This window comes from Methylobacterium sp. E-012, from assembly GCF_057836545.1.
In genome coordinates this window covers 2089183-2203049 of the sequence record NZ_JBYQEY010000001.1, presented here as the reverse complement: position 1 = coordinate 2203049, position 113867 = coordinate 2089183, and the positions used below count along the sequence as shown (strand labels likewise).

The following is a 113867-nucleotide window of genomic DNA, read 5'->3' as shown; positions in this document are numbered from 1 at the left end:
AGGATGCCGGCCGCCACATCCGGGTTCTCATAGAAGAACTCGGCGGCCGGGAAGGCCAGGACCCGATTCTGCTCGACCACGGTGAGCACGCCGTCCTTCGAGAAGCAGACGCCGTTGGGGATCTTGAACGCGATGCCGGGCGCGAAGGGGCGCACCTCGTCGGCGACCCGGTCCTTGTCGCGGTCGGTGACCGTGTAGACCTTGTTCTTGCGTGTGCCGACGAACAGCACCCCGGCATTGGGACCAACCGCGATGGCGCGGGCATCGGGCACCACCGCATAGAGGTCGATCTTGAAGCCCTCTGGCAGCTTGATCTTGGCCAGCGTCTTGCGGATCGCGTCGGCGCGCCGGCCGGTCTGCGGGATTTCCGCCGCGGCCTGGGTGTTGGTGCTGTGGAAGCCTTCGAGCTTCTCGAGATCGTCGGTCTTGGCCTTGGTCTCGGCGGGGGCGGCGCCCTGCGCCCAGGCGGGCACGGCGACGCCCGCCAAGAGCGCGGCGATGATCAATGAGCGCATCGTTCGAAATCCTCCCGGCCGCCGCTGGACCTCGGCGTTACCGGGGGTGAACGATAGAGCCGTCGCCCGGACCGGCAAGCCGTGCCGATGACGCGGCCGCCGGCCTGTCGCCGCTCAAGCGACCTTGCGCGGCACGAGGCGCTCGCTGCCGAGGGCGGCCCGGGCGCCCGACACGCCGGCCTCCGTGTATTCGGCATCCTCGTTGACCCGCCAGACATCGTGCCGGCGCTGGCCCTGGAGGATGTTCTCCACGGTCAGCATCGCGGTCATCATCGCGTGGTCCTGGTTGTTGTACTTGTGCATGCCGTTGCGGCCGACGAGGTGGAGGGTCGGGAAATCCCGCTCCAGCTCCCGCCGCACGGTGGCGACGTGGCCGGCATAATCCTCGTCATAGACCGGATAGGCCTTCGGCTGCCGGACCACGCAGGCATCGACCACGTCGGCCGGGTCGATCAGGCCGATCTGGCCGATCTCCCGCTTGGCCAGCGCCACGAGGTCCTCGTCCGAGGACGTCCAGAGCCCGTCGCCCTCGAAGCAGAAATATTCGAGGCCGAGGCAGGTATGATCCTCGTCCGGCACCATCTCGGGGGACCAGGATCGGAAGTTCTGCACCCGCCCGACCTGCACCGACGGATCGTGGATGTAGATCCAATTATCCGGGAAATTTTTTTGGGACTTGGCGATGAGCGCCACGGTCAGGAAGTCGCGGTATTTCAGCGCCCGCGCGTTGAAGGTGCTGAGCGGCCGCGGCCGGATCGAGTCGACCAGCTCGCGCACCGGGGCGGACGAGATCAGATGGCGGGCCGTGTAGGTCTCGCGGCTGCCGTCGCCGCTGCGGGCCGCCACCGTCCAGATGCCGGTGCCGGCATCGTAGCTGAGGGAATCGACGCCGCGGTCGAGGTGGACCCGGCCGCCCTGGGCCTGGACCTTGGCGGCGGCGGCCTCCCACATCATGCCGGGACCGCGGCGGGGATAGCGGAACGATTCGATCAGCGTCTTGATCACCGGGCCGCCGGCCTTCGGCGCCTTGCGCAGGCCGAGCGAGCGCTTGAGGCCGTCGCGGATCGCCGAACCGAGATCGAGCCCCTTGATGCGCTGCGCAGCCCAATCGGCCGAGATCGCGTCGCACGACATGCCCCAGACCTTCTCGGTGTAGGTCTTGAAGAAGATCGAGAACAGACGCTCGCCGAACTGGTTGCGCACCCAGGCGTGGAAGTTCTTCGGGTCGCGCACCGGCGTCATGCGGGCATAGAGGTAGGAGGCGACGCAGGCCGCGCTGGTGAACACGCCGAGATTGCGCAGCGCCTCGAAGGCCTTGAGCGGATAAGCGTAGTACCGGCCGCGATAGTAGATCCGCGACAGGCGCGGGCGCTCGATGAAGTCGTTGGGCAGGATCTCGTCCCAGAGATCGACCACCGCCTTGGATTTCGAGAAGAACCGGTGGCCGCCGATGTCGAACAGATAGCCATTGTGCGAGACCGTGCGCGAGATGCCGCCGACCTGCGCCGGATCCCGCTCCAGGACGGTGACGGACCGGCCCTGCTTCGACAGCAGGTAGGCGGCGGTGAGACCCGCGGGCCCCGCGCCGATCACCAGGGTCTCGGTGTGGTGGCTCATCCCCTGCTCCGGCGATTCGTGTTTGGCGTCGCACAGGCAGCGCCTGATTGCCGGCAGCATGAATCCTCGTGGTTAAGGAATCGCTGGCCTTTCGAGCGGGCGTGATTTTACGAAACCCATTTCAGCAGGGAGATCACCCCCATATTGGCGGCGTGCCGATGGGCGCATACGGCGCGGCGCGTGGCGATCTTCGACTGGTTCGCGGCATAATACCGATAGGCCGCGAGCAGCATCTCACGGTTGGTGAGGGTCGGTGCCCAGCCCAGGGCCGCCTTGATCCGGGTGGTGTCGAAGATAAAATCCTCGGCGATCATCCGGTAATGATACGGCCCGAGCTGTGAGATCCGCAGGGCGTGTGCCGCCCGCATCGCGAGGAGTAGCGGCGCCTTCGGCAACCGGGTCGTGCGGGCGCCGGTGCCGGCCTGCGCGATCACAGGCTCGAACGTGTCGCGCATCGTACCGACGTCGTCGGACCCGATCCCGAAGGTGCCGGAGGCTCGGCGTCGCCAGGCCAGCACCATGGCCTCGATCAGGTCGTCCACGGACACGAATTGGTAGCGGTTGCTGCCCTCGCCGACCAGCCAGATCCTCCGGCCTTCGGCGATGAACGCGAACAGGATCGCCAGCAAGCCGAGCCGCCCGGCCCCCATGATGGTCGGTGACCGGATGATCGTGGCGGCGAAGTCGCCGGCATGAGCCGCGAGGATCTTCTCGCCCTCCCATTTGCTGGTGCCTTAGAGTTCGCCCGGCGCCGGGGGATCGTCCTCCCGCACCGGCCGGTCGAAGCCATGACCCCAGAGGCACAGGACGCGGGCCGTGGGTCAGTCCGGCGTGCGATCGGAGGTCAGACGGCCGCCTCGAGCCGAGCGGGGGCGGCGGCCGGGACCGTCTCCCGGCCGGGTCTCGAAAGACGCGCGGCCTGGGCGAACAGCGCGCCGGGCACGATCAAGCAGAGGAGCGGTATCTCGAAGATGAAGAAGATGCGCGCCAGCGGGACCAGCAACCAGACCGCCACCGCCAGGCGCGATGGCCTTGGGTCGCCCGCGAGCACGACCAGGGTCAGGGCCGGCGCCACGACAGCCAGGTCGTAATGCGAGGCGTAGGGTTTGCATCACTAGAACGGCCAGCAGCACCACGAGGAGCCGGGCCGGACTGCGCATATCGCCGCGCAGGGCCCGTATGGCGGCGGCGAGCGCCAGGACGCTGATGCATCCCTGGATCGTCCAGGCGATGCCCGCGGGCAGTCCCCAGAATCGGGCGACGAAATAGGGCGTGACCGAGGTCTCGATCATCGGTGCGTTAAACGCGGTGATGAAGGAGCTCTGCAGCGGCATCGTCACGGTGACGAACCGTTCCCAAACCGCGACGCCGAACGCGGCGACCGAGACGCCCACCAGCGCGGCCGTGGCGAACCCGGCCGCGACCAGACAGCGCCAGAAACCGCCACACAGCAGGATCAGCCCGAGCGCCGCCGCGAATTGCGGCTTCACGGTGAGGCAGGCGAAACAGAGGCCGGCGAGCCACGGGCGACGACCGCTCTCCTGCAGCACGACGGTCGCCCCGAGGGCAAGCAGGCCGCCGAAATGGCCGTAGAGCATCATCGTGATCGCAGGCGGCGACAGGCAGGCGACCAGGACAAGGGTGCCGTCGACGGCCTCGGCTGATCGGCGCGTCGCCCAGGCCAGGGCAGCGACATTCACAGCAGTCCAGACGAAGACGGCCGGCAGGAACGGCAGGCTGGCCAGCGGCACCAGAAACAGCAGCACGTGCGGCGGATAGACGAAGAGAAGATGCGGATCGTAGCTCAGGCCGAAGGCCGCCTTGACCGCGTCACCGTAGGCCGGGAGATCGATCAGCGTGCCGGCCTGCCCCGCCATGACCAGCCGGGGCGCGAGCCAGAAATTGACGTAGTCGTGTCCGAGTGGCGCGCCGATCATCCAGGCGTGCAAATCCCACGGCCTCAACGAGAGCCACGTCCCGAGCGCGATCACGAAACCCGTCGCGATGATCGGGATCTGCCTGCGACCCGGGATCTGTTTCGGCATGCCCGGAGGGTCTCAGTTCCGTATGCGGCGCGGCGAAATCGAACGGCACAATCCGAACCTAAGCGTGCGGCGCTGACGATCGGTTAACCGCCGCACAACAGAAGTACGACGAACATGCCCGGCGCCTCGACCGGGCGTCAGGCGTGACCTCGCCCCGATCCGGGCAGAGGGGCCCGCCGCTCGTCTGGGTGCCCGCCATGCCCGCTTCGGCGGATCCGATCCCCGCCCGCGCCGCACGGCTCGATCCGCGCCCGCTCCTGTGGCTGCTCGTCGCCCTGTCGCTTGCGACCATGAACGCGCCGCAGGACATCTGGGACACGATCCGGCACCTGCGCGTGCCCGATACCGACGACGCCATGCGGCTCGTCGCGGTGCGCGATCTGCTCGCGGGCCAGGGCTGGTACGACAACGTCCAATACCGCTTCCTCCCGCCCGGAGGCGTATCGAGCCACTGGTCGCGCCTCGTGGATGCCCCGATCGCCGGGCTGATCCTGGCCCTGACGCCCCTCGCCGGCCGGACCCTGGCGGAGGGCTTGGCCGCCGCATTGTGGCCGGCGCTGCTGTTCGCGCTCTATTGCGGCGTGCTCCATCGCGGCACCCGGGCGCGTTTCGGCAGCCGCGCTGCCGTGCTGGCCGTCATCGCGGCGACCCAGACTCTCGGGGTCGGCATCCAATTCGCCGCCGGGCGGGTCGACCACCACAACGTCCAGATCATCGCGATCCTCGGACTCGCCTTCTGCATGATCCACGGCGGATTCCGGAGCGGTCTCGTCGGCGGCGGTCTTGCGGCCCTGTCGCTGGCGGTGGGGCTGGAAGGTCTGCCGTCCATCGCCCCGGCGGCCCTGTTCCTCGTGGGGGATTGGTGCCTGCGCGGCCGTCCGGCGCTGCCGGTCCTGGCCGGCTTCGGCCTCGGGCTCGGGATCGCCGCGCCGATCCTGTTCGCCGTGCAGACGGATCCCGGGCTCTGGGGGGCCCCGCGCTGCGATGCGCTCTCGCTACCCTGGCTGTGGATCGCCCTCGGCGGCCTGCTCTTCGCCGTCTCCGCGGCCGCAGCTGGCGACCGTCTCGGGTCGATGCGGGCGCGCGCCGCCCTTGCGGCGGCCTGCGGCGCGATCCTGCTCGGGGGCTTCGCCCTCGCTTTCCCGACCTGCCTGGGCGGGCCCTTCCCGGACATGCCGCCCCTCGTCCGGACCCGCTGGCTGCTGACGGTGAACGAGATGGCCTCGCTCCCGAAGTTCATCGCCCGGGGTCAGTGGGAGGCCCTGGTCTTCTATCCGGTGGTGCTGCTCGCGGCGTTCGCTGCGACCTGGATGGCGTGGCGCGGGCCGCAGCGGCGTGCCTGGTCGGTGGCGGCACTATTCCTCTGGCCGGGCCTGATCCTCGGCCTGTTCGAGTTCCGGGGGCTCTACATCGCCTCCGGCTTCGTGCCGCTGGTCGCGGGGGCCGTCCTCGACCGCGCGCTCGCGCAGGATGCTGGAGCCCGGGCCGGTCTACCCCGCTGGGGTCTCGCGCTCCTCGGCGGCTGCCTCATAAGCTCGCTCTGGATGGCGCCCGCGCTCCTTGCCGAGGCGCTGGCCCCGGCCGCGCGGACGGCCCCCGATCCCGCCGGCGCGGTCGCCTGCCGGAGCGAGGCCGCCCTGGCACCCCTCGGCGCCCTCCCGCCCGGCACCGTCCTGGCGCCGATCGTCATGGGACCGGCGATCCTGCTGCACACGCCGCACCGGATCGTAGCCGCGCCGTATCATCGGGCGATCCCGGGGCTGATTGCGGCGATCGAGGGTCTGGGTGGCACGCAGGCGGATCTGGAGCACGTGCTGACGACGTTCGCGATCCGCTACGTGGTTGCCTGCCCGGCCCGCCCGGCCGAGGACCTCCAGGCGGAGCCCGCCTTCGCCACGCGGCTCACCGACGGCGCTGCGCGATCCGATCGGCTGGAGCCTCTCGACCTGCCCGGTCCGCTCAAGGTCTGGCGGGTGAAGCCGGAGCCGCTCAGAGCAGGCGTCGGTCGAGCCGGATGATCCGACAGGGATCGCCGGCCCGGGCGGCGGCTTCGTGCGGCGCGCGGATCAGCAGCGCCTCGGCGTGGCCCAGCACCGCCAGCATCGAGGAATCCTGGCGCTGCTCCGGAGTCGCCACCGGAAGCCGGCCCGGCGTGACGGCGAGGCGCGCGCGCATGTAGTCGGCCCGTCCATCGTTGGCCGGGAGGTCGCGGCCGAGCGTCGCCGCCTCGCTGCGGTCTTCGCCGGCCCGGGGATCGCCCTGCAACGCGCGGATCGCCGGCACCACGAACAGCAGCCCGCAGACGATCGACGAGACCGGATTTCCCGGCAGCCCGATCACCAGCATGTCGCCGAGGCGGCCGTGCATCAGCGGCTTGCCGGGCCGGAGCGCCACCCGCCAGAAGCCGAGTTCCAGCCCCTCCCGGGCCAGCGCAGCCTGGACGAGGTCGTGGTCGCCGACCGACGCGCCTCCGAGGGTCACCAGCAGGTCGGCCCGGGCTTCGCGGGCGCGGCGGAAGGCGTCCGCGAGGGCCGCATGGTCGTCCGCCGCGATGCCGAGATCGATGATCTCCGCCCCCGCCTCGGTGGCGAGCGCGCCGAGGGCGAGGCTGTTCGAGGCGACGATCTGATCCCAGGCGGGATTCTCCCCGGGGGCCACCAGCTCGTCCCCGGTGGCCAGGATCGCCACCCGGGGCCTGCGCCGGACCGGCAGGCGCGGGTGGCCGGCCGCCGCCGCCAGGGCGAGGCGCCGCGCGTCGAGGGTCAGGCCTTGGGTGAGCAGCGTCTCCCCGGCCGTGAAATCGAGCCCGGCGCGGCGGATGAACCGGTTCGGCTCGACCGGTTCGACCACCCGCACGGTCTCGCCCTCGGCCTGTGCGTCCTCCTGGATCAGGATCGCGTCCGCGCCATCGGGGACCGGCGCCCCGGTGAAGATCCGCACCGCCTCGCCGGGGCCGATGCGTCCCGAGAAGCCATGGCCGGCCGCGCTGGTGCCGATCAGCCGCAGGGTTGCCCCCGGCGATGCAGCGTCGGCGCCGCGCACCGCGTAGCCGTCCATGGCAGAGGCCGGGAAAGGCGGCTGCGTCCGGGTGGCGACGATGTCGGCCGCCAGCGTCCGCCCGGCGGCCTGGGCCAGGGGCACGGTTTCGGCCTCGACGGGGCCGGGAACGCTCGCCAGGACCCGCGCCAGCGCCTCGGCGACCGGAATCAGGCCGCTCATGCCAGAGGCGCCCGGTAGGCGCCGGAGCGGCCGCCATCCTTGGCAACGAGCCGGATGCCCTCGATCCGCATGCCGCGATCCACCGCCTTCACCATGTCGTAGACCGTCAGACAGGCCACCGAGACGGCGGTCAGCGCCTCCATCTCGACCCCGGTCGGGCCCTGGACCCGCACCTCGGCGGCGATCCGCAGGCCAGGCAGCGCGTCGTCGGGCTCACATATGACCCGGATCTTGGACAGGAGCAGCGGGTGGCAGAGCGGGATCAGCTCGTGGGTGCGCTTGGCCGCCATGATGCCGGCCAGCCGCGCGGTTCCGATCACGTCGCCTTTCTTGGCGTCGCCCTCGCGGATCAGCACCAGGGTCTCGGGCCGCATCACGATGCAGCCCTCCGCCCGGGCGGTCCGGTCGGTGGCGGGCTTGTCGGTGACATCGACCATGTTGGCCGCGCCGCTGGTGTCGAGATGGGTGAGCGTCGTGCCGGGCTCCATCGCTCAGCCCTTGATCCGGGCCTTGGGGGCCTCGCCGTCGCCGAAGAGCAGCGCGCGGGTCGCCGCGGTCACGTCCGCCTGTCGCATCAGGCTCTCGCCGACCAGGACCACGCCGAGGCCGTTCTCCCGGAGACGGATCACGTCGGCGCGGTCGCCGATGCCGCTCTCGGCGACCGCGATTCGATCTTCGGGGATACCGGGCTTGAGGTGGATCGCGGTCTCGAACGAGACCTCGAAGGTCTTCAGGTTGCGGTTGTTGATGCCGATCAGCGCCGTGCCCAGGGGAATCGCCCGGGTGAGCTCGGCCTCGTCGTGGACCTCGACGAGGACGTCCATTCCGAGCAGGTGGGCCGTCTCGACCAGGGCCATGGCCTCGTCGTCGTCGAGGCAGGCCATGATCGCGAGGATGCAGTCGGCGCCCCAGGCCCGGGCCTCGTAGACTTGGTAGGGCTCGAACAGGAAGTCCTTGCGCAGCACCGGCAACCGGCAGGCCTTGCGCGCCGCGGTCAGATAGTCCGGCCGCCCCTGGAACGAGGGTTCGTCGGTGAGGACCGACAGGCAGGTGGCGCCGCCGGCCTCGTAGGCGGCGGCGAGGATCTTGGGGTCGAAATCGGCCCGGATCAGGCCCTTGGAGGGCGAAGCCTTCTTCACCTCGGCGATGAGCGCCGGGCGCCCCTCGGCGAGATGGGCGCGGATCGCCGCCGCGAAGCCGCGCACCGGATCGGCCTGCGCGACCTTGCGCTCGAGCTTGGCGAGCGGCACGCGCAGCTTCGCCTCGGCGATTTCCCGGCGCTTGTAGGCCTCGATTCGGGCGAGCACGTTGGGCCGCTCGGGGGGCGTCTCGGCGACCGTATCGTGATTCGCCTCTTGCGTCAGCGAGCTCATCGGCCCTCCTGCCCGGTGGCGTGGTCGTTCGAGGCCTGGACGAGGCGGGCGAGGGTTGCCCGGGCCGCCCCGGAATCGACCGCATGGTGCGCCCGCGCGAGCCCGTCCGCCAGGGTCGGGGCGGCCCCCGCGACGACGAGTGCCGCCCCGGCGTTGAGAACCGCGATGTCCCGGTAGGCGTTGCGCGCGCCCGCCAGCACCGCCTCCAGCGCCCGGGCATTGTCGGCGGGATCGCCCCCGCGCAGTTCTTCCGGCGCCCGCAACGCCAGGCCGAGGTCGCGCGGGTCGATGGTGAAGCGGGAGATCCGGCCGTCATCGAGGGCGACGACCCGGGTCGGGCCAGTGACGGTGATCTCGTCGAGCCCGTCGGAGCCGTGGACGGTCCAGACCCTGCGGCTGCCGAGTTCCGCGAGCACCCGGGTCAGCGGCTCGGCGAGCGCCTCCTGGGCGACGCCGAACAGCTGGCAGGCCACGCCCGCCGGATTGCATAGCGGGCCCAGCAGGTTGAAGATCGTCCGCACCGGCAGTTCCGAGCGGATCGCCGCCACGTGACGCATCGCCGGGTGATGGGCCTGCGCGAACAGGAAGCACAGGTTGGCCTCGGCCAGGCAGCGCGCCTGCCCCGCCGCGTCGAGGCCGAGCCGCACGCCGAGGGCGGCCAGCACGTCGGCGGCGCCGGAGCGGGAGGTGGCGGCGCGGTTGCCGTGCTTGGCCACCGGCACGCCGCAGGCGGCCACCAGGATGGCCGCGAGCGTCGAGACATTGACGCTGCCGGACTGATCGCCGCCGGTGCCGACCACGTCGACGGCGCCCTCCGGAGCCGCCACCCGGGTCATGCGCGCGCGCATGGCCTCGGCGGCACCGACGATCTCCTCGACGGTCTCCCCGCGCACCTTGAGGGCGGTCAGGAAGGCACCGGCCTGAACCGGGGTCACCGCGCCCGACAGCAGGTCGTCGAAGGCCGCGCGCGCCTCGGCCCGGTCGAGGGAGCGGCCCCCGGCGACCTTGGCGAGATGGGGTCTGAAACTGTCCATGGATTCTGTCGGAGGGCCGCCCCGGCTTCCGGCCGTCAATGCACGCCGGCGCGGGTCCTGTCACGTGCCGCGTTCCAGGCGGCCGCGAGATCGAGGAAGTTTTTCACGATCTCCGTGCCGTGCTGCGACCGGATGCTCTCCGGGTGGAACTGGACGCCGTGGAGCGGGCGCTCGGCATGCTCGAGCCCCATGATCAGCCCGTCCGCCTCGGCGGTGACCCGCAGCGATTCCGGGCAACTGGCGCGGTCGACCACCAGGGAGTGGTAGCGCGTCGCCTCGAAGCTGTCGTTCAGGCCGCGGAACAGGCCGCTGGCCCCGTGCCGGATGGTCGAGACCTTGCCGTGCAGCGGCAGCGGCGCGCGCACCACATCGCCCCCGAAGGCTTGGCCGATGGCCTGGAGGCCGAGGCAGACGCCGAAGATTGGGATTTCGTCCGACAGCTCGCGCACCACGTCGAGGCAGATGCCGGCCTCGTTCGGCGTGCAGGGGCCCGGCGAGAGCACGATCGCGTCGGGGGCCCGGCTGCGGATGTCCGCGATGCTGGTCGCGTCGTTGCGGGCGACCTCGATCGTACCGCAGAGCGGGCCGATCAGGTGGACGAGATTCCAGGTGAAGGAATCGTAATTGTCGATGACGAGGACATTGGGCATCGCGGCGGCACGCTCGGGCATGCAGGCGATGTGACCGCTCGGGGCGGAGCGGTCAACCGCGTAGGCAGCGCGGCGCGCGCAGGCGGCGGGATCGGCTCACTGCCCCCGCTTGGCCTGAGCCGCGAACCGCACCGCCTCCTCGGCGGCCCGGAACAGCGCCTTGGCCTTGTTGACGCATTCCTGCTGCTCGGACGCCGGATCGGAATCGTACACGATCCCCGCGCCGGCCTGGACGTGCATCCGCCCGTCCTTCACCACGGCCGTGCGCAGCACGATGCAGGTGTCCATCTCGCCGCGCGCGCCGAAATAGCCGACGCAGCCGGCATAGGGGCCGCGCTTGTCGTGCTCCAATTCGTCGATGATCTCCATGGCCCGCACCTTGGGCGCCCCAGAGACCGTTCCGGCCGGGAAGCCCGCCGCCAGGGCGTCGAGGGGATCGTGCCGCGGATCGAGGTCGCCCTCGACGTTCGACACGATGTGCATCACGTGGCTGTAGCGCTCGATGAAGAACGAGTCCGTCACCCGCACGCTGCCGATCCGTGAGACCCGGCCGGCATCGTTGCGGCCGAGATCGAGCAGCATCAGGTGCTCGGCACGCTCCTTCGGATCGGCCAGCAATTCCTCGGCGAGCGCGGCGTCCTCGGCCGGGGTCGCGCCCCGGCGGCGGGTGCCGGCGATGGGCCGCACGGTGACGGTGCCGTCGCGGACGCGCACCAGGATCTCCGGCGAGGAGCAGACGATCTGGAAGGATTCGAAGTCGAGATAGCAAAGGAACGGGGCCGGGTTCGTGCGCCGGAGCGACCGGTACAGGCTGAAGGCCGGCAGGGTGAACGGCGCCGAGAAGCGCTGCGACAGCACCACCTGGAACACGTCGCCGGCGACGATGTAGTCCTTGGCCCGTGCCACCATGGCGGCGAAGGCCTCCGGCGCCGTGTTCGAGACCGGCTCCGGATGGGCGACCGCCGCGAGGTCGACCCGCGCCTCGATCGGCAGCGGTCCCTCCAGGGCCTCCGCCACCCGGTCGAGGCGCTGGAGCGCGGCCTCGTAGGCCGCCCGGGCCGGGATGCCCGCCGCCGGCCGCACCGGGGACACCACGGTCAGCAGGTCGCGCACCGCGTCGAACACCACCATCACCCGCGGGCGGACCAGGATCGCGTCCGGAACGCCGAGGGGATCGGGGTTGGGCTCCGGCAGCCGCTCCATGGCGCGGACCATGTCGTAGCCGAGATAGCCGAACAGGCCGGCGGCCATCGGCGGCAGGTCCTGGCCGTCCACATCGCCGATGGCGCTCTCGGCGATCAGGGAACGCAGGCTGGCCAGCGGCGCCCGGTCGTCCGGCGCGAAGGCGTCGAGATCCGGGCCGCGCGCGATCGCTGGCACGCCGTCGCGGCATCGCCAGATCAGGTCCGGATCGAGCCCGATCATCGAGTAGCGGCCGCGCACGGCGCCGCCCTCGACCGATTCGAGCAGGAAGGCCGGGCCCGCATGGCGGGCGCGCAGCTTCAGGAACGCCGCCACCGGCGTCTCGAGATCTGCCACCAGGGTCAGCGCGACGAGGCTCGGCTGCCCGGCCGCGTAGCGCTCCGCGAAGGCCGCGTCGTCAGGCGCCTCGGCCATATGTCAGTACTCGCCGCCCAGCGCGCGGCGCAGGGCCGCTGCATCGATCTTGACGCCGGCGTTCTTCTGGACCTCGGCGATGTACTGCGACAGCACATCGTCGGCGAGGGCCGCCTGGAAGTTCTGGGTGATGGTCCGGTCGCTCGGGCTGTCGGCCACGAAGGCCGGCATGGTCGCCGCCGTGACCTTGAACACGGCGCGGGAATCGGCCGCCGCCGCGGTGCCGGCCTTGCCCACCGCCGTCGCGAAGATCAGGTTGACGTCGTCGGCGGTCAGCATGTCCTTGGCCTGGTTGCGCGCGAGATCCTGCGCCTCCTGCGGATTGACGCCGGCCTCCTGGGCGACCGCCTCGAAGGTCGCGCCCGTGTTCAGCTTCTCGACCAGTTCGCGTCCCTTGGCCTGGAGGCGCTTGGCGGTCTCGGCGGCCTTCCAGCCCGCGGTCACGCCGTCCTTGACCTGATCCAGCGGCTTGTCGTGCGCGGGATCGATGCCGGTGACGTCGTACCAGACGTAGCCGCCGGCCTTGGTGCGCAGGGGCTCGTTGTCGCCGCCGATCTCGGCGCGGAACAGGGCGGGCAGGGTCGTGTCCGGATCGGGGATGTCGCCGACCTTGCGGCCCTCCGGATCCTTGCCGTTGGTATCCACGGCCTTGACCGTCACGATCTTCAGGCCGCGCTCGGCGGCGATGTCGGTCAGCGGCCTGGCGGCGGCGCGCTGGTCCTCGATGGCGTCGCGGGTGGTCTCGATCGCGTCGCGGGCGCGGGCCAGGGCCAATCCCGTCCGGATCTCACCCTCGACCGCCTCGAAGGGCTTCACCGTGCCGGGCTCGATCTTGGTCACGCGCAGCAGCACCGTCCCGAACCGGCCCTGGACCGGCTGGCTCACGCCGCCTTCGGGCAGCGCGAAGGCGGCGTCCGCCACGGACTTGTCGAACAGCTCGGCCTTGGTAAGCGTGCCGAGCGTCAGGTCCTTGTCGTCGGTGCCGCGCTCGGCCGCTACCGCTTCGAAGGTCTTGGAGCCGTCCTCGATCGCCTTGCGCGCGCTTTCCGCGGCGGCGTTGTCCGGGAAGACGATCTGCTGGATCGTGCGCTTCTCGGGGGCGCCGTAACGGTCCTTGTTCAGCGCGTAGGCGGCGCGCGCGTCCGCGTCGCTGATCGCGTCCGGCTTGGCCATCGTGTCCGGATCGACCACGAGCAGGTTCGCCGTCCGGAATTCCGGCGCGCGGAAGCCGGATTTGTTGGCCTCGTACCAGCCCTTCAGCTCGTCCTCGGTCGGGTCCGGGATCTGGCCGGCCGTGGAGGGGGTCAGCATCAGGTAGGCGGCGGACCGGCGCTCGGTGGTGTAGCGGTGGACGGCCTCGCGCATGGCCGCCGGCACGTGCAGGTCGGACGAGACCGCCTCCGCCAGTTGCAGCCGCGCGATCACCGCGCGCTGCTCGTGCACGAACATCCCCTCGTTCAGGCCCGCCCGCTGCAACGTCTGATAGAAGAGCTGCGGCTCGAACTGGCCCTGCTGGTTCTGGAAGCTCTTCTCGTCGTGGATCGCCCGGATCACCGAGGCGTCCGGCACCGCGAGGCCGAGATCGTGCGTCTTCTGGTCGAGGGCGGCTTCGGTGATCAGCTGTGACATCACCTGCCGGTCGAGGCCGAGCATCCGTGCCTGATCGGGGGTCAGCGCGCGCTTCAGCTGCACCTGATAGCGCTGCATCTGGTTCTGATAGGCCTGGCGCACCTGCTCGGCGGTGATCGGCGTGCTGCCGACCGTGGCCACGTTGTTGCTGGAGCCGCCCCGGAAGAACTCCTCGACGCCGAAGATCCCGACGCCCGCGATGAGCAGCGTGAAGATGATCGTCAAGACGATCTTGCCGAGCCAGTGCTGGCTGGCGTTGCGGATGCCCTGGAGCATGGTCTGTGATCGGATACCTTCGGCGGCCGACCCGTCGCCGGGCCGGCACCATCCCTGAGAGCCGACCGCGATAGACCATTCGCGTCCACAGGCAAAGGCTCGGCGGCGCGGCCGCGTTTGCACGCTCAAGCTCGCTCTGGTAGGCCGCGGCAACTTGCGGAAGGTGGGGCGGAGCGGAGCCAGGGATGACGCAGTCGGGGCGCAGGCCGCTGGTCGCCGGCAATTGGAAGATGAACGGCACGCGGGACTCGCTCAAGGTCGTCCAGGCGATCCGTGACGGGCTCTCGCCGCAGCTAGCCGCCCGCATCGACGTGCTGATCTGCCCGCCCGCGACCCTGATCAGTGCCTGCGTCGCCGAGGCCGCCGGCTCGCCCATCGCCATCGGAGGCCAGAATCTCCACGCCCGGCCGAGCGGGGCCTTCACCGGATCGATCTCGGCCGAGATGCTCGCCGATCTCGGCGCCCGCTACGTGATCGTGGGCCATTCCGAGCGGCGGGCCTATCACCATGAGACCGACGACGGGGTCCACGCCAAGGCGCTCGGCGCCCGGCGCGCCGGTCTGTGCGGGATCATCTGCGTGGGCGAGACCATCGAGGAGCGCGAGCAGGGCCGGGCCCTCGACATCGTCCGCGCCCAGCTCGCCATCGGCCTGCCCAAGGGTGCCCGGGCGGCCGACACGGTGATCGCCTACGAGCCGGTCTGGGCGATCGGCTCGGGCCGGACCCCGACCCCGCGCGACATCGCCGAGGTCCACGCGTCCCTCCGGGAGATGCTCGACAAGCTCGTGGGTGACGAGGCGCAGAAGATCCGCATCCTCTACGGCGGGTCCGTGAAGCCGGGCAATGCCCGCGAACTCCTGTCCGTGGAGAATGTCGACGGCGCCTTGGTCGGCGGGGCCAGCCTCGTGGCCGAGGACTTCCTCGGGATCTGCGCCGCCTACGCCTGAGCCTGCGGACATTGCAGGCCAAGCTTCTCGGCGCTGTCACACGATCCTGCTTAAGAATCGCGGTGTTCAACCACCGCGATTCGAATCATGCCGGACGATCAAAACCTGACCGATGCCACGCTGATGGATACGATCCGTCGCGAGATCCTCGACAGCTACGACGAGGAAATCGAACTTGGATTTGAAGAGGATCGTCTGGACAGTCTCGAAGGCGGGACCGAAGGCGGCCTCGACCGCCGGTTCTACTTTCGTGAGCTGCTGCGCCTCCAGCACGAGCTGGTCCGGCTCCAGGACTGGGTGCAGCACAACAAGCTGCGCGTGGTCGTCCTGTTCGAGGGGCGCGATTCGGCCGGCAAGGGTGGTGTGATCAAGCGGATCACCCAGCGCCTGAACCCCCGGGTCTGCCGGGTGGCGGCGCTGCCCGCGCCGAACGAGCGCGAGCGCACGCAGTGGTATTTCCAGCGCTACATCGCCCATCTGCCCGCCGGCGGCGAGATCGTGCTGTTCGACCGGTCCTGGTACAACCGTGCCGGCGTCGAACGCGTCATGGGCTTCTGCACCGAGGCGGATGTGGAGGAATTCTTTCGCTCCGTGCCAGAATTCGAACGGATGCTCGTGCGCTCGGGCATCGTGCTGCTGAAGTACTGGTTCTCGATCACCGACGAGGAGCAGGCGCTGCGCTTCCACATGCGCATCGCCGACCCGCTCAAGCAGTGGAAGCTCTCGCCGATGGACGTAGAATCCCGGCGGCGCTGGGAGGATTACACCCGCGCCAAGGAGGACATGCTGGCGCGCACGCACATCCCCGAGGCGCCCTGGTGGGTGGTCGAGGCGGTGGACAAGAAGCGGGCGCGGCTGAACTGCATCAGCCATCTGCTCGATCAGATACCCTACGGCACGGTCGAGCATCCGCCGGTCGAACTGCCGGCGCGGGTCCGCAACGCGGATTACATCCGGGCGCCGATCGCGGCGGAGATGCACGTCCCGTCCCGGTACTGAGCGGCCGCCCGGCCTGGAAAAAATCCGGGGCGGGAGCGGTCGGTCAGATCTTGTAGGCCTGGCGCGCCAGGAGGCGCCAGCGGCCGGCGTCGCGGTGCCAGACCTGCATCACGCCGATATGGACCGGGGCGCTCTTGCCGTCGGTGGCAGCCTCGCCGCTGAACACGTGCCGGGCGATGGCGTCGTCGCCCACCACCGAGACCGACCGGTCCGACAGGGTGATGCTCGGGAAGGTCGCGCGCTTGCTGGCGAGCGGCGCGATAAAAGCGGCCTTGTCCTGCACGAGGCCGCTGGAATGGCCGTAGCTCAGCCCGTCGAGGGTGAGCGCATCGAGGGCGGCGCCGTCCCCGGACAGCAGGGCCTTGGTGAGGGCATCGACCGCCTCCTCCACGGCGGAGCCGTCCGGGCTCGCGGCGGTCCCCGGACGCGCCCGCACCAGGATGGGTGTGGCGAGGGCAGCGGTCAGCGCAAAGCGGCGTGAGATCGGCATGGCGTCCTTCCCGGGCGGGACAGCGGCTTGAATCGGGCCGTCCTTCGCTCCGAGACAGATCACAGCCGGGCGGTTGGCGCGAGGGCTGCGGGAAACAGGCCGGGCCGGATCATAAAGTTGGCGCGGGACCACGAGTGGTGTATGGCCGGCGCAGATTTGCGGCCGTTGCCGGATGCACCGGCCGCCGCGCGCCCGCGCCCGTCCCCCGGGCCCCAAGCGCGAACCTGAAGACGTTTTCGGAATACCGATGCAGACCGTCCTGATCGTCGTCCACCTCATCATCGTCTTCGCGCTGATCGGCGTGGTGCTGCTGCAGCGCTCCGAGGGCGGCCTCGGTCTCGGCGGCGGTGGCGGCGGTGGCGTCGCGGGTTTCATGACCGGCCGCGGCCAGGCCAACGCCCTGACGCGGGCCACCGCGATCCTGGCGGCACTGTTCTTCGCCACCAGCCTGCTCCTCGCGGTCCTGTCGCACCGGTCGCGGGCGCCGAAGTCGATCCTCGACACCGGCGTGCCGCAGAGCTCGGGCCAGCCCGCCAAGCAGCCGACTGGCGCCGACAACCTCCTCGACTCCCTGCGCCAGCAGCAGGACCGGGTCCCGAACACCGCACCGGCCCAGCCGGCGGTTCCGGACGCGCCGCAATCGCGCTGACCGCGCGAGGCGGCTCACCCCTCCCCCGCTGGATCGGTGCGACGCCGGTCCGGCCCATGCGCTGCGTGATCCCCAGTCCATACACGGGCCGGGGCATTCGCCGTTTGGCAAACGCCGACAGCTTCTTTATGGACCGAGGCCCATGACGCGGTACGTTTTCATCACCGGCGGCGTGGTCTCCTCCCTCGGCAAGGGACTCGCCTCGGCGGCCCTGGCAGCGGTGCTCCAGGCCCGCGGCTACCGGGTTCGGATGCGCAAGCTCGACCCCTACCTCAATGTCGATCCGGGCACGATGAGCCCGACCCAGCACGGCGAGGTCTTCGTCACCGACGACGGCGCCGAGACCGACCTCGACCTCGGCCATTACGAGCGCTTCACCGGCGTGCCGGCGAGCCGGGCCGACAACATCACCACGGGCCGGATCTATCAGGACATCATCGCCAAGGAGCGGCGGGGCGACTATCTGGGCGCCACCATTCAGGTGATCCCGCACGTCACCAACGCGATCAAGGACTTCGTTCTGGAGGGCAACGACGCCTTCGACTTCGTGCTCGTCGAGATCGGCGGCACGGTGGGCGATATCGAGGGCCTGCCGTTCTTCGAGGCGATCCGCCAGCTCGGCCAGGAGCTGCCGCGGGGCACCTGCGCCTACGTCCATCTGACGCTCCTGCCGTTCATCCCGTCCGCGGGCGAGCTGAAGACCAAGCCGACGCAGCATTCCGTGAAGGAACTGCGCTCCATCGGCATCCAGCCGGACATCCTGCTCTGCCGCTGCGACAGGCCGATCCCCGTCGAGGAGCGGCGCAAGCTCGCCCTGTTCTGCAACGTCCGCGAGAGCGCGGTGATCGAGGCCCTCGACGTGGCGTCGATCTACGAGGTGCCGCTCTCCTACCGGACCGCCGGCCTCGACCGGGAGGTGCTCGGCCATTTCGGCCTGGACCACGGCGAGGAGCCGGATCTCGGCCGCTGGCGGACCATCGCCGAGCGGGTCCGCAACCCCGAGGGCGAGGTCTCCATCGCGATCGTGGGCAAGTACACGGGCCTGAAGGACGCCTACAAGTCGCTGACCGAGGCGCTGATCCATGGCGGCATCAGCCACCGGGTGAAGGTCAACCTCGAATGGATCGAGGCCGAGGTGTTCGAGCGCGAGGATCCCGCGCCGTTCCTGGAGGGGCTGAACGGCATCCTGGTCCCGGGCGGGTTCGGCCAGCGTGGGGCCGAGGGCAAGATCCGCGCGGCCCGCTACGCCCGCGAGAAGCGCGTCCCCTATCTGGGGATCTGCTTCGGCATGCAGATGGCGGTGATCGAGGCGGCCCGGTCGCTTGCCGGGCTCCCGGAGGCCAATTCGACCGAGTTCGGCGACACGGCCGAGCCGGTGGTCGGCCTGCTGACGGAGTGGCTGCGCGGCAACGAGCTGGAGCGCCGCGCCGCGGTCGGGGACCTCGGCGGCACCATGCGGCTCGGCGCCTACGAGGCGAAGCTCGACCCGGATTCGAAGATCGCCGGCATCTACGGGTCCGAGCACATCTCCGAGCGTCACCGCCACCGCTACGAGGTCAACATGGCCTATCGGGCGCGGCTGGAGGCCAAAGGCCTGCGGTTCTCGGGCGTCTCCCCGGACGGGCTCCTGCCCGAGACGGTGGAGCATGTCGGGCACCCGTGGTTCATCGGTGTCCAGTTCCACCCGGAGCTGAAGTCACGCCCCTTCGAGCCGCATCCGCTGTTCAAGGGCTTCGTCGGCGCGGCGATCGAGCAGAGCCGCCTAGTGTGAGCCGCGGCGGCGCGCCGCTGCTCGCGTCGCGGCCCGTAGCCCTATATGCCACCCGACGTGACCGAGATCCTCTTCTACCACATGCAGCGGCAGCCGCTCGAGCGGGTCCTGCCCAACCTCGTCGAGCGATCCCTCGAGCGCGGCTGGCAGGCCGCGATCCAGGCGGCCACTGAAGAGCGGCTCCAAGCTCTTGACGACCACCTCTGGACCTATTCCGACGAGAGCTTCCTGCCACATGGCACGGACCGCGAGCCCGATTCGGGCAGCCAGCCGGTCGTGCTGACCCTGCGCGACGTCAATCCCAACACCGCTTCGATCCGATTCCTCGTGGAGGGCGCCGACCTTCCGCCGGATGCCGATGCCTATGCGCGGATCTGCATCCTGTTCGACGGCACCGATCAGGACGCCCTGTTGCGCGCCCGCGAGCAGTGGCGGCAGGCCAAGGAGGCCGGCCACGCGGTGGCCTATTGGCAGCAGGACGATTCGGGCCGCTGGAACAAGAAGGCCTGACCGTGATCCTCAGCCGCCCCCTCGCCCGCGCCGCCCTCGGCCTCGCCCTGGCGTTCGCCGGATCCCCACCGCTCCGGGCCGAGGATGCGCCGCACGGCCATCCCCCCGCGGAGGCCAGGGCGGCCCCCCGCGGCCCCGAGGGACGCCGCCTGCCGCCGGATTCGACGACGAAGCAGAGCATCACACTCCCGGACGGCCGGACCCTGGACTTCACCGCCACCGCGGGCAGCCTGCCCCTCGTCGACGAGGCCGGCAAGCTCCAGGCGGAGATCGCCTACGTCGCCTATACGGTGGCGCCCGAGGCCGGGCGGATGCGCCCCGTGACCTTCGCGGTGAACGGCGGCCCGGGGGCGTCGTCGGCCTATCTCAATATCGGCGCGATCGGCCCCTGGCGGCTGCCCACGGGGGGCGCCAGCATCAGCCCGTCGCAGCCGGTGGCGCTGGCCTCGAACGACGGCACGTGGCTCGACTTCACCGATCTCGTGTTCATCGATCCGGTCGGGACCGGCTACAGCCGCGCGGCGGACGGCAATGGCAAGGCCTACTGGTCCGTGGATTCCGATGCCGCGACCCTGGCGGCGGTGATCGCCCGGTACCTTCGGGTCAATGACCGGATGGCCGGCCCGAAATTCTACGTGGGCGAGAGCTACGGCGGTTTCCGCGGGCCGTTGATCGCCGAGAAGCTGCAGGAGGAGATCGGCGTCGGCCTGTCCGGGATGGTGCTGCTGTCGCCGGTTCTCGATTTCGGTTGGCTCGAGATGCCGCGGGCCAATCCCTGGGGCTACGTGCTCAAGCTGCCCTCCCTCGCCGCCGGCGCCCTGGAGCGGAGCGGCACCGTGCCGACGCCGGCCCTGCTCGGGGAGTCGGAAGCCTACGCGTCCGGCCCTTATCTCGCCGACCTTCTCAAGGGCCCGGCCGATGCCGGCGCGGTGGCGCGGATGACCGAGAAGGTCGCCCCCATGGTCGGGCTCGACGCCACCCTCGTACGCGGGCAGGCCGCACGGCTGTCGACCCGCAGCGTCCAGCGTGAGATCGACCGGGCCGAGGGTCGCGTCGCCAGCGCCTACGACACCGGGATCACCGGATGGGATCCGAACCCGGACGCGGTGCAGTCGGGCTTCGAGGATCCCCAGCTCACGGCGCTCCAGGCTCCACTCACCAGCGCCATGCTCGATCTCTATGCCCGTACGCTGAAATGGCCCGTGCCGAATATGCGCTACGAGCTCCTGAACAATGCGGTGAACCATGGCTGGAGCTGGGGTTCGGGGCGGCAGGCGCCGGAGGTTCTTTCAAACCTCAAGGGCGTGCTGGCGCTCGACGGCAAGCTGCGCGTCCTCGTCGCGCACGGCTTCACCGACCTGGTGACGCCCTACTTCGCCTCGAAGCTCCTGCTCGCACAGGTGCCGGCCTACGGCGCTGGCCGCCTGAGCCTGTCGGTCTACCCGGGCGGCCACATGTTCTACACGCGCCCGGATTCCCGCGCGGCGTTCCACCGGGACGTGGAGCGTCTCTACGCAGAGGCCGTGAAGGCGCGCGATGCGGGCCCGACGGCCATCCCGACCGAGCGCACGAGGGACGCACCCTGACGCCCGGCACCGGGCGGGTCCGGAGGACGTCGCGCGGTTCGCAATGCGTCCGCGAACCGGCTCAGCCCCGCGTGGTCGTCTTCAGGAAGAGAATGTCGATATCCCGCTGCGGGACGTAGTCCTTCACCACCATCTCGAAGGTCGTCGGCCCGGTCTTCCGGACGTTGCTGCCGCAGAACGAGACCATTGTCGCGGGATCACCCTTGTCCACGATCAACCGGAACGTGCCGATGGGCCCGGCCCAACCATGCCCGGGGGCAACCGCGTAGGAGAGGGACTCCTCGTAGGCCTGAAAGGACCGGCTGCCGTCGGCACTCGCCCGGCGGTACAGGCTCTGGGCGAGCCGCGCGAAGGCCGGATCCGTGCAGAATCGGTCCGCATAGCCGGCCATCGCCGCAGGCCCCAGATCCGGGGAGCCGAAGGACAGGCCGGACTGGCTGGCGAGGCTCGGCACGAAGTGTTGGCGGACCGCGAGCTCCCGCCCGGCCGGGAACGCCTGCCGCCGCCAGAACCGCGACTTCAGCGTCCAGAGCGGGACGTCCGCGAGCGTGCCGTCCGCGTGCTCCTGCCGATCGAGGATGCGGGCCTCGATCAGAAGACGGCGCCGGCTCTCCGGGAGGCGGCGCAGGGCGCCAGCCGTCGCGTCGACGGTCGGCACCAGCGGGATCCCGAGGTCCGCGAGTTCGCCGGTGATCTCGACCGGCCGGCCATCCCGCGTCAGGAAGGCGTGCTGCTCGACCTGCCACGGGACGGATTGGCCATCGACCGCGGCGTCGAACCCGAGGACGTTGTCATGCGCCGGATCGGGGATCGCCACGGCCATCCCGGGACCACCGACGATGTCGGGAATCGGAAACGCGAGGGTCGCCTCGATATCGGCCTCGGTCGCATTGCGGAACCGGTAATCGGCCTGCACGGCCGTCTCGGACAGGGTCAGGTCCTCCGCCACGAGGGTGATCGGGCCGGTCGTCTCCAGGATGAGCCCGCCCGCCTTGAGCGCGGCGATGGTGTCCTCGGCCCGGCCGGGCAAGGACGCCGCCATGAGCAGGGCGAGGGCCAGCGACGGGGTTTTCATCACGATCACGCTCAGGGGTCTTGAGAATCCGATGGCCGGCACGGCCGCTCAGCGCCGTCCCCGGTGATGCGGACAGGATTCCGTCGCGCCTCCGTTGTGCGAGAGCTGTCATGCGTCTACAACGATCGCGTGACGGTGCCCCGGCGACGGGGTGAAAAGGGAATGCGGTGAGGGGCGCGAGCCTCGAATCCGCGGCTGCCCCCGCAACTGTGAGCGGTGAGCGTCTGCCAGAGGGCCACCGGAGCGATCCGGGAAGGCGGCAGGCGCGTCGACCCGCGAGCCAGGAGACCTGCCGTCACGACAGGATCCCGCAATGCCGCCGGTGGGGCGGCTGGAGACACGCTCGATGACCACCTCGACCCTCGCCCCCGTCGCCGTCGGTGCCCGCTCGTCGGAGCGCCCGGTCGCCGTCGCGCTCGCGGCCATCCTGGGCCTCGGCCTGCTGTTTATGGTCGGCTTCTCGCCGGCGATCGCGTTCCACAACGCGGCGCATGACTTCCGGCATACCCAGAATTTCCCCTGCCACTGACGCCATCGTCACAGGGATGATCATCCGGCTTCTGTCGGCGGCTCTGGCCGCCGGCTTTCTCGCGGCCGTCGTCGTGACGGGCCTCGAACTCACGCTCACGTCGCCGCTGATCGTGGCGGCCGAGCGCTATGAGCATGCCGAGCCGAGCCACCAGGCCGCGCTTGCCCTGCCGATCGTGCTGGCCCATGCCGGCCACGACCACGCGGCGCCCGATGCCGCACCCGACTGGGAGCCCGCTCCCGGCCTGCCCCGGATGGCGTTCACCGCGCTGGCGACGCTGGTCGGCGGCGTCGGCTACGCCCTTCTGCTCGGCGCCGTCATGCTGGCTTGCGGGCGCGAGCCGACGCCGCAGGTCGCCCTCGCCTTCGCGGTGGCGGGATTCGCGAGCGTCGCCCTGGCGCCAGGCCTCGGGCTGCCCCCCGAACTGCCCGGCAGCGAGGCCGCGCCGCTGGCCATCCGGCAGGCCTGGTGGCTGATGACCGCGGCGGCGACCGGGATGGGCCTGTACCTGATCGCGATCCGCCGCACGCTGATCGCGATCCTGGGCGGGCTCGTCCTGATCATCGCCCCGCACGTGGCCGGGGCGCCCCAGGCACCTGAGGGCGCGTCCGAACTTCCGGCGGCACTGGCGGCGCAGTTCGCCGCCCGCTCGCTGGCGATCAGCTTCGTGTTCTGGATGCTGATCGGCCTCGGGCTCGGCCGGGCCTGGCAGGTCTTCGGCCGCGAGACGGCGCGCGGGGTCGCCCGTGCCTGATACCGTCCTGTACGTCTGCACCACCTGCCGCCGCGAGGGCGACGATCCTGACCGTCCCCGGGCCGGAGCCCGGCTTCTCGACGCCCTGCGGGACCGGGCCGGCGACGCGCCCGACCTGCGGATCGAGCCGGCGGAGTGCCTGTCCGTGTGCAAGCGGCCCTGCACGGTGGCGGTCGCCTCGGCCGACCGCTGGACCTACGTGTATGGCGACCTGGATCCGGCCGCCTCCGCCGAGATCATCTTGGACGGTCTGTCCGCCTACGCGAAGACCCCCGACGGCATCGTGCCGTGGCGGCAGCGTCCGGCGGCGTTCCGCACCGGGGTGATCGCGCGCATCCCCCCTTTCCCCGATCCGAGCCCGCCTCAGGCCGGCACCCTGGAGGCCGCGGAATGACCCTCGTCGCCAAGATCCCCTGCACCATCGTTACGGGCTTCCTCGGCGCGGGCAAGACGACGCTCGTGCGCCACGTGGTCGAGAACGCCAAGGGGCGGCGCCTCGCGATCCTGGTCAACGAGTTCGGCGATGTCGGTTTCGACAAATCGTTCCTGGCCGCTTGTGGGGTCGAGGGCTGCACCGAAGATTCTATCGTCGAACTGCCGAACGGCTGCATCTGCTGCACCGTGGCGGACGATTTCGTTCCGGCGCTCGAAACGCTGCTCGGCCGCGCCGAGCCCCCGGAGCATATCCTGATCGAGACCTCCGGCCTCGCCCTGCCCAAGCCCCTGGTCCAGGCCTTCCAGTGGCCGGCGATCCGCTCGCGGGTTACGGTGGACGGCGTCGTCGCGGTGGTGGACGGGCCGGCGGTCGCATCGGGCGCCTTCGCGGAGGATCCGGAGGCGCTGGCCGCCCAGCGGGCCGCCGACCAGTCGGTCGATCACGACAATCCCCTGGAAGAGGTGTTCGAGGATCAGCTCCTCTGCGCCGACCTCGTGGTGCTCAACAAGGCCGACCTGATCGACGCCGCGACCCGCGCCCGGGTTCGGGCCGAAGTGGAGGGCCATCTGCCCCGCGCCGTGAAGGTGGTCGAGACTGAGAACGGCGTCATCGACCCCCGCGTGCTGCTGGGCCTCGGCGCGGCGGCCGAGGACGATCTGGACGCCCGTCCCTCCCATCACGGCGATGGCGAGGATCACGACCACGACGACTTCGAGACCGTGGCGCTGCCGATCCGCCCGGCGGTGACGGCCGCCGACCTCGCTTCCCGGGTCGAGGCGGCGGCGGAGACCGCGGGCGTCCTGCGGATCAAGGGCTTTGCCGAGGTCGAGGGCAAGCCGATGCGCCTCGTGGTGCAGGGTGTCGGGCGTCGCGTCGTCCACCATTTCGACCGGCCCTGGCGGTCGGGCGAGGCCCGGGACGGCACGCTGGTGGTGATCGGCCTGAAGGGTTTCGACCGGGACGCCGTGGCGGCGGCGCTCGCGGGATGAAATCCGTCACGCGCGCCCGTCCGGACACGATCTAAGGGCCCGCGCGATGCATCTCGTGCGCATCGATGCCGTCTCCCTCGACGAGGGCGAGGCGGCGGTGGATCTCGGGCAGGAGCCAGGGGATCTCGTGGTGCTGTCGTTCACCGACAGCGACCTCGCGGGCATCGCGCAGGCGCACGCCGCCGAGCCCGGGCTCCCGAGCCTGCGCCTCGCCAAGCTCGCCAAGCTAAGGCATCCGCTCTCGGTCGATCTGTACGTCGAGCGGGTGGTGGCGCGCGCCAAGCTCGTCGTGATCCGCTGCCTCGGCGGGCTGGATTACTGGCGTTACGGAATCGAGCGTTGCGCCGCGGCGGCCCGGACGCATGGCGTGACGCTCGCGGTCCTGCCGGGGGACGACCGGCCCGATCCGCGGCTCGCCGGCTTCTCCACCGATCCCGACCTCGCCGCGCAGCTCGACGGTTATTTCCGCGCGGGCGGTTCGGACAACCTGCGCTGGATGCTGCGGCTGCTCGCGGTCCGGACCGGTGCCGACATCCCGGTCGAGCCGCCGTTGCCGTTGCCGCGCGGCTTCCCCTGGTGCCCCGGTTGCGGCGTGCTGCCCCTCGACACGGCCGTGGCGGCTGCCCGGAGCGCGATCCCGCTCGCCGGATCGCGGAGCCGGTCCGAGCCGCTGGTCCTGCTCCTGGTCTATCGATCCGCCGTGCTCGGCGGCGACACCACCCCCTTCGTGGACCTCGCCGCCGCCCTGCGTGCCCGGGGGATCGGGGTGCTGCCCATGGCGGTCTCGAGCCTCAAGGAGCCCGAGGCCGCCCGCGCGGTGACCCTGGCCGTGGGGGCGCGCAAGCCCGATCTCGTGATCGCCGCCACGGCGTTCTCGGCCCGCGAGGACGGGATCGATTTCGTCCTCGACGGCGCCGACTGCCCGGTGCTCCAGGCCTTCACGGTCGGGTCCCCGCGGACGGCCTGGGAGGCTTCGGCCCGGGGGCTCGGCGCGGCCGACCTCGCCATGCAGGTGGCCCTGCCGGAATTCGACGGCCGGCTTTCGGGTTTCCCGATCTCGTTCAAGGAAGAAGCGGAGGAACGTGCGGGTTTCGCCGAGCGCTGGGCCGTGTCCTACGGGCCCGGGATCGCCGCCCTCGCGGACCGGGCTGCGGGCTGGCTTCGGCTGGCCGCCCTGCCCCAATCCGACCGGCGGATCGCGCTGGTTCTGTCAGACTACCCGGCCCGGGGTGGACGGGCGGGCTTCGCGGTCGGTCTCGACACCCCCGAGAGCGCCCGCGCCATCGCCGCCGATCTCAACGCCGCTGGCTATGCGGCGGGCACGTTGCCGCAGCCCGGCGCCCTGATGGCGGCCCTGACCGAAGGCCCGGCGGCTTTCGACGTGCCGCTCGCCGCCTATTCCGTCTGGTTCGAGGGGCTTCCCGGGACGATCCGCGCCGCCGTCCTCGACGCCTGGGGTCAGCCCGAGGCCGACGCGGCCTGCATGGACGGCGTGTTCCGATTCCGGATGGCGACCGCCGATGCCGGCCTCACGGTCTTCCTCCAGCCGGATCGCGGGCGGGATTCCGACCGGAAGGCGGGCTACCACGATCCGGAGCGCGTCCCGACGCACGCCTATCTGGCCTTCCATCTCGGCCTGCGGCAGCGCTTCGACGTTCTGGTGCAGCTCGGCACCCACGGCACCGCGGAATGGCTGCCCGGCAAGGCCGTGGCCCTGTCGTCGCACTGCTTCCCGGCCCTCTGCGTCGGCGACCTCCCGGTGGTCTACCCGTTCATCGTCGACGATCCGGGGGAGGCCGCCCCGCTCAAGCGGCGCCTCGGCGGGATCGCCCTGGGCCATCTGACTCCCGCCGTCACCGGACCGGCGCCGTCACCCGAGGCCGCGCGCTTGCGCGAATTGGTCGAGGAATACGCCGCCGCCAGCGTCCTCGATCCCCGCCGGGCCGCGGTGATCGCCAGCGCCATCCTGGACGACGCCGCCGCGGCCGGGCTCCTCGACGGCGCCGGCATCGGCCCGGACACGCCGATGGACGAGGCGCTGACCCGGCTCGACGCGCATCTCTGCGACCTCGGCGAAACCGTGTTCCGCGACGGGCTGCACATCTTCGGCCGCGCCGCCGACGATGCGCCGGCCGCGCTCGTGGCATCGGCGGCCGGCGAGCGTGCGGGACTGTTGACAGCCCTCGACGGACACTTCGTCGCGCCAGGGCCGTCCGGCTCCCCATCCCGGGGGCGCACGGACGTGCTGCCCACCGGGCGCAACCTCGCGACGCTCGACCCCCGGGCGATCCCGAGCCGGGCCGCGACGCTCCTCGGCACCCGGGCGGCGGCGGCGGTGGTGACGCGCTACCTGCAGGACGAGGGCGCCTATCCCGCCCGGATCGTGATGGATCTCTGGGCTTCGCCGACCCTGCGCACCGGCGGTGAGGACGTGGCGCACGCCCTCGCCCTGATGGGCGTCCGGCCGGTCTGGGACCATGCCAGCACCCGGGTGACCGGCTTCGAGGTGCTGCCGCTAGCGATGCTCGACCGTCCGCGCATCGACGTCACCGTGCGGGTCTCGGGGGCGTTCCGCGACACATTCCCGGAGACGCTGGCGTTGATCGACCGCGCCGCCCGGGCGGTGGCCGACCGGGACGAGGCCGACGACGAGAACCCCCTGGCGGCGGCCCGCCGCCGCGGCGAGACGGCGGCGCGGGTCTACGGCGCGGCCCCGGGCCGCTACGGCGCCGGAACCGCCGGTACCGCCCTCGACGGACCCTGGGAGACCCGCGCCGATCTCGGGCGCGCCTATCTCGCGGCCAGCGGCCATGCCTACGGCGACCGCGAGGGGCCCGATGCGGGCTTCGCGGCGCGGGTCGCGTCGGCCGACGCCTATTGGCACGCCTTCGATGCGGCCGAGCGCGACCTATTCGACGGCGACGCGGCGGTGGACGCTATGGGCGGCTTCGCGGCCGCCGCCGCGCTTCAGGACGGTCGCCCGACACTCTACAGCCTCGACGTGTCCCATCCGGAGCGGCCGAAGGCCCGCACGGCCCGGGAGGATGCCGCCCGCCTGATCGGCGGGCGCCTCGCCGATCCCCGCTGGATCGCCGCGCAGCTCCGCCACGGCTACCGGGGCGCGCAGGAGCTGGCCCAGGGGCTCGACGCGGTCTTCGTGCTGGCGGCGGCGAGCGATGCCGTGACCGATGCCGGTTTCGACCGGCTCTACGCGGCCTGGATCGCCGATGCGGATGTGTTCGAGCGCCTGCGCGCCGCCAACCCGGCCGCGACCCGGGCGATCCTGGAACGCTTCGACGACGCCCGCGACCGCGGCCTCTGGCACAGCCGGCGCAACGCCCTGCCGGCCGATGCGCTCCTGCCGGCGGCGGCCGAATGAGCGCGCGTCCGCATCGCCGCGCCCTGCCGGAGGCGGCCGCCCGCCGTGGCTGGTGCCCGAGCCTCGCCCGCCCGATGCCCACCGGGGACGGGCTGCTGGCGCGGGTCCACCCGCCGCTGGGGGTCCTGACCCTGGCGCAGGCAAGTGCGGTGGCGCAGGGCGCACGGCTTTTCGGGAACGGCCATCTCGACCTCACCGCCCGGGCCAACATCCAGATCCGCGGCGTCACCGAGGCGACCCGCGCCGCGCTGTTGGACCGGCTCGCGGCGACCGGGCTCGGCGATGTCCGCACCGACGGCGGCCCGCAGCGCCTGACCCTCACCTCCCCTCTGGCGGGCCACGATCCGGACGCGTGGATTGACGGTCCGGCGGTGGCCCGCGCCATCGAGGCGGCGGGCCGCGCCGTCCCCGGCCTGCCGGCCAAGACCCTCGTGGCCATCGCGGATCACCCGGGCGTGGCGATGCCGGAGGCGGATTGCTGTCTTACCGCCCGGGGGCCGGGTGCCATCGCCATCAGGCTGAGTGCCGGTGTCGGACAACGGGATCTCGCTCTCTGCACCGAGGGCGAGGCGCCCGGACGTGTCGGGGCGCTGCTCTCCGCCTTCGTGCGGACGGGCCGGCGGCGGATGCGCGATCTGACGGAGGACGAGCTGACGGCGGTGGTCGAGGCGATGCCCACGTCGGGGGCGGCGGGGATCGACATCTCCGTGCGAGAGGGAGGCTACGGCGTTTCCTCGTACCCGGCGCCGTTCGCGCCGGCCGCCGGCCTTCATGCGAGGCCCGACCTCCAGATCCTCGCCATCGAAGCGCCGTTCGGCCGCTGCACCGCCGATGCCCTCGACCGCGTCGTGGCCGCCGCCGAGACGCTCGGCGTGGACACGATCCGCCTCTCGCCGACGCGCGGCATGGTCCTGCTGGCGGCACCCGGCGCTCCTGCTGCGGCGGCGCTGGCGGATCTCGCCGCGGCATTCGTCGTCGCGACCGACGATCCCCGGCGCCATGTCGATGCCTGCACGGGCGCTCCGGGCTGCGCCTCCGGCTCGACGCCGACGCTGGCGGATGCCGCGCGGGTGGCCGAGCTGTTCCGGCCGCTGGCGGTCCGCGGCCATGTCGCGCACGTGTCCGGTTGCGCCAAGGGCTGCGCCAGGCCCGGCTCCGCCGACCTGACGTTGATCGCCCGTGCGGGTCTCTACGGCGCCGTGATCGGCGGCGCGCCCAGCGACGAGCCACGGATACACCTCCCTATCGAGGCCGTTCTGGACCGGTTAGGAAGGGCCAAGACCGTCGGGCTATCCGCCGCCTTCGCGCCGGATATCGCCCAAACGGGGTACGGGGGGGACGGAAGACCGGTATGAGCGCGAGCCAGAACGCCCAGCGCCAGACAGGATCGGAGCCAGCGACGGCTCAAGAACCCGCGTCCCGCTACGACTACATCCGCGACGGCGCCGCGATCTACGCCCGCTCCTTCGCGATGATCCGCGCCGAGGCCGAGCTCGCCCGCTGGACCGGCGCCGCGGAGCGCGTGGTTGTGCGCATGATCCACGCCTGCGGCATGACCGACCTCCCGGCGGATGTGGAGATGGCGCCAGGCTTTGCCGAGGCCGGCGTCGCGGCCCTCCGGGCCGGCGCGCCGATCCTGTGCGATGTCCGCATGGTCGCCGACGGCGTCACCCGGGCGCGCCTGCCCGCCGCCAACCGAGTGCTCTGCACCCTCGGCGATCCCCGCGTGCCGGATCTCGCCCGGGACCTCGGCACCACCCGATCGGCCGCCGCCATGGAGCTGTGGCGCGAGCACCTCCCGGGCAGCGTCGTGGCGGTGGGCAACGCGCCGACCGCCCTGTTCCGCCTGCTGGAGCTGCTCGATGCCGGCGTGGCGCCCCCGGCCGCGGTGATCGGCATCCCGGTGGGCTTCGTCGGCGCGGCGGAATCGAAGGCGGCGCTGGCCCTGGACGGCCGGGTGCCGTTCGTGGTCGTCCACGGCCGGCGCGGCGGCAGTGCCATGACGGCGGCGGCCGTCAACGCCCTCGCCAGCGAGATCGAGTGATGGACGGGTTCGAACGGCTCGACGCCCCCGCCGAGGCGCTCCCCACCACCGTGGTCACCGGCACGCTGTACGGCGTCGGGATGGGCCCGGGTGATCCCGAGCTGCTGACCGTCAAGGCCCAGCGCGTCCTGATGCGGGCGCCGGTGCTCGTCCATTTCTGCAAGCGCGGCAAGCGCGGCAATGCCCGCACCATCGCGGACGCGATCCTGCGCGATCCGGCCCGCGAGCTGGCGCTGGCCTATCCCTACACCACCGAGATCCACCCCGAGCACCCGGACTACGTGGCGGCGCTCGCCGACTTCTACGACGATGCCGCCGGCCGGCTCGCCGACCATCTCGGCGCCGGGCGCGACGTGGCGATCCTCTCGGAGGGCGATCCGTTCTTCTACGGCTCGTTCATGCACCTGTGGCGGCGGCTGAAGGACCGCTTCCCCGTCGAGGTGGTTCCGGGCGTCACCGGCATGTCGGGCTGCTGGACCCGGGCGGGCACGCCGATCACCTGGGGCGACGACGTGCTGACCGTCCTGCCCGCGACCCTGCCGCTCGCCGCGCTCACCGAGCGGCTGCGCGGAACCGACGCTGCCGTGGTGATGAAGCTCGGTCGCCACCTGCCGAAGGTGCGCGCGGCGCTGGAGGCGGCCGGCCTGCTGGGCCGGGCGGTCTATGTCGAGCGCGGCACGATGGCGGGCGAGCGCGTCGTCATGCTCGCCGACAAGCCCGACGATGCGGCGCCGTATTTCTCCATGGTGCTGCTGCCGGGCGAGGGGCGTCGGCCTTGACCGGCAGCCTCGTGGTGGTCGGCCTCGGCCCCGGGGATGCGGGCCTGCTGACCGAATCCGCCCGTCGCGCCCTCGACGCCGCGGAGGACCTCGTCGGCTATTTCCCCTACGTCGCCCGGGTTCCCGACCGCCCGGGCCTGATCCGGCATGCCAGCGACAACCGGGTCGAGGTCGACCGCGCCCGCCATGCCCTGGAACTTGCCGCCTCCGGCCGCCGGGTCGCGGTGGTCTCGGGGGGCGATCCCGGTGTGTTCGCCATGGCCTCGGCCGTGTTCGAGGCGGTCGAGCATGGCGAGGCGGCCTGGCGCGACCTGGCGATCACGGTCGAGCCCGGGATCACCGCGATGCTGGCCGCCGCCGCCCGGCTCGGGGCGCCCCTCGGCGGCGATTTCTGTGCGCTGTCGCTCTCCGACAATCTGAAGCCCTGGCCGGTGGTGACCGCCCGGCTCGAGGCGGTCCTGCGCGCCGATTTCGTCGTCGCGCTCTACAACCCGATCTCGGCCGCCCGACCCTGGCAGCTCGGCGCGGCCCTCGACCTCGCCGCCGGGATCCGGGCGCCGGAGACCCCGGTGATGTTCGCCCGGGCGATCAGCCGGCCGGACGAGGCGATCCAGGTGTCGAGCCTCGCCGCGGCGCGCGACGTCCCGGCCGATATGGCGACGGTGGTGATCCTCGGCGCCTCGACCACGCGGCTGATCCCGCGATCCGCCGGCCTGCCGTTCGTCTACACATCGCGCAAGGTCACGGGGGCGGCATGATCGCCCGCATCGAGCCAGCGGAGCGCGTCGGCGGCATCGGGAACGCTCGGCACGCCGGGCTTCCCCGGCCGGCGCACCATGATCACCGGGATCGCCAGGCTGCGCGCCGCCGCGATCTTGCCGTAGGTCGCAGCCCCGCCGGAATTCTTGCTGACCAGGATCTCGATGCCGGCTTCACGCATCAGCGCGGCCTCGGCCGCCGCGTCGAACGGGCCGCGCGCCTCGATGGTCATGAGGTGGGGAACCGGCAGCGCGTCGCCGAGCGGCTCGACCGTGCGCGCCACGTAACCGTGCTGCGGCGCCGCCGCGAAGGCGCCGGCCTCCTGCCGGCCGATCGTCAGGAACACGCGCCGGGGATCGGGGCCGAGGGCGGCGACCGCCGCGTCCATGCCGTCGACCTCGGTCCAGAGATCGCCCGGAACGGCTGTCCAGGCCGGCCGGCGGATCGCCAGCAGCGGCACGCCCGCCAGGTCCGCCGCCCGGGCGGCATTGCCCGAAATGGTCGCCGCGAAGGGGTGCGTCGCGTCGATCAGGCGATCGATACGCTCGGCGCGCAGATAAGCGGCGAGCCCCGTCACACCGCCGAACCCGCCGATCCGGGTCGGCACCGGCTCGGCCTTCGGCGCCGCGGTGCGGCCGGCCAGGGACAGCATCACGGCGCGATCGGCCCGACCAGCCAGCGCCCGCGCCAGGGCGCTGGCCTCGCCGGTCCCGCCGAGGATGAGGATTCGCATCGCGCCGCTGGTCATGGACGCCTTGTCCATGAGCGCTGACCCCCTGTCGAGCCGGCCCGGGGCCGGGCGCTGGCTGTCGATCGTCGGCATCGGCGAGGACGGGCGGGCGGGTCTGGCGCCTTCTGCCGCCGCGGCCTTGGAAGGCGCCCGCGTGATCTATGGGGGCCGACGCCATCTCGCGCTCGCAGGCTCCCTCGACGCCGAGATGCGGAGCTGGCCCAGCCCGATCCAGGACGCCTACCCGAAGATCCTCGCACGCCGGGGTGAGCCGACCTGCATCCTCGCCACCGGCGACCCGTTCCATTACGGCATCGGCGCCGAGATCGCCCGGCTGGTGCCGCCGGCTGAGATCTGCGCCTTCCCCCAGGTCTCGGCGTTCAGCCTCGCCTGTGCGCGGCTGGGCTGGCCGCTGGCCGAGTGCGGCCTCGTCACCCTCCACGGCCGGGCGCTCGCCCGGATCGTCCCGCATATCCAGCCGGGGGCGCGCCTCCTCGTCCTGTCGTGGGACGGCGCGACCCCGGCGGCCTTGGCGGGCCTGCTCACCGAGCGCGGCTTCGGCGCGTCTCTGGTGACGGTGCTGGAGGCGATGGGCGGCCCGCGCGAGACCATCCGCGCCGCGCGCGCGGACGCCTTCGAGCTCGCCGGGATCGACCCGCTCAACACCGTAGCGATCGCCGTCACGGGTGCCGGCAGCGCCCTCCCCCTCGCGCCCGGCCTCGACGATGCCCTGTTCGAGAATGACGGACAGCTCACCAAGGCCGAGATCCGGGCACTGACCCTCGCGGCGCTCCGCCCCCATCCGGGCCAGCACCTGTGGGATATCGGGGCCGGCGCCGGCTCGGTCGCCATCGAGTGGATGCTGCGCCATCCCACCGTGCGCGCCACCGCCATCGAGGCGCGGCCGGACCGGGCCGCGCGCATCCGGCGCAACGCCGAAACACTCGGCGCGCCGGACCTAACTGTCGTGACCGGCGCGGCGCCGGCGGCCCTCGCCGGCCTGCCCGCGCCGGACGCGGTGTTCGTCGGCGGCGGCGTCTCGGAGCCCGGACTCCTGGCGGCGGGTCTGGCGGCGCTCCGGCCGGGGGGGCGCTGCGTCGCCAATGCGGTGACGCTCCAGGGCGAGGCGGCCCTGCTCGCCGCCTTCGCGGCGCATGGCGGCAGCCTGCGGCGCTTCGGCGTGGAGCGGGCGAGCCCCGTGGGCGGCCTGCATGGCTGGCGGCCCGCCATGCCGGTGACCCAATGGGCCTGGACCAAACCATGACCGGCCCCCTCGTCGCCGGGATCGGATTCCGCCGCGGGACCGGCGCCGACGAGATCGCGGCGCTGATCGCCCGCGCCCTCGGGCAGGTCGGTGCGGCCCGCGGTGACCTGGCGGCGGTCGCCACGGCCGCCGACCGGGCCGTGGAGCCGGCGATCCGGCAGGCGGCGGCGCGGTTCGGCCTGTCGCCCTGCCCAGTCGCCCCGGAGGCGCTTTCGGCCCGCGACGGCGACCTCGTCACACGCTCGGCGCGGATCGAGCGCCTGCGCGGGGTCGGCTCCCTGGCCGAGGCCGCCGCCCTGGCGGCGGCCGGACCGGAGAGCCGCCTTGCCCTTCCCCGGATCGCGAGCGACGGCGCCACCTGCGCGCTGGCGCTGCGTCCCAGCGCAGCGACGGCACCATGACGGTTCATTTCATCGGTGCCGGTCCCGGCGCGGCCGATCTCATCACGGTGCGGGGGCGCGACCGGATCGCGGCCTGCCCGGTCTGCCTCTATGCCGGCTCCCTCGTGGCCCCCGAGATCCTCGGCTGGTGCCCGCCGGGCGCCCGGATCGTCGACACCGCCCCCCTCGACCTCGACGCCATCGTGCGGGAAATCGAGGCGGCCCATGCCGCCGGCCAGGACGTGGCGCGTCTGCATTCGGGGGATCTGTCGATCTGGAGCGCGCTGGCCGAGCAGATGCGCCGGCTCGACGGGCTCGGTATCCCCTACACGGTGACGCCCGGCGTCCCGGCGTTCGCCGCGTCGGCGGCCCTGCTGCGGCGGGAGCTCACCGTGCCGGGGGTGGCGCAGTCGGTCGTCCTGACCCGCACCTCCGGGCGGGCGAGCGCCATGCCGGAGCGCGAGACGCTGGCGGCCTTCGCGGCGACCGGCGCGACCCTGGCGATCCACCTCTCGATCCACGTGGTCGCGCGGGTCGCGGCCGAGCTGATCCCGTTCTACGGGCCCTCCTGCCCGGCCGCGGCCGTGTTCCGCGCCTCCTGGCCGGACGAGCGGGCGCTGACGGGCGATCTGGCCACCCTGCCGGCCCTGGTGGCGGAGGCCGGCCTCGAACGCACGGCGCTGATCCTCGTCGGCCCGGCGCTCGGGGCCGAGACCTTCCGGGACAGCGCCCTCTACGCCCCCGACTACGACCGGCGCTACCGGCCGGGCGGCACCGTCGGGAGCCCGGCATGACCAGCGCCCCCGGCCTCCTCGTCGCGGCCCCGCGCTCGAGCTCGGGCAAGACCACCGTGGCCCTCGCGCTCATGCGGGCCCTGACCCGCCGGGGCCTGCGGGTGCGCGCGGCCAAATGCGGACCGGACTACATCGATCCGGCATTCCATCAGGCGGCCACGGGCCGGCCGAGCTTCAACCTCGACAGCTTCGCCATGGCGCCGCCGCTGCTCGACGCCCTGGCCCGCGCCACGACGGCCGATGCCGATCTCGTGATCGCCGAGGGATCCATGGGCCTGTTCGACGGGGTCCGGGCCGCGGAGAGCCGGACCGGCGCCAATTCCGACATCGCGTCCCGCTACGGCTGGCCGGTGGTGCTGGTGGTGGACGTTTCCGGGGCGGCTCAGTCGGCCGCCGCCGTGGCCCTGGGCTGCCGCCTGTACGATCCGCGGGTGACGATCGCCGGGGTGATCCTGAACAAGGTCGCGAGCGCGCGCCATCGCCGCCTCGTGGAGGCCGGGATGGACCGGGCGGGGCTTCCGGTGCTGGGGGCGCTGATGCGCGACGCGCAGCTCGTCCTCCCCGAGCGCCATCTCGGCCTCATCCAGGCCGGCGAGACCGCCGACCTGGAGGCGCGGCTCGACCGGCTCGCGGAGCTCGCGGAGGCGGGGATCGACCTCGACGCCGTGATCGCCGCGGCGGGCGGGACCGTGCCGGCCTCGGACGAACCGCTGCCCCCGCCGCCCGGCCAGCGCATCGCGGTGGCCCGGGACGCGGCGTTCAGCTTCCTCTATCCGCATCTCGAAGCCGGATGGCGCGGGGCCGGGGCCGAACTCGTGCCGTTCTCGCCCCTGGCGGACGAGCCGCCGCCGGAGGCTTGCGACGTCTGCTGGCTGCCGGGGGGCTATCCCGAGCTGCATGCCGGCCGCCTCGCGGGCGCCGGCCGCTTCCTGGACGGCCTGCGCGCCTTCGCGCGCACCCGCCCGGTCCACGGCGAGTGCGGCGGCTACATGGTTCTCGGACGGACGCTGGAGGATGCGGACGGCGCCACGCACGCCATGGCGGGTTTGTTGCCGGTGGCGACGTCCTACCGCCGCCGCAAGCTCCATCTCGGCTATCGAGTGGCGCGCCTGTGCGGGGACGGCCTGCTCGGCCGGCGCGGCGCACGGCTGATCGGACACGAATTCCACTATGCCAGCGAGCTCTCGCCGGCCGCTCCGGAGCCGGACGCCCTGGCCCAGGTCACGGACGCGGAGGGCACCGATCTGGGCTTTGCCGGACACCGGATCGGCACCGTGACCGGAAGCTTCTTCCACCTCGTCGCCGGCGATCCGGCCTAAAGCCGGGCGGCGATCCTGAGCGCGACCCGGATCCCGCGCGGATCTCAGGCCGGGTCGGCCGGAGGGGATCGGTCGCGGGCCTGCGCGAGCCGCGCGGCGCTGCGAACGAGCGCCAGCACGTCACGGCGCATCTGCTCGTCGTCGATCTGCGCGTAGGCGCGCAGCAAATCGATCGCGCCGTTGCCGCTGAGGAAGCCGAAGACGTCTTCCTGGGTGCTCGCGCGCGACTCGCTCTCCTCGAAGAAGGCCGAGACGGGCACTTCGAGCAGCCGCGCGATCTCGCGGAGCCGCCCGGCGCCGACCCGGTTCTGGCCCTTCTCGTATTTCTGCACCTGCTGGAAGGTGACGCCGACCGCATTGCCGAGTGCGGTCTGGCTCATGCCGCGGGCTTTGCGCAGGGCGGTGATCCGGATGCCGACGAGGCGATCCACGTCCGTGGTCTGCTTCGGCATCGTCTGACCGGGCGCATCCTTGTCAGCGGGAATCAGTGCGTCCTGCTGCGCACGCGGTGTCTTCGCCTCGCCGTCGCGCCGCTTCACCGTCCGCCCCTACGTCCAAGACCGTAAAATTCGTCCGCGCCGCGCGAAGCTCGCAGACGGCAAAACGCCGGCCTGCGACACTTGAGGACGGCGTCGCAGTAGGACACCAAGTTGTCAAGCTCCGCAAGTCGATGATTACATCTTCTAGTTTAAGCACACACAACTTTGCAACATTGTTGCTCAAATGTCGAGCGCTCAACTCTATAGGGATTATGGGGTGCGCCCTGTGGCCGCGCGGGGGGTCGCATCGCGGGTGGGAACGCGAGTAGACTCGAGGCCTCACAGGAGAACGCCATGTTCGTCGCGATGAATCGCTTCAAGGTTGTCAAGGACGCCACCGCTGACTTCGAGGCCGTCTGGCTCGGTCGCGATAGCCATCTCGGAGAGATGGACGGCTTCGTCGAGTTCCATCTGCTGCGTGGGCCCGAGCACGAGGACCACGTCCTCTACGCGTCCCACACCATCTGGCAGTCGCGCGCAGCCTTCGAGGCCTGGACCCGCTCCGAGCAATTCCGGAAGGCCCATGGCCGCGTTCCCTCGACCAAGCCGCTCTACCTGGGCCACCCGGAATTCGAGGGGTTCGAGGCGATCCAGACCGTCGGGGGATCGAGCGACGCCGCCGCACACGCCGACGCCGTCTGACCGGCCGAGCCCGGCGCCCGTTCTGTCGCGATCGGCACGAATGGACGCCGGGCCGGCGCGAGCATGCCTGACGTCGAGGACCGGGTTCCGGTCCCGATCGCGCGACCGCTGAAAGCAGTTCGCACCGTGTCGCGGAGCAAAACCGGACGTCCCCGACCTATCGCTTTTGGTTGAGTCTGTGTTCGAAGCAACTCCTTTGGATTGAGACTTCACAGCTGCGCAAAGTACGTACTGACACTGATTGTGCCGAAAACGGTCGAAAAATCGGCCCTTAATCAATTGTTCATTGCCGCGACCGTCACCGCGTATTAGAGCGGGACATCCCGGCAGAAACGGGTTCGTGATTCTCCGGGCCCGCCGCTTGCTCCGTCAACGGTACAGGCCGGCACTGAAACATCGTCTGTTTCAGACTGGTACATAGTCCGATCAAGACGGGACGTGGCGCGTCACATGTTTCACGAACGGCTGCCGGAAACTTACCAGCTCCTGCCGAGTTCGGCCGAGCGCAGACGCAGCGTCTGGTCGGCCCTGCTGCCCCACCGCGGTCGGGCGGCGGCACGGGTCGCCCTGTCTTCGGCACTGGCGGCCACCGATTTCGCGGCGATCCTGGCGGTCACGCTGTGCATGGAGTTCGCCTATCAGATCGCCTACCAGGACGGTGCGATCGGCCTGGGCAGCCTGCGCGGCATGCGGCTGGCGGCGCTCCTCAGCCTCGTCATCGTCGCCACGAACGCCCTGCGGACGGAATACAGCCTCGACACCGTGATCGCGCAGAAGCCGAACCTCCAGCGGGCGACCTCCCTGTGGCTGGTAGCGTGGGCAGCCGTGCTCGTCGTCGGCTTCATGACCAAGACCACCAACGATTACTCGCGCCTGGTCTCCCTCGGGGCCTTTCTCGTCGGCCTGCCGGTGCTGGTGGCGACCCGCGCCGGGATGGTCCGTCTCGTGCGGCAGCGGCTGACCGCCGGCTCGGCCTCGGTCAGCCGCGTCCACCTCGTCGGGTACGAGGAGGATATCGCGCGGTTCTATACCAGCAACGCGGTCGATCACCTCGGCCTGCGGATCGTCGGCACGAGCTACCTGCGCCGCGTCGATCCGAGCGCCGACACCGCCGCCCGCCACGACCAGCTCCAGGAGGATCTCGACCTCGCCGTCTCGGTGGTGCGATTCCTCCGGCCGGACGACGTGTTCGTGCTGGTGCCGTGGACCGATACCGCCGAGGTCGAGCGCTGCATCGACGCCTTCCTGCGCGTGCCCTCGGCGCTGCACCTGCGGCCCGGCACGATGCTCGACCGCTTCCCCGACCTACAGGTCGCCCGGGTCGGCGGCGTCTCGGGGATCAATATCGGCCGCCGTCCGCTCAACCTGGGCGAGGTCGTGCTGAAGCGCGCCCTGGACCTGACGGTGGCGACGATCGCCCTGGTGTCGCTGTCGCCGCTGCTCGCCGCCATCGCGGTGGCGATCAAGCTCGACAGCCCCGGTCCGGTCTTCTTCCGCCAGCGGCGCTACGGGTTCAACCAGCAGCCGTTCGGGGTGTTCAAGTTCCGGTCGATGCGGGCGGAGCCGAACGCGGTCTTCCGGCAGGCGACCCGCAACGACAGCCGGATCACCCGGATCGGGGCGATTCTCCGGCGGACGAATCTCGACGAGTTGCCCCAGATCCTCAACGTCCTGCGCGGGGAGATGTCGTTGGTGGGCCCCCGTCCGCACGCCCTCGCCCATGACCGGAGCTTCGAGCGGCGGATCGCCCTCTACGCCCGCCGCCACAATGTGCGGCCCGGAATCACGGGCTGGGCCCAGGTCAACGGCTTCCGGGGCGAGACCCTGACCGACCTCGATATGGAGCGGCGCGTCGCCTGCGACCTGCACTACATCGACAATTGGTCGGTCTGGTTCGACATCCAGATCATGATCCAGACGCTGATCTCGCGGCGCGCCTATCGCAACGCCTGCTGACGCGCCGCGCGGCGGGGCCCGCCTCCGAAGGCGTCAGGGCGCCTGATCGCGGTCGCGGCAGGCGCCGCAATCGCCCTCGACCTCCAGGATGCTGTGGCTCGGCGTGAAGCCAGCCCGCTCCAAGGTGCGTCCGAGGCCGCCCTCGACTTCCTCCGACGACGCCTCGTCGACCACGCCGCAGCTGCGGCAGATCAGGAAGATCACCCCCGCCCCGGGGGCATGGTCGTGCGCGCAGGGTATGAACGCGTTGCGGCTGGCGATCCGGTGGACGAGCCCCTGCTCCATCAGGAAATCGAGGGCGCGATAGACCGAGACCGGCGCCACCCGTTTGCCCGGTGCGCTGAGCCGCTCGGCGATGTCGTAGGCCCCCTGGACCTTCCCGACCGCGACCACCGCTTCGAGAACCTCGCGGCGCAGCGGCGTGAACTGCAGCCCGCGCTCGCGGCAGACGGCCTCGGCCCGTGCGAGCATGTCCCGGGTACCGCTCCGGCAGGCATCGTGCCCCTCGTGACGGTGCATGATCGCTCCAACGACAGATCCGCAGGTTGTCCCGCGGGTTTGTTACAGTGTATCACCGCCGCCCCGGACCGCACCAGTCATCCCGCACGGTCTCCGCGCCGGCGCCAGCGCGACGAGGACACCTTGCCCACCACGCCCAACCCGAGACCGGCGGCCCGGCCTTCCCTGTTCCAGAGCGGGATCGGCCCGCGCCTCGCACTCGCCGGCGCGCTCTCCACCCTGGTCTGGCTGGCGATCGCCTGGGCGCTGGCGACATGAGCGCCGGACTCCGGAGGCCGGATCCGATACGCCTCGTCGGCCTGACGCTCGGCTACGACCGGCATCCGGCCATCCACCATCTCGACGGGACCGTGCGCGCCGGCGACCTCCTGGCCCTGGTCGGGCCGAACGGGGCCGGCAAGTCGACATTGCTCAAGGGCATGGTCGGCGAGATCCGCTGCCTCGACGGGCGCATCGAGCGCGCGGGCCCGATCGCCTACATGCCGCAGGCCGACGAGATCGACCGGAGCTTCCCGCTGAGCGTCATGGACCTCGCCGGCATGGGCCTCTGGCGCCGGGACGGCGCGTGGCGGAGCCTGGGCCGGCGGCGGCCCCTGATCGAGGCCGCGCTCGCGGCGGTGGGCCTCGACGGATTCGAGGCCCGGCCGATCGGCACCCTGTCGGGGGGGCAGTTCCGCCGTGCCCTGTTCGCCCGGCTGATCCTGCAGGATTGCCCGGTCCTACTCCTGGACGAGCCCTTCACCGGGATCGATGCCCGCACCGTCGACGATCTGCTGGCGCTGCTCCGGACCTGGCACGCGGAGGGCCGCACCGTCGTCGCCGCCCTGCACGATCTCGGTCAGGTCCGCGATCACTTCCCGACGACGCTGCTCCTCGCCCGGGAGCCCGTCGCCTGGGGTCCGACAGGACGGGTGCTGACGCCCGAGAACCTCGCCCGCGCCCGCAACCTCTCCGAGGCCTGGGACGATTCCGCGCCGATCTGCGCCGGGCCGCACGCCGCCGGGGTGCCGGCCCACGACCATGGCGGGCACGGGGTCGACGCGCATCATCACCACGAGGATGCCGCGTGATCGAGCCCTTCGGATCCCTGGTCGCGCCGTTCGTGGAGTTCGGGTTCATGCGCCGGGCGCTGGCGGGCTGCCTCGCGCTGTCCGTCTCGGCGCCGCCGGTGGGGGTGTTCCTGACGCTGCGCCGAATGAGCCTGATGAGCGATGCCATGAGCCACGCCATCCTGCCCGGCGCCGCGGCCGGATTCCTGGTCGCCGGCCTGTCGCTGCCGGCGATGACGCTGGGCGGCCTCGTCGCCGGCTTGGCGGTGGCGCTCCTGGCGGGGGCGGTCACCCGCACCACCGTGGTGCGGGAGGACGCCAACCTTGCGGCCTTCTACCTGATCTCCCTGGCCGGGGGCGTGCTGCTGGTCTCGCTGCGCGGCTCGCAGATCGACCTGATGCACTTCCTGTTCGGCTCGGTGCTGGCGCTGGACGACGCCGCCCTGTGGCTGCTCGGCGGCATCAGCACGCTGACCCTCCTGGCGCTCGCCGTGATCTACCGGCCGCTGGTGATGGAATGCGTCGACCCGCTGTTCCTGCGCACGGTCAGCCGCAGCGGCGGCCCGGTCCATCTCGCCTTCCTGGCCCTGGTCGTCGTCAATCTCGTGGGCGGGTTCCAGGCGCTCGGGACCCTGCTGGCGGTGGGGCTGATGCTGCTCCCGGCGGTGGCGGCGCGGTTCTGGGCCCGGGATCTCGGCGGGCTGATCCCGGTCTCGATCGTGATCGCCGCCCTTTCCAGCGTCTCCGGGCTGAGCCTGTCCTACCGGTTCGACCTGCCGAGCGGCCCGGCGATCGTGCTGGCGGCCGGGGCGCTCTACCTCGCCTCGATGCTGGCCGGACCGCGCGACGGCCTGCTCCGCCGCCTCGTCCGGTCGCGCCACCTCGCGGCGTGATTGGCGCATCGTCCCAAATCTTGAACGCCGTTCGGGACGATGGGCTAAGGCTGATCCTTCAGGGCGGCCAGCCCCTCGCGGTAGGTCGGATAGGCTAGGGCGACGCCGAGTTCCGCGCGGATCAGCTGGTTCCGCACGCGCTTGTTCTCCCCGTAGAAGCTCCGGGCCATCGGCGACAGGTCGGCGGTCTCGAAGTCGATCTCCGGCGGCAGCGGCAGCCCGGTCAGGGCGGCGGCGTGCTCGGTGACCGTCTGGGGCGCGGTCGGCTCGTCGTCGGTGACGTTGTAGATCGCCCCCGCCCGCGGCCGGTCGATGGAGGCGATCAGCGTCGTGGCGATGTCGTCGACATGGATGCGGTTGAACACCTGCCCCGCCTTGACGATCCGCTGGGACCGGCCCTCTCGCAGCTTCACGATCGGATTGCGCCCCGGCCCGTAGATGCCGGACAGCCGGAACACCTGGACGGCCTTGCCGGTGGCGGCGCCGAGCGCGAGCCACGCCGCCTCGGCGTCGAGCCGGATCCGGGAGCGGGCGCTGCGCGGTGCCGCGGGCGTCGCCTCGTCGATCCAGGCGCCGTCCTGGTCGCCGTAGACGCCGATGGTCGAGAGATAGCCGATCCAGCCGATCCGGCTCGCCGCGATGGCGTCCGCATAGCGGGCCAGCACCGGATCGCCCGCCTCCCCCGGGGGCGCCGAGACCAGGAGGACATCGGTGTCGGCGAGGTCGGCGGCGATGCGGGGATCGTCGGCCCGGGGGCCGAAGGCGCGCATCGCGAACCCGGTCTCCGCCGCGAGACGCTCGGCGGTGGCGGGGTCGGTCACCGTGGCGCACACGCGGCCGAACCGGTCGCGCGCCCGCTCGGCGAAACGGCGGCCGGTGAAGCCGAGCCCGAAGACGAAGAGGTTCATGCCGCGGATGTCTCGCCCGCGCGGGCTCCCGTCAAGCCGGCGGCGGCCCGCCACTCGTCGCGGACATGTTGATCGGTCTCGCCGGACCCGTGCCGCCGGTGCAGATCCCGGACGGCCGCGCGCCCGAGGAGGCGTCCGCACGCCCAGACGGCCATGCCGCGCACCAGCGGCGACGGATCGGTCAGGCGCGCCACCGCCGCCTCGGCGAGATGCGGGCTGCCGGAATTGCCGACCGCGATCATCACGTTGCGCAGGAAGCGGTCGCGGCCGGTGCGCTTGACAGGCGTCCCGGCGAACAGCGCACGGAAGGCCGCCTCATCGAGGGCGGCGAGATCGGCGAGGGGCGGCGCCCCGAGGTCGGCCCTCGCCGCCAGGCGCGTCTCCGCGGCCGTGCGGGCGAACTTGTTCCAGGGGCAGACGGCGAGGCAATCGTCGCAGCCGAACACCCGATTGCCGATGGCGACCCGGAACGCCGCGGGGATCGGGCCGGCATGCTCGATCGTGAGATAGGAGATGCAGCGCCTCGCATCGAGCCGATAGGGCGCGGGGAACGCATTGGTCGGGCAGATGTCCAGGCAGGCGCGGCAGGAGCCGCAATGATCGCGCCCCGGCACGTCCGGCTCGAACTCGGCGCTGGTGTAGATCGCCCCGAGGAGCAGCCAATTGCCCTGCTCGCGGGAGATCAGCACCGTGTGCTTCCCCTGCCAGCCAAGGCCCGCCGCCTCGGCCAGGGTCTTCTCCATCACCGGGGCGGTGTCGCAGAACACCTTCACGCGCACGTCGCCCTTCGCCGACAGGTAGCCGCCGAGCTCCTTCAGCTTGCCCTTCAAAACCTCGTGATAGTCGCGCCGCTGGGCGTAGGCCGCGAGCGCGCCGCGCTCCCCCTGCCCCACCAGCGCCAGCGGATCGTGCTCCGGCCGATAGCTCATGGCCAGGACCAGGATGCTGCGCAGGCCGGGCCACAGGACCGTCGGACGGGCGCGCTGATCGGCCCGCTCAGCCATCCAGTCCATGGTGCCGTGGGCGCCCTCGGCGAGCCAGGCCGAGAGCCGGCCCGGGAGATCCGGCAGGCGGTCGGGCCGGGTGACGCGCAGGCCGCAGAAGCCCAAGGCTTGGGCCCGGGTCTCGACCAGCCGGCGCAGATCGGCGCCGCTATGGATCCGCCGGGGCTTCAGAAATCCAGATCCGCGTAGTGGGCCGATGGCGGCATGCCGGGCACCCGATCGGCCAGCAGGCCCCGGAAGGAGGGCCGCGACTTGACCCGGGCATACCAGTTCCGGGCCATCTCGTCCTCGTCCCAGGGCACGTCGCCGAGATAGTCGACGCAGGAGAGATGGGCGGCCGCGGCGAGGTCGGCATAGGTAAGGTTGTCGCCCGCGATCCAGCGCCGCCGGGCGATCAGGTAGCCGATATACTTGAGGTGGTATCGGACATTCGTGCGCGCGGCCCGGATCGCGTTCATGTCCGGTGGCCCCCCGCCCTCCTGGGCGGACATGAAGCGCTTCGAGATCTTCTCGTTGACGAGGTAGCCGGTCACCTCGGATTCGAACTTGACCAGGAACCAGTCGAGCAGGCGCCGCACCTCGACCCGGTCCACCGTGTCGTCTGGCATCATCCGCCGCCCCGAAAGGCCGAGCCCGCGAGTCTCGTCGAGATACTCGGCGATCACCCCGGCCCCGGGGACCACGAGACCGGCCTGCTCCAGCAGCACGGGGGTGATGCCCGCCGGGTTGATCAGCAGGAAGTCGTCGCGCCGCTCCCAGGGCCGCTCCTCGAACAGAGTCGGCTCCATGCCCATCTCGGCGAGCACGAGACGGATGAATCGGGAATTCGCGCAGAAGGGAAAGTGGTAGAGGGTTGCCATCGCGGCCGTGAGAGCGCTTCGGTCTGCCGGCGCGGCCGGTCCCGCGTCGTCGGCCCTGCACCGCGGGTCTTCAGCGCGCAGGACTTCGAGACGAGCGTTATTGCCCGACCGTTGCTGAGCCCTTAACACGCGCAGCCGGCCCCGGTAACCGCCCGTCAACCCTGACGCGCGAAGCCTCCGGCACAACGCATCAGATGGTTCGCGGCGTGCCCTGCCTGGGCCGGCGCGCGCCCGTGGCACGAGGCACGACGATGGATCCGGCAAGCATCGGCAAGGCAATCATCCTCGCCGTGGTGGAGGGCGCGACCGAGTTCATCCCGGTCTCGTCCACGGGGCACCAGCTTCTGGTGGGCCATTTCATCGGCTTTCACTCGCCCAACAACACCTTCGAGGTGCTGATCCAGCTCGGCGCAATCCTGGCGATCCTGGCGGTGTATTTCCGCCGCCTGGTCGGCATCGCCACCGCCCTGCCGAACGATCCCAAGGCGCGCCGCTTCGTGCTCGGCATCCTGGTGGCGTTCCTGCCGGCGGCGATCATCGGCGGCATCTTCTCCAAGATGATCAAGGCGTATCTGTTCAACCCCTGGATCGTCTGCGCGACCCTGGTCGCAGGCGGGCTGGTGCTGCTCGTCGTCGACGATACCGACCTCGATGTGCGCAAGACCGACGTTTACGACTACTCGCTGCCGATGGACCTGAAGATCGGCATCTTCCAGTGCCTCGCCATGATCCCCGGCGTGTCGCGCTCCGGGGCCACCATCGTCGGTGCGATGCTGATGGGCGCCGACAAGCGCTCGGCCACCGAGTTCTCCTTCTACCTCGCCATGCCGACCATGGCGGGTGCCTTCGCCAAGGACCTGCTCGACAATTACAAATTCCTGTCCGCCGACGATGTCGGCCTGATCGCGATCGGCTTCGTCGTCTCGTTCATCTCGGCCCTGTTCGTGGTGCGGGTCCTCCTCGACTACGTCTCCCGGCACGGCTTCTGGCTGTTCGCCTGGTGGCGGATCATCGTGGGCGCGCTGGGTTTCGCGGGATTGATTATTTTTGGCTGACGCAGGCCACCATCGGGTGATTGCCACCGGCGAGGCGGTGTGCGACGCAAATCCGGTGAAAGCGGCGCACAAGATGCCGCGCCCTGGGACGTTCCGATGGAAGACAGACCGCTCGCCGACCTGTTCGAGCCCGCCGACCGGGCCCGTTGGCTCGGCCTCGTCGAGGGCGTGCTGAAGGGCGCCGATTTCGAGAAACGGTTGGTCTCCCGGACGGCCGACGGGCTGCGGATCGAACCGCTCTACGGCGCAGCGGAGCCGGCCGATCAGCCGATGCGTGCGCCGGGACCCTGGCGGATCGCCCCGCGGGTTGACCATCCGGACCTCACCGCCGCCAACACGCAGGCCTTGGCCGACCTGGAAGGCGGCGCCGACGCCCTGGTCCTGGCCTTCGCCGGCGCGCCCAGCGCCCGCGGCTACGGCCTGACGGCGGCGAGCGTCGAGGACCTCGATACCGCCCTCAAGGGCGTGATGCTGCCGCTGATCGCCCTGCGCCTCGATGCCGGCAGCCAGGGGCTCGAAGCCGCCCGGCTCGTGAAGGCCCTGGCCGAGCGGCGGGGCGAGGACCTGGCGGGCTACGACCTCGACCTCGGGATCGATCCCGTGGGTGTGCTGGCGGCGACCGGCAGCCTCGGCGCCGTCTGGAGCGAGATCGCCCCGCGCCTGGCCAAAACCGCGTCGGAGCTTGAAGCGGCAGGTTTCAGGGGCCGGGCCTTCCTCGCCGATGGCCGCCCCTATCACGAGGCGGGGGCGGGCGAGGCGGCCGAACTCGCGGCCGTGCTCGCCACCGCGCTCACCTATCTCCGGGCCCTCGAAGCCGCCGGCCACGACCTCGCCACCGCCCGGGACCGGATCGCGGTGCTCCTGGCCGCCGATGCCGACGAGTTCGTCACCGTCGCGAAGTTCCGGGCGATGCGCCGCCTCTGGGCGCGGGTCGAGCAGGCCTGCGGCCTGGATCCGAAGCCCCTGCGGCTGCACGCGGAGACCGCGTGGCGGATGATGACGAAGCGCGACCCGTTCGTGAACATCCTGCGCACCGGCCTGGCGGCGGCGGCGGCCGGCATGGGCGGCGCCGACAGCGTCGCCGTGCTGCCCTACACGCAGGCGCTCGGGCTTCCCGACGCCTTCGCCAGGCGGGTGGGGCGCAACAGCCAGGTCGTGCTGATCGAGGAGTCGCACCTCGCCCGGGTCGGCGATCCGGCGGCCGGCGCGGGCGGATTCGAGGCCCTGACGGCGGATATCGCCGAGGCGGCCTGGGCGGCGTTCCAGGCGATCGAGGCGGAGGGTGGGATCGTCGCCTCCCTCAGCGTCGGCAAGCTGCAGCGGCGGATCGAGCTGACCCGCGAGGCCCGGGCGAAGGACGTGGCGACCCGCCGCGCAACGCTCACCGGCGCGAGCGAATTCCCGAACCTCGCGGAGAAACCGGTCACCGTGCTCGACGTGCCGCCCCCCGCCGCCCCCCGGGGCACGAATTTCGGCGCGGGTTCCGCGGTCGCCTGCGATGCCCTGCCGTCCCAGCGGCTGGCCGAACCCTACGAAGCGCTGCGTGACGCCTCCGATGCGTGGCTCGCCAAGACCGGGCGCCGGCCGGCGGTGTTCCTCGCCAACCTGGGTGCGGTGGCGGCGTTTAACGCCCGGGCGACCTTCGCGGCCAATGCCTTCGCGGCGGGCGGCATCGAGGCGGTGTCCAACGACGGCTTCACCGAAGCCGCCGCCGTGGCGACCGCATTCCGCGAGTCCGGTGCCACGCTCGCCTGCATCTGCTCCACCGATGCACTCTATGCCGAGCGCGCCGTCGAGACCGCACAGGCCCTCGCGGAGGCGGGCGCCGGGGCGATCTACCTCGCCGGAAAGCCGACGGAGCTGAGCGAGCCGTTGAAACAGGCGGGCGTCCACGCCTTCCTGCACGTCGGCTGCGACATGCTCGCGCTGCTCAACGGGGCGCTGCGCGCGGCCGTGCGGGCCCCATCGCCGCAGCAGACCGCCTGACGCCGCAAAGCCCCCGAGTCGAACCGAAGCCGATGACGCGCCTCGTCGCTGCCCTTCTGATCCTCGCCTGCACCGGCCCAGCCCGGGCGCTTCCGCGCGGAGCCGCCGTTCCGGACCGGTTCGACGGCACGTGGAGCGTCGAGATCGTCACCGAATCGGGCGCCTGCGATCGGGCTTACCGCTATCCCGTCCGCATCGAGCGCGGGCGGGCGCGGTTCCTCGGAACGGCCTTCACGATCCAGGGGAGCGTCGCCGGGAACGGTATCGTCCGTGGCTCGATCTCGGGCGGTGCGGCCACGGCCGACGTGCGCGGGCGACTCGGCCGAAACGGATTCGGGGCCGGCACCTGGGTCTCCTCCGGCGCGCTGGAATGCCGCGGGCGCTGGAACGCCGAGCGCCGCGGCTGAGGCCGGGCGCAGAAAGGGCGTCCGCTCGGATTTCCCCTAAAATCGGGCGCCTCCGCGGCATCGTCAGCCCCGTTCCCGACGCATTCCTGAGCGAATCCTGAACGCGGTTCGGATACCCGACGAGGCCGCCCGCATGAAAACTTCGATCCTCGCCTCCCTCTCCGTCCTGGTGCTCGTCTCGACGGCGCAGGCGCGGCCGCATCGGCACCCCACGGGCCCGACGGTCAACCCGGTGGAGGCCGAGACGGTGCTGGAGCCGCTCCGGCAGGCGGCCACCGCGTGCTTCGCCGATACCGTGCTGTCGAACCCGAAGGCCACCGCCGAGGCCCGGGCCGGCCGCTGGTACGAGGCGGTGGGCATCACCGGCTTCCTGTGCCGCCCCGAGGTCGCCGCGATGATCCAGGCGCACGATCGGCTCTACGGTCCGAAGACCGGCGAGCGTTACTTCAAGGGCGCCTACGCCAAGCACCTGGACCAGCAGCTGGCCGAACGGCTCCAGCCGATGCTGGCCCGCAAGGCCGTCGCCAGCGCCGAGCCGCCGGCCGACAAGGGCGCCGAGGACACCGCGTCGGGCAACTGACGGGCGCCGCGGCGCCTCGTCCTGGAGGAAGCCCGCATGCCCTACGAACTCCATTACTGGCCGATGATCCAGGGGCGCGGCGAGTTCGTCCGCCTCGCCCTGGAGGAGGCCGGCGCCGACTACGTCGACATCGCCCGCCGGGACGACGATTCGGGCGGCATCGCCCCGATGCTCGAACGGCTCTCGGACCCTACGAACCCGCGGCCGCCCTTCGCGCCGCCCTTCCTGCGCGACGGCGATCTCATGATCGGACAGACCGCCGCGATCCTCCTCCATCTCGGGCCCCGTCTCGGGCTGGTCGGTGCCTCGGAACCGGACCGCATCTGGACGCACCAGCTCCAGCTCACCATCGCGGACGCGGTCGATGAGGTGCACGACACGCACCACCCGCTCGGTGTCGACCTGTACTATGCGGAGCAGAAGCCGGAGGCCCTTCGTCGGGCCACGGCGTTCCGAGTGACCCGCATCCCGAAATTCCTCGGCTATTTCGAGCGCATCCTGACGGCCAATGTCGGCACGCGCCTGGTCGGTACGGACCTGACCTATGCCGACCTGTCGCTGTTCCAGCTGGTCGACGGGTTGCTCTACGCCTTCCCGAAGGCCGCCGCGGCGGCTCTACGCGATGCACCCCATGTGAAGCGGCTGCACCAGGCCGTGGCGCAGCGCCCTCGGATCGCGGCCTATCTGGCGAGTGAGCGGCGCATCCCATTCAACGAGGACGGGATCTTCCGCCGCTACCCGGAACTCGACGGTTAGGGGGGCGGCCGCTCCGCGAGACCGTGCCGGACGGGGGTGACGGGTCCCTCTCCCGCCCGGCCTACCGGATTGGCACGTCTCAGCCTGACGCCAACACTTTAAAAACAGAGCGCTTTTCCCCTCCCCCGTGCGGGGCGGGGTTAGGGGTGGGGGTGGCTCAGAAGGCACCGCCGAACTCAATCCTGCACCACCGCCACCGCCAACGCCTCCCCGCACGGGGGCGGAGAGAACGTGTCGGCCGGCGATGGGTGAGCATCGCCGTCCCCACCGGGGAGGCTAACGCGCAGGTCCGATCCCTTGGCCGGTCCTCGCATCGGCGGAGCATGATCCTGTTCCCGCTGGACGGGCGATCGGGAGCCCTCAGAACGGCAGCTTCATGCCGGGCGGCAGCGGCAGACCCTTGGTCAGCTCGGCCATGTGCTCCTGCATGGTCGCCTCCGCCTTGCCGCGGGCGTCGTTGCAGGCGGCGACGATCAGATCCTCGAGGATCTCGCGCTCATCCGACACCATCAACGACGGGTCGATGCTGACCCCCTTCATCTGACCCTTGGCGGTCATCGTGACCCGCACCGAGCCGCCGCCGGAGGCACCGGTGACCTCGATCTGGTCCATCTCGACCTGCAGGTTGGCCATCTTCTCCTGCATGGCCTGGGCCTGCTTCATGATGCCCATCAGGTCGCGCATGCGAGTCTCTCCCCGTCGTCTGGTGGTGTGATTTGGGTCCGTATCGGCCAGCGCACTACGGGGCGCCGAACCGACCCTCAAGGATCGTCGTCCTCGACCTCGTCCACCCTCGCGGCATCACCCTCCCCCAGGATATGCTGCTCGGCGGTCGGAAGCGCCTCGGCGGCGGTCTCGCGGACATCCACGATCTCGGCGCCGGGGAAGCGTGTCAGCACCTCGCGGACGAATGGGTCGGCGGCGGCGTTCTCGCGGCGCGTCTCGGTCACCGCCCGGGCGGCGGCGTCGCGGGTCGGAGCGCCCTCTTCCTTCGAGAGGGCCACGGCCCAGCGCCGGCCGGTCCAGCGCTCGATGGCGGCTGCGAGGTCGGTGGCGAGGCTCGGCCGTCCGCCCTCCGCGAGGCGGAACTCGATCCGCCCCTCCTCGAAGCGCACCAGGTGGATGTCCCGCTCCAGGGCCGTCCGCAGCAGGATGTCCCGGTTGGCATCCGCCAGGGCGATCAAATCCTCGAACCGGCCCAGGCGCGGCGTGGGCGGCGCGACGGGGGCCGGCCGCGCAGCCGGGGCGGCCAGCGCCACCGGGGCGGCGGCCGGGAGCGGCTCGGCCGACACCGTGCGGGGTGCCGCAGCCAGCGCCGCCGAGCCGCCGCCGCGCAGGTCGGGGATCGGCGGCAGGGCCGGACGCCCCGGCGGGGGCGGTTCGTCGGCAGGTGCGCCGGCCGCCTCGGCCCTTGAGTGGCGCAACGCCTCGTCGGGGGTCGGCAGGTCGGCCGCGTAGGCCAGGCGCACGATCGCCATCTCGGCCGCCGCCAACGGGCGCGGCGCAGCCTGGACCTCGGGGATCGCCTTCAGCAGGATCTGCCAGGCCCGCGACAGGGCGCGGATCGAGAGCTTGTCCGCGAACTGGCCGCCGCGGACGCGTTCGGCCTCGCTGAGCGTCGGGTCGGCGGCGGTCTCCGGCACCGCCTTCAGCCGGGTCACGAGATGCGTGAAGGCCGCGAGATCCGAGAGAACCACCGACGGATCGGCGCCCGAATCGTACTGCGCCCGCAGCTCCGCGAAGGCCGCCGGCACCGATCCGCGCATCACCGCCTCGAACAGGTCGAGGATCCGGGCGCGGTCGGCGAGCCCGAGCATGTCACGCACGCTCTGCGCCGAGACCGTCCCGGCGCCGTGGGCGATGGCCTGATCGAGGAGGGAGAGCGCGTCGCGGACCGAGCCCTCGGCGGCGCGGACGATCGCGCCCAGGGCCTCGTCCTCGGCCTCGACCCTTTCCGCCGCGCAGACCTTGGCGAGGTGCGCGTGCAAGACCGGCGCCTCGACCCGGCGCAGGTCGAACCGCTGGCACCGGGACAGGATTGTCACCGGGACCTTGCGGATCTCCGTGGTGGCGAAGACGAACTTGGCGTGGGGGGGCGGCTCCTCGAGCGTCTTCAGGAAGGCGTTGAACGCCTTCTCGGAGAGCATGTGGACCTCGTCGACGATGTAGACCTTGTAGCGCGCCGAGACCGGTCCGTAGCGGATCCCGTCGATGATCGCCCGCACGTCGTCGATGCCGGTATGCGAGGCGGCATCCATCTCCAGCACGTCCATGTGCCGGGATTCCATGATCGCCGCGCAGTGGAGGCCAAGGTCCGGCATCGCCACGGTCGGGCCGGTATCGGGCTGGCCGGCGCGGGCGTAGTTCAGGCCCCGGGCCAGGATGCGGGCGGTGGTGGTCTTGCCCACCCCGCGCACGCCTGTGAGCATCCACGCCTGCGGGATGCGGTTGGCCGCAAACCCGTTGGCGAGGGTGCGCACCATCGCGTCCTGGCCGATCAGGTCGCCGAAATTGGTGGGGCGGTATTTGCGCGCGAGCACCCGATAGGGCGTCGCCGCGGCCGGGGGCGCTGGAAACCCGGGCAGGCCCGGCTCGTCGTCAGGCGTGCCGGTCGAAGCGTCCATGCCGGGTCGGGATCGGGCTGCCGCGCGCGGGAATGAGGTGGGAGGCTGGACGAAGACCCGCTCGGTCTCGTTAGGGCTGCTTCCTTCCGGACCTGACCCGGTTGGCGAGTGAAACGTCCCTCGCCAACCCCCCGCCGGCTATATGGCCGGGGCCCGGCCCGAACGCAAGCGCCGCCTACTCGGCCTCCCGCTTCACCACGGCGAGCGTGTTCGGATCGAGCTTCAGGTCGACATGCCGGCCGTTGGCGTCCATCGCGTCGTCGACCGCGATCATCCCGTCATCGAGCTCGATCTCTTTCCACTCGGTGATGCCCTGCTGGCGGAGGACGGCCTCGACCTTCGCGAGTTGATCGGGTGGCAGCTTGGCGTCTGCCCGGGCGGCGGCGGCGAGGCCGAGGAGGAGCGTGAGGGCGAGGAGGGGCGTGGCGCGACGCATGGCTGTCTCCGATCGGTCGGCGGTTTCCGGCTGTGAACAGGAATGCGCGACCCCGGGTTGCGTCGCTGGGGCGGTCCTCTTGAGGGCCATGCGATTCTCCCGCACATCTGAGGGGGCCCGGCCCGATGCCGCGAGGAATGTTCACCGATGGTCATCCGCGTCGCCACCGTCGCCTTCGAGGGCATCGAGGCGCGGGCGGTGGACGTTCAGGTCCAGATCATCCCGGGTTCGGTGGTGTTCAACGTGGTCGGCCTGCCCGACAAGGCGGTGGGGGAATCCCGGGAGCGGGTGCGCGGCGCGCTGATCGCCTCCGGGCTGGCGCTGCCGGCCAAGCGGATCACCGTCAATCTCGCCCCGGCCGACCTGCCCAAGGAAGGGTCGCACTACGACCTGCCGATCGCGCTGGGCGTCATGGCGGCGATTGGGGCGATCCCGGCCGATGCGCTGGCCGGCTATTGCGTCCTCGGGGAATTGGCCCTCGACGGGGGCATCACCGCGGTCAACGGCGTGCTGCCGGCCGCCATCGCGGCGGGGGCCCGCGGCCTCGGGCTGGTCTGTCCGGCCGCCACCGGGCCTGAGGCGGCCTGGGCCGGGGGCGATCTCGACGTGCTCGCCCCGCGCTCGCTTATCCAGCTCGCCAACCACTTCAAGGGCAGCCAAGTCATGGCCCGGCCGGAGCCCTCCGTGGCGAGCCCAGCCGGGCCGCTGCCGGACCTGGCCGACATCAAGGGCCAGGAGGGGGCCAAGCGCGCCCTCGAGGTCGCGGCGGCCGGCGGCCACAATCTGCTGATGTCGTGGTCCATATGCTTGACGGTCGTAAAGCCTGGGCGATACGGTCCGGCACCATGGCCAAGGCATACAGCTACATTCGGTTTTCGCGCCCCGAGCAGATGCGTGGAGACAGCCTCCGCCGGCAGACCGAGGCCGCCGAGAAATGGGCGGCAGCCAACGGGATGGTCATCGACGAGAGCCTGACCGACCTCGGTATCAGTGCCTATCGGGGCCTGAACCGACTCAAGGGCGCCCTCGGCAGGTTCATGGAACTGGTTGCGCAAGGGCAGATCCCGAAGGGCTCGTTCCTCATCATCGAGAGCCTCGACCGCTTCAGTCGCGAAGATGCGCTGGAGGTGCTGACCGAGTTCTCCAAGCTGCTGAAGGCCGGGATCACCGTGGTCACCCTGATCGACGGTCAGGTCTACTCCAGGGCGCGGATCAAGGCCGAGCCGATGGCATTGTTCGGCTCGCTGATGGTCATGATGCGCGCCCATGACGAGAGTCGGACGAAGGCGAGTCGCCTGAGCGACTCGTGGGCGAACAAGCGGAAGACCGCCACCGAGAAGGTCGTCACAGCCCGCGTTCCGGGTTGGCTAAGGGTGGTGACGGTCGACGGGAAGCGGGTGATCGAGTTCAGGCCAAAGGGGCGCGAAATCGTCCGACGCATCTTCTCGGAGACCATCGGCGGATACGGCAAGCGGCAGGTCGGGCAACGACTCAAGGATGCCGGCTACGAGACCTTCGACGGAGGGAAGGACTGGCATCCGTCGTACATCCAGAAGGTCCTGGAGAACCGCGCCACCTTCGGCGAGATGCAGTCCTACCGGCGGGACGAGGAGGGCCGCAGGGTGCCGGCGGGGCCACCCATCTCGGGCTATTACCCTGCTGCGGTGACCGAGAGCGATTTTATCCGCGCCGGCGCCGCAAAAGCCGGTCGAAACGTGTCCGCGGGCAAGCCGCTGTCACACGGGGCCGTCAACGTGCTTCGTGGATTGGCATTTTGCACCTGCGGGTCTCGCATGATGCGCGTGAACAAGGGGAAGCTCCCAAAGGGATCTGCGTACCTAACCTGCGCCGATGCGAAGCGAGGCACCTGCGCGAACGACCGGAGTTGGCGTCTGGACTGGGTCGAGGAAAGGCTTCTGGAGCAGACATCGCGCATCGATGTCTGCAAGCTTCTGGCCCCCGTCGACGACCAGGCCCCCGCAGACCCGACTCCGGCGGACGTGGAAGCCCGTATCGCGAACCTTACTTCTCGGCTGGCCGCGATCATGGATGTGGTCGAGCAGGGCGTGTCGGAGTTCAAGGACCGTGCGATTGCCTTAGCTAAGGAAATCAACAAGGCGAAGGACGAGCTTGCCGAAATGCGCCGGACCGGTGCCAAACGGGCGAACGAGCCGTCTTTGGAACAGCGTCGCGCCCATATGATGGATCTGAAAGCGAGGCTGGCTTTGGCGACCGACGAGGAGCGCACCCAGCTTCGCACGAGGTTGGCCCAAGAAATTCGCGGGGCGTTCAAGAGGCTGACGTTTCAACCGCTCCGCATCGAGGCCACCTACAGGGGGTCGGTGCCCTATGGCAAGGTCATGGTCGCTCGTGAAGTCACCACCCTGATCCATACGGAGCACCCGGGTGAACTCTTCGACATGGCGACCATGGAGATGGATCCGGAGTCGTCGAGCCTGCAGAATGACCGAATGGCTGAGTTCATTCGTCGGTCCAGGATGCGGAGATTGCATCATGAGGAAGCAGCATCAGTAAGTCTCGGGCCGGATGGTTTGGAACTCGAACAAGTCTTACAGAAAGAGGAAGAAGCGTTTGAATGCGCTCCACGCGCCTAATTCGATCCATGCTACTTTATGCGATAAGGCGCGTTCGCGCGCTTTTGTACTCTTCTTCAGTTACGAGACCTTTTTCTCTGAGAGTCGCCCATTTAAGAAGCTCATCAGCGACCGACTGCCCTTTCGGGATGGTAAACTTGGCGGTGCGTTTTGCATTTAGAGTGGCACGTTGTGCGCTTGAGTATTGTATTTCATTATTAATTATTTTGTTCCGAAGCGGCCACAGCCACCCAAATTGCAACAATAACACGTGAGCAAAAGCGTGGATTGAGAGGACCAGCCAAAGCAGAACATCGGTTTCAGTTTCGGCTACCTTTCTATTTAGGTTATATTTTTCCTCAGAGTAATTGCGAGCCATTCTAGATATCTCCAAGGCCCCGTTGCTACCATATTCCAATGTCAACTCTGCAGATGAGAGATCCTGGTATAACTTTAGCTGTTCACGATAGGGAAATTCTAATTCATACTTGGCAGCAGCGGCGGCATGCGATGCAGCAATCGGCCGAAGATACAGAGAATATGACCCAAATATGACGCACAATATAATATGAAGCGCTTGCGCAGCCCTTGTTGTATTTGTGATGCTTCTTAGGTTTCTCGTCTTCAGAGATTCGAAGGCGCCAAAGGGCAGAAACAAAAGAACAATAAAAAACAGATTAAGCCCTAGGTATAGAACGCCTACCGTCAACGCGGTATTCTCCGCGTAAATTTTTGGCGCTGCCCGCTGGCTCTTCCGAAATTCGATAGCCATCGTGGAACGACCTCATACGATGTCAATTGAAGCCCCCATCATACCCGATTCGCATGATCAGCCAGATGATGGAGCCCCCCGACGAGGACCTCTGAGTCAAATGCCGGTCCGCGGTCGCACGGCTTCGGCCCACCTCCACCTGCCGTTTGCGAAAGGGATTACATAGGCCGAGCACCTCAGCCTGCATGCCATGGCATGCTCACGCTGATCGTAACGACGCACCTGTATCGTTACGGATGCCGTAAGAGCGTGGTCACCATCATCGCCCATTCTCGCTCCGGCGAGGTGCTTCGATGGTCACGAAAACAGAAATCTTTGAGGTCGCTGACCGGATGGTCGCGAACGGTCAGGTGCCGAAAAACAGAGAGATCCGTGATGAGCTTGCGAATGGGGGATCTCTTGAGGACGTCAGCCCGCTGTTCAGGCAATGGCGCGAAGAGCGACGCTACCTGCCGCCTATCGCGGCTTTAAATCTTTCCGAGGCCGACGCTGCCGCGCTAGCGAAGGCGGTCTTGATTCTACGAGCGTCTTTCGAGGCATCCAAGCAATCTCAAGGAGCAACGGCCAACGGTCCAGTAAGCACCGATGGAGGCGCCAAAGCGGTCGCGCTTCTTCAAGGCGAGATAGAAGGCCTCAAAGGCGAAATTGGGCGGTTGCAAGCCGAGGCAACTAAGCGAAGGCCACCACAGGGATCGCAGGGGCCGCTCAAGCCCGTACGAGTACCCGGGGAACGAGCGAAGGGCGTCTACTCGGCGACGCAGCGCTTCTTCTGGAATGCGGTCATGCGAGAGATCTACGGCATCCTCCAGGATGGCCCGATGAGCTCGAAAAGGATTTTGGAGATCCTCCATCCGGACACGCTTCTCCTGGTTCGGATGCTCGGGAACGAGCCACTCAACGAGCCCGAACTGGTCTGGCAAATGCGGAAGCGCAAACGTGAGGGGTACTATTTCCTCGAACCAAGTGACCGGATTTTCGAGCGGGGCGGTAAGACCAAGGGCCACCCGATTTATTCGTTCAGCGATACCGCCAATCGGTGAGCGTTGATCTCGGATGAGGCACGGGTGCCCCATCACATCGCTTCATGTCGAGCAAACCGGCACATCTATCAGCACCACGCTCACGGCGTCCGAAGCGCGGAATTGGAGGCTGAAGGAGTTTGGGACGAGTTTGGGGTTCTAGGACCGTGACCATGCTGAAACGTGCGGTTTCGGGGACTGGTGGACGTGGCTCACGAAGCCCTGAAGGCGGAGGTGTTAGTCAGATATTATCATTCAAGATCAATGGCATAGATCAGTGTTGCCTGCGTTTTTCAGGAGGAGGCGTTCACCCGTAAATTTCGCAAATCGAAACTGGGTCACGCATGACTATCGAACGGCTAAACCCTTAATCCGGAAGGCATAAGCGTCGATTCTCGTTTGGCGTCCGGATCCTCGTTTGGGAGTTTGCGTCCGACCTGTAACAGCACGTAACAGCAGGGGCGTTTCTGAGCCCCTGAAACGAGAAAACCCGCCAGCCTCTAACGAAGCTGGCGGGTTGGCAGCACCGGGGCGTATCACCGACCCGGGGTTGCGTTTTTCAGGGGAGATGGCGATCAGGCCGCTTCGTCATCACGGTCCCAATCCGACGCCGGATCGGCGTCGTCGTTGGCCTGGTCCGTGACGTCGACATCCTGGCGTGCAACCGCCGCCGCGCCGTTGGCCCGCTTGTGGGTGCGAGACCAGAGGACGAGTTCGTCCTCCACGGATGACAGGATCTCGCGCCAGGCACCGCAGGCACGCTGGTCGACGCCCTTGGTCTCGACGAGAGGACGCCCGTCGTCCCCGACCACGCGTCCGAGGGCCTCGAACGCTGCCTGGACGGCATGCATCGCATCGCCGAGGACCCCAACGGCGTTCTCGTACCTGTCGGTGGGCGTGTCGCCGGGACGACGTGCCTTCGACTTGCCGGGAGGCGGGAATTCCCCCCGCAGGAAGATGTCGTTGATCGACATCTCGCCGACGCCGTCCTCCATGGGGCGGGTCTCACCGTCCTCGTCGACCGCGCGGATCGCCACCCCCTCGGAATGGTCCTTGAGGGCCTGTCCGAGCTGATAGATGCCCTGGGGGGACTGCCGCATCGCGTCGAGCACCTCGCCCGGAGTCCGGCGATCCGGCTGATCGTTGCCCGAGGTCCCCCTATCGGCATTCAGCCTTCCGTCGATGATCAACGGGTAGGCGGCGCGGACCGCGAGCTCCATCGAGGCCGGGCCCGTCTCGTCGACGGTTCCTGCTGCGATGGAGGCACGCACCTCCGCCATCGCGTCGTGCACCAACTGCTCGGTGCTGCGACCGGTCGGCGCCCAACCACCGCTGTGGACGGACTTGCCGAAGGCATGGCGCAGGTAGCGCCGGGCCTGGTCCACCTTGGCAGGATCGCCTGCCACGGCACGAAGGACCAACGCGGTGGCCAGGTCGTTCAGCAGCCGCTGGTTGATCCGCTTCCGGGTCGACTGGCTCGTGACGGCAACCCGGATCGCGTCGCGGAACCGGCCGTCCTGGTTCGTCAGAAGCCCAACGATGGCGGCGGCACGCACGGCTGGGTCATCCGACAGATGCGCGGCCTTCGCCTCGGACTTGGTGCAGGAGCCGGCATAGTACGCCGCCTCCGTCGCGGAGATGAGCGAACGACGGGCGAGCTCGTCGAGGACCTCGTCGGCGAGGGCCTCGTTCTCGGGTCCGTCACCCCAGGGGCTCGGCGGATCGACGTGGCGCAGGGCCACGAAGGACCTAAGCGCGGTCGGGAAGGTCGTCGAGCTCTGGGCAAACGGCTCGAAGCCGACGATGATGAGCGCCGGCACCCGCTCGCAGCGAAGCGCGACGACGTCCTCAGAGCTCGGTCCGGAGGCGAACGCGTCGTTAAGGCGCTTGATGCGGGCGCGGAACTTGGGGCCCGCCTCGTCATACGGAACATCGGAAGACCGTTCCCCGAGGATCGAGTGAACCGCAGTCATGCGGGACGATCCCTCGGCAGTGGTCAGCACGGTCACGGGGTCGGAGCCGTCATCGTGCCGATAAGTGGTCGCCACAAGCCAGACGGCTTCCATCACGCCGTGATGCTTGATGGACTCCGACCAGTCGTTGTTGAAGCTGACGTAGCCGGCGGCCTGCTGGGACGCCCAGTTCAGGTGATGCCGGCTCTCGATATCGACGGTGAGCTCCGCGGTCGTTGCGGAAACACCCTCGGGAGACCGCGGCTCCGGCACAGGCCGGAACTTCGAGTCCTCTCCACCCGTGCCAGGATCGATGGCGAACGGGTGCCGACGCGAGGGGAGGATACGCGGATTGCGGGGGTCGGGCATGACCCGACGTGCCCACACGGTGGTGCGGATGCCGAGCAAGGTCCCGCCGGGGACGGCGATCCGCTCGAAGTTCGGGGTCTTGGGTTCGCCGATGGTCTTACGGACCGAAGAAGGGTCGACGACCGTATTCCCGATGCACCGGGCGGCTTCCTCGGAGAGGCCGGTCGCTTCGGTCAGCCTGATGGCCAGGGTGTTGCGCGACGATGACGCCGCATAATCCGGGAGCGCCTCGACAGGGCGCGGAAGGGCATGGATCTCGTTGGGCTTGGACATGATGGTTTCCTTGGCAATGCGACCGAAGGCTCGAAGCTCTTCAGGGCCTCGGGCGCGACTGGGGGGTCGTTCCGAGGTGCCAAGGACCCATGGGGGCCCGTGCGCTCCTCCATCCGTTTACTGGGCGAACCCAGCGTCACCGAAGGCGGCCGCAAACACGTTGGAACCTTCTCAAGGCGTACGGGGCTGATGACCTTAACGATCAGTCGCCCCGCGTTGCCGCCCCACTGCCCAGTGGCAGGGGTTTGGAGTTCGCGTGCCTGCGTCGCAGACGACATAAAGATGTTCCCACCTTAACCTTTCGTCAAGTACGAGTTTGAGGGAAATCTGCGACCTGAGCGGGGCGGGCAGGCTCAAGTTACAATAAGTGCTTGCGCGGATTGGAAAAAGAAAAGGGGCCCCCGATTGGGGGCCCCCTCGATGTTGTATCCGGTAGGTTCTCAGTGGATCGGAGCCGGCTCGTCGTCGATGGCGGGGTCAATGCCGCCCTTCAACGCCTCGGCCTTCTTCTCCGCGTAGTATGCGGCCGTCGCCGCCATACGCTTCCGGACGTCCGCCCCCGAGATGTGGACGTAGTGCTTGCGGGTCAGCGAGATGTTCGCGTGGCCCAGAAGCGACTGCACCGCGACCAGGTCGCCGGTTGCGCGGTGCATCCGCGCTCCCGCCGTCTTCCTGAGGTCGTGGATGCGGATGTCCTTCACACCCGCCCGGTTGCACATGCTTCGGAAGTTGGCACTGAACCGGTTGTAGGTGACGGGGTATCGCTCCCCCTCACGGTATTCCAGCCCCGTCTTCTTCTGCTTCCACGTTCGAGTCTCGACGAAGGTCCAGACGAACTCTTCGTCAAATCCCCGCTGCGCCAGCAGCATGCGCCTAACTTCGGGGGTAATCTGCACTTCGTGGTTCTTCTTGTGCTTCTTACCCTTCGTCGCGAGGCGAAGGACGCCCTCGTCCCAGTCCACCTGAGACCACTTGAGAAGAGCGTCGCTCTTCCGTAGGCCCGTGGCGAGTACGAACTCGCATAGGCCCCAGTAGTCCTGTCGCTGGGTGCTGAGAGCGAACTCCTCTCGGATCTTGAGCTCCTTCACCCGCTCCCCGATGTCGAGACGGTGCCGCTTGTAGTTCGGCTCGTCCGGCAGCGGCACCTTCCAGTCCATCCTGGCCCGGCTCAACAGGAGCCGAACCATGTCGAGGACGCTCTGGTTGACCGTGGTCGCTGCCACCTTCCCCAGCTTGGGGTCGTTCCAGCGGAACATCTCCCGCCGTTCCGCCATCAGCCGGGCAAGCATCTCGTCGTCGATCTGCGAGATGCGCGTCTTCTCACCGATCCGGTCCACGAGCCAGTCGAGGTTCGCCTCGATCTTTCCCGGGTTGGTGGTGAACTGGCCGCGTTCCCGGTAGTACCGGTCCGCCGCGGCCAGGATGGTCATGTCGCGACCGCGGGCTGCGCCGAGCTTGACGTGCAAGGCGATGACCTTGTCACGCTCGTCCTTGGCGTAGGCGTAAGCCTCCCGCTTGTTGGACAACTTGGTCGAGCCGGTGACACGCTGGCCCTTCACCTTGAAGTCCATGTGGTAGAACGGGCTCTTCTTGGGCTTCCACACGAGCGACTTCGGAGGCTTGACGGCAGAGCGAGTGCCACGGGCGTTCTGGGTGGTGGTGTTCTTCGTCATGGTCGATCTCCTGTGGAATTTTGGACAAGGGTCACCGTCACCAGCCGGAGGTCCTCCGGCGGGTCGGGGCCGGCGGGTGCCGGATCTCTGAATGGCGGGGTGGTTCCGAGGGGCCGGCGGAGGTTGGACCACCGCCGGCTCGATCATGAGACTGGTTTCAGCGCTTGCGCTGGGCCAGTCGCTCCTCTCGTCGGGCCGCGTAGCTCTTGGGAGCCGTCGCTAGGGGCGGGGGCGGGTCGTTGCTCACGAGGGCAGGCAACGACGGAACCGCTCCCGTCTTTCGGCGCCGGGCGAACCCCTCAAGGTCCTCGTCGAGGACTCTGAGGTCGCGGCGTTCCTTCCCGCGGCCGACGTTGACCGCGATCAGGTTGCCGTCGTCGACGTGGGCCTGGACCTGCCGAGGCGACAGTCCGAGCTTCTTGGCGACTTCGGCGATGGTGAAGACGCGTTCGAAGTGGAATTCCACTTCCGCGCTCTTGGGGGCGGCGATGCCGCTCCATTCGTTGCCAAAGGGGGAAACCGACGCGATTTCTCTGATCATGGTGGTGACCTCTGATGGCCCGGGGATGGGGGCTAAGGGCGGGAGAAGCGGTCTGGATGGGACCACTTGGTTGGTCAGCGGGGGTCCGTCAGGCTCTTCGGGAGCTTCGTATTCGGACTTTGGGCTGGCCTTTCCCGGCCTGCTTTGCAGAGGTGCCGTCGCGTCGGCTGCAGGATGCCGCGATCCGGTCGATGGCATCGAGGAGCGCGGTATTTCGCGCGTCGGATGGGCAGCCGCTCTCTCTAGCCTGGCTATCGGAGTAGCCGGCGAAGGCGGCGCGGTCCTCAGTGAGGTCGGTGGCGGTCTTGGAATGATGGCTCGTCATTGGGGTATCCTCCCGTTCGTTGGGGGACCCGTCGCGGTCGGACGCGCTGGGCAGGATGGATGTTTGGCGGGGCGGCCCATGAGGCTGCGTATGGTCATGGCGAAGGGCATGGCGGGGCTCTCCCTGCGAGGGCGAAGATGCGATTGCATCTGATGGAGTTGTGGGTGCGGCAGGCGCAGTAGGTCGACGTTAGACAAGGCGAACTGCCTCGGTCCGGGCATCTACCGTTGGGATATGTTCCGTGGAGTCATGGAAGCCTCCCGTTCCGGCGGTTCGCCGGATGCCTGGCCAGATGAAGGCCGGCTCGTGGAGGGTCTAGGTCGGCCAGGGCTCCCGGCCGAAGGTCCGCAACGACCTTAGGCTATCGAGCCAAGCTGACGATAGGCCCGCTCGGAGGCGGCCATGTGTTGCGCGACGTGTTCCATGACGCTAATTTTGCATAGGACCCATTTGGGATCCAGGCGAATCTGGAGAACTGCCAAGCCAGTTCGGAGCGTAGTGACTACGAATAGTTTTTACGGATCACATTCGATTCCTCATTCGGGACATCTCGGTCCCGAGGGAGGCGAACCCTCCAGGGATGCCGGACTAGGGCCGGTTGGGAACCTGACGACGTTGCCTTCGACCTTGCGCCGGTAGCAGGCTTCCAGGGCGGCCTCCTCGGCGACCTGAATACCCAAGTCGACCTCCACCAGGATTGAGCCGACCAGGTCGTCGAAGGTCTGCGGGTCGTGATGGAGGGCGCGCCTTGCCTTCAACAGGCCGAGCATGACCTGGGCGATCCGCTCATCGGGGTCCTCAAGCATGGGGGCCTCCCTTGCCGGGCTTCCGGGCTCCCTTCGAGCCGAGCGTCTGAGGGCCCGCGATGATCTCGCGGACTTCGTCTCCACCCATCACACGGCGCTCGACCAGCCGGTGCGCGATCCGGTCGATCAGGGCGGCGTTCTGGCTGACGAGGTCCCGGGCGATGGCGTAGAGTCGAGTGAGGTCCTCATCGACTACCCGCCTAAACGCCGGATCGATCCTAATTAGCTCTAACGCGTCAACTTGGTCGCCTCTGAAAAGCAAACTTTGTCCCAGTCCCCACGAGGCGTGCTTCCCGGCCACCAGCGCCGTCGCATGCGCCAGGTCCGAGCTCGAACCGCCGGCTGAGCCCGAGGTCACGACATTCCAGTGCTGATCGGCGGCGCGGCCGGCCAGGACGCTGATGACAAGCGCGTCGAGCTCTGTCGCCGACATCATGCTCGTGTCGTTCAGGCGGCTCGTGGTCCGGCCTGCAAAGGCGCCCTGGGCGACGAGGGAGACCGTTCGAACTTCCCCAATGTTCTGGACCTGTAAAATCGCTGCGTGACTAGCCTCATGCCGTGCCACCGAAAGTTGTTGAGCCGGTGTGCGAGTTTCCGGTGGCACGATCTGACCGATGAGGTCCGCCAGGACCATCGGACGCTTGCCAGCGGTTGCGATCATACGGGCGCCGGCAGCCCATCCGGCGATGTCGGCTCCGGTGGCGCCGGCGCCAATCGCCGCGATAGGTGCAAGGTCTTGGTCGGCGAGGGCGCCTGCGAGGTGCTGGCGCAAAATGCCCTCGATTGCTTGCTCGTCCGGCAGGTCGATCCTCACGACCCGGTCGAGGCGGCCCGGCCTCGTAAGGGCCGGGTCCAACCTCTCGGGGAAGTTGGTGGCGCCGATGATGATCAGCCTTGATGCCGGGCTAGAAACCGCTCCGTCCAGAGTCGTCAGGATGTGGGAGACAACGGCTACCCAGTAGTCACGGTACTTGCTGTCGCATGTCTCGCGGTTAGGAATGCTATCAATCTCATCGATTAAGAGTACGCCCCCGGATTGCGATGCCTCCATGAATACCTCATCTACCTTGCGGCAAATATCATTGAGATAACCACCCGTCTGAGCAAACCAGGCGGACACGCTCGTTGCTGTGATATTTACGCCCAAAGACTTGGCAACACTGCGCGCTAGCGATGTCTTGCCGGTTCCGGGCGGCCCAGCCAAAATGAACCGCGTTCCCGCTGCCGGCCATGGTGCTCCACGGCGATGAGCCTTGACGGACTCGACGAGGGCCCTGGCGTGATCTCCCGCTGGCCCGTAGCCCCAGGTATCCTCAACCAAGGGAACGTCGGCCAAATCCAAGGAGCCAGTCCGCTTCGAGGCTGAAGCTGCCTTGAGTCGGCGGACGCAATCTCGTGGCGTGCTCCCCTTGCGGAGGCAGCTTGTGATCTCGTCGAAGCCCAGGCCCTGGACGATGTCGGCGGGCAACCGGCCGGCGCGGCGCCCGGTGACGAGCCGAATGGTCGCTCGCACAGCCTTCGGGGAGGGTGACTTCAGCTCAATACGAAGATCGGCCGCCGTGATGAGGGCCGCAGGCAGGTAACGGTCTGGGGCTGTCGTTACGCCGAGAACGCTCCGACCGGCGCCGAGTGCGGCTGCCACGGTGTCGTTCCCGACGCTCGGCTTGTCCGATGTCTTGCTCCCGCCAGTTCCTCGCTTAATCACCTCGGTCCAGGCTCGCAAAGACGTAAGGGCAAGCGCGATAGGCCCGATCCAGTCCGGTCCGGGAACTGCCACCACCAGCGCTAGGCTCGGCGGCGCTTGGATGCGGGTGATGACCTTTGGCGGCAGCATCGCGTGCAGCATGCTGACCGCGAGCACCATGCTGACGCTCGCCGTGGCCAGCACCTCCTCCGGTGTGGGCGGCTTGCCTTGCTCATTGGTGGGCTCGCCGTACACGGGATAGCCGTCGTCGTAGGCGTCCTTGCACTCCTGGCCCGTCATGCGGGTGAGGCGCTTCAGGGCTTGGGCGGGGGTCTTCTTCGTCATGGCGGCGGCCTTCATCACGAGGCCGCCGCGCGCATCCATGTGCGCCGGTCAGGCCCCGGGGGGTGTCTCGGGTCGGGTGTGGGAGAGGGGCCGCCGTTCGGCGGACCGGATCGATATCGGTTTCATCGATTGGCTCGCTTGTGGTTGGTCGGGGTCAGGATTCGGTCGGATCGCCGGGGTCCCATCCGTCGAAGTCGACCCGACGGGCGCTTGCGGAAACCTTGATGCCCGGCCGAGCCGGCGCCATCCGCTCGCGCAGCATCTCGGCCTGGCGCTCGGCCTCGACCAGCACGGCCTTGCCGAGGGCGATGAGGACGGCGGCGACGATCCGGGCATACGCCTGCGGCGGGAAGGTCTCGGCGGCCTGGGCCAGCCTGCGGAAGATCTCGCCGATGTGGCGCGCCGTATCCTCGGCATCCGGCGGTGGCGCGGCGAAGGAGGCTCGGGTGGACGGAGCGATGGCGTCGACGTGATCGGTCATGGCGGCCTCTCGGGCCGCCGGACGCCTCGGCGTCGGTCAGGCCCCTGGGATGGTCCGGGAAGCGGGCGCGGTCCCGCCGACGGGCGGGCGACGTCGCGCTATGATTTTGGGAAGTGGCACGGCTCGATCCGGGTGTGGGGCGATTGCGCCGGGGAACGGATGGCGAACGGTTGCAGCTGGAATTCGACGGCGTCAACAGGCCTCGGTAGTTCCTGGCCGGTCGCCGGCCGACTTTCTCCGCGGGCGGTGGATCGCTGTGGAAGATACCCCCGTGTTTCGAGGAAATCCGGTCCGGGACCCGTGGCGGGCCAGGCTCGGGGCGGGAACGCAAACCGGCGGGCAACTGTCATGGTCGACGAGGACATCACGGCCCTCTACGACGACCATCAAGGCAACCTCATCGTCGCCGCGTCCAAGACCGGTCCGAAGATCGGGATCACCATCCAGGGCGGGGGCAACCTGGGCGGCATCGACATGATGAAGATATTCTGCTTCGACACGATGCTGTACCGCGTCGCGACCGAACGTTTCGCCGGCGGTCCGGGCTTCCTGATCCACGACAGCCACCTATTCGACGGGGTGGACGCGCGGCAGGTGAGAGGTGCGATCACGTTCGGCGCCGAGGTCGCCCGGTTGGTGAATGGGCAATATCTCGTCGCCATGAACAGCGACGAGTTCGACCGCACCGGCATGCAGGTCGATCCCGAGGTCTCGGAGGCCGTCCTCCCGGTCCGCCTGACCGATCACGAGACCGGCGGACTTTTCGGCTTCCGCTTCGACTGAGACGGAGCCCCTTGCCGGGGCCGGATCGGCGTTGCCGAGCTCCCGCTCGGGCACCATCGATTTGGGCGGACCGTGGGGATTCGCGACGCCGAGGGCAGCGCACAACGAGACGTGCGTCCCGCTGCGCAAGGCCGGTTGACCGGGGTCACATGTAGAAGCGGTACCGTGGGTCCGGCAGCGTTCCGGTGGGCACGTGCTTCAGGATCTCCCCGACCTGGCGGGCGGCACGCATGGTGATGGGCAGGCCGCCATCGAACTGGGTGTTGTTCCAATTCATCTTCGTGAGGGCCAGGGTCTCACGGAGGACCGTGTCCCATGACGGGGTGTCGAGGCGCTGGGCCCGCATCATCAGTGGGTTGGGCACGTACTTGCCTGGGTAGGTCCGGAAGAAGTCCACGCTGCCGCGGGTGTAGAGGATCGAGGCGTCGTCATCGAGGCGCAATGCCGTGCCGCGGAGCGGAGGGTAGACGCCCGGACGCACCAGTTTCACCATCGACTTGCGGGGGAGCCAGATGAAGTCGGCCGTGTCGATGCCGACGTTGTCAATCGCCTTTTCGAGCCCTTCCATCTCGGCGCGGTGGAAACGCGAGCTCTTATGGATGACCAACCGCGCGGGGTAGTTGCCCCATTCCCGCTTGTAGGTCGCGAGGGCACCGCGCAGCAGGGCATAGGCGTCTTCCGACGAGAGGTATGGCTGTCTGTTGGCCTTGTCGCGCAAGGCCGTGCCGCCCTTCAGGATCAGTCCCTCCCCGCGTTCGTCGAAGAGTTGGGCGGAACTGCTCTGCAACGCCTCGCGCGCCAACTCCTCGTAGAAGCTGATGCCGATGAACAAGGCAGGGAAATCCCTCTGGTCGCGGACCATGCGCCAGGGAGTACCCCCGGATTTGTAGTAGAGGGCTCCGAACAGGTTCCATGCCCGCGTGGCCTCGTCCTGGACGGTCCTATCCGACAGCTTGGCGAGTTTCCTCCGTACGACGGCGGTGTTGTCGAAGGTCGAAGGCCAGACGATCTGGATCGGAACGCGGTAGGCCATGGTCGCGGCCTTGAGTGCCCCCCGGAAGTCCTTGCCGGTGTTCTCGTCCTCCTCTTCCTTGGCCTCTTCGTCGGTCGCGGCGGCGGCATCGGGGTCGCGGCGCATGTTCTTGATGCGCTCGATGACCTCGACCGGTAGGGCGCAGAGGATCGCCTGCGGTGGATGTTCGCTCTCGGCGAGGCTGCGGACCTCGTCCGCGAAGATCTCAACCGCGAGCCTGACCGCCGTCTCGTCGTTCTCCTCGGAGGTGATCCTGTTGAGCCTGGCGGTCGTGACCACGCGCTCGTTCCTGCCGTCGACCTCGAACCAGCATCGGAACGGGCCACCGATCCCGCACCCGGGAAACGACGGGAACAGGTTGGGCTGCTCGCTTTTCTTGGCCGGGATCTCCTGTTCGCAACGGGCCAACCAAGTGCGCAGTCCCTCGACGGTCCGGCTGGAACCGACGATGCCCAGGCTCACGGTACGCGTTCGGTCGGTGCTGAAGTCGACGGGGCCGTACTCGATCAGGCCGAAGCGCATGTCCGGATGGCGTGCGCCTCCCGCGAACTCCAACAGCGGCTCATGGATGTGCTGGAGGCTAAATGAGGAGCTCATCGACCATCTCCTCGCGGTCCACCATATCGGCGGCCGTCGCCATGGACTTCTGCTGGTCGGCTTCCTCGCGCTTCATCCAGAGGTCGTCGGGGACGCCGTAGGGATGCGTCAGGCTTTCGACGGCCTCGAACCGGAGGAAGGGGTAGTCGCGGCGGAGCAGGTCCCCACGCTCGGTGAGGATGCTGCGCCACATCCCGATCTGGCCCCTGACGTTCGAGTTAGTCTCGAAAAGCTTGATCTTCTTGAGGCGTTCGGAGGCGAAGGGATGCTCGTCCCATCCGTCCCGCGTGAAATGGTAGGTCGGCTCGACGGCGAGGTGCCAATCGCCGCCGAACATCACGAACCGGGGATAGAAGCCCTGGTGCCGATAGTAGGCGGCGCCCTTGCCGTCCTTCCCGCGGCCATGGGCCGATACGACCTTTCGCTGCGTGCGGTTCTGGAAGGACCGGTAGCTGATGGTGCGCTCGATGCCGCCGCGCCGATCCGCCTTGAAGTAGTGGAAGCGCTTCTGCCGGTGGAACGAGAGGCGCTCGTGGGTCCGTTCCGACAGGCACCTGCCGAGAAGGTTGACGAACCGGCGTTCGGTGACGTCGCCGTCCGAATCCCACCACTCGCAGGCATCGATGGCCTCGGCTGCCCCCGCGTCGCAGGCATCCTCGAACAAGGGGTCCGTGAGGTCGCGGAACGAGATGATGTAGCCGTCGTGCTCGATCCAGTCCCGGGGTGGGTATTCCTGGTGGCGCAAGAGCGCCTCGCGGATCTCGCCGTACGACAGGTCCGTCGGGGCGACGTGCAGCATCTCGGGGTGGAGGACCTTGAGGAGGTTCGTGTCGAGGCTCTCCTCGGCGCGGCACGAGGGCGTGATGAGACCTGGCCTGGCGAAGGCGGAAACGATGTCGGCGAAACGCCGGACGCTGTCGCCGGCAAGGAGGTCGGCGGCGAAGTCGAACACGACCTTCCGCTGCCGCCGGCGCTCCGGTTCCTCAAAATAGCCCTGGAGGGATTTCCACCAGATGCGCTCGGTTTCCAGGTTCACGACGACCAGGATCACCGGGGTGTTTGACTGCAGCCAATACTCCAGGTCGCGTTCGGTGCCGAGGTACGAGAATGTCTCGCCGTTGTTCTCCGAGAGCGTCTGGATCGTCTTGATCTGCGAAGCGATGAATTGGGCCCTTACCTCGCTGGTCTCGGGGTCCCGCAACTCGATGAAGCCGTCGATGCCGGCATCCAGTGCCCCTGTCGCGTGGAAGCTGAGGCCCACACCGAGGACACGTGCAGTGAACAGTGCCGCCCCGGCTTGGCCGGACAACTGCTGCTGCGTGATCTTCTTCATCCGTGACGCACCCCCGCCACTCCCGACGGCGACGTCGGAGCGGTTCGACGCCGGGCGGCGACATGCCTCTCTCGGATGCAACTACGGCCCAGGTCAGCGGGTTATGTCGCCTGGACCCTTTTTGTTCCTGCAGCCCGAGAGGGTCGCGGACGGTCTGGACCGATGGTTGGGATAGCCCGCATCAGGATGGGATCATGACCATCGACGAATTTGATCCCGGCATGCTCTCCGACCTCGTCGATCACCGTCGGGAGGAACCGCATATCGAGTACAAGGCCTGGATGCCTCTGTCCGACAATGCGGTTAAGGCGAAGACCGCCAAACACATTTGCGCCCTTGCGAACTACGGCGGTGGTTGGCTCCTGTTCGGCGTGAGCGACGACGGCACCCATACGGAGCCGCACCCTGGATCGCTCGACGGGTACAAGCAGGACACCATCAACGGCATCTGCGAACGGTATCTGACACCCGCGCCTCACTGCCAGGTGCTGACCGCCCGGTCGCGTGTGACCGGAAAGGACTACCCGGTCGTGCGCGTCCCGCCGCATGGGACGGTGCCTGTCTGTGGCAAGGTGGATGGTCCCAGAGTCAACAGTCAGATCGTGGGCATTCAGCTCGGCACCCACTACATCCGCGCCCAGGGGCCGAAATCGATTGCCATCGACAAACCCGAGTTGTGGCGCGAGGTGATCCACCGCTGCGTCATCAACGAAAGGGACGCCCTCCTCGGATCCATCGGCCGACTGTTCGACCGGCCGTCCGTACCAGCGGGTCCCGCCGCCTTGGATGCCCTAGTAGAGGCGGCTTCCGCCAGATGGGCCCAGTCGGTCCTTGCCCAGGGCTGGCCGGTAGATCCGAAGATCCATCGGGTCGCCTTCGCCTATCGCATCCTCGATGCGGAGGGAGGCCCCGTCGCGAGGGCGTCCATTTCCGGTCTTCGGGGAGCCCTGAGACGAGCGTCGAGTGAGTCGGATGCAGCCATGGAACTGGGCTGGAGTTTCTTTCTCCAGGCTGGCGGCGAGACCGATGCTCCCAAGGTCATCGTGGAAGGCGAGGTAGAAGGGCTGGAGGCCGACATCGTGACCCAGGACGGTCGCTATCAGTCCCTTCCAACGCTCTGGCGCGCCATGACCGACGGTACCGGCTTCGAGGTCCGTACCCAGCCTGAGGATTCTGAGTGGGTCCATTCGGCCATCAACTCCCGGCGAACGCCTGGATGGTCGAAAGGCGAGCGGATCTCGCCATCGATCCAGTTGAAGAGAACCTATCAGTTCGTGGCCTTCGTGCATGCGTTGGCTAACTCCCTCCCAGATGCGGCGGAGATCGAACTCGCCGTGGACCATTCAGGGCTGAAAGACAGGTTCCTCGACAATGGCACGGCCGGCACTTGGCTGCCGCATGGCAAGGCGGCCGTCGACACTCGCCGCCTCAGGGTGAGGACGTCCGTTTCGGCATTGGCCGGCGATGGTACCTTCGACGCCACCATGCGGCTCGTTGCGCCTGCGCTTCTGCTGTTCGATGGATACGAACTGCGACCTGACGCGGCTCGGGCATTTCTGCTTCACAACCGATGAGATGTGTCGGTCCCATAGGGACGCGAAAATGAGCTTCGGATCGGCGTAAGCTGCCGCGTCTCCTTCTCCTAGATCGACCAGTGGTCGTGGGGATCCGCGACTTCGGGGGCAGCGCATAGCGGGACGCGCGTCCCGGTGCCCGCTTCCGGTATCAACCGTCGGTTAGCCATTTCGGGATGACGGACGAGACATTTCCTGGCCGAAGCAACCATGCCTGGCACCGAGGAGACTGCGGCCACTGCGATGGCAATTGTAGTCCCGTTGCGACCCTTCGACGAAGGGTCGGCAGTCACAATGACGAGCCGAGGGGGCCGTTGGCCGTTCTATCCACCCCGCCACGGCGCTGGTTGGGCAGCATCACTATTGCGTTATCCCGAATCCAATGAGAGGTTGCTTTCGACCACTGCAGCCACTGCGAGCTATCGAGATAGCCATCCGTTCATGAGCGACTCCGAGACAGAGAAGAGGAAGCGGGAGCGCGCCGACGGTCGGCGCCAATTCCTCGTCCACGTCAGCCCTGACGTCATCAAGGACGTGAAGAAAGCTGCGGTCGATGACGACACCACGGCGTCGGCCGTCACCGAGGATGCGTTGCGTGCCTGGCTCCTGGCTCGGTCAAAGGCTCAGCGTGGATCATGAGGCAGGTCGCGAGCAAGGATATCGACGCCATCGAGGGCATGCTCGAACATGTCGGTGGCGGCTATCACCGATTGCTGCTCGTGGTCCGCTCGCCCGATGCGTCGCCTTCCCGAGCGCTACATGCCGTGGCGTCCAAACGAGGCGGCGAAGTTCTCAACCTGAACCTCGTCCTCGCCGAGCGGCTCGCACCCCTGTCCAATGCGGAACGGGCGCGGGGCGTTGAAGGCATCCTGCGAGACATCATCAACTCGGCAGGCTGCGATCCCGTCTTCGTCGACCATATCGAGATCCTCTTCGATCCCGAGTTGAGGATCGATCCCCTTCGCCTCCTTACGACCCTATCCCGGTCACGGACCATCGTCGCAGGCTGGCGAGGGAAACTGGAAGACCGGACGCTCTCGTATGCCAGGTCCGATCATCCCGAGGGCCGAACGTGGCCGAACCTGCAAACGCCGGCCATCACGATCTGACCCTCCCTACAAAACGGAACCTACGGCATGAAATACGCCGACCTGATCCAGTTCGAACCGGTCGAGTCCGTCGTCCAGTTGCGAGAGGCCGACGCGGAGGTCGAGGCTCGCAGGCTGGTCGACACGTTCGTCATCTCGAACCGGGTAAAGGGCATCCTCAAGGACACCGTCTTCCCCCATCTCCAGTTCGATCACGACGCCGACAACAAGGGGCTGCTCGTCGTCGGCAACTACGGCACGGGTAAGTCGCACCTGATGGCGGTCATCTCCGCCATCGCCGAGCGCGGCGAGCTGGCGACCCGGCTCACAGACGCCTCGTTGGTAGAGCCGGCCGCCTCGGTCGCTGGCAAGTTCAAGGTCATACGAGCGGAGATCGGGTCGACGACGATGTCCCTGCGCGACATCGTCTGCGGCATATTGGAGAACGGACTAGCGTCGATTGGGGTTTCGTACGCCTTCCCGAACGCCAACGAGCGACACGAGAACAAGTCGGCGCTCATCGAGATGATGGCTATCTTCGAGCAAACGTTCCCCGACAAGGGTCTTGTTCTTGTCCTGGACGAGCTGCTCGACTACCTGCGCTCGCGTCGCGACCAGGAAGCGGTCCTCGATCTATCCTTCCTGCGCGAGATCGGCGAGATCAGCAGCGGCACCCGCTTCCGATTCATCGCGGGCGTTCAGGAAAGCCTTTTCGACAACCCGCGCTTCCAGTTCATCGCCGATCCGCTCCGGCGCGTGAAGGATCGCTTCGAGCAGGTCCGCATCGCACGCGACGACGTCGCCTTCGTGGTGGCTCATCGCATCCTCAAGAAGACGGCACAACAGGAAGCCGACGTCCGGGCTCACCTGTCGAAGTTCGGTCCCCTCTACGGTTCGCTGACTGAGCGCATGGACGAGTTCGTCCGTCTGTTCCCCGTCCACCCAGCCTACGTCGACGTCTTCGAACGGGTCTCGGTCGCCGAGAAGCGCGAAGTGCTCAAGACCTTGAGCGTCGCCATCGGTCGGATCATCGACAACGAGGTGCCGACCGACGAGCCCGGGCTCATCGCCTACGACAGCTACTGGCTGAACCTGAAGGACAATCCTTCCTTCCGGGCCGACCCCGATATCAAGGAAGTCATCGACCGCAGCACCGTCCTTGAGGACAGGGTGAGGTTGGCCTTCACGAAGCCGGCCTACCGGCCCGTAGCATTAAGGATCGTTCACGCCCTATCGGTCCATAGGCTGACCACAGCCGACATCTATGCCCCTCTGGGACCGACAGCCGAGGAACTTCGCGACGATCTCTGCCTCATCCTTCCGACACCCCAGAAGGAGGCCGACTTCCTCAAGTCGCTGGTCGAAACCGTGATGAACGAGATCGTCAAGACGGTCAGCGGTCAGTTCATCTCCCACAACCGCGACAACGGACAATTCTATCTCGATTTGAAGAAGGACGTCGACTTCGATGCTCTCATCGAGAGGCGGGGGGAGTCCCTTGAAAGCTCGAAGCTTGACGAATACTATTTCGATGCTCTCAGGCGCGTGATCCTCGAAGATCCTGATGCCGCACAGTATGTCCCCGGATACAGGATCTGGGAGCACGAGCTGCAATGGACCGAACGCAAGGCCGGGCGTAGCGGATATCTCTTTTTCGGAGCACCGAACCAGCGCTCGACCGCGCAACCACCGCGCGATTTCTACCTGTACTTTCTACAGGTCTACGAAGTCCCTGCATTCAAGGACGGCAAGGGCGCAGACGAAGTTTTCTTCCGGCTCGTCAAACGCGACGCTGTTTTCGAGCAAGCCTTGAAGATGTTCGCCGGCGCGAAGGAATTGTGGACCGAGGCGTCCAGCGGCAACAAGCCCGTCTACGACAAGAAGGCTGCAGACCAGCTCAAGATCCTCACCGCCTGGCTTCGCGAGCACATGGCGACCGCGCTGGAAGTCACCTACCAGGGCCGCGCGAAGACAATGCAGGCGACCGTCCAGGGACGGTTGCCCTCGACGCCGACCGTCCGCGATTACGTGAACACGGCCGGTTCCGTGCTGCTGGCGGCCCATTTCGCGGACCTGGCACCGAAGTATCCAATCTTCCAGATCCAGGTCACGGCCCAGAACAGGGCCCAGGCCGCGCAGGAGGCCTTGCGCTGGATCGGAGGCTCGGTCAGGTCCAAGCAGGGAACCGCCGTCCTCGACGCGCTGGGCCTTCTTGACGGTGATGCCCTACGCCCGCACGAGTCCGAGTACGCCAAGCAGGTCTTGGCATTGCTCACAGCCAAGGGACAGGGACAGGTCCTCAACAGGTCCGAGCTCGTCTCGTCGCCCTTCGTCGGGATCGAGGTGTGGACCGAGTTCGCCATGGAGCCCGAGTTCCTGGCGGTGGTGCTCGCCGCACTGACCCACAACGGCGACATCGTCATCAACATCCCCGGAAGGAAGCTCGACGCCTCGTCGGTCGACCAGTTCGCCAAGATCCCGGTCGCCGACATCGCCAACTTCAAGCACCTGGAGCGACCGAAGGACATTCCTATCGCCGCGCTGAGGGATCTCTGCGAACTTCTCGGCGTGCCACCCGGCTTGATCGTGGATCCCGCTAACCGCGACGCGGGCGTCGCTCAGATCCAGGTCAAGGCATCCGAGACGATCAACCGCCTCATGGTCGCCGCCGCCAAGCTGGACGACCTGATGTTCTGGGGCTTGGCGGTCACCACGGTCCAGGAACGGGAGGATTGGCGCACGCGCCTCGGCGGCGCCAAGGCATTCCTCGAAGGTATCCAGGCATTCAACACGGCTGGGAAGCTCAAGAACTTCCCGCACGATAGCGCCGCGGTCACCGGTCAGAGACAGGCCCTCGATCTTTGCAAGGAGGTAGAAGGACTGGTCACCCTGATCGACCAGCTCAGTCACCTAACCAACTACCTCGCGAAGGCCGAGATCCTTTTGGACAAGGAGCATCCTTGGCAGTCGACGGTGCGCACGGCCAGGACGGAACTGCTCGTTGGATTGGGCGATCCCCAGACGCGTGCATCGACTGCATTCCGGCAGAAGGCCACGGAGCGTCTGGTCAGCATCAAGGCCGACTACCAGCAGGGCTACCTTTCGTTGCACAAGGCGGCCCGCCTGGGTGCCACCGAAGACAAGCGCAAGGACAAGCTCGTCAAAGATACGAGACTGTCCAATCTGCGGGCTCTCGCCGGCATTGAGGTCATGCCCAGCGTCGAGCTTCGTACGACGGAGAACGAGCTCATTGGCATCCGGTCCTGCTTCGCCGTGACGGCCGGCGAACTGGACAAGGAGCCCCTCTGCCCACGCTGCCAGTTCCGCCCCTCCGACGAGCCTCAGCACGCGAAGCCGGCTGACCGCAGGCTGCGCGATGTCGACGAGAAGCTCGACGCCATGACGTCGAGCTGGACGAAAACGCTTCTCGAAAACCTGGAAGACCCGAGCGTCGTGGCAAACGTTACGCTCGTCTCGGATTCGGGGGGTAAGGCCGATATCGAGGCGTTCATGGCGGGCAAGGCGATGCCTGACGTCGTGGCGAAATCGATCGTGAAAGGTCTTCAAGAAGTCTTCGGCGGGCTGCAGCGCGTCGGGATCGAGCCTCAGAGCCTCCAGGCCGCACTCAACGATGGTGGGATGCCGTGCACGGTAGCCACCCTCAAGGAACGTTTCGACGTCTTCCTCAAGACGGTTACCCACGGCAAGGACCCGTCGAAGGTCCGGATCGTCATCGAGTAGGGATGGATACCATGTCGAAGCGCGTACGGGCACTTGACCCAGATCTCTTTCTCGATGGTGACGGACAGGGTCGACTGTTGGGGAAGACGGTGGAGCAGACCGTGCTCGACGGGAACCGGATCGAGTGTCTTGGGCTAAATTTCCCGAATGAGGAGGCGTGTCACGTCCACTTCACCGAGCTCCTCCGGGTGAAGCTGAAGGAACCTGCATTCCGGAGCCAACCGGGTTTTCCAAACGGTTCCGACGAGGACATCATCAGGATGTCTAACGCCCCATGGCACACCGCCTGCCCCAATCCGTGGCTCGCAGCGTTCGTGAGTCAGTACGGCAAGCCCTACGATCCTTCGGTCAAATATGCACGAGAGCCGATGGCTATCGACGTATCCGAAGGGAAGACCGACCCGATCTACAAGGCCCATTCGTACCATACGAAGGTACCGCATCTCGCGATTGTCCCGTCGATCCTGCACTACACCGATCCAGGCGACATCGTGCTGGATGGTTTCTCCGGATCGGGGATGACCGGAGTTGCCGCACAGTGGTGCGGGACGGCGCCTTCGGCGTATCGGCATGAATTAGAGGCGGATTGGAAGAAAGCGGGCAGCCAACCTCCGAAATGGGGCGCCCGCCGTGTTGTGCTTAACGACCTATCGCCTGCGGCAACCTTCATCGGCGCCAACTACAATTTGCCCTTTGATGTCGACGCATTTGCAAAGGCTGGGAAAGCTCTGCTACGCGATATCGATAAAGAAATTGGATGGATGTATGAAACTCTCCATTCAGACGGAAAAACCAAGGGTAAGATCGAATACACAGTTTGGAGCGAAATATTCTCTTGCCCTCAGTGTTCCACTGAAATAAATTTTATCGCCGAGGCGCTTAAAGATGACGGTCGCGTCCGTGATCTGTTTCCGTGCCCTCACTGCGATGCGGAACTTAATAAAGATAGACTTGAACGTGTAATGGAAAGCCGTATCGATCCGGCTACGAAGCTTCCTTTTCAAAGAGTAAAATTTCAGCCGGCTTTCATCTTCTATTCCTCTGGAAAGGCTAAACATAAGAAAGTTCCAGATGAATTAGATTTTGCAAGACTTAAGAAGATAGAAAGCCTTGCCTTACCGTCGAGCATGCCTACAATCCGTTTCCCTATTGATCAAATGTATCATGGGTCACGGATCGCCCCCAAAGGCTTCTCAAGCGTGCATCACTTTTTCTTCCCTAGGGCGGCGCAAGGAATTGCATCGCTGTGGGAGAAAGCTAACGCCTGCAGCGATGCTCGCACAAGACTGATGCTAATATACTTTGTTGAGCAGGCGATATGGGGAATGTCTGTTCTTGCGCGGTACGCACCTACGCATTTCTCGCAAGTTAATCAGTATCTCAATGGCGTTTATTATATTGGCTCTCAGGTGGCCGAATGCAGTCCATGGTATATATTAGATGGAAAGCTTAGTAGGCTGGAAAAAGCATTCCGCGGATATAAAGTTAAGCAGCGGGGTACGGCAATTTCAACCGGAACGGCGACAAGCCTTCAATTACCCAATGAGTGTATTGATTATGTTTTCACAGACCCGCCCTTTGGAGAGAACATATACTATGCAGACCTAAACTTTCTTGTCGAAGCATGGCATGGAGTTACGACAAATTCATCGCCAGAAGCGATAATGGATAAATTTAAAAATAAGTCTCTCCTCGACTATCAGCATTTGATGCAAAACTGTTTCGAAGAATACTTTCGCGTCCTCAAACCCGGGCGGTGGATGACGGTCGTTTTTTCCAACAGCAAGGCATCTGTTTGGAATGCCATTCAGGTTGCTCTGCAGCAGGCTGGCTTTGTCGTTGCGGAAGTGACTGCTCTCGACAAAGTTCAAGGTAGTTTCCGTCAGGTTACGTCAACGACGGCTGTAAAGCAGGATCTAGTCATATCTGCTTACAAGCCCAATGGCGGCTTGGAGGAGCGGCTCGCTGATCGTGGAGCAGCACCAGAGTCCGTATGGGACTTCGTTCAGACCCACCTTCGGCAACTACCGATTTCGAAAACAAGGAATGGAGTATTAGAGTTCGTTGTCGAACGCGATCCACGTCGCATTTTCGATAGAATGGTATCCTGGTTCATCCGTCACAACTTGCCGGTTCCCGTCTCCAGCGCAGAGTTCCAGGAGGGCGCTCTAGTTCGTTTCCCCGAGCGAGACGGCATGATATTCTTATCCGAACAAGTCGTAGACTATGACCGCAGGAGAATGCTGGCGTCACAAGCTCCGCAGAAAGAATTGTTTGTCTCTGATGAGCGCAGTGCAATCGATTGGCTGACCGATACCCTGCGTAAGCGCCCATCAACCTACCAGGAAATTCACCCACAATTTACAGTCCAAGTTGGCGCGGGCTGGCAAAGTCATGAAGAGAAGCCGGAGTTATCATCCCTGCTTACGGGAAGCTTCTTAGAATACGATGGAAAAACTGAAGTGCCATCGCAAATTCATGGGTATTTATCCTCTAATTACAAAGAATTGCGAAGCCTTGCAAAGGATGCCCCTGAACTTCAAATTAAAGGCAAGGGACGCTGGTATGTTCCAGACGCGAAGAAACAGGAAGATATAGAAATACTTAGAACCAAGGAGCTTCTTAGGGAATTTGAATCTTACAAAATAACTAAAGAAAGAAAAATCAAGTTATTTAGAACTGAGGCAGTAAGGGCTGGATTTAACGACTGCTATTCAAAACAAGATTACAAGTCAATTATATCGGTTGCATCCAAGCTGCCAGACACCCTCGTGCAGGAAGATGATAAGCTTTTAATGTACTATGATGTCGCAGTCCTGCGTCTGGGAGCCACGTGAAGCGACCATGAAGGCTGGTGAATGGTGGCGGAGCCTTGATCATGGCGAACCTTGCCGTGTGATAGAGACGGAGGCGCTGTGGGGGCGCTCGACCTGCCTTGTCTGGCTCCCCCGGCGCGGTGGAAGCGCACGAGTTCGGGTTGACCGGTTGGAGGCTCTCGACTTTCAGGAGGACGGCTTCCTCGACCGCTTGGCTTATGCAGGCGCGGCGGCGCGTATCGCCGATACCCTCGAAACCGATACCTTGGTTGCTCCCCTGGAAGGGAAGGTCACGCCCCTTCCGCATCAGATCCGTGCACTTCAACGCGCCATCTCGGGCGACCGCATCCGGTATCTCCTGGCCGACGAGGTCGGGCTCGGGAAAACCATCGAAGCCGGGCTCATCGTCCGCGAGCTTAAGATCAGGGGATTGGTGAAGCGCGTCCTTGTGGTGGCGCCCGCCGGCCTTGCGTTGCAATGGGTGTCCGAGATGCGGACGCATTTCGACGAGGACTTCAGGTTCGTCTCCCCGGGAGCCTTCCCGGCCATGCGTCAGGTCATGGGTGTCAACGATGACGCTAATCTCTGGCGTTTGAACGACCAGGTCATCTGCACCTTGGATAGCATCAAGCCCGTCGAAAGCCGCAGGGGCTGGTCACCCGAGCAAACGGCTCGATACAACCGCGAGCGGTTCGAGGACGTCGTCTCTGCCGGGTGGGACCTCATCATCGTCGACGAGGCACACCGCTTGGGGGGCAGCAGCGACCAGGTAGCCCGTTTCAAGCTAGGTGAAGCCCTAGCGCAGAGTGCGCCTTATCTCCTTCTCCTTTCGGCGACACCTCATCAGGGGAAGACCGACGCATTCCGGCGGATGATCGGTTTTCTTGACAAGGACGCCCTCGCCGACGACGAGCCGATCACTCGGGATCTGGTGGCGCCATATGTGATCCGCACGGAGAAGCGACATGCCGTTGATGCCGACGGTCAGCCACTCTTCAAGCCTCGCTTCACCCAGCTCGTTCCCATCGCCTGGGACGAGCGGCGCAAGGAGCACCGTGCTCTATACGAGGCGGTCACCAGCTACGTGCGGGACGGCTACAACAAGGCGCTGAAGGAGAAACAGACGGCCGTCGGCTTTCTGATGATCCTAATGCAGCGTCTCGTCACGTCGAGCACGGCAGCCATCAGGACGGCGATGGAACGGCGCCTGGAGGCCCTGGACCAGCCCGAAGGCCAACTCACTCTCTTTCCCGAAGACATCGAGAACGATTGGACGAACCTGGAAGACCAGGCCCAGTTCGATACGATCCTGAAGGTAAGGTTGAAGGGCCTCCGCAACGAGCGTCGCGAAGTCGAGCTACTCCTCTCCGCCGCAAGGCGCTGCGAGGCATTAGGCCCGGACGTGAAGGCCGAAGCCTTGTTGGCAAAGATCGACGAACTCAAACGGGACGCTGGTGACCCCGATACCAAGTTCCTCGTCTTCACTGAGTTCGTGCCGACCCAGACGATGTTGGCCGAGTTCCTGAAGAACCGGGGCTACGATGTCGTCACCCTCAACGGCTCGCTCGATCTGGAGCAGCGGCGTCAGGTCCAAAAGCGCTTCGCCGACGACGCTCAGGTCTTGATCTCGACGGACGCCGGAGGGGAAGGCTTAAACCTCCAGTTCTGCCACGTCATCGTTAATTATGATCTGCCGTGGAATCCTATGAAGCTCGAACAGCGCATCGGGCGTGTCGACCGCATCGGACAGGCGAATGTTGTCCGAGCGCTCAACTTCTCCCTCCAGGACTCCGTTGAGCTCCGTATCCGCGAAGTCCTGACCGACAAGCTTCAGACCATCCTTACGGAGTTTGGCGTGGACAAATTAGCGGATGTCCTCGATTCCGAAGAGGGCGGCATTTCGTTCGAGGCGTTGTTCGCGCAGGCGATCATCGATCCCGTAGCTGCTGAGCGTCGCGCCGTGGAATTGGTGGACGAGATCCATGAACGGGCCTCAGCGGCTACGTCTGTGATGGCAACACTGGCGGATACCGAAGAACTTGATGCGTCGGAGGCACGGCGTCTCGTCGAGCATCAGATGCCGTTCTGGACCGAACGCATGACCGTTAGCTGGCTGCGGTCGCGAACCAGCGAAGGCGCCGAAGTCGAAGCCACGCCGCGAGGATATTGCCTACGTTGGGACGACGGCCATTCGGTACCCAAGGCCGTATTTCGACGTGCTGATGCCCTGGCTGATGGGACTACGCTTCTGACCCTGACTGATGCACGGTTGAGGCAGATGGTGGCGGGACTTCCAGTGCATGCGCCCGGCCAGCCTGTTCCGACCGTCGTAATCCCCGAAATATCGGAGCGCACGACGGGGACGTGGTCGATCTGGCGGATCTCATTCGCTTCGTCGTCCGGACGAGAACAGAGTTTCCTTTCAGTCTTCGTCTCTGACGATGGGAAGTCCTACGCCGCCACCGCCCGCTTGGTCTGGGAAAAGGTCATCGCCTCCTCATCCTCGTTCGGGAAGGGCGGTATCCAAGCCGGCGAGGAGGCCATCGAGATTTACGGAACGTCGCGCGAGATGGCTGTACAAGCCGGCTCGACAGCGTTCGAAAACATGGCCGCCCGTCATGAGGCAGCTTTGGGCCGAGAGCGCGCCAAAGGGCTCAGAGCCTTTGCAGCGCGCCGGCGCGCCACGGAACGTCTTGGACTTGCGGCCGTCAGATCCCACAGGCTGAAGTTGCTGGACGAGGATGAGGGCATCTGGGCCAAGGGCCTGCACGAGAGATCGTTGGCCACGCCGGAACTCACGGCAATCGTCATGGTACGCGTCGGTCAAGCTGGGGCTATCAGTTGACCCGTGGCATCATGAACACGTGGCGGAACGAGATCCTCGCCCGCTTCACGCCTGATATGGCCCATGCCTGCCGACTGACGCTCGCCTCTGATCCGAACGGCCTGCTCGCGGATGTCGAAGTGGCGTCGGAAATTAGGGCAGCCGGGTTCGAAGTCGTCACGCTTGATGATCCCGTGGCGTTCAGGCTTGCCTTCGAGAGGCAGCATCGTCCGGGATGGGAGACGGGCGGTCGCGATGTCTCGCTCGTCGTTCGCACGATCCTGCCCGATCCGACCAGATTGCCGTTCGACCTAGTCGTCCTGGCCGAACGCGACGCCCGGATCTTCAGCTTCAGCATCGCGGCACTCCTGCCGGTGATCTCGCCAACCCCCCTCGGAAGCCTCGATGCCACTTACGTCGAAGCACTTTACGATGCTGTCCAGCGGGTCAGGCCGAGATCGCTCGGCGTCGACGCGACCAGGGATTTCATCCTACGTCACGTCTTCGATATCGACGTCGACCAGATATCGAGTCCCGCCAATCTCCTTCGGGTGTTGCTCCGTAAGCATTACCGTGACGACCGCCTCCCGGAGGAGATCGAGGTGCGGCTGGTTGAACAGCTTCATAAATCCGGACTTTGGAAGGCATGGCCCCTGGACCGGCTGGTGCGAAACCGAGCCGAGTTCCTCCAGTTCATCGAGGAGCGTTGGCCCGTGTTCGCATCAGCGGAGGCTGGCGTCCCGCCATCCGATGTCAGCGAACTGAAGATGCCCGGTCCCGTCGACCTGCCGTTCGGCGATAAGGATGTGCGGGCCTATGTCGACAACATGTTCTCCGATGGGATGATCGCACGGACGGATGCGGTGTCCCCCTCGGCGCTCGGCAGATCCTGGGCGGTCATCGGCGTCCGGGGGATTGATGGTGAGGACGGTGTAATAAGGCTTCGAAGCCTACTCCCCAAGATCGAGCACGAGTTGCCGGAAGAGCAAGCGACTCACTTGGAATGGCTAGTATTCGGTCGGCGGTGGGCCGAGATCGTGAGCCTCTGGGCCGCATCTCATGACCGGCTGGCAGACACGGATGGACAAGCCAAACGGCAGTTGGAGGATTCCGTCGACGCACGGTTCACCAGCTGGATGCTCGCGCGCTTTGGAAGCCTGCATAGCCTCTCGTACCTGCCGCGGCCGATCATGGTGCACCACATTCCGCGGTATCTCGCCCATCGTCGACTATCGAAAGGACCGAACAGCCGGGTTGCAATCATCGTGGTCGATGGCCTTGCTCTGGATCAATGGCTAGTTCTCAAGCGCCATATGCCAAGCGATCTTGAGGCACCGGATGAGCACGCGTGCTTCGCGTGGGTGCCGACACTCACTGCGGTCTCGCGCCAATCCATCTTCGCGGGCGAAGTCCCATCACGATTTCCTGACAGCATCCACGATACGGCGGCCGAGCAAAAACTTTGGCGTAGGTTCTGGGAAAACAACGGGCTGAACGCGAGCCAGGTCGCCTTCTTCAAACAGTCCTCTGGCGTCAGCGAGGACGACTTCGTCGATGGGCTTGAGACGGCGGCTTCACGACCGTTTTGTCGAGCGGTCGGCGTGGTGCTCACGACGGTCGATGAGATGACCCACGGCGCTGTCCTCGGCACGTCGCAATTGCATCAGGATGTCGAGACGTGGGCTCGGCGAGGAACCGCATGGAAATGCGTGCAGGCATTGTTACGGTCGGGTTTCGACGTCGTACTGACGGCGGACCACGGGAATGTCGAGGCGACCGGCATCGGTCGCCCGGACGTGGGAGCCCTTGCAGAAACCCGGGGCGAACGGGTGCTGATCTTCAACGATCAGATCCTCCGAGCTCGCATAGCCGCTGACAACCCAAGCTCAATTGAGTGGCCTTCAATTGGCCTGCCGCCGAACTTCCTTGCGCTGATGGCTCCGTCTCGGAATGCATTCTCGACGAGGAACAGCACCATCGCGACGCATGGGGGTATCAGCATCGGGGAGGTGATGGTCCCGCTTGTTGAGTTTAGAATTAACCGATGAGCGAATCCCAGAAAACCATAGGCTTCGACCGGTCGATTGAAATGCATTGGCTCGACGCAACGGCGAATTGCGTGATCACCGACGCGTCCCCGAGCGCCGCCCGTGCATATGTCTGGGCCCTCTTGGAAGGAGATGTCGAAGGAACGAAACTGAACAGTGCACGGGGTAAGACCGCCACCGTGCTGAACCGGATCTGGATCGTTCCGCCGGCGAGACTTGGATCACTGAGGGATGATGCGCTGGCCTGCTTTGCTGACGCGGATGCCGACGGCCGTCTTGCGCTGCATTGGGCGATGATGCTGGCGGCCTATCCGTTTTTTGCCGACGTGGCAGAGACAATGGGGAAGCTCGCGCGGTTGAACGGCGATGTTTCCATCGGACAAGCGATCCGCCGAACCACTCCAATTTGGGGCGACCGCACTACAATACCTCGTGCCGTTCAAAGAATAGTGCGTTCCATGGTTAAGTGGGGTGTCCTACGGGAGAACTTGAAAATGAAAACATTCGCACTTTCATCGCCCATATTAATCACAAACACTGCTGTTGCGGAGATCCTCGTCAGATCCGTTCTTTTGAAAACTGGGCATGGAATGCGTACGGACGAACTCCGTCGTAACGCTACGATATACCCATTTGTCTTGGATAAATTTGAACCTGCAGCATGGAAACATGTCAAGCTGAGCCGTCAAGGCGATAGGACCGATTTTGCTGAAATCTAGGTTTGAATTACGGCCCTAAGTCCTCGTTCGTTGCAGACCCACTCCGCGATCAAAATAGAGTAGCTTACCCTGATATCGGGTCGCTGTGGCTTTGGTACGATACATCCGGTCGCGATGGACGGCTTGACGTGTGGTCTGCCCGGTGGGTCATCCGGCACGTCGGTGTACTGATTGCGGAATGGCGCGTCGAGCCTTCAAGAACCTGCCGCCGGGCTGGGCAATCAAGGGTGACTTGGACGCTGCCCCTGCTACGCTCACGAAAAGAGCGACGGGGGAGCGGATTCGAAATGCCGACGTTCGGCTGGGTACAGGAAGACGCTACGGAGGCATTCCTCTCCGCGATGGAGAAGGTGCCGGACCGGCACGGCCCCCTGCCGCGCACCTACCCCTGTCCATTCTGTTCCCACGTCGCCTACACGCCCCGCTTCCTCCAGGACCATCTCGCGGTCGCCCATCCCATCGACCGACCAACGCTGCTGGTCTCCGGGGTCGAGCCTGGACTGACTTTCACTGTTCGTGAGCGGCGTACGGCATCCGACTATATGCTCGCCAATTCCACCGCCGCCGCCGTATCCGTCGATGGCATGCCGGCGGAACAAATCGATCAAGCCTCCCTGGGGAAACTCATGGCGTCGCTTGATAGGTCGGTCGCACGCATCCGCCTGATCAACGCTAAGCTGCGAGGCGCCGAGCCCGTCACGACCACCTACGACGTTCGGTTTAGGGTCGCCGCTCCAGATGCACTCGATGGCGTCGACCGCGCCTTCATGGACCACATGACGAAGGGTATTCCGACCCGGGAGACGGCACGCCGCTTCCGCTATGACAGCCGGTGTCAGGGCACTGGTTCGGACTATGCGGAGGGGATGGCAGAGTACGTCCTGGGCGTGTTGATCAAGGAGCAGCCGCACGGGCAGGGATTGGCTACTTCACTCGACAGTTTCACCGGCGCCTTCACCGCCTCCCTTCAAAAGCTGCGCGTTCACCGGCGCCCACTCCCGCACCTTCTGTGCTCGGTCATTCGGTTCTCCTTGAACGACTTCGGGACTGGGGCCGTGGCGTCGGGCTACGACGAGCTCGACGCGGCAACGGAGTTCCTACGGGGCCCGGCGGAACGCCATACCCTCGTCCCGGATGCGCCGTTCGGTCGGCTCAAGGCATGCCCGCTCGATCATGGGACCGACCGCATCTTGGCCCTGGTGAAGGCGATGTCGCGGAAGGACCATTGGAGTCCCGTGCTGCGAGGCGAATGCCTTCAAGTCGCCAGGGATGACGCACTGGTTCTTCCGGACCGTCAAAAGGCCCTAGCGGTTTGGGCCTTGACGGCGCTCCGCCTCAAGGCCCCTGGCGAGGCGGTAGAGCCCCTCTCGCAGATCGCAGCGGTGCACCCTTTCGACATATGGGCACAGCCCCTCCTGGAGTCGGTGACCAAGTGACAGAAGGCGTCCCCCCACACGTGACCGAACCCGAGGCGCCGTCCCCGGTGCTGGCGAAGCAGGCCGAGAAGAAGGCTCGCAAGCCGAAGGAGGTGAAGGTCGACCCTTTTCTCCGGACGTATTTCGGCGACGCACCCGTCTCGGCCACCAACTTTGCGAAGGCGGTGGCGGGGATTAAGGCTGCCAAGTTCGCCGACGAAGACCTCTCCGAGGCTGACAGCCTGCGTCGAACGAACGACGGAGACCATAAGCGCCTGCTCGGGCTCGCAACGCTTCCCGCTCTTCCGCCGCAGATCGGCAATTGGCTTTGGCCGACCGTACAGACGGCAATCCGCGCCCGAGCCCCCAGCGTCCTCGAACCCTTCAATGTCGAGGCCGACGCATCCCTTCGGCGGCTTCACCGTGAACTCGCCATTGAGCTTGCGTCCGACGATGCGGCAGTGCGCCAGCCCGCAACGGTCATCCTCCAGCTTGGCCTGGCCTGGATGGTCCGCAAGAGAAACCTCGATCTCGGGACCGCATTGCAGATCCTCGGGGACACCTACGCCGAGGGCGAGGCGAACGTAGCGAAGCACGTCCGGCAGGCACTGTCCTCCGGCAGGGTGACGGACATCGAGCGTGCCGTAGCCATTTCCAAGCTCGTTGGCCGTACGGCCAAGGAAGCCGCCACCCAGCGCGACCAGGAGAAGCTTCAGCGCATCGAGGTGCAGGAGCAACTGGACGAAACCAGGACCCATGCCGGCGAGCTCAAGCGCCGCATTGCCGAGCTTGAGGCAGAGGTCGCCGAGTTGAAGGGACAGGTGTCGGCCTCTCGAACCGAGCTCGACGACAGCCGTCAGCATTGGGGGCATGACATGGTCGAAGTGACGACACGTCAGGCGACCCTGCTCCGAGAGAGGGTAACCCCCATGCTCACGGACGCTGTCGACGCACTGGAGATCGAGCCGGCTCAGCCGAAAATAGCTCTGAGACGGATTCGCGCGGTTCTGACTTCCATCAAGGAGACCGAAGGTTGAGCATCGTCACGTTCGGCATCGACTTCGGCACCACGAACAGCCTTGCCGCCCGGATCGTGGGCGGCCGCCCTGTCCCGCTGGTGGATATCGGAAGCGGCCGGCCGCATCCGTCCGTCGTCTGGTACACGGGCGACAGCGTGAAGGTTGGACGGGAGGCCAAGCAGCACCTCGACCTCACCGGCGGCGGAGCGCCGCCCGGCTTCCTTCGCTCACCGAAGATGAAGCTGCGTCGCGAGGGGCCGGTCTTCATCGAGGGAAGGGAGGTGGACCCCGTCGACGCCGTCGCCGAGGTTCTGCGACACATCAAGGCTGACGCCCTGAAGGCAAGGGCGGTCGCCGAGGGAGTGGCCCTCACGCGGGCCGTCATGACCATTCCGGTCGACTTCGGCGGCCCGCAGCGACGTGCGTTGCGCGAGGCTGCTCGTGCGGCAGGTATCTCGGTCGTGCAGTTTGTCCACGAGCCTGTGGCCGCGCTGTACGGCTACCTGCGGTCCAGGCCCGACTACCAACGCCAGATGGCGCAGTTGGAGGGGCGGTCGGTCCTTGTCTTCGACTGGGGCGGCGGAACGCTGGATCTCACCCTGTGCCGCATTCAGGGCGGCGCGATCATGCAGGTGGAGAGCGACGGCGACAACGAGATCGGCGGGGACGAGTTCGACGTCCGGCTTATGAACCTTCTGCGGGACCGGCATGCCTCCTCGCACAAGCTGCATGACATTGGTGGGGTGGAGCAGCCTGGCATGGGCGCCAAGCTCCAGAATCAGTGCGAGATCGTGAAAATCGGCCTCTCGGCAAAAGACGCCGACGAGGAGGACGTCATCATTCGGAATTACCTGAGGACCACAGGGCCCGCGCAGAACCTCGTGGAGACCATCACCCGCGCCGATCTCAACGAGGTATGCTCCGACCTCGTGGCGCGGGGGCTGAAGCGGATCGATGACATCCTCGCGCGGGCCAGGCTGACCAACCGCGACATCGAGCTTTGCCTGGCGACGGGTGGGATGGTGAACATGCCCGCCATCGCCGACGGTCTGTTTGAGCGTTTCGTCGGACGGGTGGCTGACATCGACAACGGGGACCGCATCATCGCCGAGGGCGCGGCATGGATCGCGCACGACGGACTCAGGCTCAAGCTGTCGAAGCCCATCGAGATCCTGGTGGCGGACAGTTCCGGTCGCGGATCGTACCACCGGCTCATCGAAGCGGGCTTCGACCTCCCGGTCGAGAATGAGATGAAGACCATCCCGAATACGCGCCTCTACTGCGTCGACCCGCGCGAGGGCGTGGCGGTCGTCGAGATCGCCAAACCGGACAAGGTCGGCTTGGTCTCGCCCACCGATCCTCGAACGCTTCTTTGCTCGATGAGCGTTCCGGTCGATCCGAGGGCGGATCCCTTGCTGGAACGTATCGAGTGCCATCTCGCCATCGATCACAACTACGTCGTCAGCGTCCTGTTACGCTCAACGGGTCGCGCCGCGGAACGTCGGGAGGAGTTCCACAACATCGACTTCGGCCTGGCCTTGCCAGTATCGGGCGGTAGGGGCTTCACCGGGAGCGACGATAGGACGTCCGGCACGAAAGGGTCGTCGCCGGCGTCCGCTACGAGGACGAACCTGACCCAGCGGACCAACGTGGCCATCGATGATGGCGGTCGTCTCAGACATGATGATCTGTGGCGCCTCGTGCCGGGCGACCTCGTCGCGAAGTGGAAAAGCAACCATTTCGACTACAACACCGGGGAAGCCAGCAAGCGACAAAACAGAGAGCGTGAGTTCTATATCCCTTGCACGGGGTGTGGACGGCTCATTTCGGAAATCAATGCTGAGCCACCGGTAGAGGCTTGCCGCGGGAAAAGGTGCGGCCGAGACCTTCCGCCTTTGCCGGACCATCAGACAAATAACTCGCCGTCACTCAGTTTGCCACGGATCTAATTTCGTATTCGACAATTTTACAAGACGGCAGTGCAAGCCCATCCATTGAGTCGACCAGCGTTCGACCTGTACAGGTCGGAATGTGTTGACGGGGGCTAAGGTGGATCTGAAGCAATCTTGCTGGCCTTGATGGCGGCCATCGCCTAGGAACTGTCAAGGCCCGTCATTGCGTTCGTCCAACATTGGCGACTTTCTTCGGCCCGGTCAAAGAGCACTAATCTTCCGATAGATGGCCTGGGCGCCGGGCATGGCCCGCAGATCTGCGAGTGCGGTTGATCCCAGATCACCACTCGTTGTGTGAGACCTTGGCGGTTCCAGGATCACCTCGGCCGGGTAACGCCAACCGTTTCTCGTTACGTGAAGCTCATGCGCTGTTGTTTGAGCCCTACACGCACGCTGGCGCCAACAGCAGAGGCGTGATGAAAATATGAATCACATCATCACTTTTCTGTTGCACTATCGCAAATTGCGAGTATGATTATGTGATTAATGGAGATCACTTATGACGCGGTTCACGAAGGAGGCGATGCTCGAAGAGCTTCGGACGATCCTGCTCTTCGAGGCGGACCACATCCTCATGGGGCGAGGAAGTGACGTCGCTTCCGCCTTCATCGGCTTCGAACTCGGCGATGAAAGCGAACACGTCTTCCTGAATCCCTCCAAGGTCGATCTCGGCCTGTTTCCGATCTCAGCGACGTTTATCCAAGGCTATGACTACGCCTTCAATCCGAGCCCGCTGAACGCCAGCGACGGCTCGGAAGTGCAAGACCTACACGTCTTTATGGAAGCCACACCTCGGGCAGGCGGGATCGGCTCGGGCGGGGAGACCCACGCATTCATGTCTGCCGAGGGCTTGTGCCGGCAGGTCGCCGACGCCTCGATGGCGAGGTGGAAGCTGGACGATCACGAGAGCGACCTCACGGTCCGTGAGATCGCGCTTCTGGCCGATATGTCGGAGGGCGCCGTCCGCAACGCCCTCTCAATCGGTGGAGAAGGTGGCCTCCAAGCTATCAAGGGCTCGAAGCCGCTCATGGTCAACGGCTCGGTCGCGCTGAAGTGGCTCCAGTCTCGACGGGGGTTCGTGGCGACTCCCACCTCCGCCAAGGACGATGCGTTCCTGGCGGAGCAGATCGCCAGCGCCGCGACGTCCAACGACCTGGCAAGCCTAGTCTGCCGGCAGGCATGGATCTCGTTCGGTCACAAGGATGCCGAGGCCGAGCTTGGTGTTCAGTCGTGGGATGAGGTGAGGGCAACGATCTTGGCGATGGACATGGTCCGCGTCCAAGCCTTCGGGGAGAAGCTCGACTTCGATGTGCCGACCTTCGTCGGCAAGGCGGCCGAAGTTGCGGTTCGCGACCGCCTTGCCGAGGCGCGGTCATGACTGGGCTCGGCTTCACACGCCATGCGCAATCGCGTGCGCAACAGCGTTCAATTCCCGGCGCCGCGGTCGACCTTGTCATGCGGTTCGGTCGCGTCCAGCGACATCGCTATGCCGACGTCTACAGCCTCGACCGGAAGGCCAGGGCCAGCCTTCAAAATCATGTCGGCGTCGACGCATACCGGCGCCTGGAAGGCCGTCTCGGCATCTACGTCGTCGTAGGTGACGCAGGACGCGTCCTCACCGTCGCGCATCGCATCGACCGACTGAAAAGTTCATGAGGAGCGCAGATTTGTCCAACGCAGCCTTTTCCCGCTTCCGCTCCGCAATTTCTTCCGCCACGGAGGCGGCCATCCGGGCCGACGTCACCCTCGGCGGACGTCTCCTTCTCGCCCAGGAAGGGCGCCTGAACGTATCCTATGCCCCCTTCGAACACGTCGTTCCTACCGCCAAGGTCGTGATCGTCGGCATCACGCCCGGTGCGCAGCAGGCTGCCAACGCCCTTATGGAGGCGCGCCACCAGATTCTTTCGGGCGTCGACGACGACTCGGTTTTGTCGGCTGCCAAGACCCACGCTTCCTTCTCGGGGGCGATGCGTGACGGCTTGGTGGGGATGCTCGACCACGTCGGCCTGAACGAACGCCTGGGCATTCCGACCTGCGCCAAGCTGTGGACCACTCACGCCCATCTGGTCCATTTCACGTCGGCGCTTCGCTACCCCGTGTTCCTCGATGGCGGGAACTACAACGGGAACCCGTCCATGACGCGCACGCCTTTGCTTCAGGGCTTCCTGGCGGAATGTCTGGCAGAAGAGGCACGCATCCTACCCGACGCCCTGTGGGTTCCCTGCGGCGGCACCGCTGCCGAGGGGTTGGACTGGGTGGTGCGGCAAGGCATCCTCAATCCTGACCGGGTCTGCCTCGGCATGCCTCATCCCTCACCGGCGAACGCCGAGCGGGTACAGTATTTCCTCGGCACCGGCCGCGAACGTTCCGCCCTGTCGGTGAAGACCGATCCGGACCGGATCGAGCGCGCGCGGGCAGGGATGGTCGCCAAGGTCGCGCTGCTTGGGACGCCATCGCCCGTCGACATCGCGCTAGCGGCAAGCCTCACGACCGCGTCCCGCGAGCTTGAACCCAAGGTTCCTGCCAAGGCGACGAGGCCGCGCAAGAGTGAGCCGAAGTTGCCGAGCCAGCTCGGTCTCGCAGTCCAGGCCGCTGTCGACAGGGATCCTCGATACGTCGCACACCAGCCCGAGCGCCTCTATCAATGCACCTACCGCACCCGCGCGGGTGGAACGGTATTCGCGTTCGAACGGGTCACGGCGAGTGCCATCAACATCTGGCTGCCCGCAGTTCCAGCAGTCATCGAGGCGGCCGAGAGGGCCGGCATCGCGGTCCCGAACATCAGCAGGCCGTACCCGGACCCAAGCCGGCCCGACCGGTATGGACGTCTGTCCACGCTGGCGAACGTCCCCGAGTTGAGGGATGCCGACCTCGTGGCGATCAAGGTGTCGTCCGACAGGCAAGCACTGACCGTCCTGAGTGCCCTGACCTGAGGTTTTGACTACTTCCTAAGGAGAAGATGTCCATGGTTCGGAGACGAGCGATCCTACTCACGGCATGCCTAGCTGCGGCCGCCCCTGCTTATGCGGCCGGCGACTTCCCGCTGGCCTCCTGCAAGGGCTGGAACGGCACCGTGACGGAGCGGGATGGCATCGACACGGCCCGCGCAACGATGCGAGGCATGGTCACCAAGGCCGATCTGCAGGAATATTGCGAGCGCGATCCCGGCGGCGAGACAAAGGCGTTCGGCGGCAGGATGACCACGGCGCAATGCGTAGCCAAGTATATGCGCGAGACGAGGGATGTCATGCTGGCGGCGGAGGCGAACTGCCGGGCCGGTACGGTGTCCTACCGCTATGGCAAGCGTCAGGCTCAACGAGCATGGTTTCCGCTTGGCGCTGATGGTGACACATCATGCGCCTCAGGGATGCCGCCGATGATCGAGCAGTTCAAGATGCTTTGCCCGGCGGCGGCCAAGCGGCTGAAGGTGGATGGCTGAGGATCGGCATTCGGCCGACCAAGGCTACGGCGGTAGATAGGCTGCAGAACCGTCATGGGCGGCTCCCGAAGAGAAGAGGGGCGATCATGGGATACCCGCGCGGTCCACTTCTCAGGGCGCTTGCCGAGCGCATCCTAAGCAACCTCGACCACGTCGAACGGCATGCCTCTTCGGACAGCTCGGTCTATCCCGACACGCAGCTTCTGGTCTCGCTTCTCGGCGTGATCGTGTTTCCGCACGAACGGGCATCCGAAGCTCTAGGTCGGCTCCTCAAGGAACATGACCAACTCGGCCAGGTTCTTACGATTCGGCACCCGCAAGCCATTCGCCACGGACAAAGAATCGAACTCGCCGGACCGGACGGCGAGCCCGTCCTGGTCGATCCGGCTTCCATTGCCGACCTTCCGCGCCTGCTGCGGAACGGTATCGCCCACTTCAACGTGCTGCCTCTGGACCAAAACGGGCGCTTCTCGGGCATCCGTGTCTGGAATATCGATGACCGCGGCACCACCACCCTCGTCGCCGACCTGGACTTCGACGCCTTCCGCCCGTTGGCCAGGACGATCCTGAAGGAATTGTCCGATCCCAGCCGGGACGATCTCGACCTCCCCGACCCGGGGGACCCTTTGGAGGCAATCTCGCGCATGCCCCCCAACGCGGACCGGGTCCGCAAGCCGCCGGTGCTGGTCGATACTGTCTGGAACGACCTGCTCGACGCCTGCGGCAACGACCGGGACATGGCGCTGGCGGAAGTTAGCAGGACCCTAAGAAAGCGGGCTTCCGATCTGAGGGCGAGGTCTTAACTCGACACGCGGATCTGTATCCCTGTCAGTCCATGCGGCTGCAACTGACCTCGAACGTGAGGTCCAAGTCCAATTGGCTGGGGCGCCGAATAGACGTCTGCAACCCGAAATTTTCAGGATCGGGACGGATCGCAATTACCGAACGAGAGATTTTCGGGATTGAGCACCTTTAGGCGCGGGATGAGGTGACCGCCTGCATCCATTAGATCGTAGTAAGTTGGGGGGCGATGTACCAGCCACTTGGATTGCGGATGGGCCGATACAGCGAAAATCCCACCCACCAAGCGCTCCGCACCAAGCGTAAAGGTGAATATGAACTGCACGATACGCAGACCTTGGATGTCCATTGTGGTCGGGATGATCTCTATGTGAAGGTCGTCGTCGACCTGCGAGCACCTCGACGTCTTGAAGGCTGGGTCATCTGGCGGCAGGTCCCTGCCTTCGGCGAGCCGGGTGGTGTCGTCATAGATCAGTGTCACCTCGCCCTTGTAGGCCCGCTGGACGGTACGGATGATAATGTCCGAGACATCCGGCGGTATGTTGTGCGTTTGCATGTTGGGATAGCCCGGTGATCGTGTGACTCAACGGATGTAGGCCGTGCGATGGTCACTTTGAAGTCGCCGCCGGCAGGTCGCAGCCTAATTGTCGGACCACGATGGGGTATTGGTGCCTGCACAATGTCCAGGCATCTAACCCGACATCATAAGCGTTTGAGGTAGTCGATCACGTCGTTGTTGCGGTCGGTGTCATTCGCCTTCCTCGCATGGTCGAGCGCGGTCCGTCCGCGGGCGTCGGCCTTGCCAACGTCGGCACCCATGCCGACGAGGTGCTTTGCGATTGTGAGGTTGCCGCGCCGCTGTCCGAACATGCCTTGTCCGACGACGGCGAACATCAGAGCCGTCTTACCGCCGCTGTCGGCATCGTTCACGGAAGCCGAAAGCATTTCGGCGACCTTCGGGTGGTACACGCGGTACCGCGCCATCAGGATCAGGGTGGTTCTTTGGACTTCGCCGGTTCTGGCGTGCGGTGATATCCCGATGCCGATCAGCAGCGCGCACAGGGCCGCGGCCTTCTCCTTGTCGGCAAGGCGAGCGGCCACGGCCAGGGGATGGTGACCGGACTTGTTATGAATGCGACCGAGACCGGTCGAGCATCGAGCGATGATACGTCCGACATCCCCGACCGAACCGTTGTCGATAGCCTTGAAGAGCGAATGCGGGAAGACGTCGCCGGTCTGGACGAGGCCAGTCCCGCAATGAGGGCATGGCTTCTCCGAGCACGCCCTGCAGAGCTTTTCGAAATCCGATTCACACGCCTCGCACGTGCGCAGGCCACTGTTCATGCCAGCCGGAGCGGTGCAGATCTCGCAGGGTCCGATATGCATCGTGAAGGTCATCGTCTGCCCCCTTTGGCGTTGAGATGCGAGAGTTCCTGAAACCTTTCGGTATCCGACCTTGAGTCGTTGGCATCCCCGCAGGAACCCGGGCTCATCTCCGATTGGGATGGACCCGGGCCTCGAAACTGGACTTACCCGGCTGCCTGGCTTGCCAGCACGGCCTCTGCCAGGGTTCCGATCAGGTTGTCGGCATCGTAGTTGCCCCGCCCGATGTAGATGCCGTCTTCGAGCTTCCTCATGCTGCTCCACCGGCCCTGATCCTCGATGAGGATCGAGCCTTCCGGGTCGCGCCACAAACGCGTCGCTCCGATGGTGACGTCCGGGTGCGTGAGGTCCCGATCCAGGAACCCGTCCGACAGGCCCACGCCGAGAAGGTCGTCGCACTCGCCGACGCTGGCGGAGACGGCCTTGAGGAGCCTCTTCACCGAGCCGTTCATGCCTCGGACGAGTTCGTTGCCTGGTCCCCGCATCTCCTCGACCGTGTCCGTGGAGGTCCGGATGCTCAGGAGGGCCAGGAACGAACCGGTGGGGCCGACCAATTCGTAGAACCGCAAGCTATCGTCCCGGAGGGCCCGGGCGTAGTGCGCGGCACGGGGGTGGGACGCAGAAGTGCAGAGGCCATGCTTCGCACCGATGCGGCGGAGCCTGTCGACGGTGATGACCCGTGTCCAGGTCTTACCCTTGCACGCCTGATGGCTTTCGACACCTGCCACGGGCGAGACGGCAGCCCGCCTATGCCCGGAAGCCGTAATCAGGGAACGGAGCTCAGCGAGACCGTGCGTAAGCCCGTCCCAGTCCAGACGATCCGAGCGAAAGCCCCTGAGCACCTTCCTGGCCGCATGGGCAACCTGGGCATCGGCATGGGACCGCGCGTGACCATCGGCAAGCCGCAGGTTCTTGAGCGCCCATCCAGCCTCGCCGGAAGCGTCCGTCGAGAGACGAAAGCTGTCGATGGGCTCGCCGCGGCGGATGGCACGCCGAGCTGCCGCATCGGCATCCGTTCCGAGGGCCGCGCAGGCGGTTCGGCAATCAGGCCGGCTAGCGAGCCACCGGCCAAGGGCGGTGGAAGTCCGCGTACGGAGATGATCGGGAATGCCATGTTTCCGAACGAGGCGCATGGCGGAATTTACGGGGGACTCGGCTTTGGCAAGGAGGGGAAGTGCGTCCGATGTCGGCATTTGAAGGCCCAGGGCGTCGGGGATGCTCGGCGGCTGTAGAGCTCCTACGCCGCGGCGCTCTACTCCCCTAATATGGCGTTCATTAACCGCATTTCAATACGTAATGCGATTAGAGCGTCATTTCACGAGCGTCGAGCGGATTAGCGATGCCACTCCCTCCAAATAGGTGGCCACATGCTCCGCCTCGTCGCGGGATACGTCCTGAGGTAGCGTTATGGTGACCTCGCCATCCCTGACCGGCAGCGCGTACGCGTGGTTCTGCACGCGCCCGGGGCTCAAGAGGCCGGAGGTGGGAGGGTGCGGCACGATCCCATCCTCCTCGGCATCATCGTAATCCGAGATGGCTATCGGTTCGTCCGCGCGGCCTTGGGCGCAGGCTGCCACGCTCTGTGGTTCATAGCTCCACTCGAACCGGGATTTGCTTTCCCTGCGTCCAAGCACGAAGGTGCCAAGCTTCTTGGCTTCCATTTCCTTCATGATGGCGACGACCTTAGGGCGACTTAGGTCGAGCTCTTCCAGGAACTCCTTATCGAATTCGGCGACCTCTGAGACCGTCGCGCCCTCGTAGTCGATTTCGCTCGGGCGCTCGGCGTCTATGCCCGTGTAGCCGTTATCGGCAATCCAATCGAAGAGAAGCTTCGTGTTCTCATCACGGTAGAGCCGCTGGATGCGGCGAGCCATAGGGCTGGGCTGCGGAGACGGCTTCATCTGACAAATCCAATTTCTTAAAATCGTGGCGTTCCTCGTAGATAGGGTAGGAATCGCCTTAAAAGCAAATGGATCATTCATTAGGGATTTTAACGCGCGAGGCTGGCACGCATACCGGCCTGGCGGATCACCCGGGCACGGCGGGGACATGCGCCCTAATGTTCGACGATACGAATAGGCGCAGCGTTCAGACCTGGGGGAGCTTCGGCGACCTCATCCAAAGCACGGAAGTGCCAAAGGCTGCGTCGGCGGACACAGGCTTGGTGCCACAGATTACGATGGCAGCGAGGGGCTAGCGTCAGCGCAAGATGGCCTTCTAGGGCGAATGAGGAGGTAGGCGAGAGAATCTCGCTGATGAGAATCAGCGCCCATGGAAGGGAGGTAATGGTCGCCATCAAATAGGACACGACATGTTGATGAACGGGCCGCCCGGGTCCGGCAAGTCGATGCTGGCCGCCCGGCTGCCCTCGATCCTGCCGCCGCTCGGCCCCCGCGAGCTGCTCGACATCTCGATGATCCAGTCGGTGGCCGGCGAGCTGAAGGAGGGGGCGCTCTCCGACCGACGGCCGTTCCGTCAGCCGCACCACTCCGCCTCGATGGCGGCCCTGGTCGGCGGTGGCCTCGGCGCGCGCCCGGGGGAGGTCTCCCTCGCCCATGGCGGGGTGCTGTTCCTGGACGAGCTGCCGGAATTCACCCCCCAGGTGCTCGACAGCCTGCGCCAGCCCATGGAGACCGGCGAGGTGATGATCGCCCGGGCGAACCACCGGGTGACCTATCCGGCCCGGTTCCAGCTGGTCGCGGCCATGAACCCGTGCCGCTGCGGACAGGGGCTGGAGCCGGGCTACACCTGCCGGCGGGGCCCGAACGAGCGTTGCATGGCGCAGTACCAGGGGCGGATCTCCGGCCCGCTGATCGACCGGATCGACCTGCGCATCGAGGTGCCGGCGGTTACGGCGGCCGACCTGATCCTGCCATCGCCCGCCGAGGGCTCGCGCGAGGCGGCCTCCCGGGTGGCGTCGGCCCGCGCGCTCCAGACGGCGCGCTACGCCGGGCGCGGCCTGCCGGCGGCCACCACCAACGCCACCTGTCCGGCGAACCTGATCACCGAGGTGGCGAGCCCCGACGCGGACGGGGCCGCCCTGATCCGGCAGGCGGCCGAGACCATGCGGCTCTCCGCCCGGGGCTTCCACCGGATCCTCCGCGTCGCCCGGACGCTCGCCGACCTCGACGGCGAGGCGCAGGTGCGCCGGCTGCATCTCGCCGAGGCGCTGTCCTACCGGGGCCGGGGCGACAATGCGGCAGCGGCCGCTTGAGCGGGGTTTCGAGCGGTCCTCACCGCGACCTGGCGGTCTCGGTCGGCCAGCACAGCGCCGCCGGCCGCAAGGACGTGAACCAGGATTTCCACGGCCTACTGGTTCCGACGCCGCCGGCGCTCGGCCTGAAGGGCATTGCGGTGGCGCTCGCCGACGGGATCAGCAGCAGTGCGGCCGGCGCGGCGGCGAGCGAGACCGCGGTCAAGAGCTTCCTCAGCGACTACTACGCCACCCCCGACACGTGGTCCGTGAAGAACGCCGCGCAGCGGGTCATCGCGGCGGCCGATTCCTGGCTCTACGCCCAGACGCGGCGCGGCCGCGATCCCCACGATGCCGACCGGGGCTACGTCACCACCTTCGATGCCCTGATCCTGAAAGCGCGCACCGCCCATCTCTTCCATGTCGGCGATGCCCGGATCTGGCGCGTGTCCGGCCGCTCCCTCGAACAGCTTACCGAGGATCACCGCGTCGTGGTCTCGGCGGCGGAATCCTATCTCGGCCGGGCCCTCGGCGTGACCGGCCGCGCGGAGATCGACTATCAGACGCTCGCCATCGCGGGCGGCGACATCTTCGTGCTCACGACGGACGGCGTCCACGACTATGTCCGGCCCCGGGAGATCGCCGCCGCGATCGCGGCCGCCGGCGACCTCGACGCGGCGGCGGCCGCCATCGTCGCGGCCGCGCTCGCGTCCGGCAGCCCGGACAACCTGACGATCCAGATCGTGCGGGTCGATTCCGTGCCGGAGGGCGCGCCGGCCGACCTGCTCGGGGATGCCGAGGGGCTCGATCCCGCGCCGCTGCTCGATCCGCCGGCCGAGTTCGACGGCTACCGGCTCCTGCGGATCCTCCACTCGGGCCCCCGGAGCCGCGTCTACCTCGCCGTCGAGGCGGAGACCGGGGTGCGGGTGGCGCTGAAGGTCCTGTCGCTCGATCTGCGCGACGATCCCGCCCAGCGCCGCCGCTTTGTGATGGAAGAGTGGATCGCGCGGCGCATCGACCACCCGCACGTCCTCAAGGCCCAGCCGCCGGCACGCCGCCGCAGCCACCTCTACACGGTCATGCGCTATGTCGAGGGTCAGACGCTCACACAGTGGATGCGCGATCACGCATCACCCGAATTGGAGGCGGTGCGCCGTCTGGTCGAGCAGCTCGCCAGGGGCGTCCAGGCCTTCCACCGGCTGGAGATGGTCCATCAGGACCTTCGGCCCGACAACGTCCTGTTCGACGCGGCGGGGATCGTGCAGGTGATCGATTTCGGCGCCGCCAAGGTCGCCGGGGTCGTCGAGGGCGATCCCCGGATCGACCCGGGCGAGATCCTCGGGACGGTGCAGTACACCGCGCCGGAATGCTTCCTCGGTGCGCCCTCCACCGCCGCGTCCGACGTGTTCTCAGTCGGCGTTATCGCCTATCAGATGCTGACCGGGCGGCTCCCCTACGGCGATGCGGTGCCGCGGGCACGGACCCCGGCAGCCCAGCGCCGGCTGCGCTACGCCTCGGCGCTCGGGGTGCGGCCGCTGCTTCCGGCCTGGGTCGACGGTGCGCTGCGGAAGTCCGTGCACCCGAACCCGCTGCGGCGCTATCAGGCCCTGTCGGAATTCGTCCACGATCTCCGGTATCCGAACCCGGCCTTCACGGATGCCCGGCCGCCCGCCCTGCTGGAGCGCGATCCGCTCGCGTTCTGGCGGTTGCTGTCGCTGATCCTCGGGATTGTCGCCCTCACCCTGGCAGGCATCCTGATCGCGCAGTCGCCGCGGTGACGGGCGGCCGCTCAGGCCGCCCGTCAGCGGGGATCAGGCCGCGATCGCCTGGGCGGTCGGTCCGGCCGCGCGCACATCGGAATCGACATGCGTCTCGAACCGCTTGAAGTTGTCGTCGAACATCTTCACCAGGCGTGCCGCCGTCTCCACGAAGGCGCCCTTGTTGCCCCAGGTCTTCACCGGGGTCAGGATGTGCGGCTCGACGCCCGGGACCGAGACCGGCACCGCGAAGCCGAAATACGGATCGCGCCGGAACTCCGCCTGCGACAGCGAGCCGTCGAGGGCTGCGCTCAGCAGGCGCCGGGTGACGCGGATCGGCATCCGCCGTCCGGTGCCGACGCCGCCGCCGGTCCAGCCGGTGTTGACCAGCCAGCAATCGACGCTGTGCTTGGCGATCAATTCGCGCAGCAGGTTGCCGTAGGTGCTCGGATGCCGGGGCATGAACGGGGCGCCGAAGCAGGTGGAGAAGGTCGCCTCGGGACCTGTGAGGCCGCGCTCGGTGCCGGCGACCTTGGCGGTGTAGCCGGACAGGAAGTGGTACATCGCCTCGGCGCCGGTCAGCTTGGCGATCGGCGGCATCACCCCGAAGGCGTCGCAGGTCAGCATCACGATGTTCTTCGGATGCCCGGCCCGGCCGGTGGCGCTGGCATTGGCGATGAAGTCGAGCGGGTAGGCGCAGCGGGTGTTCTCGGTGAGCGAGGCATCGTCGAAGTCCGGCGCACGGGTGACGGGATCGATCACCACGTTCTCCATCACCGTGCCGAAACGCTCCGTGGTGGCGTAGATCTCTGGCTCGGCGTTGCGCGACAGGCGGATGGTCTTGGCGTAGCAGCCGCCCTCGAAGTTGAAGATGCCCTCGTTCGACCAGCCGTGCTCGTCGTCGCCGAGCAGCTGGCGGGAGGAATCGTTCGACAGGGTGGTCTTGCCGGTGCCGGAGAGGCCGAAGAAGATCGCCGAGCCGCCCTCGGCGTCGAGCGCCGCGTTGGCCGAGCAGTGCATCGGCATCACGCCCTGACCGGGCAGCATGTAGTTGAGGTAGGTGAAGACCGATTTCTTCATCTCGCCCGCGTAGGCCGAGCCGCCGATCAGCACGAGCTTCTTGGCGAAGTCGATGGCGATCACGGTCTTGGACCGGCAGCCGTGCCGGGCGGGATCCGCCTGGAAGCTCGGCAGGTCAATGATGGTCATGTCCGGCACGTAGGTCGCGATCTCGGAGCGGTCCGGCCGGATCAGCAGGTTGCGGATGAACAGCGAGTGCCACGCGAACTCGGTGAACACCCGGGCCTTGACCCGGTAGGCGGGATCGGCGCCGCCGTAGAGGTCCTGGGCGAACAGCTCCCGGCCCGCGGCATGCGTCAGGAAATCCTGGCGCAGGGTCTCGAATTGCCCCGGCGTGATCGCGCCGTTGTTGTCCCACCAGACCTCGCTCTCGGTGCTGGCGTCGCGCACGACGAACTTGTCCTTGGGCGAGCGGCCGGTATGGCTACCGGTGGTCGCCACGAAGGCGCCGCCGCAGGCGAGCTGGCCCTCCTTGCGGGCGAGCGCCTCTTCGTAGAGACGTGGCGCCTCAAAGTTCCAGTGGACGGCCTTGAGGTCGCGGAAGCCGGCGGCCTCCGCGCCATGGGCCGCGTTGTGATCACCGATGTTGGTCAAGAACGTATCTCCCGGGCCCCTGCTCGACCGTCGACGCGACTGAGCCGGACGGCTTCACCGTCCGGAATTGCCGGGGAGACGTCCGCGCGGTCGTACAGGTCCGCCGCGCGCAGGATCTCCGTTCCCCGGTGGCTTCCCGTCTCTCCACTGAGTAGGCGGCGAAGCTTCGCTGTCATTATGGGCTTCATCTGCGGCCCGCAACGTGTCGGACCTGGCTCGATCACAGTTGCGGGCGCAGGAACCCCCGTCTGTAAGCAGTCACCCGCATCGACTTGCCGGCCCGAACGCGCGGATGCGCTCTGGAATACCCACATGCCAGGTCGCCGCTCGGGGTGGGCGCTCATGCACCCTTGCATGAGGGCCGGCGCGGGCTAAGCCCGTGCCGGACAACTTCCACGCGGCGTGCCCGATCCGCGCCTGCCGATACCCGCCAAGAGGCACGATGCCCCAAGCCGTCGCCGGCCCCGAAATCGAACGTCTGATCCAGCTCCTCGCCCGCATGCCCGGTCTCGGACCGCGCTCGGCCCGGCGCGCCGCGCTGCAGCTCATCAAGCGGCGCGACACGCTGCTCGGGCCGCTCGCCGACGCGATGCGGGTCGCGGCCGAGCGCATCGTCGTCTGCACCAGTTGCGGCAACGTCGATACGTCGGAGCCCTGCACGATCTGCCGGGATGCCGAGCGCGATCCCACGACCCTGGTGGTGGTGGAGGACGTCTCCGACCTCTGGGCGCTCGAACGCTCCGGAGCTGTCAAGGCCCGCTACCACGTGCTCGGTGGCGTCCTCTCGGCGCTCGACGGGGTGCGGCCGGAACACCTGAACCTCGCGAGCCTGGTGGAGCGCGTGGCCCGGCCCGAGGTCACGGAGGTCATCCTGGCGCTCAACGCCACCGTCGACGGTCAGACCACCGCCCATTACGTCACGGAATCGATCCGGCACTGCGACGCGAAGGTCACGCGCCTCGCCCACGGCGTCCCGGTCGGCGGCGAGCTGGATTATCTCGACGAGGGGACGCTGACGGCCGCGATCCGGAGCCGGACGGCATTCTAGCGGCGGCGCCGCCCGAACCGCCTGTCCCCGCGACGGTATTTGACCGGTCTTCACCCGCATCCTATTCGACGCTCGGCCCGGATCCGACCCGGCGCTGTCCCTGCCGGTTTCCGAAATGACCATCCGCCCGCTCGTAATCCTCCCCGATCCCGTCCTGCGCCGCATCTCCGATCCGGTGGGTCCGATCACCGGCGAGATCCGGACCCTCGTGGCCGACATGTTCGAGACCATGTACGACGCGCCGGGCGTCGGGCTCGCGGCGATCCAGGTCGGGGTGGCGAGGCGCGTCGTGACCATCGACACGTCGAAGGAAGAGGGTGTCCGCAAACCGCAGGTGTTCATCGATCCCGAGATCGTCTGGTCCTCGGCGGAGATGCGCGTCTACGACGAGGGCTGCCTGTCGATCCCCGAATATTACGGCGAGGTCGAGCGGCCCGACCGGGTCCGCGTGCGGTTCCGCGGCCTCGATGGGGCCGAGCAGGAGATCGAGGCCGAGGGGCTGCTCGCCACCTGCATCCAGCACGAGATCGACCACCTCAACGGCGTTCTGTTCATCGACCATCTCTCGAAGCTGAAGCGGGACCGGGTGATCAAGAAGTTCACCAAAGCGGCCAAGCGCGACGCGGCCTGAGCCGGCCATGCGCGTCGTCTTTATGGGCACCCCGGACTTCGCCGTGCCGACGCTCGCGCGGCTCGCGCAGGACGGGCACACCGTCGTCGCCGTCTATACCCGCGCGCCCGCCAAGGCGGGCCGCGGCATGAGCCTGCGCCCCTCCCCGGTCCATACCCTGGCCGAGACGCTCGGCGTGCCGGTGCTCACGCCCGTCACCCTGCGCACCCCGGAGGCCGCGGCGGCGTTCGCCGCGCACCGGGCCGAGGTCGCGGTGGTGGTGGCCTACGGCATGCTGCTGCCGCAGGTCATCCTCGACGCGCCGACACATGGTTGCCTGAACCTGCACGGATCGCTGCTGCCGCGCTGGCGCGGGGCGGCGCCGATCCAGCGGGCCGTGATGGCGGGGGATGCCGAGAGTGGCGTCGGCGTGATGCGGATGGAGGCCGGGCTCGATACCGGGCCGGTCGCCCTGGAGGCGCGGCTCCCGATCGCCGCCGGCATGACCGCCGGCGCGCTCCACGACGCGCTGATGCCGGTCGGCGCCGACCTGATGGCCCGCGCCCTCGTCCTCCTGGAGCAGGGCCAGCTGACCTTCACGCCGCAGCCGGACGATGGCGTGGTCTACGCGCACAAGATCACCAACGACGAGGCGCGGATCGACTGGACGCGTCCGGCCGATGAGGTCGCCAACCGCATCAACGGTCTCTCGCCGGCCCCGGGCGCGTTCTTCGAGGCCGATCTCGGCAAGGGATCGGAGCGGGTGAAGGTGCTCCGCGCCACTCCGACCGAGGACGCGGGCGAGCCCGGGACCCTGCGCGATCCCGATGGCACCGTCGCGTGCGGCGTCGGCGCGGTGCGGCTCTCGGAGCTGCGCCGGGCCGGGAAGGGCAACAGCGCCAGCGGGCCCGAGTTCGTCCGCGGCGCCCGCCTGGCGCCCGGCGCCCGCCTCGGCTGATGCCCCGCTACAAGCTCGTCATCGAGTATGACGGCGGCCCGTTCTGCGGCTGGCAGCGGCAGGCCGAGGATCCCACGGTCCAGGGGGCGATCGAGGCCGCGATCCTGCGCTTCTCCGGGGAGCAGGGCCGGCTCACCTGCGCCGGCCGGACCGATGCCGGCGTGCATGCCATCCACCAGGTGGCCCATCTCGACCTCGCCAAGGACTGGCGGACCGATACGGTCCGCGACGCCCTCAACGCCCATCTGCGGCCGCAGCCGGTGGCGATCCTCGCGGCCGAGCGGGTTCCGGACGGCTTCGACGCCCGCCATTCTGCGATCCGTCGGCACTATCGCTACCGGATCCTGAACCGGCGCAGTCCCGCGGCCCTCACTCGGTCCCAGGTCTGGCACGTGCCCTGGCCCCTCGACGCCGATCTCATGCACGCAGCAGCCCAGCGCCTGGTCGGCCATCACGACTTCTCGGCCTTCCGCGCCGCCGAGTGCCAGGCCAACAGCCCGATCCGCACACTGGAGCAGCTCGATGTCGTCCGCGCGCCGATGGCGCTGCACGACGAGATCGTGGTGGCGACCTCGGCGCGCTCCTTCCTGCACCATCAGGTCCGGGCGATGGTCGGAACGCTGATGCTCGTGGGCTGCGGGCGGCTCTCGGCCGACGACGTGGCCGACATCCTCGCCTCCGGCGAGAAGCGCCGGTGCGGGCCGCTGGCGCCGGCCGCCGGACTGACCTTCGTGGGTGTGGATTACGAGATCGGGAAATAGGCCTCCAGCACCCGCCCGTAGATCGCCGTCAGCCGCTCCAGATCGGCGACCGCCACGCACTCGTCGGCCTGGTGCATCGTCTCGCCGACGAGGCCGAACTCGATCACCGGGCAGGCATCCTTGATGAAGCGGGCATCCGACGTGCCCCCCGTGGTCGACAGCGCGGGCGTCAGGCCGGTCTCCGCCCGGATCGCCTCGGAGACGAGGGTCACGAAGGAATCCGGCCGGGTGAGGAAAGCCGGCGCGTTCGAGGGCTGAAGGTCGAGGCTGAAGCGCATCGCGTTTCCGGCCGCCTGCTCCAGGCGCCTGCGGATCTCAGCGCCCAGGCTCTCCGCCGTCCAGTCGTCGTTGAAGCGCACGTTGAACGTCGCGCGCGCGGTCGCAGGGATCACGTTGGTGGCGGGATTGCCCACGTCGAGGGTGGTGAATTCGAGGTTCGAGGCATCGAAATGCGCCGTCCCCCCGTCCAGGGGTTCGGCGATCAGCGCCGAGGCGAGGCGGAGCAAGCCCGGAATCGGATTCTCGGCCTTGTGCGGATAGGCGACATGCCCCTGCCGGCCGAGCACCACGAGCTTGCCGGTGAGCGAGCCGCGCCGCCCGATCTTGATCATCTCGCCGAGCCGGCCCGGATTGGTCGGCTCGCCGAGCAGGCAATGGTCGAAGCGCTCGCTCCGGTCGCGCGCCCAATCGAGCAGCTTGACGGTGCCGTTGACCGCCGGCCCCTCCTCGTCGCCGGTGATCAGGAAGGCGATGGAGCCGGCAAAGTCAGGTCCGCGGCGCTCCAGGAAGGCCAGCGCCCCGGCGAGCATGCAGGCGATGCCGCCCTTCATGTCGGCGGCGCCCCGTCCGTACAGCATGCCGTCGGCCACCGCCCCGTCGAACGGGCCGTAGCGCCAGGGGACATCGCCCGCCGGGACCACATCGGTATGGCCGGCAAAGACCAGGCATGGGCCGCCCCGGCCGATCCGCGCATAGAGGTTCGGCGTATCGGGATAACCCGGCTCACCGAAGACCGGCCGCTCGATCGCGAAGCCCGCGGGCCGGAGCGCGTCGGCGACCACGTCGAGGGCACCGCGATCCTCCGGGGTCACGGAGGGGCAGCGGATCAGGGCCTGCGCGAGGCGCAACGCGGCGTGCGGGGCGTCGTAGTCAGCCGGCATGGACCCGTCCTCGGCGGCCGAGAATGCCGCGCGGACCGCTTACCCCGAAGCGGGCCGCGCCGGGAATCCCGGGCGGAACTCCTACTTGGTGACCACCACATGTGCATCGCCGTGACGGCGCTGCACCGAGACGGTGACGTCGTCGTCGTAGCGCTGGAACCGCAGGTCCAGGCGTGAGTCCCCGAGCCTGACGTTGAAGAGCGTCACGCCGTCGAGGAAGGCCGGGAGGATCGGGTTCTTCAGCCCGACGCGGTTGCGGGCGTGGTCGAGTTCCAGGCCGAGGCAGGCGGCCAGGAACGCGAAGGGCGCGGCGGCCGCCCAAGCCTGCGGGCTGCAGGCGACGGGGTAGGCCACGGGTCCGCGCTGCTTGCGGCGCATGAAACCGCAGAACAGTTCCGGCAGGCGCTTCTGATCCTGGTAGAGCGAGGTGTCGAACATTCCCTGGAAGATGCGCGCGGCCTCGTGCTTGCGGTCGTAGCGCGCCAGACCCATCGCGATCAGGGCGTTGTCGTGCGGCCAGATCGAGCCGTTGTGGTAGGACATCGGGTTGTAGCGCGCCTCGCCCCTGGCGATGGTCCGCACGCCCCAGCCATTGAACCCGTCCTTGCACAGCAGCGTCTCGGCGACCCGCGCCGCCCGCTCGGGCTTGGCGATGCCGGTGAACAGGGCGTGGCCGGCATTGGACGAGCGCACCGCGCATTGCGTCTTCGCCCCGTCGAGGGCGAGGGCGTAGGTACCGATCTCCTCGTTCCAGAACGCCGCGTCGAATGCCTCGCGCAACGCCGCCGCCTCCCGGGTCAGGCGCTCGGCCATCGGATCGTGCCCGAGCAGGGCCGCGAGCTTCGCCATGCCGTGCTTGGCCGCGTAGACGTAGCCCTGCACCTCGCACAGCGCGATCGGGCCCTTGGCGAGTTGCCCATCGGCGTGGAAGATCGAATCGTGGCTGTCCTTCCAGCCCTGGTTCTCAAGGCCCTTGTCGGTGTCGCGGGCGTATTCCACGAAGCCATCGCCGTCGCGGTCGCCGTAGCGGTCCATCCATTCGAGCGCGAGTTCGAGCGCCGGCCAGATCGACCGGACGGTCTCCAGGTCCCCGGTGACGGCGTAATACTCCCAGGCCAGCATCACGAAGAGCGGCGTGCCGTCGATCGTGCCGTAATAGTGCCGGAAGGGCACCTCCCCGAGCATCGCCATCTCACCGCGGCGTGTCTCGTGCAGCACCTTGCCGGGCTGGGCGTCGGCGGTGGGGTCCACGGCCTTAGCCTGGGTGGAGGCGAGATAGCGCAGGACGCCGCGAGCGAATTTCGGGTCGATCCACAGGGCCATCATCGCCGTGATGATGCCGTCGCGGCCGAACACCGTGGAGTACCAGGGGATGCCGGCGAACGGGTAGATCCCCTCCGGCGTGCGGCTCGCCAGCATGTAGAGATCGGCCGTGGCCCGGCACAGGCCCTCGTTGAACTGGTCGTTCGAGGTGATGATCGTGGTGATCCCCGCGGTGAGGGTGCGCAGGTCGCGGCGGGAATCCCGGTAGGCGCGGGCGAAGATCATGCCTTCGCCAAGGTCCTTCGGCTCCCGCCGGGCGCCGCCGGCATTGGCCGCCAGCGTCAGCTTGGCGGCCGCATCCTCACCGACCATGGTGTCGGAGGGCGGCTTGGTGAAGGCACGGTGGGCCTCGAACGTGACGCGGATGAACAGCGAGGTCTTGCCACCCGGGGGCAGCGCCACCTCGAAGGCGACGCGGCCGGGCTCGATCAGGTCCGGCTTCGGACCGAAATGCAGGCCTGTGGTCCGGATGATTTCGTCGAGCCCGACATAGCGGAACTGGACCTCCCGGTCGCTCGCCACCAGGACGCCGCGCTTGCCGCGCTCCTTGCGGTCGGTGCCGCGGACCTCGAACAGGTCCCGGTAATCCGCGTCGAAGCTGACGGCGATGCGCAGGCGGCGATGCTTGGAATCGAAGGAGCGCAGGCCGATCCGGTCGTAGCAGGCCCCGCGGAACAGGAACTTGGTGCGCTCGATGGCGATCGTCTCGCGGGGGATCGCGGTCTCGTCATGGGCGTCGAGGCGGATGTCGGGCGTCGTCATGTCGACGCTGAGTGCGCCGTTGTCGTCCTGCATCACCGAGGAGAGCATCAACGGACGCTGCCCCTCCACCGTCAGTTCGAGACGGGACAGGTAGCGCGTATCCTGGAAATACAGGCCCTCCGGGCCGGGCTGGACGCCGATATCGCCGTAGGAATCCAGGACGCCGAACGCTTCGCCGAACTTCAACGACCGCAGGGGCCGTTCCACCAGGGAGGTCTGGGCCTCGATGTGATAGGGCGGGAGCACGTCGTCCGCGTCCTGGAAGCCCTGCGCCACGCGTCCGGCGCTCGCCGCCGTCCGAACCGTCGCATCGTGGGCTGCCGCGCTGTTGTCCGCCGCCATGCAGGGCATCTCCGGTGTCGTGAGGGTGTGAATCGAGAAGGCCGCCGCATCACTCCTGATGCGGCGGCCCTCGTTCACCTAACGGATGAGTCGCCTGAAAGATGCTAGGCCGGCCCGGGGGGAACCCGCAAGCCCGATGCCGCCAATCAGGCCGGCATCGCGGCGACCGCGATGGCCGGCCGCGCGGACCCGTTCACCTCAGCGTATTGCGGCCTGAACCCCGAGGTCGGCAGCTTGATCACGTCCGCACCGCGGGCGGCGAGCTCCTGGTAGGCGGCCACGTACTTGTTGACCATGCATTCGGCGGTGAAGTGACCCTCGAAGTGGCGACGCACGCCGGCGCGGCTCATGGCCTTTGCCTTGTCGACCGCCGCCACCGCCTCGTCCATCGAGGTGCAGAGCACACCGCTCACGCCGTCCTTGATCACCTCCGGAACAGACCCGTTGCGGAAGGCGATCACCGGCGTGCCGGCCGACATAGCCTCGATCATCACGAGGCCGAAGGGCTCCGGCCAGTCGATCGGGAAGGCGAGGGCCAGGGCGTTGCCGAGGAAGTCCTTCTTCTGCTCCTCGTTGATCTCGCCGATGAACTCGATCAGCGGGTGATGGATCATCGGCTCGATAACCTCGTCCCAGTAATCCTGGTCGGCCTTGTCGACTTTGGCGGCGATCTTGAGGGGTGTGCCGGAGCGGATCGCCATCTCGATGGCGCGATCGGGCCGCTTCTCTGGGGAAATCCGGCCCAGGAACGCGAGATAGCCGCCCTTGGCCTCGGGGTAGAACGGGCAGTTCTGGGCCGGGAGGCCGTGATGGATCGTCGCCAGCCAGTTCGAGGTCGGCGGCATCGGCAGACGCTGGTTGTCGGAGATCGACACCAGGGGCATCCCAGTGAAGGTCCGGTAAACCGGCATGAAATCCGGCACGTCGAGGCGACCGTGCATCGTCGTGAGGCACTTATGGTTCAAGTCCTCGAACATCGGATATTGCAGCAGATCGATGTGGAAATGGAGGATATCGAATTCGTGGGCACGCCGGTGCACCTGATGCAGCATCGCCAGGTGGCTGGCGGTATGGTCTCGATAGCCGAGCAGGCGCAGGCCCTCGGGCGTGCAGGCGGCGAGCTTGGCGCCCGTCTGGGAGTCGCCACTGGCGAACAGCGTGACCTCATGGCCCTGGCGGACCAGTTCTTCCGTAATCCAGCTGACGACGCGCTCGGTGCCGCCGTAGAACTTCGGAGGAACGGCCTCCGACAACGGAGCGATCTGGGCAATGCGCACGAAGTGTCTCCTGAATGGCCGAATTTGACGGGGAGGCTAACCCTGCCGGCCTGAGCGGGACATGAATGAAACAGACGGCCAAGGTTATGGTTCCTGGCCGCCCGCCTGTCGCCTCCTCTTTTGTGCGGTGCGGGCGCTGTCCCCGCATTCCCCGAATCACGAGGACGAAAACCGATCTCCGCACGTGGCGGGCGCCCGCGCGCCCAGGGTGCGCGTGGCCGCCCGCTCCGCTCCGCTGCTGAGACGTTGCCGACGCGTCGGCTTTCTGTCATAAGCCGCCCCGCGTCGAACCGCCCGGCCGATTAGGGCTGCCGTGGCGGCTCGTGCTGCTCCACCAGAAGCATCAACGCGCGATCCTCATCCGACCCTCACGGGTCGGCCCCGGGGAATTTTTGCGCAACGGAGAGCCAAATGCCCAAGCTAAAGACCAAGTCGGGCGCGAAGAAGCGCTTCAAGATCACCGGCACCGGCAAGGTGATGTACGCCCAGGCCGGCAAGCGCCACGGGATGATCAAGCGGACGACCAAGCAGATCCGCAACCTGCGCGGCACCACGACCCTGTTCGAGGGTGATGCTGCCAACGTGAAGAAGTACTTCCTGCCGAACGCGCGGTAAGTCTTCGATACAAGTTGCCACTGTCTTTCGTCGAAACCAGGAGATAACCGATGGCCCGCGTCAAGCGCGGCGTGACCAGTCACGCGAAGCACAAGAAAGTTCTGAAGGCCGCCAAGGGCTATTATGGCCGGCGCAAGAATACCATCCGCATCGCCAAGCAGGCGGTCGAGAAGGGCATGCAGTATGCCTACCGCGATCGCAAGAACAAGAAGCGTACCTTCCGCGCTCTCTGGATCCAGCGCCTGAACGCTGCCGTCCGTGAGCATGGCCTGACCTACTCGCGCTTCATCGACGGCCTGGCGAAGTCCGGAATCATCGTCGACCGCAAGGCGCTGTCGGAACTCGCGATCCACGAGCCGGCGAGCTTCGCCGCCGTCGTCGAGAAGGCGAAGGCCGCGCTGCCGCAGACCACCGCCAAGGCCGCCTGATCCAGGCCCGGGGCGAGACGGACGGAAGGCGCGGTTCCCCCGGGGGCCGCGCCTTCGTCGTTTGTGTGGTCCCGCCCCGCGCTTGCGCCCGGGCGCGCAACGCGCGAGAGCACGCCGCGACGGCAGACTCCGCCAACCCTGCTCGAAGACAGCGATGACCGATCTCGACACCCTCGAACGCGACCTCCTGGCCCAGGTGAGCGCGGCGTCCGACGAGGCTGCCCTCGACGCGGTTCGCGTCGCGGCACTCGGCAAGAAGGGCAGCGTCTCGGAACTGCTGAAGACCCTCGGTGCCATGACGCCCGAGGAACGCAAGGCGCGCGGCCCCCTGATCAACGGCCTGCGCGACCGGGTGCAGGCCGCCGTCACGGCGCGCAAGGCAGCACTGGCGGAGGCGGCCCTGGAGGCGCGCCTCGCCTCCGAGCGGATCGACGTGACCCTGCCGGTCCGCGAGGCGCCGGAGGTGCGCGGCCGGATCCACCCGATCTCCCAGGTCATCGATGAGATCACCGCGATCTTCGCCGATATGGGATTCGCGGTGGCGGAGGGGCCCGATATCGAGACGGATGAGTTGAACTTCACGGCGCTCAACTTCCCGCCCGGCCATCCGGCCCGGGAGATGCACGACACCTTCTTCCTGGCCCCGGACGCCGCGGGCAAGCGCAAGGTCCTGCGCACCCACACCTCCCCGGTGCAGATCCGGACGATGCGGTCGCAGACGCCGCCGATCCGGGTGATCATCCCGGGCCGGACCTACCGGCACGATTCTGACCAGACCCACACCCCGATGTTCCATCAGGTCGAGGGGCTGGTGATCGACACCAGCGCCAACATCGCCAATCTGAAATGGGTGCTGGAGGAGTTCTGCAAGGCGTTCTTCGAAGTCGACAGCGTGAAGATGCGCTTCCGGCCGTCGTTCTTTCCCTTCACCGAGCCGTCGGCCGAGGTCGACATCCAGTGCTCCCGCAAGGGCGGCGATATCCGCTTCGGCGAGGGCGAGGACTGGCTCGAGATCCTGGGCTGCGGGATGGTCCATCCGAACGTGCTGCGCAATTGCGGCCTCGATCCGGATGCCGTGCAGGGTTTCGCCTTCGGCGTCGGCCTCGACCGCATCGCCATGCTCAAATACGGCATGCCGGACCTGCGCCCGTTCTTCGACGCGGATGTCCGCTGGCTCGACCATTACGGATTCAGGCCGCTCGACGTGCCGAGTCTCGTTGGCGGGCTAACGGGGTGAGATGACGAGGGCTGCCATGACCGATCAACAGATCAGCGAGATCGTTCACGACGTCCTGCGCAACCGGGTTCCGGCGGCGCAATTTATAGGCGCGGATGTCTGGTCCGATACGGACTTCGATGGAGATCCGATCATCCGTGTGACCGCCCGTTACGGACATCGGCCGACCGCCAAGCCTGATCCGCTCATCGCGGCTGTACATGATCTTCGCTCGGCTTTGCTGGCACGCGGAGAGGATCGATTCGTGTTCCTGAGCAACGACGTTGCCGACGAGCAGCGAGTTGAGGAAGACGTCGATTAGCCGATGACCGCGATGGTCGCACAGATGCTTGGCCAAGCGGCCGACTTGATCGAACGGTTTCCTGGCAGTTCTGCCGCGAAAAGACGTGCGGTCAGCACGGCCTATTACGCCGCGTTTCACGCCATTATGCAACTCTGCGCCGACGAGATACTCCCGGGTTCGGACAGCAACTCGGCAGAGTTCGAGCGCGTGTACCGCCAGATCGACCACGGACCTCTCAAGCAGGCGTTCGTGAGTGACGGCCCCTTGAAGAGCAACCAAGCGCTGAGGCAGATTGGCGACGATATAGTCCCGTTGCAGGACGCCCGGAAGCTCGCCGATTACGCGCCACCACGACCCAACGTTTTCACGTCGGCGAAGGCCCGAGAGCATGTCGATCGAGCGGGCGACCTCGTCACGCGCCTTCAGACCTTGACCCCTCAGGATCGCCGGACACTCGCCTTGCACCTCCTCTTTCCTCCCAGAAGAAAATGAAATTCACCCTCTCCTGGCTCAAGGATCACCTCGACACCGAGGCGTCCCTCGACACCATCGCCGAGACGCTGACGCGGATCGGACTCGAGGTGGAGGGGCTCGACGACAAGGTGGCCGCGCTGAAGCCCTACGTCGTGGCGAAGATCCTCACGGCCGAGCAGCACCCGAACGCGGACCGGCTGCGGGTCTGCAGCGTGGATGCGGGCGCCGGCGCTCCGGTGCAGGTGGTCTGCGGCGCGCCGAACGCCCGCGCCGGCCTCGTCTCGGTCTTCGCGCCGCCGGGCACCTACGTGCCGGGCAAGAACATCACCCTGTCGGTGGGCACGATCCGCGGCGTCGAGAGCCACGGCATGCTCTGCTCGGGGGCCGAACTCGGGCTGGGTGAGGATCATGACGGCATCCTGGAACTCCCCGCCGACGCGCCGGTGGGCCAGGGTTACGCCCTCTATGCCGGCCTCGACGATCCGGTGATCGAGATCAACCTGACGCCGAACCGGCCGGACTGCACCTCGGTCCACGGCATCGCCCGCGACCTCGCCGCCGCGGGGATCGGCACGCTCAAGCGCGAGACGCTGCCCGCGCTGCGCGGTGAAGGCCCCTGCCCGGTGGAGGTCGAACTGGCCTTCGAGCCGGCCGACCGGCATCTGTGCTCCCTCTTCGCCCTGCGGCTGGTGCGCGGCGTGAAGAACGGCCCCTCGCCCGCCTGGATGCAGGCGCGGCTGCGGGCGATCGGGCTGCGCCCGATCAACGCGCTCGTCGACATCACCAACTACATCACCTTCGACCGCGGCCGGCCGCTGCACGTCTTCGACGCCGCCAAGGTCTCGGGTGCCCTGACGGTGCGCCGGGCCCGCGAGGGGGAAAGCCTGCGCGCCCTCGACGGCCGCACCCACGCCCTCACCGGTGAGACCGTGGTGATCGCCGACCGGCGCGGCGTGGAATCGATCGCGGGCATCATGGGCGGCCAGGACTCGGGCTGCGACGAGACCACCACGGACGTGCTGATCGAATCGGCGCTGTGGGATCCGGCCAACATCGCGCAGTCGGGCCGACGCCTGGGCATTATCACCGACGCCCGCTACCGGTTCGAGCGCGGCGTCGATCCGGCCTCCACCCTGCCCGGGCTCGATCTGGCGACCCGCCTCGTGGTGGATCTGTGCGGCGGTACGCCGAGTGAGGCGCGGATCGCCGGCGAAGCGCCCGAATCGGAGAGGATCATCGATTTCCCCTGGACCGAGGTCCGCCGCCTCGCCGGCCTCGATGTGCCGCGCATCGAGGCGAAGCTGATTTTGGAGACGCTGGGCTTCCACGTCTCCGGCACCGGCGACCGGGTGAAGGTTCTCACCCCGTCCTGGCGTCCGGATGTGGAGGGCAAGGCGGATCTCGTCGAGGAGATCGTGCGGATCGCTGGACTCGACCGGATCGTGCCGAATCCCCTGCCACGTCTCGCCGGGGTCGGCGGATCCCTTCTCACCGTGATGCAGAAGCGCACGCGGACCGCCAAGCGTGCCCTGGCGAGCCGCGGCTTGATGGAGGCCGTGACCTGGTCCTTCGTCCCGCACACCGATGCCGTACTGTTCGGCGGCGGCGGTGCCGATCTGGCGCTGGCCAATCCCATCGCCTCGGAACTGTCGGACATGCGCCCCAGCCTGCTGCCCGGCCTGCTCCGCGCGGCGCAGCGCAACGCCGACCGCGGCCACCCGGATGCCGCTTTGTTCGAGGTCGGTCAGTGCTTCGCCTCCGCTGAGCCGGAGGGTCAGACGATCCGCGCCGCGGCGGTCCGCCGGGGCAGTGCCACCCTGCAGGGCGCCGGGCGCCACTGGGACGGATCGGCCGAGACGGTGGACGCCTTCGACGCCAAGGCCGACGCCCTGGCGCTGCTCGGCAGCCTCGGCGTGCCCACGGGCGGACTCCAGGTCACCGCCGGGGGACCGTCCTGGCTGCATCCCGGCCGCTCCGGGACGCTTCGCTTCGGCCCCAAGACCGAGATCGGCTGGTTCGGCGAGGTGCATCCGCGGACGCTGCAGGAACTCGACCTCAAGGGCAGCCTCGTGGCCTTCGAGATCGTCCTGGACGCGCTGCCCCCGCCAAAGCACAGGCCGACCAAGACCAAGCCCGCTCTGGTGCTGTCCGAGTTCCAGCCCCTGTCGCGGGACTTCGCCTTCGTGGTCGGCCG

General features: G+C 67.5%; 99 protein-coding genes, 1 other RNA gene, 3 pseudogenes and 1 riboswitch (2 of these 104 only partly in view). Of the genes and pseudogenes, 61 read left to right on the top strand and 42 right to left on the bottom strand.

Annotated features, from left to right (window positions below; translation table 11 throughout):
• The 4 genes and pseudogenes from AC3IF1_RS10515 to AC3IF1_RS10500 all read right to left on the bottom strand — a co-directional run.
• Nucleotides 1-515, bottom strand: partial view of a PQQ-dependent sugar dehydrogenase gene (locus AC3IF1_RS10515; protein WP_243973801.1) — the 5' end (the start) only. Its footprint begins 754 nt before the window's first position; the window shows 515 of its 1269 coding nt (coding positions 1-515); its start codon is at nt 513-515; its stop codon lies beyond the left edge, outside the window.
• Between the two features lie 114 nt (nt 516-629).
• A complete protein-coding gene (locus AC3IF1_RS10510; RefSeq protein ID WP_489217491.1) occupies nt 630-2132 on the bottom strand; it encodes an NAD(P)/FAD-dependent oxidoreductase in 1503 nt (500 codons plus the stop codon).
• 107 nt (nt 2133-2239) lie between these two features.
• A pseudogene (locus AC3IF1_RS10505) lies at nt 2240-2851 on the bottom strand (NAD-dependent epimerase/dehydratase family protein); the annotation flags it as partial.
• Nucleotides 2852-2953: 102 nt separating this feature from the next.
• Nucleotides 2954-4177: a glycosyltransferase family 87 protein gene (locus AC3IF1_RS10500; protein ID WP_489217490.1), complete on the bottom strand. Its 1224-nt coding sequence runs from the start codon at nt 4175-4177 to the stop codon at nt 2954-2956.
• 197 nt (nt 4178-4374) lie between these two features.
• Between AC3IF1_RS10500 and AC3IF1_RS10495 the strand changes: the two genes are divergently transcribed.
• Nucleotides 4375-6195, top strand: a complete 1821-nt coding sequence (locus AC3IF1_RS10495) for a hypothetical protein (RefSeq protein WP_489217489.1) — start codon at nt 4375-4377, stop codon at nt 6193-6195.
• Here the strand turns inward: AC3IF1_RS10495 and AC3IF1_RS10490 are convergent.
• The 7 genes from AC3IF1_RS10490 to AC3IF1_RS10460 form a co-directional block, all read right to left on the bottom strand.
• The gene (locus tag AC3IF1_RS10490; RefSeq protein ID WP_489217488.1) at nt 6167-7396 is read right to left on the bottom strand and encodes a molybdopterin molybdotransferase MoeA; all 1230 of its coding nucleotides are present in this window, start codon (nt 7394-7396) and stop codon (nt 6167-6169) included. The genes AC3IF1_RS10495 and AC3IF1_RS10490 overlap by 29 nt on opposite strands.
• Nucleotides 7393-7884 (bottom strand): cyclic pyranopterin monophosphate synthase MoaC, encoded by a 492-nt coding sequence (gene moaC, locus AC3IF1_RS10485; protein ID WP_243973807.1) that lies wholly within the window; start codon nt 7882-7884, stop codon nt 7393-7395. Before moaC ends, AC3IF1_RS10490 begins: the two co-directional genes overlap by 4 nt.
• 3 nt (nt 7885-7887) lie before the next feature.
• Nucleotides 7888-8769 carry an indole-3-glycerol phosphate synthase TrpC gene (trpC, locus tag AC3IF1_RS10480; protein ID WP_489217487.1) on the bottom strand — a complete coding sequence of 294 codons (882 nt, stop codon included), beginning with the start codon at nt 8767-8769 and terminating at the stop codon, nt 7888-7890.
• A complete protein-coding gene (trpD, locus tag AC3IF1_RS10475; protein ID WP_489217486.1) occupies nt 8766-9803 on the bottom strand; it encodes an anthranilate phosphoribosyltransferase in 1038 nt (345 codons plus the stop codon). The genes trpC and trpD overlap by 4 nt, the downstream gene beginning before the upstream one ends.
• A gap of 35 nt (nt 9804-9838) precedes the next feature.
• Nucleotides 9839-10453: an anthranilate synthase component II gene (locus AC3IF1_RS10470; RefSeq protein WP_489220368.1), complete on the bottom strand. Its 615-nt coding sequence runs from the start codon at nt 10451-10453 to the stop codon at nt 9839-9841.
• A 96-nt stretch (nt 10454-10549) separates the two neighbouring features.
• Entirely contained in the window at nt 10550-12070 is a 1521-nt protein-coding gene (trpE, locus tag AC3IF1_RS10465; RefSeq protein ID WP_489217485.1) for an anthranilate synthase component I, read from the bottom strand.
• A 3-nt stretch (nt 12071-12073) separates the two neighbouring features.
• On the bottom strand, nt 12074-13975 hold the full coding sequence (locus AC3IF1_RS10460) for a peptidyl-prolyl cis-trans isomerase (protein WP_489217484.1): 1902 nt from the start codon (nt 13973-13975) through the stop codon (nt 12074-12076).
• Nucleotides 13976-14160: 185 nt separating this feature from the next.
• Here AC3IF1_RS10460 and tpiA point away from each other — a divergent pair, with 185 nt between their 5' ends.
• Together tpiA and ppk2 are read left to right on the top strand one after the other, a co-directional pair.
• Nucleotides 14161-14922 (top strand): triose-phosphate isomerase, encoded by a 762-nt coding sequence (tpiA, locus tag AC3IF1_RS10455; protein WP_489217483.1) that lies wholly within the window; start codon nt 14161-14163, stop codon nt 14920-14922.
• Nucleotides 14923-15009: 87 nt separating this feature from the next.
• Nucleotides 15010-15921, top strand: a complete 912-nt coding sequence (gene ppk2 / locus AC3IF1_RS10450) for a polyphosphate kinase 2 (RefSeq protein WP_243973813.1) — start codon at nt 15010-15012, stop codon at nt 15919-15921.
• A gap of 43 nt (nt 15922-15964) precedes the next feature.
• Here ppk2 and AC3IF1_RS10445 read toward each other — a convergent pair whose 3' ends face one another.
• Nucleotides 15965-16411 carry a nuclear transport factor 2 family protein gene (locus AC3IF1_RS10445; protein ID WP_489217482.1) on the bottom strand — a complete coding sequence of 149 codons (447 nt, stop codon included), beginning with the start codon at nt 16409-16411 and terminating at the stop codon, nt 15965-15967.
• A gap of 247 nt (nt 16412-16658) precedes the next feature.
• Here AC3IF1_RS10445 and secG point away from each other — a divergent pair, with 247 nt between their 5' ends.
• The 4 genes from secG (at nt 16659) to AC3IF1_RS10425 (ending at nt 20927) form a co-directional block, all read left to right on the top strand.
• Nucleotides 16659-17060, top strand: a complete 402-nt coding sequence (secG, locus tag AC3IF1_RS10440; RefSeq protein ID WP_489217481.1) for a preprotein translocase subunit SecG — start codon at nt 16659-16661, stop codon at nt 17058-17060.
• 142 nt (nt 17061-17202) lie between these two features.
• Nucleotides 17203-18831, top strand: coding sequence for a CTP synthase (gene pyrG, locus AC3IF1_RS10435; RefSeq protein WP_243973816.1), 1629 nt, complete (start codon nt 17203-17205; stop codon nt 18829-18831).
• 57 nt (nt 18832-18888) lie between these two features.
• Complete coding sequence (locus AC3IF1_RS10430) at nt 18889-19341, top strand: DNA polymerase III subunit chi (RefSeq protein ID WP_489217480.1); 453 nt, start codon at nt 18889-18891, stop codon at nt 19339-19341.
• Nucleotides 19342-19343: 2 nt separating this feature from the next.
• Nucleotides 19344-20927, top strand: coding sequence for a S10 family peptidase (locus AC3IF1_RS10425; protein WP_489217479.1), 1584 nt, complete (start codon nt 19344-19346; stop codon nt 20925-20927).
• 61 nt (nt 20928-20988) lie between these two features.
• Here AC3IF1_RS10425 and AC3IF1_RS10420 read toward each other — a convergent pair whose 3' ends face one another.
• Entirely contained in the window at nt 20989-22002 is a 1014-nt protein-coding gene (locus AC3IF1_RS10420; RefSeq protein WP_489220367.1) for a DUF4424 family protein, read from the bottom strand.
• 116 nt (nt 22003-22118) lie between these two features.
• A riboswitch (cobalamin riboswitch) is annotated at nt 22119-22313 on the top strand.
• 35 nt (nt 22314-22348) lie between these two features.
• Here AC3IF1_RS10420 and AC3IF1_RS10415 point away from each other — a divergent pair.
• The 9 genes from AC3IF1_RS10415 to cobJ are packed head-to-tail and all read left to right on the top strand — an operon-like array spanning nt 22349 to nt 31670.
• Nucleotides 22349-22531, top strand: a complete 183-nt coding sequence (locus AC3IF1_RS10415; protein WP_243967187.1) for a CbtB domain-containing protein — start codon at nt 22349-22351, stop codon at nt 22529-22531.
• 16 nt (nt 22532-22547) lie between these two features.
• Entirely contained in the window at nt 22548-23285 is a 738-nt protein-coding gene (locus AC3IF1_RS10410) for a CbtA family protein (RefSeq protein WP_489217478.1), read from the top strand.
• On the top strand, nt 23278-23679 hold the full coding sequence (locus AC3IF1_RS10405; protein ID WP_489217477.1) for a DUF1636 family protein: 402 nt from the start codon (nt 23278-23280) through the stop codon (nt 23677-23679). The genes AC3IF1_RS10410 and AC3IF1_RS10405 overlap by 8 nt, the downstream gene beginning before the upstream one ends.
• A complete protein-coding gene (gene cobW, locus AC3IF1_RS10400; protein WP_489217476.1) occupies nt 23676-24710 on the top strand; it encodes a cobalamin biosynthesis protein CobW in 1035 nt (344 codons plus the stop codon). The genes AC3IF1_RS10405 and cobW overlap by 4 nt, the downstream gene beginning before the upstream one ends.
• 46 nt (nt 24711-24756) lie before the next feature.
• Nucleotides 24757-28089 (top strand): cobaltochelatase subunit CobN, encoded by a 3333-nt coding sequence (gene cobN / locus AC3IF1_RS10395; protein WP_489217475.1) that lies wholly within the window; start codon nt 24757-24759, stop codon nt 28087-28089.
• Entirely contained in the window at nt 28086-29444 is a 1359-nt protein-coding gene (locus AC3IF1_RS10390) for a precorrin-3B synthase (protein WP_489217474.1), read from the top strand. The genes cobN and AC3IF1_RS10390 overlap by 4 nt, the downstream gene beginning before the upstream one ends.
• The gene (locus AC3IF1_RS10385) at nt 29441-30133 is read left to right on the top strand and encodes a precorrin-8X methylmutase (RefSeq protein ID WP_279598253.1); all 693 of its coding nucleotides are present in this window, start codon (nt 29441-29443) and stop codon (nt 30131-30133) included. Before AC3IF1_RS10390 ends, AC3IF1_RS10385 begins: the two co-directional genes overlap by 4 nt.
• Nucleotides 30133-30912, top strand: coding sequence for a precorrin-2 C(20)-methyltransferase (locus AC3IF1_RS10380; RefSeq protein WP_489217473.1), 780 nt, complete (start codon nt 30133-30135; stop codon nt 30910-30912). Before AC3IF1_RS10385 ends, AC3IF1_RS10380 begins: the two co-directional genes overlap by 1 nt.
• Nucleotides 30909-31670, top strand: coding sequence for a precorrin-3B C(17)-methyltransferase (gene cobJ, locus AC3IF1_RS10375; protein ID WP_489217472.1), 762 nt, complete (start codon nt 30909-30911; stop codon nt 31668-31670). Before AC3IF1_RS10380 ends, cobJ begins: the two co-directional genes overlap by 4 nt.
• Here the strand turns inward: cobJ and AC3IF1_RS10370 are convergent.
• Nucleotides 31637-32419: a cobalt-precorrin-6A reductase gene (locus AC3IF1_RS10370; RefSeq protein ID WP_489217471.1), complete on the bottom strand. Its 783-nt coding sequence runs from the start codon at nt 32417-32419 to the stop codon at nt 31637-31639. The genes cobJ and AC3IF1_RS10370 overlap by 34 nt on opposite strands.
• A gap of 13 nt (nt 32420-32432) precedes the next feature.
• Here AC3IF1_RS10370 and cbiE point away from each other — a divergent pair, with 13 nt between their 5' ends.
• Genes cbiE through AC3IF1_RS10350 form a run of 4 tightly spaced genes read left to right on the top strand, consistent with a single transcriptional unit; the run spans nt 32433 to nt 36158 of the window.
• A complete protein-coding gene (gene cbiE / locus AC3IF1_RS10365) occupies nt 32433-33665 on the top strand; it encodes a precorrin-6y C5,15-methyltransferase (decarboxylating) subunit CbiE (RefSeq protein ID WP_489217470.1) in 1233 nt (410 codons plus the stop codon).
• Nucleotides 33662-34066 carry a cobalamin biosynthesis protein gene (locus AC3IF1_RS10360; RefSeq protein WP_489217469.1) on the top strand — a complete coding sequence of 135 codons (405 nt, stop codon included), beginning with the start codon at nt 33662-33664 and terminating at the stop codon, nt 34064-34066. The genes cbiE and AC3IF1_RS10360 overlap by 4 nt, the downstream gene beginning before the upstream one ends.
• Complete coding sequence (cobM, locus tag AC3IF1_RS10355; RefSeq protein WP_243967198.1) at nt 34063-34839, top strand: precorrin-4 C(11)-methyltransferase; 777 nt, start codon at nt 34063-34065, stop codon at nt 34837-34839. The genes AC3IF1_RS10360 and cobM overlap by 4 nt, the downstream gene beginning before the upstream one ends.
• Nucleotides 34836-36158, top strand: coding sequence for a cobyrinic acid a,c-diamide synthase CobB (locus AC3IF1_RS10350; RefSeq protein ID WP_489217468.1), 1323 nt, complete (start codon nt 34836-34838; stop codon nt 36156-36158). The genes cobM and AC3IF1_RS10350 overlap by 4 nt, the downstream gene beginning before the upstream one ends.
• A 44-nt stretch (nt 36159-36202) precedes the next feature.
• Here AC3IF1_RS10350 and AC3IF1_RS10345 read toward each other — a convergent pair whose 3' ends face one another.
• Nucleotides 36203-36610, bottom strand: coding sequence for a helix-turn-helix domain-containing protein (locus AC3IF1_RS10345; RefSeq protein ID WP_489220366.1), 408 nt, complete (start codon nt 36608-36610; stop codon nt 36203-36205).
• 381 nt (nt 36611-36991) lie between these two features.
• On the opposite strand from AC3IF1_RS10345, the gene hmuQ reads away from it, so the two are divergent.
• Nucleotides 36992-37339, top strand: coding sequence for a heme-degrading protein HmuQ (gene hmuQ, locus AC3IF1_RS10340; protein ID WP_243967200.1), 348 nt, complete (start codon nt 36992-36994; stop codon nt 37337-37339).
• Between the two features lie 450 nt (nt 37340-37789).
• Nucleotides 37790-39295: a sugar transferase gene (locus AC3IF1_RS10335; RefSeq protein WP_243967201.1), complete on the top strand. Its 1506-nt coding sequence runs from the start codon at nt 37790-37792 to the stop codon at nt 39293-39295.
• Between the two features lie 33 nt (nt 39296-39328).
• Here the strand turns inward: AC3IF1_RS10335 and AC3IF1_RS10330 are convergent, their stop codons facing one another.
• Complete coding sequence (locus tag AC3IF1_RS10330) at nt 39329-39814, bottom strand: transcriptional repressor (protein WP_489217467.1); 486 nt, start codon at nt 39812-39814, stop codon at nt 39329-39331.
• 123 nt (nt 39815-39937) lie between these two features.
• Here AC3IF1_RS10330 and AC3IF1_RS10325 point away from each other — a divergent pair, with 123 nt between their 5' ends.
• From AC3IF1_RS10325 to AC3IF1_RS10315, 3 genes are read left to right on the top strand one after another with little or no spacing between them, the layout of a single operon-like run.
• Nucleotides 39938-40072 carry a hypothetical protein gene (locus AC3IF1_RS10325; protein ID WP_279598254.1) on the top strand — a complete coding sequence of 45 codons (135 nt, stop codon included), beginning with the start codon at nt 39938-39940 and terminating at the stop codon, nt 40070-40072.
• A complete protein-coding gene (locus tag AC3IF1_RS10320; RefSeq protein ID WP_489217466.1) occupies nt 40069-40884 on the top strand; it encodes a metal ABC transporter ATP-binding protein in 816 nt (271 codons plus the stop codon). The genes AC3IF1_RS10325 and AC3IF1_RS10320 overlap by 4 nt, the downstream gene beginning before the upstream one ends.
• A 47-nt stretch (nt 40885-40931) precedes the next feature.
• Nucleotides 40932-41756: a metal ABC transporter permease gene (locus AC3IF1_RS10315; protein WP_489220365.1), complete on the top strand. Its 825-nt coding sequence runs from the start codon at nt 40932-40934 to the stop codon at nt 41754-41756.
• 44 nt (nt 41757-41800) lie between these two features.
• Here the strand turns inward: AC3IF1_RS10315 and AC3IF1_RS10310 are convergent, their stop codons facing one another.
• The 3 genes from AC3IF1_RS10310 to AC3IF1_RS10300 are packed head-to-tail and all read right to left on the bottom strand — an operon-like array spanning nt 41801 to nt 44528.
• On the bottom strand, nt 41801-42664 hold the full coding sequence (locus AC3IF1_RS10310) for an SDR family oxidoreductase (protein ID WP_489217465.1): 864 nt from the start codon (nt 42662-42664) through the stop codon (nt 41801-41803).
• Complete coding sequence (gene queG / locus AC3IF1_RS10305; protein ID WP_489220364.1) at nt 42661-43806, bottom strand: tRNA epoxyqueuosine(34) reductase QueG; 1146 nt, start codon at nt 43804-43806, stop codon at nt 42661-42663. The genes AC3IF1_RS10310 and queG overlap by 4 nt, the downstream gene beginning before the upstream one ends.
• 29 nt (nt 43807-43835) lie before the next feature.
• Nucleotides 43836-44528: a glutathione S-transferase family protein gene (locus AC3IF1_RS10300; protein WP_243967207.1), complete on the bottom strand. Its 693-nt coding sequence runs from the start codon at nt 44526-44528 to the stop codon at nt 43836-43838.
• 251 nt (nt 44529-44779) lie between these two features.
• Here AC3IF1_RS10300 and AC3IF1_RS10295 point away from each other — a divergent pair, with 251 nt between their 5' ends.
• The 5 genes from AC3IF1_RS10295 to AC3IF1_RS10275 all read left to right on the top strand — a co-directional run bounded on the left by AC3IF1_RS10295 (nt 44780) and on the right by AC3IF1_RS10275 (nt 49312).
• Nucleotides 44780-45583 carry an undecaprenyl-diphosphate phosphatase gene (locus AC3IF1_RS10295; protein WP_243967208.1) on the top strand — a complete coding sequence of 268 codons (804 nt, stop codon included), beginning with the start codon at nt 44780-44782 and terminating at the stop codon, nt 45581-45583.
• Between the two features lie 96 nt (nt 45584-45679).
• Nucleotides 45680-47569 carry a methylmalonyl-CoA mutase family protein gene (locus AC3IF1_RS10290; RefSeq protein WP_489217464.1) on the top strand — a complete coding sequence of 630 codons (1890 nt, stop codon included), beginning with the start codon at nt 45680-45682 and terminating at the stop codon, nt 47567-47569.
• Between the two features lie 32 nt (nt 47570-47601).
• Nucleotides 47602-47976, top strand: coding sequence for a hypothetical protein (locus AC3IF1_RS10285; RefSeq protein WP_243967210.1), 375 nt, complete (start codon nt 47602-47604; stop codon nt 47974-47976).
• 133 nt (nt 47977-48109) lie between these two features.
• Nucleotides 48110-48556, top strand: coding sequence for a hypothetical protein (locus AC3IF1_RS10280; RefSeq protein WP_489217463.1), 447 nt, complete (start codon nt 48110-48112; stop codon nt 48554-48556).
• A 36-nt stretch (nt 48557-48592) separates the two neighbouring features.
• Nucleotides 48593-49312 (top strand): glutathione S-transferase, encoded by a 720-nt coding sequence (locus AC3IF1_RS10275; RefSeq protein WP_489217462.1) that lies wholly within the window; start codon nt 48593-48595, stop codon nt 49310-49312.
• 360 nt (nt 49313-49672) lie between these two features.
• On the opposite strand, the gene AC3IF1_RS10270 is transcribed toward AC3IF1_RS10275, so the two are convergent.
• The 4 genes from AC3IF1_RS10270 to AC3IF1_RS10255 all read right to left on the bottom strand — a co-directional run bounded on the left by AC3IF1_RS10270 (nt 49673) and on the right by AC3IF1_RS10255 (nt 52372).
• Nucleotides 49673-49996 carry a YbaB/EbfC family nucleoid-associated protein gene (locus tag AC3IF1_RS10270; RefSeq protein ID WP_243969724.1) on the bottom strand — a complete coding sequence of 108 codons (324 nt, stop codon included), beginning with the start codon at nt 49994-49996 and terminating at the stop codon, nt 49673-49675.
• Nucleotides 49997-50073: 77 nt separating this feature from the next.
• Nucleotides 50074-51936, bottom strand: a complete 1863-nt coding sequence (locus AC3IF1_RS10265; protein ID WP_489217461.1) for a DNA polymerase III subunit gamma/tau — start codon at nt 51934-51936, stop codon at nt 50074-50076.
• Between the two features lie 35 nt (nt 51937-51971).
• An RNA gene (gene ffs, locus AC3IF1_RS10260) (signal recognition particle sRNA small type) lies at nt 51972-52070 on the bottom strand.
• A gap of 41 nt (nt 52071-52111) precedes the next feature.
• Nucleotides 52112-52372 carry a PepSY domain-containing protein gene (locus tag AC3IF1_RS10255; RefSeq protein WP_243969719.1) on the bottom strand — a complete coding sequence of 87 codons (261 nt, stop codon included), beginning with the start codon at nt 52370-52372 and terminating at the stop codon, nt 52112-52114.
• 147 nt (nt 52373-52519) lie between these two features.
• Between AC3IF1_RS10255 and AC3IF1_RS10250 the strand changes: the two are divergent.
• Both AC3IF1_RS10250 and AC3IF1_RS10245 read left to right on the top strand, forming a co-directional pair.
• Nucleotides 52520-53167: pseudogene (locus AC3IF1_RS10250) on the top strand (magnesium chelatase domain-containing protein); the annotation flags it as partial.
• A gap of 50 nt (nt 53168-53217) precedes the next feature.
• Complete coding sequence (locus AC3IF1_RS10245) at nt 53218-54987, top strand: recombinase family protein (protein WP_489217460.1); 1770 nt, start codon at nt 53218-53220, stop codon at nt 54985-54987.
• A 16-nt stretch (nt 54988-55003) separates the two neighbouring features.
• On the opposite strand, the gene AC3IF1_RS10240 is transcribed toward AC3IF1_RS10245, so the two are convergent.
• Nucleotides 55004-55738 (bottom strand): hypothetical protein, encoded by a 735-nt coding sequence (locus tag AC3IF1_RS10240; protein ID WP_489217459.1) that lies wholly within the window; start codon nt 55736-55738, stop codon nt 55004-55006.
• Between the two features lie 293 nt (nt 55739-56031).
• On the opposite strand from AC3IF1_RS10240, the gene AC3IF1_RS10235 reads away from it, so the two are divergent.
• On the top strand, nt 56032-56778 hold the full coding sequence (locus tag AC3IF1_RS10235) for a DNA-binding protein (protein WP_489217458.1): 747 nt from the start codon (nt 56032-56034) through the stop codon (nt 56776-56778).
• Nucleotides 56779-57332: 554 nt separating this feature from the next.
• Here the strand turns inward: AC3IF1_RS10235 and AC3IF1_RS10230 are convergent.
• The 7 genes from AC3IF1_RS10230 to AC3IF1_RS10200 all read right to left on the bottom strand — a co-directional run bounded on the left by AC3IF1_RS10230 (nt 57333) and on the right by AC3IF1_RS10200 (nt 65206).
• Nucleotides 57333-59351 (bottom strand): hypothetical protein, encoded by a 2019-nt coding sequence (locus AC3IF1_RS10230; RefSeq protein WP_489217457.1) that lies wholly within the window; start codon nt 59349-59351, stop codon nt 57333-57335.
• A gap of 440 nt (nt 59352-59791) precedes the next feature.
• Complete coding sequence (locus AC3IF1_RS10225; protein WP_489217456.1) at nt 59792-61024, bottom strand: tyrosine-type recombinase/integrase; 1233 nt, start codon at nt 61022-61024, stop codon at nt 59792-59794.
• 157 nt (nt 61025-61181) lie between these two features.
• Nucleotides 61182-61565 carry a helix-turn-helix domain-containing protein gene (locus tag AC3IF1_RS10220; protein ID WP_489217455.1) on the bottom strand — a complete coding sequence of 128 codons (384 nt, stop codon included), beginning with the start codon at nt 61563-61565 and terminating at the stop codon, nt 61182-61184.
• Nucleotides 61566-61653: 88 nt separating this feature from the next.
• The gene (locus tag AC3IF1_RS10215) at nt 61654-61890 is read right to left on the bottom strand and encodes a hypothetical protein (protein ID WP_489217454.1); all 237 of its coding nucleotides are present in this window, start codon (nt 61888-61890) and stop codon (nt 61654-61656) included.
• A gap of 536 nt (nt 61891-62426) precedes the next feature.
• Nucleotides 62427-62696, bottom strand: a complete 270-nt coding sequence (locus AC3IF1_RS10210) for a hypothetical protein (protein WP_489217453.1) — start codon at nt 62694-62696, stop codon at nt 62427-62429.
• Nucleotides 62689-64725: an AAA family ATPase gene (locus AC3IF1_RS10205; protein ID WP_489217452.1), complete on the bottom strand. Its 2037-nt coding sequence runs from the start codon at nt 64723-64725 to the stop codon at nt 62689-62691. Before AC3IF1_RS10205 ends, AC3IF1_RS10210 begins: the two co-directional genes overlap by 8 nt.
• A 154-nt stretch (nt 64726-64879) precedes the next feature.
• Complete coding sequence (locus tag AC3IF1_RS10200) at nt 64880-65206, bottom strand: hypothetical protein (protein ID WP_489217451.1); 327 nt, start codon at nt 65204-65206, stop codon at nt 64880-64882.
• A gap of 348 nt (nt 65207-65554) precedes the next feature.
• On the opposite strand from AC3IF1_RS10200, the gene AC3IF1_RS10195 reads away from it, so the two are divergent.
• Entirely contained in the window at nt 65555-65989 is a 435-nt protein-coding gene (locus AC3IF1_RS10195; protein WP_489217450.1) for a DUF2326 domain-containing protein, read from the top strand.
• Nucleotides 65990-66134: 145 nt separating this feature from the next.
• Here the strand turns inward: AC3IF1_RS10195 and AC3IF1_RS10190 are convergent, their stop codons facing one another.
• Both AC3IF1_RS10190 and AC3IF1_RS10185 read right to left on the bottom strand, forming a co-directional pair.
• Nucleotides 66135-67619 (bottom strand): argonaute/piwi family protein, encoded by a 1485-nt coding sequence (locus tag AC3IF1_RS10190; RefSeq protein ID WP_489217449.1) that lies wholly within the window; start codon nt 67617-67619, stop codon nt 66135-66137.
• Complete coding sequence (locus AC3IF1_RS10185) at nt 67603-68952, bottom strand: DUF4365 domain-containing protein (protein ID WP_489217448.1); 1350 nt, start codon at nt 68950-68952, stop codon at nt 67603-67605. Before AC3IF1_RS10185 ends, AC3IF1_RS10190 begins: the two co-directional genes overlap by 17 nt.
• 194 nt (nt 68953-69146) lie before the next feature.
• Between AC3IF1_RS10185 and AC3IF1_RS10180 the strand changes: the two genes are divergently transcribed.
• From AC3IF1_RS10180 to AC3IF1_RS10125, 12 genes are all read left to right on the top strand, one after another.
• Nucleotides 69147-70526: an AlbA family DNA-binding domain-containing protein gene (locus tag AC3IF1_RS10180; RefSeq protein ID WP_489217447.1), complete on the top strand. Its 1380-nt coding sequence runs from the start codon at nt 69147-69149 to the stop codon at nt 70524-70526.
• Between the two features lie 441 nt (nt 70527-70967).
• Nucleotides 70968-71165 carry a hypothetical protein gene (locus AC3IF1_RS10175; protein WP_489217446.1) on the top strand — a complete coding sequence of 66 codons (198 nt, stop codon included), beginning with the start codon at nt 70968-70970 and terminating at the stop codon, nt 71163-71165.
• On the top strand, nt 71162-71635 hold the full coding sequence (brxF, locus tag AC3IF1_RS10170; protein WP_489217445.1) for a BREX-3 system P-loop-containing protein BrxF: 474 nt from the start codon (nt 71162-71164) through the stop codon (nt 71633-71635). Before AC3IF1_RS10175 ends, brxF begins: the two co-directional genes overlap by 4 nt.
• A gap of 27 nt (nt 71636-71662) precedes the next feature.
• Nucleotides 71663-75355 carry a DUF6079 family protein gene (locus tag AC3IF1_RS10165; protein ID WP_489217444.1) on the top strand — a complete coding sequence of 1231 codons (3693 nt, stop codon included), beginning with the start codon at nt 71663-71665 and terminating at the stop codon, nt 75353-75355.
• Between the two features lie 11 nt (nt 75356-75366).
• Nucleotides 75367-78192, top strand: coding sequence for a DNA methyltransferase (locus tag AC3IF1_RS10160; RefSeq protein WP_489217443.1), 2826 nt, complete (start codon nt 75367-75369; stop codon nt 78190-78192).
• 148 nt (nt 78193-78340) lie between these two features.
• On the top strand, nt 78341-81016 hold the full coding sequence (locus AC3IF1_RS10155; protein ID WP_489217442.1) for a DEAD/DEAH box helicase: 2676 nt from the start codon (nt 78341-78343) through the stop codon (nt 81014-81016).
• Nucleotides 81013-83043: a BREX-3 system phosphatase PglZ gene (gene pglZ, locus AC3IF1_RS10150; RefSeq protein ID WP_489217441.1), complete on the top strand. Its 2031-nt coding sequence runs from the start codon at nt 81013-81015 to the stop codon at nt 83041-83043. The genes AC3IF1_RS10155 and pglZ overlap by 4 nt, the downstream gene beginning before the upstream one ends.
• Nucleotides 83040-83762, top strand: coding sequence for a hypothetical protein (locus AC3IF1_RS10145; RefSeq protein WP_489217440.1), 723 nt, complete (start codon nt 83040-83042; stop codon nt 83760-83762). Before pglZ ends, AC3IF1_RS10145 begins: the two co-directional genes overlap by 4 nt.
• A 287-nt stretch (nt 83763-84049) precedes the next feature.
• Complete coding sequence (locus tag AC3IF1_RS10140; RefSeq protein WP_489217439.1) at nt 84050-85198, top strand: hypothetical protein; 1149 nt, start codon at nt 84050-84052, stop codon at nt 85196-85198.
• Nucleotides 85199-85218: 20 nt separating this feature from the next.
• On the top strand, nt 85219-86214 hold the full coding sequence (locus tag AC3IF1_RS10135; protein WP_489217438.1) for a hypothetical protein: 996 nt from the start codon (nt 85219-85221) through the stop codon (nt 86212-86214).
• Nucleotides 86211-88145 (top strand): Hsp70 family protein, encoded by a 1935-nt coding sequence (locus AC3IF1_RS10130; protein ID WP_489217437.1) that lies wholly within the window; start codon nt 86211-86213, stop codon nt 88143-88145. The genes AC3IF1_RS10135 and AC3IF1_RS10130 overlap by 4 nt, the downstream gene beginning before the upstream one ends.
• Before the next feature lie 502 nt (nt 88146-88647).
• Nucleotides 88648-89526 (top strand): hypothetical protein, encoded by an 879-nt coding sequence (locus tag AC3IF1_RS10125; RefSeq protein ID WP_489217436.1) that lies wholly within the window; start codon nt 88648-88650, stop codon nt 89524-89526.
• Nucleotides 89527-89573: 47 nt separating this feature from the next.
• Here AC3IF1_RS10125 and AC3IF1_RS10120 read toward each other — a convergent pair whose 3' ends face one another.
• A complete protein-coding gene (locus AC3IF1_RS10120; protein WP_489217435.1) occupies nt 89574-89777 on the bottom strand; it encodes a hypothetical protein in 204 nt (67 codons plus the stop codon).
• Nucleotides 89778-89815: 38 nt separating this feature from the next.
• On the opposite strand from AC3IF1_RS10120, the gene AC3IF1_RS10115 reads away from it, so the two are divergent.
• The 3 genes from AC3IF1_RS10115 (at nt 89816) to AC3IF1_RS10105 (ending at nt 92390) form a co-directional block, all read left to right on the top strand.
• Nucleotides 89816-91081, top strand: a complete 1266-nt coding sequence (locus AC3IF1_RS10115; protein WP_489217434.1) for a hypothetical protein — start codon at nt 89816-89818, stop codon at nt 91079-91081.
• A 26-nt stretch (nt 91082-91107) separates the two neighbouring features.
• Nucleotides 91108-91587 carry a hypothetical protein gene (locus AC3IF1_RS10110; RefSeq protein ID WP_489217433.1) on the top strand — a complete coding sequence of 160 codons (480 nt, stop codon included), beginning with the start codon at nt 91108-91110 and terminating at the stop codon, nt 91585-91587.
• Nucleotides 91588-91673: 86 nt separating this feature from the next.
• The gene (locus AC3IF1_RS10105) at nt 91674-92390 is read left to right on the top strand and encodes a HEPN family nuclease (protein WP_489217432.1); all 717 of its coding nucleotides are present in this window, start codon (nt 91674-91676) and stop codon (nt 92388-92390) included.
• Between the two features lie 113 nt (nt 92391-92503).
• On the opposite strand, the gene AC3IF1_RS10100 is transcribed toward AC3IF1_RS10105, so the two are convergent.
• From AC3IF1_RS10100 to AC3IF1_RS10085, 4 genes are all read right to left on the bottom strand, one after another.
• A complete protein-coding gene (locus AC3IF1_RS10100; RefSeq protein ID WP_489217431.1) occupies nt 92504-92944 on the bottom strand; it encodes a hypothetical protein in 441 nt (146 codons plus the stop codon).
• Between the two features lie 146 nt (nt 92945-93090).
• Nucleotides 93091-93786 (bottom strand): hypothetical protein, encoded by a 696-nt coding sequence (locus AC3IF1_RS10095; protein WP_489217430.1) that lies wholly within the window; start codon nt 93784-93786, stop codon nt 93091-93093.
• Nucleotides 93787-93917: 131 nt separating this feature from the next.
• Entirely contained in the window at nt 93918-94340 is a 423-nt protein-coding gene (locus tag AC3IF1_RS10090) for a hypothetical protein (RefSeq protein WP_489217429.1), read from the bottom strand.
• A gap of 741 nt (nt 94341-95081) precedes the next feature.
• Nucleotides 95082-95645 carry a hypothetical protein gene (locus AC3IF1_RS10085; RefSeq protein ID WP_489217428.1) on the bottom strand — a complete coding sequence of 188 codons (564 nt, stop codon included), beginning with the start codon at nt 95643-95645 and terminating at the stop codon, nt 95082-95084.
• A 428-nt stretch (nt 95646-96073) separates the two neighbouring features.
• Here AC3IF1_RS10085 and AC3IF1_RS10080 point away from each other — a divergent pair.
• Nucleotides 96074-96985 (top strand): annotated as a pseudogene (locus AC3IF1_RS10080) (YifB family Mg chelatase-like AAA ATPase); the annotation flags it as partial.
• A complete protein-coding gene (locus tag AC3IF1_RS10075; RefSeq protein ID WP_489217427.1) occupies nt 96982-98742 on the top strand; it encodes a bifunctional protein-serine/threonine kinase/phosphatase in 1761 nt (586 codons plus the stop codon). The pseudogene AC3IF1_RS10080 and the gene AC3IF1_RS10075, both read left to right, overlap by 4 nt.
• Before the next feature lie 33 nt (nt 98743-98775).
• Here AC3IF1_RS10075 and AC3IF1_RS10070 read toward each other — a convergent pair whose 3' ends face one another.
• Complete coding sequence (locus tag AC3IF1_RS10070; RefSeq protein ID WP_489217426.1) at nt 98776-100395, bottom strand: phosphoenolpyruvate carboxykinase; 1620 nt, start codon at nt 100393-100395, stop codon at nt 98776-98778.
• 442 nt (nt 100396-100837) lie between these two features.
• Between AC3IF1_RS10070 and recR the strand changes: the two genes are divergently transcribed.
• The 4 genes from recR to truA all read left to right on the top strand — a co-directional run bounded on the left by recR (nt 100838) and on the right by truA (nt 103772).
• A complete protein-coding gene (gene recR, locus AC3IF1_RS10065; protein WP_243969711.1) occupies nt 100838-101443 on the top strand; it encodes a recombination mediator RecR in 606 nt (201 codons plus the stop codon).
• Nucleotides 101444-101558: 115 nt separating this feature from the next.
• Nucleotides 101559-102074: a peptide deformylase gene (def, locus tag AC3IF1_RS10060; protein WP_489217425.1), complete on the top strand. Its 516-nt coding sequence runs from the start codon at nt 101559-101561 to the stop codon at nt 102072-102074.
• A 7-nt stretch (nt 102075-102081) separates the two neighbouring features.
• Nucleotides 102082-103011, top strand: a complete 930-nt coding sequence (gene fmt, locus AC3IF1_RS10055) for a methionyl-tRNA formyltransferase (RefSeq protein WP_489217424.1) — start codon at nt 102082-102084, stop codon at nt 103009-103011.
• Nucleotides 103011-103772 (top strand): tRNA pseudouridine(38-40) synthase TruA, encoded by a 762-nt coding sequence (gene truA, locus AC3IF1_RS10050; protein WP_243969706.1) that lies wholly within the window; start codon nt 103011-103013, stop codon nt 103770-103772. Before fmt ends, truA begins: the two co-directional genes overlap by 1 nt.
• On the opposite strand, the gene dapE is transcribed toward truA, so the two are convergent.
• The 3 genes from dapE to AC3IF1_RS10035 form a co-directional block, all read right to left on the bottom strand.
• Nucleotides 103754-104932 carry a succinyl-diaminopimelate desuccinylase gene (dapE, locus tag AC3IF1_RS10045; protein ID WP_489217423.1) on the bottom strand — a complete coding sequence of 393 codons (1179 nt, stop codon included), beginning with the start codon at nt 104930-104932 and terminating at the stop codon, nt 103754-103756. The genes truA and dapE overlap by 19 nt on opposite strands.
• Nucleotides 104933-105013: 81 nt before the next feature.
• The gene (locus tag AC3IF1_RS10040; protein WP_489217422.1) at nt 105014-107359 is read right to left on the bottom strand and encodes an amylo-alpha-1,6-glucosidase; all 2346 of its coding nucleotides are present in this window, start codon (nt 107357-107359) and stop codon (nt 105014-105016) included.
• A 146-nt stretch (nt 107360-107505) separates the two neighbouring features.
• Nucleotides 107506-108636 carry a glycosyltransferase family 4 protein gene (locus tag AC3IF1_RS10035; RefSeq protein ID WP_489217421.1) on the bottom strand — a complete coding sequence of 377 codons (1131 nt, stop codon included), beginning with the start codon at nt 108634-108636 and terminating at the stop codon, nt 107506-107508.
• Between the two features lie 411 nt (nt 108637-109047).
• On the opposite strand from AC3IF1_RS10035, the gene rpmI reads away from it, so the two are divergent.
• From rpmI to pheT, 6 genes are all read left to right on the top strand, one after another.
• Entirely contained in the window at nt 109048-109251 is a 204-nt protein-coding gene (gene rpmI, locus AC3IF1_RS10030) for a 50S ribosomal protein L35 (protein WP_007561407.1), read from the top strand.
• Nucleotides 109252-109301: 50 nt separating this feature from the next.
• A complete protein-coding gene (rplT, locus tag AC3IF1_RS10025; RefSeq protein ID WP_160534568.1) occupies nt 109302-109679 on the top strand; it encodes a 50S ribosomal protein L20 in 378 nt (125 codons plus the stop codon).
• Nucleotides 109680-109833: 154 nt separating this feature from the next.
• Complete coding sequence (pheS, locus tag AC3IF1_RS10020) at nt 109834-110916, top strand: phenylalanine--tRNA ligase subunit alpha (protein ID WP_489217420.1); 1083 nt, start codon at nt 109834-109836, stop codon at nt 110914-110916.
• A gap of 16 nt (nt 110917-110932) precedes the next feature.
• Complete coding sequence (locus tag AC3IF1_RS10015; protein ID WP_489217419.1) at nt 110933-111217, top strand: hypothetical protein; 285 nt, start codon at nt 110933-110935, stop codon at nt 111215-111217.
• Nucleotides 111218-111220: 3 nt separating this feature from the next.
• Nucleotides 111221-111691 (top strand): hypothetical protein, encoded by a 471-nt coding sequence (locus AC3IF1_RS10010; RefSeq protein ID WP_489217418.1) that lies wholly within the window; start codon nt 111221-111223, stop codon nt 111689-111691.
• Nucleotides 111688-113867, top strand: partial view of a phenylalanine--tRNA ligase subunit beta gene (pheT, locus tag AC3IF1_RS10005; protein ID WP_489217417.1) — the 5' portion only. Its footprint extends 241 nt past the window's final position; the window shows 2180 of its 2421 coding nt (coding positions 1-2180); it begins with the start codon at nt 111688-111690; the stop codon falls past the right edge of the window. Before AC3IF1_RS10010 ends, pheT begins: the two co-directional genes overlap by 4 nt.

Bases quoted from the DNA above. Each gene is read 5' to 3' on its own strand.
- AC3IF1_RS10165 (WP_489217444.1), top strand. From the start codon at position 71,663: ATGAAATACGCCGACCTGATCCAGTTCGAACCGGTCGAGTCCGTCGTC.
- AC3IF1_RS10145 (WP_489217440.1), top strand. From the start codon at position 83,040: ATGAGCGAATCCCAGAAAACCATAGGCTTCGACCGGTCGATTGAAATG.
- AC3IF1_RS10220 (WP_489217455.1), bottom strand. From the start codon at position 61,565: ATGATCAGAGAAATCGCGTCGGTTTCCCCCTTTGGCAACGAATGGAGC.
- AC3IF1_RS10300 (WP_243967207.1), bottom strand. From the start codon at position 44,528: ATGGCAACCCTCTACCACTTTCCCTTCTGCGCGAATTCCCGATTCATC.
- AC3IF1_RS10160 (WP_489217443.1), top strand. From the start codon at position 75,367: ATGTCGAAGCGCGTACGGGCACTTGACCCAGATCTCTTTCTCGATGGT.
- AC3IF1_RS10290 (WP_489217464.1), top strand. From the start codon at position 45,680: ATGGAAGACAGACCGCTCGCCGACCTGTTCGAGCCCGCCGACCGGGCC.
- AC3IF1_RS10315 (WP_489220365.1), top strand. From the start codon at position 40,932: ATGCGCCGGGCGCTGGCGGGCTGCCTCGCGCTGTCCGTCTCGGCGCCG.
- AC3IF1_RS10215 (WP_489217454.1), bottom strand. From the start codon at position 61,890: ATGACGAGCCATCATTCCAAGACCGCCACCGACCTCACTGAGGACCGC.
- trpD (WP_489217486.1), bottom strand. From the start codon at position 9,803: ATGGACAGTTTCAGACCCCATCTCGCCAAGGTCGCCGGGGGCCGCTCC.
- AC3IF1_RS10265 (WP_489217461.1), bottom strand. From the start codon at position 51,936: ATGGACGCTTCGACCGGCACGCCTGACGACGAGCCGGGCCTGCCCGGG.
- cobW (WP_489217476.1), top strand. From the start codon at position 23,676: ATGACCCTCGTCGCCAAGATCCCCTGCACCATCGTTACGGGCTTCCTC.
- AC3IF1_RS10370 (WP_489217471.1), bottom strand. From the start codon at position 32,419: ATGACCAGCGGCGCGATGCGAATCCTCATCCTCGGCGGGACCGGCGAG.
- AC3IF1_RS10010 (WP_489217418.1), top strand. From the start codon at position 111,221: ATGACCGCGATGGTCGCACAGATGCTTGGCCAAGCGGCCGACTTGATC.
- AC3IF1_RS10125 (WP_489217436.1), top strand. From the start codon at position 88,648: ATGACGCGGTTCACGAAGGAGGCGATGCTCGAAGAGCTTCGGACGATC.
- AC3IF1_RS10490 (WP_489217488.1), bottom strand. From the start codon at position 7,396: ATGAGCGGCCTGATTCCGGTCGCCGAGGCGCTGGCGCGGGTCCTGGCG.
- AC3IF1_RS10270 (WP_243969724.1), bottom strand. From the start codon at position 49,996: ATGCGCGACCTGATGGGCATCATGAAGCAGGCCCAGGCCATGCAGGAG.
- AC3IF1_RS10445 (WP_489217482.1), bottom strand. From the start codon at position 16,411: ATGCCGATCTCACGCCGCTTTGCGCTGACCGCTGCCCTCGCCACACCC.
- AC3IF1_RS10205 (WP_489217452.1), bottom strand. From the start codon at position 64,725: ATGACGAAGAAGACCCCCGCCCAAGCCCTGAAGCGCCTCACCCGCATG.
- AC3IF1_RS10195 (WP_489217450.1), top strand. From the start codon at position 65,555: ATGGTCGACGAGGACATCACGGCCCTCTACGACGACCATCAAGGCAAC.
- cbiE (WP_489217470.1), top strand. From the start codon at position 32,433: ATGAGCGCTGACCCCCTGTCGAGCCGGCCCGGGGCCGGGCGCTGGCTG.
- AC3IF1_RS10105 (WP_489217432.1), top strand. From the start codon at position 91,674: ATGGGATACCCGCGCGGTCCACTTCTCAGGGCGCTTGCCGAGCGCATC.
- rplT (WP_160534568.1), top strand. From the start codon at position 109,302: ATGGCCCGCGTCAAGCGCGGCGTGACCAGTCACGCGAAGCACAAGAAA.
- AC3IF1_RS10275 (WP_489217462.1), top strand. From the start codon at position 48,593: ATGCCCTACGAACTCCATTACTGGCCGATGATCCAGGGGCGCGGCGAG.
- hmuQ (WP_243967200.1), top strand. From the start codon at position 36,992: ATGTTCGTCGCGATGAATCGCTTCAAGGTTGTCAAGGACGCCACCGCT.
- def (WP_489217425.1), top strand. From the start codon at position 101,559: ATGACCATCCGCCCGCTCGTAATCCTCCCCGATCCCGTCCTGCGCCGC.
- AC3IF1_RS10335 (WP_243967201.1), top strand. From the start codon at position 37,790: ATGTTTCACGAACGGCTGCCGGAAACTTACCAGCTCCTGCCGAGTTCG.
- AC3IF1_RS10085 (WP_489217428.1), bottom strand. From the start codon at position 95,645: ATGGCTCGCCGCATCCAGCGGCTCTACCGTGATGAGAACACGAAGCTT.
- AC3IF1_RS10230 (WP_489217457.1), bottom strand. From the start codon at position 59,351: ATGTCCAAGCCCAACGAGATCCATGCCCTTCCGCGCCCTGTCGAGGCG.
- AC3IF1_RS10510 (WP_489217491.1), bottom strand. From the start codon at position 2,132: ATGAGCCACCACACCGAGACCCTGGTGATCGGCGCGGGGCCCGCGGGT.
- AC3IF1_RS10380 (WP_489217473.1), top strand. From the start codon at position 30,133: ATGGACGGGTTCGAACGGCTCGACGCCCCCGCCGAGGCGCTCCCCACC.
- AC3IF1_RS10345 (WP_489220366.1), bottom strand. From the start codon at position 36,610: ATGCCGAAGCAGACCACGGACGTGGATCGCCTCGTCGGCATCCGGATC.
- AC3IF1_RS10185 (WP_489217448.1), bottom strand. From the start codon at position 68,952: ATGAAGAAGATCACGCAGCAGCAGTTGTCCGGCCAAGCCGGGGCGGCA.
- AC3IF1_RS10140 (WP_489217439.1), top strand. From the start codon at position 84,050: ATGCCGACGTTCGGCTGGGTACAGGAAGACGCTACGGAGGCATTCCTC.
- AC3IF1_RS10470 (WP_489220368.1), bottom strand. From the start codon at position 10,453: ATGCCCAATGTCCTCGTCATCGACAATTACGATTCCTTCACCTGGAAT.
- rpmI (WP_007561407.1), top strand. From the start codon at position 109,048: ATGCCCAAGCTAAAGACCAAGTCGGGCGCGAAGAAGCGCTTCAAGATC.
- AC3IF1_RS10390 (WP_489217474.1), top strand. From the start codon at position 28,086: ATGAGCGCGCGTCCGCATCGCCGCGCCCTGCCGGAGGCGGCCGCCCGC.
- AC3IF1_RS10190 (WP_489217449.1), bottom strand. From the start codon at position 67,619: ATGAGCTCCTCATTTAGCCTCCAGCACATCCATGAGCCGCTGTTGGAG.
- pheS (WP_489217420.1), top strand. From the start codon at position 109,834: ATGACCGATCTCGACACCCTCGAACGCGACCTCCTGGCCCAGGTGAGC.
- AC3IF1_RS10210 (WP_489217453.1), bottom strand. From the start codon at position 62,696: ATGCTTGAGGACCCCGATGAGCGGATCGCCCAGGTCATGCTCGGCCTG.
- fmt (WP_489217424.1), top strand. From the start codon at position 102,082: ATGCGCGTCGTCTTTATGGGCACCCCGGACTTCGCCGTGCCGACGCTC.
- trpC (WP_489217487.1), bottom strand. From the start codon at position 8,769: ATGAGCTCGCTGACGCAAGAGGCGAATCACGATACGGTCGCCGAGACG.
- AC3IF1_RS10360 (WP_489217469.1), top strand. From the start codon at position 33,662: ATGACCGGCCCCCTCGTCGCCGGGATCGGATTCCGCCGCGGGACCGGC.
- AC3IF1_RS10420 (WP_489220367.1), bottom strand. From the start codon at position 22,002: ATGAAAACCCCGTCGCTGGCCCTCGCCCTGCTCATGGCGGCGTCCTTG.
- trpE (WP_489217485.1), bottom strand. From the start codon at position 12,070: ATGGCCGAGGCGCCTGACGACGCGGCCTTCGCGGAGCGCTACGCGGCC.
- AC3IF1_RS10180 (WP_489217447.1), top strand. From the start codon at position 69,147: ATGACCATCGACGAATTTGATCCCGGCATGCTCTCCGACCTCGTCGAT.
- cobN (WP_489217475.1), top strand. From the start codon at position 24,757: ATGCATCTCGTGCGCATCGATGCCGTCTCCCTCGACGAGGGCGAGGCG.
- truA (WP_243969706.1), top strand. From the start codon at position 103,011: ATGCCCCGCTACAAGCTCGTCATCGAGTATGACGGCGGCCCGTTCTGC.
- AC3IF1_RS10310 (WP_489217465.1), bottom strand. From the start codon at position 42,664: ATGAACCTCTTCGTCTTCGGGCTCGGCTTCACCGGCCGCCGTTTCGCC.
- AC3IF1_RS10245 (WP_489217460.1), top strand. From the start codon at position 53,218: ATGGCCAAGGCATACAGCTACATTCGGTTTTCGCGCCCCGAGCAGATG.
- AC3IF1_RS10285 (WP_243967210.1), top strand. From the start codon at position 47,602: ATGACGCGCCTCGTCGCTGCCCTTCTGATCCTCGCCTGCACCGGCCCA.
- AC3IF1_RS10110 (WP_489217433.1), top strand. From the start codon at position 91,108: ATGTCCATGGTTCGGAGACGAGCGATCCTACTCACGGCATGCCTAGCT.
- ppk2 (WP_243973813.1), top strand. From the start codon at position 15,010: ATGCCGGACGATCAAAACCTGACCGATGCCACGCTGATGGATACGATC.
- AC3IF1_RS10280 (WP_489217463.1), top strand. From the start codon at position 48,110: ATGAAAACTTCGATCCTCGCCTCCCTCTCCGTCCTGGTGCTCGTCTCG.
- AC3IF1_RS10255 (WP_243969719.1), bottom strand. From the start codon at position 52,372: ATGCGTCGCGCCACGCCCCTCCTCGCCCTCACGCTCCTCCTCGGCCTC.
- AC3IF1_RS10040 (WP_489217422.1), bottom strand. From the start codon at position 107,359: ATGGCGGCGGACAACAGCGCGGCAGCCCACGATGCGACGGTTCGGACG.
- tpiA (WP_489217483.1), top strand. From the start codon at position 14,161: ATGACGCAGTCGGGGCGCAGGCCGCTGGTCGCCGGCAATTGGAAGATG.
- AC3IF1_RS10320 (WP_489217466.1), top strand. From the start codon at position 40,069: ATGAGCGCCGGACTCCGGAGGCCGGATCCGATACGCCTCGTCGGCCTG.
- AC3IF1_RS10495 (WP_489217489.1), top strand. From the start codon at position 4,375: ATGCCCGCTTCGGCGGATCCGATCCCCGCCCGCGCCGCACGGCTCGAT.
- brxF (WP_489217445.1), top strand. From the start codon at position 71,162: ATGAGGCAGGTCGCGAGCAAGGATATCGACGCCATCGAGGGCATGCTC.
- cobM (WP_243967198.1), top strand. From the start codon at position 34,063: ATGACGGTTCATTTCATCGGTGCCGGTCCCGGCGCGGCCGATCTCATC.
- AC3IF1_RS10295 (WP_243967208.1), top strand. From the start codon at position 44,780: ATGGATCCGGCAAGCATCGGCAAGGCAATCATCCTCGCCGTGGTGGAG.
- AC3IF1_RS10200 (WP_489217451.1), bottom strand. From the start codon at position 65,206: ATGACCGATCACGTCGACGCCATCGCTCCGTCCACCCGAGCCTCCTTC.
- AC3IF1_RS10410 (WP_489217478.1), top strand. From the start codon at position 22,548: ATGATCATCCGGCTTCTGTCGGCGGCTCTGGCCGCCGGCTTTCTCGCG.
- AC3IF1_RS10385 (WP_279598253.1), top strand. From the start codon at position 29,441: ATGAGCGCGAGCCAGAACGCCCAGCGCCAGACAGGATCGGAGCCAGCG.
- recR (WP_243969711.1), top strand. From the start codon at position 100,838: ATGCCCCAAGCCGTCGCCGGCCCCGAAATCGAACGTCTGATCCAGCTC.
- AC3IF1_RS10500 (WP_489217490.1), bottom strand. From the start codon at position 4,177: ATGCCGAAACAGATCCCGGGTCGCAGGCAGATCCCGATCATCGCGACG.
- AC3IF1_RS10225 (WP_489217456.1), bottom strand. From the start codon at position 61,024: ATGACGAAGAACACCACCACCCAGAACGCCCGTGGCACTCGCTCTGCC.
- pyrG (WP_243973816.1), top strand. From the start codon at position 17,203: ATGACGCGGTACGTTTTCATCACCGGCGGCGTGGTCTCCTCCCTCGGC.
- dapE (WP_489217423.1), bottom strand. From the start codon at position 104,932: ATGCCGGCTGACTACGACGCCCCGCACGCCGCGTTGCGCCTCGCGCAG.
- moaC (WP_243973807.1), bottom strand. From the start codon at position 7,884: ATGGAGCCCGGCACGACGCTCACCCATCTCGACACCAGCGGCGCGGCC.
- secG (WP_489217481.1), top strand. From the start codon at position 16,659: ATGCAGACCGTCCTGATCGTCGTCCACCTCATCATCGTCTTCGCGCTG.
- AC3IF1_RS10015 (WP_489217419.1), top strand. From the start codon at position 110,933: ATGACCGATCAACAGATCAGCGAGATCGTTCACGACGTCCTGCGCAAC.
- AC3IF1_RS10460 (WP_489217484.1), bottom strand. From the start codon at position 13,975: ATGCTCCAGGGCATCCGCAACGCCAGCCAGCACTGGCTCGGCAAGATC.
- AC3IF1_RS10330 (WP_489217467.1), bottom strand. From the start codon at position 39,814: ATGCACCGTCACGAGGGGCACGATGCCTGCCGGAGCGGTACCCGGGAC.
- AC3IF1_RS10100 (WP_489217431.1), bottom strand. From the start codon at position 92,944: ATGCAAACGCACAACATACCGCCGGATGTCTCGGACATTATCATCCGT.
- AC3IF1_RS10120 (WP_489217435.1), bottom strand. From the start codon at position 89,777: ATGCGCGACGGTGAGGACGCGTCCTGCGTCACCTACGACGACGTAGAT.
- AC3IF1_RS10240 (WP_489217459.1), bottom strand. From the start codon at position 55,738: ATGGCTATCGAATTTCGGAAGAGCCAGCGGGCAGCGCCAAAAATTTAC.
- AC3IF1_RS10095 (WP_489217430.1), bottom strand. From the start codon at position 93,786: ATGACCTTCACGATGCATATCGGACCCTGCGAGATCTGCACCGCTCCG.
- AC3IF1_RS10350 (WP_489217468.1), top strand. From the start codon at position 34,836: ATGACCAGCGCCCCCGGCCTCCTCGTCGCGGCCCCGCGCTCGAGCTCG.
- AC3IF1_RS10175 (WP_489217446.1), top strand. From the start codon at position 70,968: ATGAGCGACTCCGAGACAGAGAAGAGGAAGCGGGAGCGCGCCGACGGT.
- AC3IF1_RS10235 (WP_489217458.1), top strand. From the start codon at position 56,032: ATGGTCACGAAAACAGAAATCTTTGAGGTCGCTGACCGGATGGTCGCG.
- AC3IF1_RS10415 (WP_243967187.1), top strand. From the start codon at position 22,349: ATGACCACCTCGACCCTCGCCCCCGTCGCCGTCGGTGCCCGCTCGTCG.